This is a genomic window from Lacrimispora sp. 210928-DFI.3.58, from assembly GCF_020554865.1.
Classification (GTDB): Bacteria; Bacillota; Clostridia; order Lachnospirales; family Lachnospiraceae; genus Enterocloster.
Window position 1 is genome coordinate 173,014 of record NZ_JAJCIC010000002.1, and the last position, 87,270, is coordinate 260,283.

88 protein-coding genes (1 of these 88 only partly in view) are annotated in these 87,270 nt (G+C 50.5%); 14 read left to right on the forward strand and 74 right to left on the reverse strand.

Annotated features, from left to right (window positions below):
• The 21 genes from LIZ87_RS02060 to LIZ87_RS02160 form a co-directional block, all read right to left on the reverse strand.
• Positions 1-312: the 5' portion of a helix-turn-helix domain-containing protein gene (locus tag LIZ87_RS02060; RefSeq protein ID WP_178315995.1), read on the reverse strand. Its footprint begins 210 nt before the window's first position; only the first 312 of its 522 coding nucleotides appear in the window; its start codon is at positions 310-312; its stop codon lies off the left edge, out of view.
• A 165-nt stretch (positions 313-477) separates the two neighbouring features.
• Entirely contained in the window at positions 478-759 is a 282-nt protein-coding gene (locus LIZ87_RS02065) for a hypothetical protein (protein WP_227145073.1), read from the reverse strand.
• Positions 731-1,048, reverse strand: coding sequence for a hypothetical protein (locus tag LIZ87_RS02070; RefSeq protein ID WP_227145074.1), 318 nt, complete (start codon positions 1,046-1,048; stop codon positions 731-733). The genes LIZ87_RS02065 and LIZ87_RS02070 overlap by 29 nt, the downstream gene beginning before the upstream one ends.
• Before the next feature lie 34 nt (positions 1,049-1,082).
• Positions 1,083-1,952, reverse strand: coding sequence for a hypothetical protein (locus tag LIZ87_RS02075; RefSeq protein ID WP_178315992.1), 870 nt, complete (start codon positions 1,950-1,952; stop codon positions 1,083-1,085).
• Between the two features lie 142 nt (positions 1,953-2,094).
• Positions 2,095-3,153 (reverse strand): tyrosine-type recombinase/integrase, encoded by a 1,059-nt coding sequence (locus LIZ87_RS02080; RefSeq protein ID WP_227145076.1) that lies wholly within the window; start codon positions 3,151-3,153, stop codon positions 2,095-2,097.
• A 144-nt stretch (positions 3,154-3,297) separates the two neighbouring features.
• Positions 3,298-3,624 (reverse strand): hypothetical protein, encoded by a 327-nt coding sequence (locus LIZ87_RS02085; protein ID WP_227145078.1) that lies wholly within the window; start codon positions 3,622-3,624, stop codon positions 3,298-3,300.
• A 151-nt stretch (positions 3,625-3,775) separates the two neighbouring features.
• Positions 3,776-4,057, reverse strand: coding sequence for a crAss001_48 related protein (locus LIZ87_RS02090; protein WP_227145080.1), 282 nt, complete (start codon positions 4,055-4,057; stop codon positions 3,776-3,778).
• Between the two features lie 41 nt (positions 4,058-4,098).
• Complete coding sequence (locus tag LIZ87_RS02095) at positions 4,099-4,338, reverse strand: hypothetical protein (RefSeq protein ID WP_227145082.1); 240 nt, start codon at positions 4,336-4,338, stop codon at positions 4,099-4,101.
• Between the two features lie 19 nt (positions 4,339-4,357).
• Positions 4,358-5,278: a radical SAM protein gene (locus tag LIZ87_RS02100; protein WP_227145084.1), complete on the reverse strand. Its 921-nt coding sequence runs from the start codon at positions 5,276-5,278 to the stop codon at positions 4,358-4,360.
• Positions 5,279-5,322: 44 nt separating this feature from the next.
• On the reverse strand, positions 5,323-5,586 hold the full coding sequence (locus LIZ87_RS02105; protein ID WP_227145087.1) for a hypothetical protein: 264 nt from the start codon (positions 5,584-5,586) through the stop codon (positions 5,323-5,325).
• Positions 5,583-5,864: a DUF551 domain-containing protein gene (locus LIZ87_RS02110; protein ID WP_227145088.1), complete on the reverse strand. Its 282-nt coding sequence runs from the start codon at positions 5,862-5,864 to the stop codon at positions 5,583-5,585. Before LIZ87_RS02110 ends, LIZ87_RS02105 begins: the two co-directional genes overlap by 4 nt.
• A complete protein-coding gene (locus LIZ87_RS02115) occupies positions 5,861-6,079 on the reverse strand; it encodes a hypothetical protein (protein ID WP_227145090.1) in 219 nt (72 codons plus the stop codon). The genes LIZ87_RS02110 and LIZ87_RS02115 overlap by 4 nt, the downstream gene beginning before the upstream one ends.
• Positions 6,079-6,711 (reverse strand): hypothetical protein, encoded by a 633-nt coding sequence (locus LIZ87_RS02120; RefSeq protein ID WP_227145092.1) that lies wholly within the window; start codon positions 6,709-6,711, stop codon positions 6,079-6,081. Before LIZ87_RS02120 ends, LIZ87_RS02115 begins: the two co-directional genes overlap by 1 nt.
• Positions 6,701-7,327: a single-stranded DNA-binding protein gene (locus LIZ87_RS02125; protein WP_227145094.1), complete on the reverse strand. Its 627-nt coding sequence runs from the start codon at positions 7,325-7,327 to the stop codon at positions 6,701-6,703. The genes LIZ87_RS02120 and LIZ87_RS02125 overlap by 11 nt, the downstream gene beginning before the upstream one ends.
• Positions 7,324-7,527: a helix-turn-helix domain-containing protein gene (locus tag LIZ87_RS23050; RefSeq protein WP_442912179.1), complete on the reverse strand. Its 204-nt coding sequence runs from the start codon at positions 7,525-7,527 to the stop codon at positions 7,324-7,326. The genes LIZ87_RS02125 and LIZ87_RS23050 overlap by 4 nt, the downstream gene beginning before the upstream one ends.
• Positions 7,479-7,676, reverse strand: a complete 198-nt coding sequence (locus tag LIZ87_RS02135) for a hypothetical protein (protein ID WP_227145096.1) — start codon at positions 7,674-7,676, stop codon at positions 7,479-7,481. The genes LIZ87_RS23050 and LIZ87_RS02135 overlap by 49 nt, the downstream gene beginning before the upstream one ends.
• Positions 7,673-7,909, reverse strand: coding sequence for a hypothetical protein (locus LIZ87_RS02140; protein WP_227145098.1), 237 nt, complete (start codon positions 7,907-7,909; stop codon positions 7,673-7,675). Before LIZ87_RS02140 ends, LIZ87_RS02135 begins: the two co-directional genes overlap by 4 nt.
• Complete coding sequence (locus LIZ87_RS02145; protein ID WP_227145100.1) at positions 7,906-8,187, reverse strand: hypothetical protein; 282 nt, start codon at positions 8,185-8,187, stop codon at positions 7,906-7,908. Before LIZ87_RS02145 ends, LIZ87_RS02140 begins: the two co-directional genes overlap by 4 nt.
• Positions 8,188-8,433: 246 nt before the next feature.
• Positions 8,434-8,664: a hypothetical protein gene (locus LIZ87_RS02150; RefSeq protein WP_227145102.1), complete on the reverse strand. Its 231-nt coding sequence runs from the start codon at positions 8,662-8,664 to the stop codon at positions 8,434-8,436.
• A 39-nt stretch (positions 8,665-8,703) separates the two neighbouring features.
• Positions 8,704-8,889, reverse strand: a complete 186-nt coding sequence (locus LIZ87_RS02155; protein ID WP_227145105.1) for a hypothetical protein — start codon at positions 8,887-8,889, stop codon at positions 8,704-8,706.
• A gap of 62 nt (positions 8,890-8,951) precedes the next feature.
• On the reverse strand, positions 8,952-9,101 hold the full coding sequence (locus tag LIZ87_RS02160) for a hypothetical protein (protein WP_227145107.1): 150 nt from the start codon (positions 9,099-9,101) through the stop codon (positions 8,952-8,954).
• A gap of 129 nt (positions 9,102-9,230) precedes the next feature.
• Between LIZ87_RS02160 and LIZ87_RS02165 the strand changes: the two genes are divergently transcribed.
• The 4 genes from LIZ87_RS02165 (at position 9,231) to LIZ87_RS02180 (ending at position 12,453) form a co-directional block, all read left to right on the forward strand.
• Complete coding sequence (locus tag LIZ87_RS02165; protein ID WP_227145109.1) at positions 9,231-9,698, forward strand: helix-turn-helix domain-containing protein; 468 nt, start codon at positions 9,231-9,233, stop codon at positions 9,696-9,698.
• A gap of 41 nt (positions 9,699-9,739) precedes the next feature.
• The gene (locus LIZ87_RS02170; RefSeq protein ID WP_227145111.1) at positions 9,740-10,468 is read left to right on the forward strand and encodes a hypothetical protein; all 729 of its coding nucleotides are present in this window, start codon (positions 9,740-9,742) and stop codon (positions 10,466-10,468) included.
• A gap of 144 nt (positions 10,469-10,612) precedes the next feature.
• Positions 10,613-11,278 carry a hypothetical protein gene (locus LIZ87_RS02175; RefSeq protein WP_227145113.1) on the forward strand — a complete coding sequence of 222 codons (666 nt, stop codon included), beginning with the start codon at positions 10,613-10,615 and terminating at the stop codon, positions 11,276-11,278.
• Between the two features lie 2 nt (positions 11,279-11,280).
• On the forward strand, positions 11,281-12,453 hold the full coding sequence (locus tag LIZ87_RS02180) for a helix-turn-helix domain-containing protein (protein WP_178316657.1): 1,173 nt from the start codon (positions 11,281-11,283) through the stop codon (positions 12,451-12,453).
• A gap of 40 nt (positions 12,454-12,493) precedes the next feature.
• Here the strand turns inward: LIZ87_RS02180 and LIZ87_RS22335 are convergent, their stop codons facing one another.
• Positions 12,494-12,619 carry a hypothetical protein gene (locus tag LIZ87_RS22335; protein WP_264467854.1) on the reverse strand — a complete coding sequence of 42 codons (126 nt, stop codon included), beginning with the start codon at positions 12,617-12,619 and terminating at the stop codon, positions 12,494-12,496.
• A gap of 70 nt (positions 12,620-12,689) precedes the next feature.
• Here LIZ87_RS22335 and LIZ87_RS02185 point away from each other — a divergent pair, with 70 nt between their 5' ends.
• Complete coding sequence (locus LIZ87_RS02185) at positions 12,690-13,241, forward strand: Uma2 family endonuclease (RefSeq protein ID WP_178316656.1); 552 nt, start codon at positions 12,690-12,692, stop codon at positions 13,239-13,241.
• Positions 13,242-13,420: 179 nt separating this feature from the next.
• Positions 13,421-14,671 (forward strand): tyrosine-type recombinase/integrase, encoded by a 1,251-nt coding sequence (locus tag LIZ87_RS02190; protein WP_178316655.1) that lies wholly within the window; start codon positions 13,421-13,423, stop codon positions 14,669-14,671.
• 371 nt (positions 14,672-15,042) lie between these two features.
• Here the strand turns inward: LIZ87_RS02190 and LIZ87_RS02195 are convergent, their stop codons facing one another.
• Positions 15,043-16,461: an alanine/glycine:cation symporter family protein gene (locus tag LIZ87_RS02195; RefSeq protein WP_227145116.1), complete on the reverse strand. Its 1,419-nt coding sequence runs from the start codon at positions 16,459-16,461 to the stop codon at positions 15,043-15,045.
• A 187-nt stretch (positions 16,462-16,648) separates the two neighbouring features.
• Here LIZ87_RS02195 and LIZ87_RS02200 point away from each other — a divergent pair, with 187 nt between their 5' ends.
• A complete protein-coding gene (locus LIZ87_RS02200; RefSeq protein ID WP_227145118.1) occupies positions 16,649-17,632 on the forward strand; it encodes a zinc dependent phospholipase C family protein in 984 nt (327 codons plus the stop codon).
• Positions 17,633-17,636: 4 nt separating this feature from the next.
• Here the strand turns inward: LIZ87_RS02200 and LIZ87_RS02205 are convergent, their stop codons facing one another.
• The 3 genes from LIZ87_RS02205 to LIZ87_RS02215 all read right to left on the reverse strand — a co-directional run bounded on the left by LIZ87_RS02205 (position 17,637) and on the right by LIZ87_RS02215 (position 20,909).
• The gene (locus LIZ87_RS02205; protein ID WP_178314156.1) at positions 17,637-19,037 is read right to left on the reverse strand and encodes an MATE family efflux transporter; all 1,401 of its coding nucleotides are present in this window, start codon (positions 19,035-19,037) and stop codon (positions 17,637-17,639) included.
• An 81-nt stretch (positions 19,038-19,118) separates the two neighbouring features.
• Positions 19,119-20,327, reverse strand: a complete 1,209-nt coding sequence (locus LIZ87_RS02210; protein ID WP_227145120.1) for a ComEC/Rec2 family competence protein — start codon at positions 20,325-20,327, stop codon at positions 19,119-19,121.
• Positions 20,328-20,351: 24 nt separating this feature from the next.
• Positions 20,352-20,909, reverse strand: a complete 558-nt coding sequence (locus LIZ87_RS02215; protein WP_178313160.1) for a hypothetical protein — start codon at positions 20,907-20,909, stop codon at positions 20,352-20,354.
• Between the two features lie 187 nt (positions 20,910-21,096).
• On the opposite strand from LIZ87_RS02215, the gene LIZ87_RS02220 reads away from it, so the two are divergent.
• On the forward strand, positions 21,097-22,674 hold the full coding sequence (locus LIZ87_RS02220; RefSeq protein WP_178313161.1) for a BCCT family transporter: 1,578 nt from the start codon (positions 21,097-21,099) through the stop codon (positions 22,672-22,674).
• 190 nt (positions 22,675-22,864) lie between these two features.
• Here the strand turns inward: LIZ87_RS02220 and LIZ87_RS02225 are convergent, their stop codons facing one another.
• The 20 genes from LIZ87_RS02225 to LIZ87_RS02315 all read right to left on the reverse strand — a co-directional run bounded on the left by LIZ87_RS02225 (position 22,865) and on the right by LIZ87_RS02315 (position 43,487).
• A complete protein-coding gene (locus LIZ87_RS02225) occupies positions 22,865-23,119 on the reverse strand; it encodes an HPr family phosphocarrier protein (protein WP_178314014.1) in 255 nt (84 codons plus the stop codon).
• A gap of 273 nt (positions 23,120-23,392) precedes the next feature.
• The gene (locus tag LIZ87_RS02230) at positions 23,393-24,637 is read right to left on the reverse strand and encodes a TolC family protein (protein ID WP_178314012.1); all 1,245 of its coding nucleotides are present in this window, start codon (positions 24,635-24,637) and stop codon (positions 23,393-23,395) included.
• Positions 24,638-24,661: 24 nt separating this feature from the next.
• Positions 24,662-25,906, reverse strand: coding sequence for a TolC family protein (locus LIZ87_RS02235; RefSeq protein ID WP_178314010.1), 1,245 nt, complete (start codon positions 25,904-25,906; stop codon positions 24,662-24,664).
• Positions 25,907-25,982: 76 nt separating this feature from the next.
• Positions 25,983-26,624 carry a TetR/AcrR family transcriptional regulator gene (locus LIZ87_RS02240; protein WP_178314009.1) on the reverse strand — a complete coding sequence of 214 codons (642 nt, stop codon included), beginning with the start codon at positions 26,622-26,624 and terminating at the stop codon, positions 25,983-25,985.
• Between the two features lie 422 nt (positions 26,625-27,046).
• On the reverse strand, positions 27,047-28,249 hold the full coding sequence (locus tag LIZ87_RS02245) for a M20 metallopeptidase family protein (protein ID WP_227145122.1): 1,203 nt from the start codon (positions 28,247-28,249) through the stop codon (positions 27,047-27,049).
• Between the two features lie 24 nt (positions 28,250-28,273).
• Complete coding sequence (locus LIZ87_RS02250; protein WP_178316677.1) at positions 28,274-29,683, reverse strand: YfcC family protein; 1,410 nt, start codon at positions 29,681-29,683, stop codon at positions 28,274-28,276.
• Positions 29,684-29,885: 202 nt separating this feature from the next.
• A complete protein-coding gene (locus LIZ87_RS02255) occupies positions 29,886-30,560 on the reverse strand; it encodes an RraA family protein (protein WP_178316676.1) in 675 nt (224 codons plus the stop codon).
• A gap of 3 nt (positions 30,561-30,563) precedes the next feature.
• Positions 30,564-30,968, reverse strand: coding sequence for a PPC domain-containing DNA-binding protein (locus LIZ87_RS02260; protein WP_178316675.1), 405 nt, complete (start codon positions 30,966-30,968; stop codon positions 30,564-30,566).
• Between the two features lie 9 nt (positions 30,969-30,977).
• On the reverse strand, positions 30,978-31,697 hold the full coding sequence (locus LIZ87_RS02265) for a PIG-L deacetylase family protein (RefSeq protein ID WP_227145124.1): 720 nt from the start codon (positions 31,695-31,697) through the stop codon (positions 30,978-30,980).
• Between the two features lie 42 nt (positions 31,698-31,739).
• On the reverse strand, positions 31,740-32,150 hold the full coding sequence (locus tag LIZ87_RS02270) for a heme-binding protein (RefSeq protein WP_178317148.1): 411 nt from the start codon (positions 32,148-32,150) through the stop codon (positions 31,740-31,742).
• Positions 32,125-33,564 carry a TRAP transporter large permease subunit gene (locus LIZ87_RS02275; protein ID WP_178317149.1) on the reverse strand — a complete coding sequence of 480 codons (1,440 nt, stop codon included), beginning with the start codon at positions 33,562-33,564 and terminating at the stop codon, positions 32,125-32,127. The genes LIZ87_RS02270 and LIZ87_RS02275 overlap by 26 nt, the downstream gene beginning before the upstream one ends.
• A gap of 112 nt (positions 33,565-33,676) precedes the next feature.
• Positions 33,677-35,020, reverse strand: coding sequence for an MATE family efflux transporter (locus LIZ87_RS02280; RefSeq protein WP_227145126.1), 1,344 nt, complete (start codon positions 35,018-35,020; stop codon positions 33,677-33,679).
• Between the two features lie 29 nt (positions 35,021-35,049).
• Complete coding sequence (locus tag LIZ87_RS02285) at positions 35,050-36,021, reverse strand: ABC transporter ATP-binding protein (RefSeq protein ID WP_227145128.1); 972 nt, start codon at positions 36,019-36,021, stop codon at positions 35,050-35,052.
• On the reverse strand, positions 36,009-36,986 hold the full coding sequence (locus LIZ87_RS02290; RefSeq protein WP_227145130.1) for an ABC transporter ATP-binding protein: 978 nt from the start codon (positions 36,984-36,986) through the stop codon (positions 36,009-36,011). The genes LIZ87_RS02285 and LIZ87_RS02290 overlap by 13 nt, the downstream gene beginning before the upstream one ends.
• Before the next feature lie 12 nt (positions 36,987-36,998).
• Positions 36,999-37,856, reverse strand: coding sequence for an ABC transporter permease (locus LIZ87_RS02295; RefSeq protein WP_178317153.1), 858 nt, complete (start codon positions 37,854-37,856; stop codon positions 36,999-37,001).
• Entirely contained in the window at positions 37,853-38,473 is a 621-nt protein-coding gene (locus LIZ87_RS22535) for an ABC transporter permease (protein ID WP_319638566.1), read from the reverse strand. Before LIZ87_RS22535 ends, LIZ87_RS02295 begins: the two co-directional genes overlap by 4 nt.
• A complete protein-coding gene (locus LIZ87_RS22540; RefSeq protein ID WP_178317133.1) occupies positions 38,437-38,817 on the reverse strand; it encodes an ABC transporter permease in 381 nt (126 codons plus the stop codon). The genes LIZ87_RS22535 and LIZ87_RS22540 overlap by 37 nt, the downstream gene beginning before the upstream one ends.
• Positions 38,818-38,841: 24 nt before the next feature.
• The gene (locus LIZ87_RS02305) at positions 38,842-40,431 is read right to left on the reverse strand and encodes an ABC transporter substrate-binding protein (RefSeq protein ID WP_178317132.1); all 1,590 of its coding nucleotides are present in this window, start codon (positions 40,429-40,431) and stop codon (positions 38,842-38,844) included.
• 43 nt (positions 40,432-40,474) lie between these two features.
• Complete coding sequence (locus LIZ87_RS02310; protein ID WP_178317131.1) at positions 40,475-41,860, reverse strand: amidohydrolase; 1,386 nt, start codon at positions 41,858-41,860, stop codon at positions 40,475-40,477.
• A 46-nt stretch (positions 41,861-41,906) separates the two neighbouring features.
• Entirely contained in the window at positions 41,907-43,487 is a 1,581-nt protein-coding gene (locus LIZ87_RS02315; RefSeq protein ID WP_178317130.1) for an ABC transporter substrate-binding protein, read from the reverse strand.
• A gap of 183 nt (positions 43,488-43,670) precedes the next feature.
• On the opposite strand from LIZ87_RS02315, the gene LIZ87_RS02320 reads away from it, so the two are divergent.
• Positions 43,671-44,567: a LysR family transcriptional regulator gene (locus LIZ87_RS02320; RefSeq protein ID WP_178317129.1), complete on the forward strand. Its 897-nt coding sequence runs from the start codon at positions 43,671-43,673 to the stop codon at positions 44,565-44,567.
• Positions 44,568-44,681: 114 nt separating this feature from the next.
• On the opposite strand, the gene LIZ87_RS02325 is transcribed toward LIZ87_RS02320, so the two are convergent.
• The 16 genes from LIZ87_RS02325 to LIZ87_RS02400 all read right to left on the reverse strand — a co-directional run bounded on the left by LIZ87_RS02325 (position 44,682) and on the right by LIZ87_RS02400 (position 67,918).
• Positions 44,682-45,611 carry a glycosyltransferase family 2 protein gene (locus LIZ87_RS02325; protein WP_227145133.1) on the reverse strand — a complete coding sequence of 310 codons (930 nt, stop codon included), beginning with the start codon at positions 45,609-45,611 and terminating at the stop codon, positions 44,682-44,684.
• A 29-nt stretch (positions 45,612-45,640) separates the two neighbouring features.
• Positions 45,641-46,486 (reverse strand): LicD family protein, encoded by an 846-nt coding sequence (locus tag LIZ87_RS02330; protein ID WP_227145134.1) that lies wholly within the window; start codon positions 46,484-46,486, stop codon positions 45,641-45,643.
• An 83-nt stretch (positions 46,487-46,569) separates the two neighbouring features.
• Positions 46,570-47,925, reverse strand: coding sequence for a lipopolysaccharide biosynthesis protein RfbH (gene rfbH, locus LIZ87_RS02335; protein WP_227145136.1), 1,356 nt, complete (start codon positions 47,923-47,925; stop codon positions 46,570-46,572).
• A gap of 97 nt (positions 47,926-48,022) precedes the next feature.
• Positions 48,023-49,081, reverse strand: coding sequence for a CDP-glucose 4,6-dehydratase (rfbG, locus tag LIZ87_RS02340; protein WP_227145138.1), 1,059 nt, complete (start codon positions 49,079-49,081; stop codon positions 48,023-48,025).
• Positions 49,082-49,144: 63 nt separating this feature from the next.
• The gene (rfbF, locus tag LIZ87_RS02345) at positions 49,145-49,921 is read right to left on the reverse strand and encodes a glucose-1-phosphate cytidylyltransferase (RefSeq protein ID WP_178313765.1); all 777 of its coding nucleotides are present in this window, start codon (positions 49,919-49,921) and stop codon (positions 49,145-49,147) included.
• Positions 49,922-49,928: 7 nt separating this feature from the next.
• Positions 49,929-51,368 carry a hypothetical protein gene (locus tag LIZ87_RS02350; protein WP_178313767.1) on the reverse strand — a complete coding sequence of 480 codons (1,440 nt, stop codon included), beginning with the start codon at positions 51,366-51,368 and terminating at the stop codon, positions 49,929-49,931.
• Positions 51,369-51,493: 125 nt separating this feature from the next.
• Positions 51,494-53,356, reverse strand: coding sequence for a hypothetical protein (locus tag LIZ87_RS02355; protein ID WP_178313770.1), 1,863 nt, complete (start codon positions 53,354-53,356; stop codon positions 51,494-51,496).
• A 76-nt stretch (positions 53,357-53,432) separates the two neighbouring features.
• A complete protein-coding gene (locus LIZ87_RS02360; protein ID WP_227145140.1) occupies positions 53,433-54,218 on the reverse strand; it encodes a glycosyltransferase in 786 nt (261 codons plus the stop codon).
• Positions 54,215-58,120 (reverse strand): glycosyltransferase, encoded by a 3,906-nt coding sequence (locus tag LIZ87_RS02365; protein WP_227145142.1) that lies wholly within the window; start codon positions 58,118-58,120, stop codon positions 54,215-54,217. The genes LIZ87_RS02360 and LIZ87_RS02365 overlap by 4 nt, the downstream gene beginning before the upstream one ends.
• Positions 58,117-59,646, reverse strand: coding sequence for an ABC transporter ATP-binding protein (locus LIZ87_RS02370; RefSeq protein WP_178315958.1), 1,530 nt, complete (start codon positions 59,644-59,646; stop codon positions 58,117-58,119). The genes LIZ87_RS02365 and LIZ87_RS02370 overlap by 4 nt, the downstream gene beginning before the upstream one ends.
• A gap of 152 nt (positions 59,647-59,798) precedes the next feature.
• Positions 59,799-61,217 carry an ADP-ribosylglycohydrolase family protein gene (locus tag LIZ87_RS02375; protein WP_227145143.1) on the reverse strand — a complete coding sequence of 473 codons (1,419 nt, stop codon included), beginning with the start codon at positions 61,215-61,217 and terminating at the stop codon, positions 59,799-59,801.
• Positions 61,218-61,241: 24 nt separating this feature from the next.
• Positions 61,242-62,153 (reverse strand): ABC transporter permease, encoded by a 912-nt coding sequence (locus LIZ87_RS02380; protein WP_227145145.1) that lies wholly within the window; start codon positions 62,151-62,153, stop codon positions 61,242-61,244.
• Positions 62,154-62,156: 3 nt separating this feature from the next.
• A complete protein-coding gene (locus tag LIZ87_RS02385; protein ID WP_178315966.1) occupies positions 62,157-63,239 on the reverse strand; it encodes an ABC transporter permease in 1,083 nt (360 codons plus the stop codon).
• Positions 63,239-64,750 carry an ABC transporter ATP-binding protein gene (locus tag LIZ87_RS02390; protein ID WP_264467862.1) on the reverse strand — a complete coding sequence of 504 codons (1,512 nt, stop codon included), beginning with the start codon at positions 64,748-64,750 and terminating at the stop codon, positions 63,239-63,241. The genes LIZ87_RS02385 and LIZ87_RS02390 overlap by 1 nt, the downstream gene beginning before the upstream one ends.
• A gap of 231 nt (positions 64,751-64,981) precedes the next feature.
• Positions 64,982-66,136 carry a BMP family ABC transporter substrate-binding protein gene (locus LIZ87_RS02395; protein WP_178315968.1) on the reverse strand — a complete coding sequence of 385 codons (1,155 nt, stop codon included), beginning with the start codon at positions 66,134-66,136 and terminating at the stop codon, positions 64,982-64,984.
• 159 nt (positions 66,137-66,295) lie between these two features.
• Positions 66,296-67,918 carry a glycoside hydrolase family 13 protein gene (locus tag LIZ87_RS02400; RefSeq protein ID WP_227145147.1) on the reverse strand — a complete coding sequence of 541 codons (1,623 nt, stop codon included), beginning with the start codon at positions 67,916-67,918 and terminating at the stop codon, positions 66,296-66,298.
• 325 nt (positions 67,919-68,243) lie between these two features.
• Here LIZ87_RS02400 and trxA point away from each other — a divergent pair, with 325 nt between their 5' ends.
• The gene (trxA, locus tag LIZ87_RS02405) at positions 68,244-68,561 is read left to right on the forward strand and encodes a thioredoxin (protein ID WP_178315970.1); all 318 of its coding nucleotides are present in this window, start codon (positions 68,244-68,246) and stop codon (positions 68,559-68,561) included.
• Between the two features lie 239 nt (positions 68,562-68,800).
• Positions 68,801-70,123, forward strand: a complete 1,323-nt coding sequence (locus LIZ87_RS02410; protein WP_178315971.1) for a Na+/H+ antiporter NhaC family protein — start codon at positions 68,801-68,803, stop codon at positions 70,121-70,123.
• Positions 70,124-70,183: 60 nt separating this feature from the next.
• On the opposite strand, the gene LIZ87_RS02415 is transcribed toward LIZ87_RS02410, so the two are convergent.
• From LIZ87_RS02415 to LIZ87_RS02460, 10 genes are all read right to left on the reverse strand, one after another.
• Positions 70,184-70,783 (reverse strand): M48 family metallopeptidase, encoded by a 600-nt coding sequence (locus LIZ87_RS02415; RefSeq protein WP_227145149.1) that lies wholly within the window; start codon positions 70,781-70,783, stop codon positions 70,184-70,186.
• A gap of 261 nt (positions 70,784-71,044) precedes the next feature.
• Positions 71,045-71,860, reverse strand: a complete 816-nt coding sequence (locus LIZ87_RS02420) for an ABC transporter permease (RefSeq protein ID WP_178313418.1) — start codon at positions 71,858-71,860, stop codon at positions 71,045-71,047.
• Between the two features lie 9 nt (positions 71,861-71,869).
• Positions 71,870-72,424 (reverse strand): dTDP-4-dehydrorhamnose 3,5-epimerase, encoded by a 555-nt coding sequence (rfbC, locus tag LIZ87_RS02425; protein WP_178313416.1) that lies wholly within the window; start codon positions 72,422-72,424, stop codon positions 71,870-71,872.
• Between the two features lie 374 nt (positions 72,425-72,798).
• Positions 72,799-74,457, reverse strand: a complete 1,659-nt coding sequence (locus LIZ87_RS02430; protein ID WP_178315877.1) for a DUF2142 domain-containing protein — start codon at positions 74,455-74,457, stop codon at positions 72,799-72,801.
• 1 nt (position 74,458) lies between these two features.
• Positions 74,459-74,923 (reverse strand): DUF2304 domain-containing protein, encoded by a 465-nt coding sequence (locus tag LIZ87_RS02435; protein ID WP_178315878.1) that lies wholly within the window; start codon positions 74,921-74,923, stop codon positions 74,459-74,461.
• Between the two features lie 55 nt (positions 74,924-74,978).
• Complete coding sequence (locus tag LIZ87_RS02440) at positions 74,979-75,926, reverse strand: glycosyltransferase family 2 protein (RefSeq protein ID WP_178315879.1); 948 nt, start codon at positions 75,924-75,926, stop codon at positions 74,979-74,981.
• Positions 75,901-77,229, reverse strand: a complete 1,329-nt coding sequence (locus LIZ87_RS02445) for a lipopolysaccharide biosynthesis protein (RefSeq protein WP_227145151.1) — start codon at positions 77,227-77,229, stop codon at positions 75,901-75,903. The genes LIZ87_RS02440 and LIZ87_RS02445 overlap by 26 nt, the downstream gene beginning before the upstream one ends.
• A gap of 6 nt (positions 77,230-77,235) precedes the next feature.
• Positions 77,236-77,922, reverse strand: a complete 687-nt coding sequence (locus tag LIZ87_RS02450) for a glycosyltransferase family 2 protein (protein ID WP_227145154.1) — start codon at positions 77,920-77,922, stop codon at positions 77,236-77,238.
• Positions 77,915-78,826 carry a glycosyltransferase family 2 protein gene (locus tag LIZ87_RS02455; protein WP_227145156.1) on the reverse strand — a complete coding sequence of 304 codons (912 nt, stop codon included), beginning with the start codon at positions 78,824-78,826 and terminating at the stop codon, positions 77,915-77,917. Before LIZ87_RS02455 ends, LIZ87_RS02450 begins: the two co-directional genes overlap by 8 nt.
• Before the next feature lie 25 nt (positions 78,827-78,851).
• Positions 78,852-79,856, reverse strand: a complete 1,005-nt coding sequence (locus tag LIZ87_RS02460) for a glycosyltransferase family 8 protein (RefSeq protein ID WP_227145158.1) — start codon at positions 79,854-79,856, stop codon at positions 78,852-78,854.
• A 144-nt stretch (positions 79,857-80,000) separates the two neighbouring features.
• On the opposite strand from LIZ87_RS02460, the gene LIZ87_RS02465 reads away from it, so the two are divergent.
• Entirely contained in the window at positions 80,001-81,485 is a 1,485-nt protein-coding gene (locus LIZ87_RS02465; RefSeq protein ID WP_227145160.1) for a L,D-transpeptidase, read from the forward strand.
• 62 nt (positions 81,486-81,547) lie between these two features.
• On the opposite strand, the gene LIZ87_RS02470 is transcribed toward LIZ87_RS02465, so the two are convergent.
• Positions 81,548-82,426 carry a LicD family protein gene (locus tag LIZ87_RS02470; RefSeq protein ID WP_178316046.1) on the reverse strand — a complete coding sequence of 293 codons (879 nt, stop codon included), beginning with the start codon at positions 82,424-82,426 and terminating at the stop codon, positions 81,548-81,550.
• A 124-nt stretch (positions 82,427-82,550) separates the two neighbouring features.
• On the reverse strand, positions 82,551-84,002 hold the full coding sequence (locus tag LIZ87_RS02475) for an oligosaccharide flippase family protein (RefSeq protein WP_178316045.1): 1,452 nt from the start codon (positions 84,000-84,002) through the stop codon (positions 82,551-82,553).
• A 284-nt stretch (positions 84,003-84,286) separates the two neighbouring features.
• Here LIZ87_RS02475 and LIZ87_RS02480 point away from each other — a divergent pair, with 284 nt between their 5' ends.
• Positions 84,287-85,252, forward strand: a complete 966-nt coding sequence (locus tag LIZ87_RS02480; protein WP_178316044.1) for a glycosyltransferase — start codon at positions 84,287-84,289, stop codon at positions 85,250-85,252.
• A gap of 14 nt (positions 85,253-85,266) precedes the next feature.
• Positions 85,267-87,084 carry an aminotransferase class I/II-fold pyridoxal phosphate-dependent enzyme gene (locus tag LIZ87_RS02485; protein ID WP_227145163.1) on the forward strand — a complete coding sequence of 606 codons (1,818 nt, stop codon included), beginning with the start codon at positions 85,267-85,269 and terminating at the stop codon, positions 87,082-87,084.
• Positions 87,085-87,270 lie beyond the last annotated feature (186 nt).

Here is an 87,270-nt window from a genome sequence, read left to right on the forward strand (position 1 = left end):
ATCCTCCGCTGCCCTCCGGCCTTTTTCGTCAAACTCTACGCGTTTCAGCTTAATTGCCTTCCTCTTTTTCGCCTCATACCCCTGTGTCATTCTGAACAAGCTGTTTTCCACCAGACGGTCCGCATATTCCTTTCCCGTTGACAATGCCTGCCGGATATTATCATTCTTCTTTTTCCATTCTGAAAGCGTTGAACGGCTTATACCTATCTGCTTCGCAATCTCTGCATCCGTCAGCCCCGCCCTTGCCCATGCCGTTAATATGGCAAGGTTATCCTGATTCTGAGCCCATTCCTGCCATTTCTGCCTTGCCATCCATCTCCTCCCCTTCCACGACCATTAAGCCGATTCTATCAGATCGCAATATGAAAATCTCCCACCCCAGAGAAGACCGCTTTTGTCCGGTTTCAGGGCATTAAAAAAGCGCCTTACCTGGCGCCTTTCTACTATTCCCGCGCGCGCGTGTACGCATACGCGCATTTATTGGTGTCCCGTTTCCTCCTGTTCCCCTGGCAGTTCTTTCACCATCACCTCCGTACACATATCCATGGATCCGTCCTGGTTCCTTCTTGCCAGATATCTTATCTTCTTTGCTGCCTCAAATTCCTCTGCATCAATGTGCACCACATCACCCAGCCTGGCAGCCAGCACTGTGATCCACAGCTGTGAACCGTCTGCAATCGCATTCGCACGCCGCATCCTCTCATCCTTTTCAAGCAGGCGGCGCTTTGCGTCACGTTCCTTTCTTTCTGCCAGCTCCACCCTTTCCCGTAAGCTTATCCTCTTCTTTGCCATGTTTTCTTTTTTCTCCTTTCTGACTCTCATATCTGTATATCGCTTTATAGTATGGGCATGTATCGTACATATCCTCACAAAACAACTGGGCATAGTTTTCCTTTTCTGCATGGGCACGGAAAACAACCTGGTTCTTGACATCAAATCCCAGGTTATTTTCTATGTTCCTGCATGTAATCGTGGCACTCTTTTTATCCGCTGTGCTGCGCGTTACATAAAAAGGGCAGTCCACACGTCTTATGTTTGGCACGATCATTCCTCCTCTAACCGCATACCATATGGCAGCCCGGTCAAGGCCGCTTCATCAGCCTTGCATAAATGTAGAACAACGCAAGCTTGTCATTATACTTTACCTCTGCATCCAGGAACCGATAGCCCGGATACGCCTTTTCCATCTCTTCTCCCAAAACAGTATAATCCTTTACCATCCTTCCCACTTTTGTCCTGCTGAATTTTGAATAGCTCCGGGTAGGCGGCGCTGGTTTTGTCAGATTCTTTGACGCGCACCACCTTTTTGTCCCGCGCGGATTATTTGACACATATGTAGCCAGGCCGGACAGAAGGAAATTATCGTCTGGCTTGATCCTCCTCGTATTTGGGCGGTCACATTTTCCCCACAGCTCCTCCAGCTCATCCCGGTCTATCCCCTTGCCTGTCATTAAGATATGGACGTGTGGCCTTGTATGTCCGTCAAATGCGATTATGTAGATGTACTTTATGTTGGGCTTCCCCGCTTTCTTCTGCCTGTAATTAATGCGTGCAATGAAATTTTTAACATCTTTTCTGGCTGCCGTGATATCCCCTGGCATGCAGGAATCATTCCAGCCAAAAGTTGCCCATATATCTCCCTTCCCAAAATTGATATTGGCAAGGCGTATCATATACCTTCTGGAATTTTTATCATTCAGGTTTTTCTGGGAAGGTTTACTCTCCCTCCTCTTTTTTGTTCTGGGAACATCGCTCTTTTTCGCAAAGCTGGGATACACCTGTGACTCCAAAAGGACAGCGCCGCTCTCCAGGTTTGGAGACTTCGTTGTGGTAGTCCGATAGCAGCAGGCCTCCCCTTTTTCTGCTAAGCGCTCCAGTTCCCATTCCTCAAGCTTATCCGCCTGCTCCTGGATGGCCTCCTCATAATCATAGTCATCGTAATGCTTCGTCATCCCATCCTGCTCCTTCGTGTATCCTGAATATTTTTGTATATCCCCCATTTGTTAATACCCATTACAAGGACGGATAAGCGTTCCTTCCTATATATTTGTAACAGGGCCGCCGACAGTCACCCATCGGCGGCATGGCATCCCTTTACGCGGCCCGTTCCCGTATATAACGCAGGGTCTTCGGCGTAGATTGTGCATAATACTGGGCAGTAACCGCCGGACTGGCATGTCCCATAATTTCTTGTATGGTTCCTATATCAACACCCTTATTCTTCAGGTGCATTCCCAATGTCTTCCTCATTTTATGAGGATATATCCGGCATTTAACTCCAGATCTCTTTCCTATTGCCTGCAATGCACTTCGTATCCCGCCCGTTGTCATCTTTCCATATGGCTTACGTGACTGCGGAAACATGTATGGACTATCATCATCTCTGCTGGCAAGATATTTCATATAATAGTACCTTGCCTCATCATCCAGATATATCGGACGGTACTTGCTGCTCTTCTCTCCCAGGATCATAATATCCCCAGTGGTAAGATCAATCTGGTCTAAGGTAATGTCTGTCACCTCTCCCGCACGGGCCCCGGTGCTCCTCAATACCTCCACCAGGGCGCGTTCCCTGGGCGTCCGGCAGGCGTCTCTGAGCTTTGACATATCCTCTGGGCAAAAATAATCGATAGGCTTTTTTATTTCTTTTCGCGGCTCTACTGCTTCCACTGGATTACACCGTATCAGCTTCTCGCGCCGCATCCACGTGAAAAAGGCAGAAAGAAAACGCCTTTCATTGTTAATTGTAGTAGCCTGGTTTCTCTTCCCTCCAGCATGTTCATTTCTGTGCTCATACCAGTGAAGATAATACGCCACATCTGATTCATCCATATCACTTAATGGCTTATTAATAAGGATTATCAGACGCTTTACTGCATTCAGATACGATTCCTTTGTCTTCTCTTTCAGATGCTTCTTTATGAGAAACAGCTGTATAATATACTGGTTCCTTTGATCGGTTTCATTATGGTATGTAATCGGAAGAGTGGTGATCTCTTCCATTTTTACTTTCAATAACTCATCATTCAAAACCATTTCCAATATCTGTAAATTCTCCGAGGATATATAGACTGACATGACTACAAGCACGTTATTAATGATGCCCCTTTTTACAGTTGGTTTCCCTGCATTATCCATATTCATTTTTTCCATGTATTTTTGCCTCCTTTGGTTGCTTAAGGAGCCAGAATATGGTATACTGTCCTTAAGCAGAAGAGCGGTACATTATACTTTGGACGGTTGATGTACCGCTTGTTTCTTTGTGCTTTCTTACTTTTCCCTGCTGCCCCATTGGAATCACCTTCTTTCTGTCATTATGTAAATGTCAGCAGTATATATCTTTTCATTTGCCATGCGGCTTCCGTACTCACAATTAATTTTCAAGGCCTGTTCTTTTACAATAATCTCTGCTATCATCTGTGCCAGTTCCCCGATAATATATTCCATATGCTCCGGCGCTTCCTCGCGTCCGGCATCCCATCTTTTCGCTGCCCTAAAATGCTTCAATCCTTCCCTTAACTCTCTTAAGTCACATTGTGCTATCCATAATTGCCTGCTAAGACGGGTATTCTCGGCCTTCAATTCCCGTATTTTCCTGCGTCTGCTCCCTCTCTGTTTCTTCATTCATTCTCCTTCTATGCCAGTATGTCCGACATATCCAACTGGTATATTGTCTCATAGTTCATTCAGATCACCTCTGTACGGCGCTCTCCCATCTCATCTTGATGCTCTATTTCCTCTTTGAATCTTACTTCAGTTTCATTTCTCGGCGCTCTTAATTGTATTCACAAAGGGAAGCACTTGTATCCAAATCAATATCTTCCATCACAGCTCTTGCTTCCAGAACCGCCATGTAATCTGTCATAGCCTTAATCTGCATATCGTACGTGCTTCTAGGACAAGTTGGCACAAAACCAAGTTCTGCCCCGCTGTCCCACTTATTGAGCATATTCTTCAACCCCCTGTATCTGATAATTAACTGCTGGTACTCTGCAATAAATCTCTCTTTGTAATCTGCGCTGGTCATTCCATTTACTGTATCTGCCAATTTCATCATAACCCTGCTTTCTCCGACACTCGGCAGTCGGCAGCCAAATTTCAGTTTTCATAATTATCCTTAATATTCTGGTTCCTTACACAACAGCTGCATTTCTGATGTCTTTTTCCAAGCCACTTACACCCTTTGCAATTCATCATCCGGTAATCATTCAGAGCCGCCTCGCTCCACCAACCGCATCCAATACTGGAATCAAGAAAGTATGGTGCTCGTCTCGATTCATCTACGCTTTCAATTGTAGCTTTTGCAAGGAATGTATCTCCTGCTTTGTACTTCGCCATCCTGCTACCTCCTCAAATCTTAATTTTGAATAAGTCCTTTTCTTTCGCAATACTGCTGCCAGGTCTCCGATCGGTAGCATCCGCCATAAACATATCTTTGTTGGAATTCCAGTTGCAGCTCGTTTGGCAGAATTCCTAACCGTTCATTACGCTCTGCTTGTGCGTATAGATTGATTGCCTTATAGCCTTTCAATGCTTCCACCCTGTCAGCAGCATCCTCAAGATCCGCCGTTACCAGAAGATAAATGAATATCCTATAGGGTTTCACCCCATACTTGCCCAGTAGTTCTACAGTTTGCCTAATGGGCTTGATCTGTGATTTCTGATCACAGGAAAAACGGATAAATCTGATCCACTTTAGCCCTGAAAGAATATTCGCAATCCGATCATCCACCAGCCGCGCATCCATGCCCTGGTTGAGGTCGATGCGGTATCCGCTCCCGATCAGACCTTCCAATTGCTGTATGCCATATTCGCAAGCCAGGATGTTATTATCCATCAACACCAGCTTGTCCGTATCCTGCCTCACGATATCCTCCCATCGCCGGTATGGTCTTATCTGGCCCTCCTTCTTAGGAACCACACACCACCGGCAATGATTGGGGCATCCACGAGTCAGATAACCTATCGCATAGTCACATTCCGGATAGATGCCGTAATCCGGAAACATAGCATCAATCTCTGGCGGCAGCTCCTGGTTCATTGGCAGGTCACGATAGCCAGTCCCTCCCCGTATTGCATCCTCTGGGAGATAGGGATCTGTTGGCGTGAAATCAAATACCTTGCTGCTGTACACCCGGTCATACTGATATAGCGGATTCCACCATTCTACAATATCTCCCTGCGCTTTATGCCATGCAGATATTTTCATGATGGCATAATTCGGAAATGTTTTGTTTCGAAAATACTCCTTCTCTGCATCGTGAAGTCCGACTATCATCTCTGCCTCCTCAATCTTAATTTTACTCTTATCATTTCATCTGCTTAATGTTCTGTCCAATCATCAAATTCTGGTTCTCCATCAGCTTCTATAGATTCGTTAGATCCAGCAACACCAATCAATTTATTTAACCCACCATTTCCAGCATAAGCATGAACTCCTTTAAATTTCTTTGCTTCAATTTCAATCTCTTCTTCTCCGTTTTCAGCCTCTACAGTAATTGTAGCTACTACTGGCACCATTCCATGTACATCATATTTTTTCATAGTTTCCTTTTTCTCCTTAAATAAAATTCCGATTCTGCTCACACGTCCTCTGCCCGGTACGGCTCCGGCAGTGGCCTCCAGGCATTGACATATAAACCCTGGCTGGCACAGCTATCTTCATCATCGCCCACATAAAAGGCACCGCCCTCTGTGTCTTCTTCATAGCGCCCCACCAGCGGAATTGAAAAATTTTCAAATGATAGCAGGATATAATCCTTACCTTCCGGCAGCCGCTCCTCCACCGGGATCCAGCGGTACTTTGCCTTCAGTTCTGCGAGCTTCTTCTTCAGATCCTGGATCTGTAAATCCTTTTCTGTCATGCATCCTCCTCCAGCAGTTTCTCCAGTTCCGGGAGCTGGCATATACCTTCGCATCCAATGTCCTGCCCCCACCAGCTGCATGTTTCGCAGTCTTTTCCATCGCCACCGATTACCCCTGCTTTCGCTGCGCAGTCCCGGTAATCCTTTTCTATCTCTTCGGTCACGTGAACCAGCAGCTCTGCCTGGCTGGTGAGCGGTATTGTTATGTCTCTCATTACATTCCCTCCCTGATCGTCTCATATAAGCCCTTCTTCTCATTCCACTTCACAGCTACCGGCGCCCCGCAGTCAAGGCAATTGATATCAAATGCTGTATCGGTCATATTGGTCATATACCGGAATCCCTTCCCGCATTCGCACCGGACATATATGGGGACCAGAGGTGCAGCATCAAAAAAAGTGGTTTCTCCGCAGGTTTTGCAGAAGTACCGTTCCGATCCGGTTCTTGTGAAATATCCTCTTGCCTCCCCGCAGTTTGGACACTTGATATACATGAATCCCTTATAGAGCATTTTTGCAGGCTGTGGGGCCTCCGCCGGTTCCGGTTGCCCCGGTTCCTCCGCTGGAGGGATCAGGAGTTCTGCTTCCTCCTGAAGAGGAGCAAGCTCCGGACCATCAAGGACGGAATCCCCGGCAGCCGGATTCTCTGCCGGCGGTACCTCCATCTGTTTCCGTTCTTCGTGTCGGGTCTCCGGAATTCTCATATCTGGTTCTGCCGGATCTCCTGGCTGCTTTTTCCCTCCAGCCAGCCGTAGCAGCTCCGCCATCTTCCAGAACATCCGCCGCGCCTGTCCGTCCTCCAGCTCCATCACCATGTATGCTCCCTGCATTGATACCCTAATCTTCATCCACAACCTCCAATCTCGAAACAGACACCTCATAGGCCGTCCGTACTTCGCTCTCCGTCTCACTCAGCTTCTTTGTGTACTCCCTGCTCTGAATACGTCCCCAAATACGTATCCTGGTACCCACCTGAAATCCTGCCGCATAGCGGGCATTTCTGCCCCATGCAATACAGGGTATGTAATCCGATCTTCCGTAGCTGCGGTTTACCGCCAGCAGAAGGTCGGCGATTTCCCTGTTCAGCGGCGTTTTACGGTAGACCGGTTCCTTGCAAATATAACCTTCCAGGAAGATCTGGTTGCTCTGATCGCCGCCCACTGGCTCTGTATACCAGATCTCCTTCACGAACAAAAACAGGATCAGCCTTCTTTTTGCCTCTTCCTGGCGATTGTATGACTGGAACTTCCCAGTCACTTCCACAGTGCATCCCGAATAATCCTGCCGGACATCCATAAGCCGCTCTGACACCATCAGCGGGATGATATCTTCCGTTCCGCTGAGGCGGGGCGATGCCAGATCCACCGTGTAGAACTTCTCGCCAAAAACCTCATGACTGTAGGTAAATCCTGAGATGATTTTTCCTGTTACCTGTACCTTATTATTTTCTCTTAGTTCATTCATTCTGTTTTCTCCCTCTGCCCGTAGGCCTTTAACAGCCTCTGCACGGTTGTTTTTGATTTTCCCAGTTTCTGAGCGATCTCTCTAACGGAGAGACCTTTTTCCTGCAGCCTTGCCGCCCGCTCTTCGTCTGCTTCTTTTCTCCCCTGGCCTTTCAGGGTATTACTGATCGTACTTTCGCTGTATCCTGTTTCTTTCGTAATTTCCCTGTGACCTGCATCTTTGTAAGCACGGTCCTGGAACCGCTTCCGTCTCCATTGCTTACGGACTCCTTACAGGTAATGTAATCGCCTATATGGACAGAGCCCTTAAACACCTGCAGTTCCTGCTGTGTAATTCCTCCTGTGATCATCGTCTCCTCCTTGAGTAGTTCCTTAGTCTCCTTCCGAAAATATGCTCCTCCTCAGAGATCTCCTCCCTCCCGTTCCAAAATCTGGTCTCATACCAGTAATTGCCGGAAGCATCCCGGTAAAACACACATATCCTGTCCCCGCGCTGTGTTCTTCCGATAATGGCCGCCCTGGTATGTTCTTCCTTACTCTCTATGCTCCGGGCATTCTGCCAGGCTTTCTCCAGCTCTGTCATGGCGGACCTCCGGGGAGGTGTAAGATCTCTATGCGCCCTATTTCGTCCTCCCGGAAGCTGTGGCCGTTGACCGTATACAGGACATACGGTCCCAGGATCTCACATGCAACACTCCGCACCCGGAGCGTATAGCGTTTCTGAGGGCATTTTTCGGGATGGCCGATATTGGGACACATGGTTTCATCATCATCTATCCGGCTACATTCATGGCACGGGATCTTCCCGATATAGCTTATGGTCTTCCCTGGAAGGCCCCATATCTTTCTGGTATCACACATCTCCCAGGAAAATGAAGCCGTCCGCCGGTTCTGGTGCCGGTTCCTCCGCCTCCTCCATTTTTGATAGCTCTCCCGGTCACTGTCTTTCAGGGAAAGATTCCTCCTAACGAAACAGAAAAAATAAATTCACAAGGACAGAACAAATACATGCAAGCACCCATACCGTTTCCCTAAACTTCCGTATTTCGGCCTCATCCTTCGCTGCATAAAACAGCTTTCTCCAATATCTGCTCTCTTCGTCTCGACTCATCGTCTTGCTCCTCCCTCAATTTCTTCAACTGCCTGGTCTATCTCGCTTATGCTCCGACCCAAATACTGGGCCAATTTATTTACCCATATGATAGGGCTGGCTCTGTTGCCATTCTTTCTATATTCTCCGATATCCCACTCTCCCAGCCTCATTTTTTCTAACAGGTAGGTAGATGACACTCCCATAATCTTTGCCGCCGTGGCAGTCCGTATCCGATTCTTATGCATCTCTGACAGCCCCCTCTTGATATTGCTTTATGCCTCGGATCAATATTCTGCTTTTACAATCGAAATGGGGAAATTTTCATAATATGATTTTCCCTCAAGCTCTCTCTTCACCTGCTCTCTGTCAATAGAGATACCGTGGTATAATCCAACCATCCAAAGAGCGTTTAATGCATCCTCTTCATCTCTGAACAGAGAGGAGCCATAATTGCAATGCACTTCATACATAGTTTTATCCCCCAAATTTTAGATGTTTAAATATCATTAGGAATTTCTCCTCCTCTGCCCCGTCAGGCTGACTGCTTCTCTTCTGCTTCATCTTGTGTTTTTCCCTTCTGTACTCCTATCATGTAGCCGAGAACGAACATCTTATTGTCTGGTGACAAGTTTTTAAACTCTGATGCTGTTGATTCAATTAACTCTTTTTTACAATCATCCATGGCTATCCTCCTTTTTTGTTGATTCTGTTTACATTATAGTTACGTAAATAAACTTTGTCAATGATTTTCTGCAACTTTTTGTTGACTTACGTAACTTTTTATAGTATTGTTTTTACAGGAGGTATTACAATGAACACTCGTTTAAAAGAACTTCGCAAAACTTTAGATTTGAGTCAAGAATCCTTTGGCCGCCGATTAGGAGTAACAAAAGCCTCTATCAGCCGCTTAGAAAATGGGGCAAATAATTTCACTGAGCAAATGCTAAAATCTATCTGTCGTGAATTTAATGTGAGTTATTTATGGCTCACAGAAGGTTCTGGCCCCATGTTCTCTGAACCTGATATTGATTATGCTGCTCGCATTGATCGTATTATGTCTGGAGAAAATGAATTTGCGAAGAATATTTTCAAAATGTTTTCTCAATACGATGATAATGATTGGAAAGATCTGCAACGTTTGATAAAAAAGTTACACTTTGACGATGGTGATAGTCTCAAAATGCCATCAGATTTGACTGCAACCAATATCCACCCACAGACCGCCGAGGAGTTAGAGGAACAATTTCCGCCAGAAGATCACTTTCCTCATGCCGGATAAATGTGACAATATCTCTTACGTAATTAAGAAGAAGGGATTATATGCGATTTATAAAAAATACTAATTTGATAGGTTGTTTGATATCTTCTGTACTTTATATTGCTTTATTTCTGGTGGCATCTATACCCTTTGGCGTAGACAGGGGTATGATTCTGTCCGTAATTACATGGGGTATTCTTATATTGGTATGTCACGCTCTTATACGTATTTTTGTGGGTGAAAAAAGATATAAGACCGTTGTGAACGATATTTTAATCGAAAATTATATTGGCTACTTACCATTTGTAGCTTCATGGGATATAGCAAAAAAACTTATTAATCTTATAGATTATGATGGTGCGAATGAATTTTTGAAAAGAAATACCCTCATCTGCCTAAATGCACTTGATGGAATTTTTAAATTCTCAGAGAGACACGAAATATTGCAATATTTTCGGGATGGTGGCTGGGAAAATCACGATGAAACTCAAGACAGGTATCAACTATGGCAATATATTTTTTCACATAATTGCTTTTCTAATGATTATGATACGCCTCTTCGTATTGCTTATATTGTATCTGTTGATTATTTGTTATATTTATGTACCTACTCTTCAAATAGCTTATCGCAAGAACAAGTTGTTGCATTCAAATATTTCTGTGACAAATTATATTGTTCTAGCTTCGCAAATAATTTAGATGAATTATACCAGGCTGATTTTCGTGACAAAATTGAACATCGCTTATTACAAATTTGTAAAGACTGTAACGAGCTAAAGGCTAAAAGCTAATCATTATAAGGAGATAAAACGAGTAAGCTAATTTATACTCATGTTTATATTCCACTTGACTTTTTTCTCATTTTTATAAAATATACTTGAAGTTTTTTATTTTATTATATACAATACTTGTATAATTCATAAAGGAGTGTATATATGGCATTTGATGAGAAATTATTTCAAGACAATTTTTCTTTTGGGGTTAGGGCTTCTATTGCTAATACTATCCGAATAGCAACAGCCGCATTTACTTCTTTCTGGAAGGATAATGCTTCCTTCCTCAATGGTGCAGATGAACTATATGGACGAATTCTTGACTATGCTGTCAAACGGCAATTTCAAAATTCTGCCCCCTTGACATCTGCAAATTATTTTGCCTCCATTAAGGAAACAAATTTTTGTAAAGGATCTGCAGTCTTCTTAGATACCCATGACTATGTGATCAATGTATGTCGAACAGTAAAGCCTAACAGGCTTCCCTGTAAAGCTGCCTATAAATTACGACTTGCCCAAGGCAATCGGGAGGATGTAGCCCAAATGGAGCTGTTTCTCCCTGAAAATGATAACCAGTTAAGTACGCGGCCCCCTAAGCATTATGCCATTATCGGCTATCGTTATTTCAACCAGAAGCTTCAACACCTTAATATTCTGGTTCCTGATCCGGCATTTACAAGTATCCTGTATTCACTGGATTTACTTAAGCAGATAACGGAATACTATCACTATGTCCCTGAGAAATTGGTTGAAGAAAATGTTGCCACTTTAAAGAGTGAAATCCTTCAAGCAGCTCAAATCAAAAATTTAATTGTATCAGGTGAATAAAAATGATTACACAAAAGGAGATCATTCCTTATAGGATTTATCAGGCCCGAGTTTCCCGCGGCTTATCCATGCCAGAATTGGCGGAGCTGATCGAGGTTTCAAAGCAGGCTGTCTCACAATATGAAACAGGAAAAAGTAAGCCATCCGAAGGCACATTAAACCGAATTGCTGATGTATTACGATACTCGCCGGATTTCTTTCGGAAACCGCTTCTTGCCAATACCTCCGCATCCAGCGGTATATTTTTCAGAAGTAAAAAGACAGCCAAAGCCAAAGATTTGAAAGCAGCAGAGGTAAAGCTTGAGATATTACAGGAGATCAACAGCTACCTTTCACAGTATATTGATTTTCCTAAGGTCAAATTTCCTAAGGCAGATTATGATTATCACGAAATAATACCTATTGGAAATGATGAGATAGAAGCCTATGCTCAAACATTACGTAAATTTTGGAATCTTGGAAATGGCCCTATTGATAACCTTATTAATGTTGTCCAAAAAAATGGCATTGTGATTTCTTCTTCCCATTTTAATCTCGGTAAACTGGATGGCTTATCCGAATGGAGCAACAATACTCCCACTATCTTCATGAGCCGTGACAAAGATACAAACTGCCGTATACGTTTTGGAATCGCACATGAACTAGGCCACCTGCTTATGCACGCTGGTAACATTCCTCCGGAAGATATACTTAATAAAACTATCCACTCAAAACTAGAGGATGAAGCAAACCGATTTGCAGGCGCATTTTTACTTCCTGCGGAAAGCTTTGGGGGTGACGTTTTTAGCTCCTCTATTGATCATTTTATCCAGCTAAAAGCCAAATGGAAGGTATCTATTGCTGCCATGATTTATCGTTGCCAGTCTCTCAATATTTTAACGGTAAATCAAATTAAATACCTAAATGATCAATTAACCTATTTACACTACCGACAACACGAGCCTCTGGACTCCGAAATGCCTATTGAGCAGCCATTTGCCCATAAGCAGGCTGTCAATTTACTCTTGGAGTACAATATTATTCAGCCACTGGATTTTGTCAGAGCGATCGGCTGTACCGCCAGTGAATTAGAAGATTACTGTTGCCTGCCTAAAGGAACGTTATCGCAAACTAATTCAGACAATATCATTCAGTTGCGCTCTACTCCAAAAAAGACCATTCATACAGTAGGCTGAATGGTATTCTTCCATAATACACCCAATCCTGGGCCATTGGTTAGAATACTATGATATAGATCTGTGCCACACCCTCGAAGTCAAGATTATAGTATATGGTTTTTCTGTTCTTATAATACAGTGCGTATACTTTCTTGTCTTTATAACGTATGTATTTTCTTGTCATATATGTCATCCTTTCCTTATGATGGATTGGGTGCACAGACTATTATAAGTCCATGAGAGGAGGATTTTTCATGTTACAGCCGAAACAACGCTATTATACATCGGAGGATTACTGGAACCTGCCGGAGGGAGAACGGGCCGAGCTGATTGATGGAAGGCTTTATGCCATGGCCCCACCCAGCCGGATCCACCAAAAGCTTGTCATGGAACTGTCTGCTCTTTTCCACCAATATGTCAAATCCCAGGGCGGAGACTGCCAGGTTTACCCTGCCCCCTTCGCCGTCAACCTGGACGCGGATGACAAGAACTGGGTAGAGCCTGATATCTCTGTGATCTGCGACAAGAGCAAGCTTACAGACCGGGGCTGTAAGGGGGCACCAGACTTTATTGCAGAGATTGTTTCCCCCGGCAGCCGGAAGATTGATTACTCCACAAAGAACACGCTGTACTCTGACGCTGGCGTCAGGGAATACTGGATTGTGGATCCGGCAAAAGAGCGCACCACTGTATACCGCTATGAGGAGGACGCAGCTCCCACCATCTTCCCTTTTGCCAGCGATATCCAGGTAGGTATCTATCAGTCCCTGTCTATCAATATCGGTGATCTTCTCTCTGAAGAATGATCCGGCAGCATAATAAAAACCGCCCCTGCGCCAACAGGAACGGTCTTTACAGATACTATTGCAGGACACAATGCCAGAAATAATATCAGGTCTCCCAACCTGTGAATATTATACCATCTGGCATCCATTTCTGCAATGGGTGTTATTTTTATACTCAAACTTAGGAAGGATGTGTATATATGGCTCTTATTCTGTGTCCTGAATGTAATGGAAACGTAAGCGACAAAGCCGCTTCCTGCCCACACTGCGGATATCCCATCTGCTCCCCTCCGGCCCCCAGACGCGGACGGCCTCCAAAGACTACAACAACAGATATGGACTTCCGCCTTCCCAATGGTTACGGAACAATCAAGACCTTAAGCGGAAAACGGCGCAGGCCTTACGCCGCATACGTAAATCCCCGCCTGGTCTTAAATGAAGGAAAAGGCACTGCTTATTATGCATATGACTTCTTAGGCTCTTACTCTTCCAAAATAGATGCTTATGCGGCCATAACCCAATACAATCAGAATCCCACGGCGATCTATAAGGATATCACCGTTAAGGAACTGTTTGACAAATGGTGTCCTTCCTACATCAAAGAGAACAATTACGATGACATTATGCGGAAACGGTATGAGAATCAGTTTTCCTACTGCAGCCCCCTGTATAAGGTTAAGGTTCGTGACACCAGTCCGGCTCTGCTAAAGGAAACCATTGAGAATGCCTCCCATCTGGCAACCAGAGGGCCCAATCAGGGAAAGAGCGTTGAGGCTTCCCCCATAATTAAGGGGAATATAAAGTCCCTGCTCAATATGCTGTTTGACTATGCTGTTTTTCTCCGTATTGTCACTGAAAACTATGCCAGGACCTTCAATATCGGTGTAGAAGAAACGCAGAAACGGGAGGGATGCCCCTACAGTGCTGATGAACGTGAAATTTTATGGAAACATTCCGGTTCTCTTTTCATTGATGCTACCCTGGTGCAGTTTTATTCCGGCTGGAGGCCGGGCGAATTATTTAATATCGCCCTGGAGAACGTTGATTTTCAGAACCTGGTTTTTACAGGAGGAATCAAAACGCCGGCAGGTATTGACCGGGCAATTCCGATCCATACCAGGATCCTCCCTATTGTGGAGCATTATTATAAGCAGGCCCTGTCCATCGGCCGCCCTGTCCTTTTTGGACGTCCCGCCCCCTTTAAAGGCTCCTACCTTTACAATGACAACTCAATCCGTTATTCGCTGATTAAGGAGCTGAAGGCTCTGGGCATAACCGGCCATCTTCCGCATGACGGCCGCCATACCTTTTCAACTCTTGCCAAAAAGGCCGGCATGGATGATTATGCCCGTAAAAAGCTAATGGGCCACTCTATCAAAGATCTGACGGATAAGGTATACACCCACCTGGATATGGAATGGTTCCGGCAAGAGCTTGAAAAAATCAAATAAGCTGCCTAGTACGTATACTATTATGTAACTATCTAATTATTGTTTTAAAATTGTATGTGCCTTTTTGTGTTGCCATAGCAACATTTTCCCGTTATTCCCGTCATTTTTTCTGTCATATTTCCCCATGTTCAGAAGTTCATAATTCGTTCACAAAATTCAAAAAACCTTTACATAAACAACATGATTTCTTCATGTTTAACCGATATACTTTAACCATAGAAACAAACAAGAACATACATGTAACACCTAATACGCTTACAAGATTTTTTTCATAATACTCGAGCTGGTAAGCAATTATCAGCTCTCCTCCCTTTTAATAATACTTTTTCCGAAGGAACGTATCATCCGCCAGATGATGCGTTCTCTTTGTTTTATGTCCCATTCTCCTGTACAGGCAAAGTTACTTCTCCCGCAAGGAACAAAAGGGCTGTCAGATTGGGAAATGCCATAAGGCCGTTCCATATATCAGACAGCAGCCACACCACATCCAGCCGTCCCTCACTTCCAATGAAAACAGCTCCCAGAAATAGCACGGGATAAATGCGGTCACAAAATATGCCCTCCAGCAGGCGGTCCCCCGTAACCCCCTGCACCAGATAGGCACCGGCCTGTCTTCCAACGTAATACCAGGCCATGATGGTGGCAAAGGCAAAGACCACCATAGAACCGCTGACAAGATATTCTCCCGCCCTTCCCAGTCTGCTGCCAAAGCACCAGGCAGCCAGGGCTGCTCCCTCTCCGGGGAGCTCATCAGGGGAGATCCCTGCTGTGCACAGAATGACCAGCGCAGTCAGCGTGCATAATATGACCGTGTCAAAAAACACCTCAAACATGGCCCACATCCCCTGCTCGTGAGGCGTGGTGCACTCCGCAGGCCCGTGGAGGATGGCCAGGGTGCCCAGGCCGGCCTCATTGGAGAAGACTCCGCGGGAAATGCCATAGCGTATGCTTCTGCTCACCGCGTATCCTGCAGCCCCTCCTGCTGCGGACTCTGGCCGGAAGGCGGAAGAAAACATGGCTGCCAAGGCCGCCGGTATCCTGTCATAGCAGGAAAGAATGACAAGGAGGGAAAACATAATATAGATGCCTGAGGCTGCCGGCATCAGCCTCTCCGCCACACAGCCGATGCGCCGGATGCCGCCCCATATCACAAGGGCCAGAAGTCCTGTAAATACCAGCCCGCCTGTGAATGCAGGCACATTCCACGTATAGCTCATAGTTCCCACAGCGGAATTGGCCTGTACCATACTGCCCATTCCCAGGGAACACAGCAGGCAGAAAAAGCTGTATAAAACGGCCATTCCCTTGACCCCCAGCCCCCGCTCCATATACACAAAGGGGCCGCACAGATAGTGCCCGTCTGTTCCCTTATAGCGGTAACGGATCCCCAGCATGGTTTCCCCATAAGCTGTCATCATCCCGATCAGGGCGGAGACCCACATCCAGAACAGAGCTCCGGGACCTCCTGCTGCCAGGGCCGTAGCCACCCCTGCAATGTTCCCCGTTCCCACTGTGGCTGCCAGGGCTGTGCACACGGACTGAAACTGGCTGACGGTTCTCTTTCCACTGTTCCCCGTGCCTGCTCCCCCTTCCTCCTCTTCCTTTTCCTCTTCCTTCCGCTCCTGCGCAAGAAGTCTCCCTGCGGTCGCTCCCCACCAGACCCGAAAGCCTCTTATCTGGAAAAAACGGCATTTTACCGTATAAAATATCCCCACTCCCAAGAACAGGAGCAATGTCCATGGCCCCCAGACCATCCGATGTATCTGCTCCAGCCACCATAAACCTCTCATCACTCATACTCCCCAGCCTTGCGGTCTCTCACTATCTGTCTTATTCCACCGCTCCCTCCTCTATGACAAAAATGCACTCCCTCCCACCTCGCATTTTCATATGGAATATGTTATACTTTCGTTAAGAAACAACGTAACTGTGAGGGTACTGAACAGTTACGAAACAACAAAGAAAAGAGGACTGCCAATGCCAGGTTTTACCACCCACTATATCCTGGGCATGAAAGCCTATAATGATATGCCCACCAACAGTTTGAAATTCATCATTGCCAAATACCGCTGGCTCTACCAGTTGGGCCTTCAGGGGCCGGATATCTTTTTTTATAATCTCCCTATCCTGCGCCACAGAGACCACCGCAATGTAGGCTCCTACATGCATGATCACCATGTAAATGAATTTTTCCGCTGCTCCTTCTCCAGACTGGCACGCATTGAATCCAGGCAGCAGCGGGAACAGGGACTTGCCTTTTTATGCGGCTTTCTCTGCCACTATGTAGGCGATTCCATCTGCCACCCCTATGTATACGGCAGGATCAAGTACGATGTCCAGCATCCCGGTCCTTACTACCACGGCCTTCACGCCAAGCTGGAAAATGATATCGATGCCCTTCTATTAAAAAAGTACAAAAAAAAGAAGCCCTCCCAGTTCAACCAGGCGGCTACGATCTGTTTAAATGGCATGGAGACTCAGTTTATCTCCCGTTTTTTGGCCGACTGCATCAACGAGGCCTTCTATCCCTTGAGCTACAAGAACCGCTATCAGGTAACGGCCCGTATGATACACCGCTCCATATTGGCTATCCGCTTCGGCTGCCGGACACTCTCCGATCCAAACAGCCGCAAGAAGGACAAGATCGAGTTCTTTGAATCCCTGATCTTCAAGGCTCCCGTTGCATCCAGCAAGCTTGTGACAGATACCGTGGAGGATCCCGTGTGGAGCTTAAACCTCCGCCATGAGACCTGGTGCAATCCCTGGGACAAGCGCATTGCCTCCCAGGCCTCCTTCCCGGACCTGTTCCGCCAGTCACTGGCTAAGCTGGATACCCTGTACTACATCATCAACTCCATCATAGGCTCAGACCGCACCCTGTCTGTTCCTGCTTTGGAAAAGCTTCTCATGGAGCTGGGAGATTATTCCTACCACAGCGGCCTGCCCTGCGTGGATGACTGACGGATCAGCTCAAAGCCTCCCTGCGGATCCACCTTCCCCTCATCAGCCGCACAAAGAATACGCTGCCACGGAATACCAGCTCCGCTGTCATGGTAGCCCAAACGCCGACGATGCCATAGGCGCGGGTAAACAGGAGCACTGTCATGACACGTATCCCCCACATGCTGCACAGGTTGATGAGGAAGGGGCCCTTGCTGTCCCCTGCGCCGCGGAGCGCACCGATCACCACAATGCTGACAGCAAACAAAGGCTCTGAAAATGCCACAATGCGGAGCACGCGGGTGCTGAGGGCGATCACCTCTGCCTCCGGCGTTAAAAGACTTGTGAGCACAGGGGCTCCCGCAAACAGAAGGCCTCCGGTCAGTGTCACCAGGCCAAAGCCCAGAGCCGTGGTACCATAGGCAAAACGCTTTGCCATGTCAGAACAGCCTGCGCCAATGCTCTGTCCCACAAGGGCCGTTGCCGCCGCCGCCACTCCATAGGCAGGCAGGTAACAGATGCTCTCCGTCTGGACAGCTACATAATTGGCCGCCACCGCCACAGCTCCCATGCTGGTAACCACCGTTGTCATCACGATCTGGGCAAGGCACAGCGTCACGCGCTCTAAGGCAGTGGGAACTGCCAGATGGAGCGCATTTTTCATGCATGTTCTGGTAAAACGCCAGCTCTCATTTCCCCGCAGCTTCAAAGGCCCCTTGCGTCCCGTCACCAGCAGGAGAAGGGAAAGCCCGATACAGGCCTGGGCCAATCCGGTACCCATGGCAGCTCCCCTGACACCGAGGCCTGCTCCCCATACCGTGAAGCCTCCGATCTGCCTTGCAGGATGGATGAGAAAAAAGTTAAAGACCACATCCAGCAGGCACATTCCCACATTCATAAGGCTGGGGAGCACCACATTGCCGCTGCACCGGAAAATGCTGGAGTACATGACAGACGCCATGGAAAAGGGCAGAAATATGCCCACTGTGCAGATATACGCCCTGGCATAGGGCCGGATGGAGGCATCTGCTCCCAGCAGCCCCGGCAAAAACTGCCCCACTGATACGGCCGCAAAGGCCAGGCACAGTCCGAAAAGTACATTGAACATCACGGCCTGGCACAGCACATTCCGGCTGTCTGCCTCCCGGCCTGCCCCCAGATACTGGGCCACCTGGACCGAAAAGCCGACTGCAGCCGCATTGACAATTCCGTTTAAAAGCCAGATCGTGCTGGCTACCACACCGATGGCGGCTGTTGCCTCGTAGCCCAGGCTTCCCACCATGGCCGTATCGATATAGCTCATAAGGGTCATTACCAGCTGCTCCAGGATCGCAGGAATGGACAGGGCAACTACCAGCCTTATCTGATCCTTCCGTGATATCACCTGGCCCTTCCGCATGGCCTCGCTCATTTGGAGCATGTTCATATAGGGACATCCTTTCCGCGCCAAAGGGCAAGTGCCAACACTGGCACCTGCCCTGATCGTCAATCACAATATTTGTTCCGGTTACTCGATAACCTGGTCTCCGTCCTTTATGCAGTAATTTGTCTTCACACCCAGACGCACCATCCAGTTCCTGGTCTCCATGGTACGCCAGATACCGCTTCCGGCACCTCCGCCATTGTCATTGTCCCAGAGCCACTGCGGAGTAGGCCACAGGCATACGCTGGGCCTTAAGGCCTTGTATACCTCATAGTCAACACCGCTCTGTCCATGATGGGCCATCTGGACCATCGTACATTTTAAAGCTCCCAGGTCGCGATCCGCCATAAGCTGTGCGCCGCCGGCCCTTGCCAGGTCTCCCAGGAACACCACATTCGTCCCGTTCAGGGATACCATATAGGCCACACTGCTGTTATTCACAAAATCACTGGTGGTCTTGTAGGCCTGGTTCAGCACCTGGATCTTTGCCGGACCAGCGTCAATGACCTGGCCTGCCACAATATTTCCGTGGAGGCTCTCCTGAGGTACATTGGCAAAGGCTCCCTTTACATAGCCGACCATGCCCGCCACGCTGGAATCCTTCTCCCCATACCAGCTGTCCTCTAAGAAGGAGTAGTAGATGCCGTCAATGGTGATCTCACCGCTGTGCTTGTACAGGATATCAGCCAGGGCTCCCACATGGTCGGAATCCGGATGAGTGATAAGCCATGCCACAACATGGCCGCCCTTCTGCTTGATCTGGTTCAGCAGGAACTCTGCATTGTCCGTCCATCCGCCGTCCACTACGATCAGTCCCCCGGCTCCATTTTCAATGATAACTGACAGGTTCTGAGCTGCTGTCTCGTGGTTGGCATACATTGTCAGGCGGCCCGGTCCGAAATAGGAAGAGGAATCCACCACAGGTGTGGAAACGTCTCCAAAGGCTGCGATCTGCACATCCCCTGCAGGAACACTTGCAGAGGACGCACCTGCCTGGGAAGCGCTCTGGCTGCCGTCACTTGTGATCTGTACACCCTGGAGCACCGGCTGGGCTCCCTGGCCTATGGCCTGAATATTGGTCTCCGAAGCGTTCTGCGCCCCGTTTCCTGCCTGTCCGTCACTGATAATGATCTGGCCCGGCGAGGAAAGAACCTGCTCCCCGCTTTTTTGGAAGGGCTGGGTACCGGTCATGGCAAAGCTCTCAAGCTGCGTCCCATTCCCCCAGACCATCAGCATGGCAGCCGCCATAAGCCCTGCCGCTGCCCGTTTCCAGTATCTGTCAATTCTTGTCATAAACAGCTGTCTCCTTACTACACGTTAAGCCGCAGGGCGCAGCATCCTCTGCTCTCCTGCTTTCATGGTGTCATTTACAATGTAGGCGCTTTCATTTCCCTCTTCATCATAGTGGAAGGCCTGGACACGTACATCGTGTTCATCAAAAAAGCTGCCGTAATAGAGCTCTCCGTCCTCCTGCTCCTCCTCAGGCGCTTCATAATAGAAATTCTGCGTAGCCACAGAGGTCCCGATCACCTTCAGAACAGCTTCTCCATACACTGCGGCAATATCTCCTGTGGTCCTCTTTGTCACAGGAAGAAGAACAGTCAGCAGATTGCTGCCGGCATCATATCTCACATCCAGATCCATTACATAATCAGCAAACACGCCGTAGGGCTCCAGGAATTCATCGCGAAGATCCTCCCTGACCTCAGCCCAGTCAATGTCGATATCCTTGTCCACTTCCACATCCGGCTGTCCGTCTCCTTCAACCCAGCCATCTCCGGAAGCAGTGGGCGATACGATATTACTCTGGGTACATCCGCTCAGCACGGAAACAGAAACGGCTAATATCACTGTTAATTTCTTCCAGCTTAACATTCTAAAAATTCCTCCTTTTTTCAACGGTACTATTATAACGAAGAATCCCTTAATTTAACAGTCCTTTTTTCTTACAAAATTATTGTTATTTTGAAATACTACTTGATTTTTCCATAGACTGGTGATAGTATGTTCAATATAAAAAATATTTTTAAATTTTTGAACACAAGTCAAGGAGGCAACTCAATTGAAAACGGATCATAACACCCCACAGCAGTTTTCCCAACATTCATCCTTAAAGAAACAGTTGGACTGGATCACAACCCTGATCCCCTTTCTCTCCATCCTGGTCCTCTGCTTCCTTTTTATGGTGAATCCCGCAGGCTCCACCTCCATCCTGGGCTCCATCCGCTTTTTCCTGGGAGACCAGCTGGGAAGCTATTACCTGATCATAGGCCTTGGAGCTGTGATATGTTCCTTTTATATGGCGTTTTCCCGCTACGGGGCCATAAGGCTGGGAGATACCGAGAAGCCGGAGTTCTCCTCCTTTCAGTGGGGCTCCATGATGTTTACCGCCGGACTGGCAGCAGACATCCTGTTCTACTCCCTCTGTGAGTGGATGCTCTATGCGGGGGAGCCCCATATCACTGAGATGGGCACTATGCAGGACTGGGCCTCCACTTATCCCCTGTTCCACTGGGGTCCGATTCCATGGAGCTTCTACATCATCCTGGCTGTCTCCTTTGGCTTTATGATCCATGTGCGAAAGAGAAGCAAGCAGAAATATTCTGAGGCCTGCCGCGCCCTGCTGGGGAGCCGTGTGGACGGGCTCTGGGGAAAGCTCATTGACCTGATCGCTGTCTTCGCCCTTTTGGCAGGCACCGCCACCACCTTCTCCCTGGCGACTCCTCTTCTCTCCATGGCCTTAAGCCGGGTATTGGGGATCCGGGAGACGAACCTTCTCACTATCGCCATCCTTGTTGTGATCTGTGTGGTCTACACCATGGCAGTTTACTTTGGAATGCAAGGTGTGGCAAAACTGGCGGCCTCCTGTGTATACCTGTTCTTTGTCCTGTTAGCTTACTTTCTCTTCTGCGGCGGGGAGACGCGGTATATCATTGAGACAGGCCTGACCTCCATCGGAAATCTGGCACAGAATTTCATCGGCCTGTCCACCTGGACGGACGCCCTGCGCACCTCCAGCTTCCCACAGAACTGGACGATCTTCTACTGGGCTTATTGGATGGTGTGGTGCGTGGCAACGCCCTTCTTTATCGGCACCATCAGCAAAGGCCGCACCATACGCCAGACTGTTCTGGGAGGCTATTTCTTCGGGCTGGCAGGCACTTTTACCTCCTTTATCATTCTGGGCAACTATGGTCTGGGCCTTCAGATGCATGGAAGGCTGGATCTGATGGGTATTTACGGTGAGACCCAGGATCTCTACCAGGCCATCATCTCCATTTTTGAGACAATGCCTTTGGCCAAAGCCGGACTGATCCTGCTGGCAGTGACCATGATCGCCTTTTATGCCACCTCCTTTGATGCCCTTACCATGGTGGCAAGCTCCTACTCCTACAAATCCCTGGAGGCCGGGGAAGAGCCTGACAAGCGGGTAAAGCTGTTCTGGGCCGTGCTGCTCATGCTTCTTCCCATTGCCCTGATCTTCTCTGAAAATTCCATGGCCAACCTGCAGACGGTCTCCATCATTGCCGCCTTTCCCATTGGCTTTATCATCCTCCTGATCGTCTTGAGCTTCTTCCGGGATGCGGGACATTATCTGGATAAGGAAAACCCTGCGCGGGAGCCGAATACCCCGCAGTAAGCTACGGGGCATCAAATTTGCAGCGCAGCAGAGCGGCGGGATATCCGGCTATTGCGGCATTCGCCAAATATCCGTGCAAGCACGGCTACTTGGCTCATTGCTTCGCAGAAATAAACAGCGCATAAAGCGGCGGGAGCCCTCAACGGGCCCCCGCCATGTTATCCTTCTTCTATGTACCCTTTTTACCTGATCATCTCCTGCTATCCTGCCACAATATCCGGTGTATCCTGTCTTCTGCCTCATTCTCATCGCTTCCTTTAAAGTAAAAGGTAAGCAGGCCCAGGATATTGAGACTCTTCATCTCATCATAGCGCTTTACATTGGCCCTTCCTTTGTCGCTTTTTACGTAAATATCGCAAACAAACTGATTGGCGGTCTGTACCAAATATGAAATCGGTATGGGATTCAGAGCCTTCATACGGCTGTCCACCTGTCTGGTCAACATAGAATCACCTCAATTCAACACAACAGCTACTACATGCTACTCTCCTTTTGAATGTTATTATCCGCTTCCTTATGTAAACAGGATATCAGAATTTTCCCCAAAAATCAAGCTTTTTCCTTCTATTTTCTGTATATTTTTAACAATAAAGGTAACAGTTCAGGCGGCGGGGAAATCTATGAAAAAATGGCCGTCAAGCTTGTTTGTAAGGCCATTTTTTCATAGATTTCCCCGCCGCCTGAACTGTTACCAATAAAGAGCCGGGAGCCTTACTCATTATTCCGCAGTGATAGAAAGCCCCTTCACTGCCCAATGATAATTCTGCATTGCCTGCTGCAGCGCGAGATCTGCGCAGCGCAGCCCTGCCTGGGCCTGGAGGTAGGCGACCTCCTGCTGCATATACTGGATCTGGCTTAAGGAGCCATTCTGCCTCTGTATCTGGGCTGCATTCCAGGTAAGCTCCGCCGCCCTGTAGGAGGTGGCCGCGGAATCATAGGCAACCTTCTGCTCCAGTATGGTATCATACAAGGTCTGAAGGTTGGAGCGCACCTGATCCTCGCTGTAGGCCACATCCTCAAGCTTATTCCTGGTCTGAGTGGTGGACTTTGTCATAAGTTTCTCTATCTGATCCATATTCCCGCCCTTCCCGGATCTCAGGGAAATCAGATTATAGTTGTTGTTCACCGCCTTTTCCTTATCCGTCTCTATCTGGATAGAGGCAATAGCGGATATATCGGCAGACGGAACCGGCCCGATCTCAGGGCTGCTCTCCGGCCCCCATCCGGTGAACTGGCAAAGGGTCTTTTTCATCCTGGCGGCCATGGTGTCTATGGACTCCAGCTGAGAGCGGTTGGAGGCCAGGCTGGAGGCTGCACTTAAGATATCCGCATCCACTGCCAGTCCCTGGGCCATCATGGTCTGCTGAAGGCTCTTTGCCATCTCGGCCAGCTCCACTGCCTTTGCCAGCACCTGGCGGTTCGCCATCAGCTGCTCATAGCCGTTCATCACAAGCTGCATCTGGTATACTACCTGGTTGACCTGGCGCTGGATGGATTTTACGGTACTGCCGCTGTCCCTTAAGTTGATATCAATGGTGCGGTACATGGTGCTTGCACCTGAGCGGTAGGCCTTCGCCATATAACGGTTCGTTCCCACCTCTGTCATTGTATCGATAATGGAGCCCGGATCCACCTGACCGCTTTTTACCAGATCCTCCAGGTCATCCGCATCGTCATCCAGCTCCCTGGCTGCCTCATACATGAGAGAAGCCACATCTGCCATATCCGTATCATAGGTGCTGGTAGCTGCTGCAAAACCGGAACGGATGGGTTCATAATAATGTTTGATCAGATCCTCCAGTTCATCGTACTCCATATGGTTATCCTGAAGCCTGGCATAGGCCTCTTGAAATTCCTGGTCCGGTTCCTCTGTGGGCAGTGCATAGGCTGTGAACATCCCGGAGGAGGCCGCCATCATAGCGGCCATGGCAGCACACAGGATCTTTCTGCTGTTCTTCTTCATATTCTGTCACCTGCTTTCCCTTGATCAGGATTGGAAGGTCAGTCCCTTCTTGATCCAGTCATACTTTTCCATTGCCAGAAGGAGCGAAAGTTTGGAGGTCTCCACTGCATTCCGGGCAGTTGTGAAGGCTGTCTGCTGGCTGATCACCTCCAGCTGGCTGGCATTGCCTGTAGCTGCCTTTGCGTTCACCGTATTCATATTGACTGTTTCAAGCTGGAGCTTAATGTTGGCTGCCTCTAAGGCATCCCTTGCATCAAGGATCGCATTGTACTGGACCTTCAGGTTATTCTCCACCGTGTTCCTCGCATCATCGATGCTGGCCTGGGTAGCGGAGCGAAGCTCATTTGTGGATACATTTTCCAGCTTCTTCTGATAGTACTTGATATCGTAATTGTTGGCAAGGGCCTCTTCCTTATCTGCTGCCGGATCCAGGACTGCAATGCGGTCCAGATCTGCCTGGGGAACGGGACGGATATCCGGCTGGGCATCCGCACTCCAGCCCAGCATCAGGCAGAGATTCCTGTGCACATTGTCAATGGACTTTTGGGTAGAGAGAATGCTGGTGTCAATGTCCTGAACGCTCTTTTGAGCTGTCAGCACATTCACCTCTGTTGCCATGCCCACAGACTGCTGGGCCTGGACGGCCTCGTAGTTTGCCTGGGCCAGGCTTCTGTTTGCCTCCAGGTTCTTCATGGTGTAGCCGGACTGCTCATATGTCACCATGAGCTGCTGGGCCTGGAATACCAGATTGGCCTCCGTCTGGTCATACTGTATCTTGTACATTTCAGAGTCCATATAGTTGTTGTCAGCCAGCTTTGCCAGAGAGTTTCCTGAGAAATCCATTTGGGCGCTGGAAAGCCTTCCCATGTAGGTGTCCGTATCAAATTCCCCGGCAGCGTCCCAGGCATCCCTGGCATCATCCATCAATTCATCATAGACATCCGTCAGGTCCTGGTTCTTCTGGTCATTGTATGTATAGCGGTTGCTGCGGACCGTGGGATTGTACTCATGGATCAGGTCAGCCAGCTCTCCGTACTCCATCACATTGTCCTTTAGGGCAGCCCATTTGTCCTGGGTGTAGGCGAACTCCGGGCTGATATCCTTCTTATAATCAGGAGCAGGGGCCTCAGGAGGCTGATAGGACTGGTCATTGGGGCTGTTCTTTGCTGCTGCAAATGCAGTCATAGGTGAAGATACAGCCATAGCAGATGCCGTGAGCACAACTGCCAGGCGGCGTAATCCTTGAATATTGGCATTTTGTTTTTTCATAGTAATTCTCCTCTTCTCTGTTTGCACAATCTTTTGGTCTCCGGAGCCGGCGTGCCGGCATGTTCACCAGGCCCCTTCATACCTCTACAGGCTTAAATGAACTGCAGGCTCCCTTTTCAAGTATATGCATTTCATTGCCAGCCACGGTCAATATATCCTCCTTGCTGGCTGCTCTTTTGTAAAACAATGTGATGGCTTTGATCGACAGCATCATGCTCATCTCAACAACATAGGATAACGTTTCTTTTTCCATGGGAAAACGCGATTTGTCCAGGTTCAGATACACCTTGTCAATAAAATCCCGGAAGGTATCATCCCGAAACAAAAAGCCTCTGACTCCAAACAGCTGGTGCTGATTGACCAGGTTCAGATCAGAAAGCATATTCTGATACATTTTGTAGCCCAGCCCTTCCGTGTCCCTGTCCATAAGCTTTGAAAGGATCCTTATGGGCACAGCGAAGACATTGCCCTTTTCCTCCTCCATGATCCTGAATGCCCACTGCTGGCACCGGTCTCCGGCTCCCCGCAGCAGATATCTCATCAGATCGTCCTTATCCTCAAAGTAGGTATAAAAGCTCCCTCTTGAAATATCAGCCTCTTTAATGATCTGATTAATGGATGCCGAAGAATAAGGAACCCTGGAAAATTCATGGACAGCAGCCTCCAATATGACCTTCTTTTTCTCTTCCTTCAGATTCAAGAAACGTTGTGTTGGCATATATGCGCCTCCTAATCATTTGCAGAAATGACAAAATGTCACCATGACATCTTGTCACGGAACCAATTATAAACATCTGTGCCATAGATTGTCAATAAAAGAAGTCTTAAAATTTTGTGAAAGGCTATATGCATAGCAACAGTTCAGGCGGCCGCTGGGAGAGCGGCTGGAGCGACTTTGCAGGACATTAGAAGCACTTAGTCAGCTGGTTTTTCCGTTCAGAGCAGCATCAATGATTGTTTGAGCGCAGCGAGTTGCTTTGATGCTGCTCTGGCTCTTAGGAAAAATCAGGTGTCTTAGTGCTTCTTATGTCCGAAACTGAAGCGCCAGCCGCTCTCCCAGCAGCCGCCTGAACTGTTACTATGCATGGCAAAAGGCCCCTGCTCTTTCTTGAAAAGACGGGGCCTGCTGTTTTCATTTATTTACTTCATATTCGCTGCCAGGCCGCACAGGATCTGGATCCCGTTTGCCATGGCATCCTCGTCAAAGTCAAACTTTGGCTGGTGGGCCAGATGGGTAAAGCCCTTGTCCGGATTGCCGGAGCCGATCCACAAGAAGGAGGCCGGGACCGCCTCTGCAAAATAGGCAAAGTCCTCCGCACCCATCATGGGGGCTGACAGCATAAGGACATGCTCTTTCCCTGCCACCTGCTGCGCTACAGCCGCAGAATACTCCACCGCCTCCTTGTCATTTACCAGCACAGGAAGTCCGTGGAGAACATCGATCCTGCAGTCGGCGCCAAAGCCGCTGCAGATGCCATTTACGATCTGCTCCATGTTTTTCAGGATCTCCGCTCTGGTCTCCTCCCTCTGGCAGCGGATGGTTCCTGCGATCCTTGCAGTCTCTGCCACCACATTTTTGGCTGAGCCTGCCTGGAAGATGCCGACAGAGAAAATGGCCTGATCAAAGGGATCCATACGCCTGGACATGTAGCTTTCCATGGCAGTGATCACCTTTGCGCCGATAGAGAGCGCATCGATACACTTGTGGGGCTGTCCTGCGTGTCCGCCTCTTCCGATGACCGTAATGTCAAATTCATCGGTGGAGGACGCCATCGCTCCATATTTTGCACATATTGTTCCCAGAGGATAATCATTAAACAGGTGAAGGCCGAAGATCCTTACGATCTTCTCTGCCATTCCCTTTTCCTTCAGGTCTGCCAGCATGACTCTGGCGCCTCCCAGGTTCGGGCCCTCCTCTGCCGGCTGGAAGATAAGGAGCACATCCATGGGAAGCTCCTTCTCATGCGCCTTTAGGAGCCTTGCTGCTCCCAAAAGCATGGAGGTGTGGCCGTCGTGGCCGCAGGCATGCATTTTCCCGGGACACCTTGAGCGGTAGGGAACGTCATTTTCTTCCTCTATGGGAAGAGCGTCCATGTCTGCCCGCAGAGCAACCATGCGGCTGCTGTCCTGTCCGCGGATCACTCCCATTACTCCCATCTTTGCGGGCAGCAGCTCAATGCCCAGCAAGGTCAGGCGTTCCCGCACAAGACGCTCCGTATTCTGGGTATCAAAGCCCACCTCCGGGTTCATGTGGAGATAACGGCGGGTCTTTACGGCCTCCTCCATCACAGGAGGAAGCTCTGCTCTCACCTGGTCCAAAAAAACAGTATTGATCATTGTCATAGTGTTCTCCTCTTCCCGGGTATATCAGCAGTAGCCCATCGCAATGGCTCCGAATACAAACAGGCACTGGAAGATAAAGCAGATGCCCATAAAGGGAAGGAGCCACTTATAATATTTATTTAACGGGATCTTTGCCATAGCGCAGGCGACCACCATAAAGCTGGTGGGCCACAGCAGGTTGGAGAAGCCATCGCCAAACTGGAAGATCAGGACTGCGATCTGGCGGTTCATTCCGATCAGGTCAGCGATCGGCGTCATGATCGGCATGGATACGGTCGCCTGTCCGGAGCCGGATGGGATGAGCAGGTTCAGCAGTGTCTGGAACACCAGCATTCCCACGCCGCTGGCATAGAGGGAAAGGCCATTGATCAGGGAAACACAGCCGTGGATCAGGGTATCAATGATGTTTCCTGCTGTCATGATGGTCAGCACAGTTCTTGCCACGCCGACGATCACTGCGGAGAGCACGCCCTTGCTTAAGCCCTCTACCAGGGTACCCGCAATCTTGTTGGCGCTCCAGTGGTTGATGAGGCCGACCACAATGGCTAAGATCATAAAGATGGCTGCCACCTCATTGATATACCAGCCCTGGGTGATCAGCCCCCAGCCCATGATGATAACTGCAATAAGCAGGCATACCAGGCTCAGCTTTCTCTCTGTGGTCATGGCGGTATTCATCCTGGACTCATCCACTGCCAGGTCAGAGTAGTCGATGCCGTAGGTCAGGCTCTTTGTGGGATTCTTTTTGATCATGGTTGCATAGCGCATCACATAAACAATGGTGAGCAGAGTCATCACAGCCAGGATCAGGATCCTGTAGCCCAAGCCGGAAAACAGCGGAAGCTCTGCGATCGTCTGAGCCACGCCGATGGTAAAGGGGTTCACGGTAGCAGATGCAAAGCCTATGCCCACAGGAACCACAGAGATGGCTACACCGACCATAGCGTCATAGCCCAGCGCAATGCTGACAGCCACAAAAATGGGGATAAACGCTATGATCTCCTCATAGGACATGGTCCCGGTGGAGCCCCAGATGGACAGGGCGATCATGATAATGATGATAAAAATGTTGGCATATTCCGGATGATCCTTTGTCTTGCGGACGATCTGGGCAATAGCCGCGTCAATGGCTCCCGTTTTCTCCAACAGGTAAAGGCTGGAAAATGCACAGAAAATAAGGAAGGTAATATTGGCTGCTGAGATCAGGCCTTCCTCCAGGCATACGAACATCTTAAAGGGGCCTACCGGCGTCTTAGGCAGATACTGAAAGCTGGCCGGGTCAATGACCTGGCGTCCGCTGGCCTCATCAAGAACTCTGGTGTAAGAGCCTGCCGGAAAGATCCAGGTACAGATCGTAGCAAGCACGATCATCACCAGAAGGATCACGAGGATGTGGGGAATTTCCCGTTTCTTTTTGGAAGTGTCTGTTTTCATGGTATGTTCTCCTTTCAGCATCTGAAGCTGGTTTGAGGGGATGCCAGATGCCTTGTAATAGGAAAAGGGCCAATAGTGCGGTCACTACTGGCCCTTTTCAGTTAATAATTATACATAGTAGGAGAGATTTTTGTCAATATTTTTTTAAGTAAAGTGGAAAAATATGCATGAACTGTTTTTAAAGATTAATTTTTTAAGCCTGCTAACCCTCATATTCACAGTTAATCTCTGTCAGCTTATCATCCACCCAGGGTCTGTCATAAATGCATTCCCTGATAATCCGTTCAATCAGGCCGGCTTCCTTGGCGGATACTGCCCGTACCTCTTCTGCCAGCCTCCTTGCCTCCCAGGGATGGATCGCTACGATCCCGTCTTCATCGCCTACGATGATATCTCCCGGTTCGATGACGATCCCACCAAAGGTAATGGTCGTTCCAATCTCACCTGGGCCGTTTTTATAAGGTCCGTTGGGGGTCACGCCCCTGGCATAGATCGGAATGCCAATTTTGGTCAGAGCATTGTAGTCCCGGACAGCGCCATCCACAATAATTCCGCCGATCCCCCGCTTCATACAATAGGTCGCCATGATCTCACCAAAGATCGCATGGCCTGTACTCCCTTTTGCATCGATCACAATAATATCGCCGGGAGCGGCCAGATCCATGGCCTTGTGGAACATCAGATTATCTCCCTCCGGCACCTTGACTGTGAACGCAGGTCCTAACAGAGGGTGATGGCTCACTGGCCTGATATCCTGGTGCACTGCCGCCATACGGCTCATGCAATCTCCGATATTTGCCACGGGCAGATCTTCAAACAGGCGGATCAGCTTCGGATCCGGCCTTTTTATCTTACTATTAATCACACAACCGATCATGTCTTATTCCTCCAGTTCCAGCACGTAAATATTTAACGCCCTGTGTACGGTAGCCGCCCTTAAGCCTCCGCCGTTTACTACACCGCTTCCATGGGAAATGCTGGCATGAATATGGACAATGTAATTGCAGGGATCATCCTGCACGAAATGCGACAGGCTCTTTGGCGTATCGTCCTTTCTGATCAACTCCCCTGTAAAGCTCATGATCTCACAGGGAACATCTACCGTAATAGGAAGAAGTACAGACGGAGGCGTATCGGAAATGGGGTTAGACAGCGTAACTCCCCTGAGGGAACCGGCCGCCGTCACAATGACGGCGCCCTTCCAATCCTTATCCATCATATACTGCTTCAAGCCTTCCTTTACGTCCTGTCCCTTCTCCAGCTTTATCACATGTAATTTACTCATCGATCCACCTCACGCAAATTCTTTTCCAACCTGAGGCATGAATCTTACAAAGGCTTCTGCATATTTGATGCCCGGATCGCAGGCCAGGCGTCTTGCCAGATAGCTGCGGTATTCTGCGCGGTTTGTATAATTATTCAGAAGATGCTGCTGGGAGGCAACGACCTTCATGGCCTGGATCTTCCTGTCCATCACATCGGTAATATCAATGAACATATCTGCCTTAAAACCGCACATCTCCGGCTGATCCGGTTCAAACATATAGATATTGGTTGTTGTAACCACCTTCTTCTCCGGATATACACCGTATACTTGAGCAGAACGCAGAGCTGCCTGCACTGCATGGCTGGTATTTGTATGGTCAGGATTTAAAGGATCCTCTGTGTGGGTGAGTATAATGTCTGGATGGAAATCCTTGATAGCTCCGGCAAGCTTCATCACCTGATCGCGGTCAATGGTCAGAAGGTGATCCTCCCACTCATAGAACTCGATCTCTGCTCCCAGGATCGCAGCGGCCTCTGTTGCCTCCATACGGCGGCGGATACGCACCTCCGGTTCACTGATTGAGGGATTTTCACGCCATACCTGATCTGACTCTCCTCTTGATCCAAAAGTCAGGTCAATAATCTTCACTGTATGACCTGCCTTTGCATACTGAGCGATAGTTCCTCCACATCTCCAGATAAAATCCACTGCATGAGCACTGATTACAAGTAATCTCTTCTGTTCCATAATTATTCTCCTTTTCTCTTTCATTCATCTTTGTTATATACATCAGCAGATCTGGGCAGCTGCCTCATCTGCCAGCATCTGATCCTCTTCGCCTGTCCATCCGCTAATTCCCACAGCTCCGATTACGTCTCCCTCTTCGTTCTTAATGGGAGCACCGCCTTTTAATGGGGAAAGATTGGGATCACAGAAAGCGCTCATAGGAACCCCCTGCTTGTCCAGATGCTTCACCATCTCCCAGGTTGACTTCTGAAACTTTGCAGCAGTATATGCCTTGTGTGTTGCAAAGCCTCCTCCTCTGACTGCCATTCCCTCCATCAAGGTCAGGGATACCAGCACTCCGGCCCCGTCTGATATGGCAATTGCTAAGGGCTTTCCATTTGCCTTCTCTACGCGTTCCATTAAATAATGAATGATCTTCTCTTTGTCCTCAAATGATAATTTTGTTTTTGCCATTTTCATTTCCTCCTTGCTTTCTATATGTGCTGCAGTATAAATATCCTGCTATGCCAGGCTTGTAAATATGATAAACAGACCAGTTCCCGCCAGGAACAAGCTCATTGGGGAGGCATACAGCATGGTCTTTAAGGGATTGATCTCCTTTCCCAGAAGGCCGCTCAACAGCCCGCATACAATGAAGGTAGTCATATCCGCAGGCGGAAGTCCCTGTCCTCCTGTGGAGATACAGCTCTCCCGCTACTGCTGCTGCCGCTGGTGTCAGCCCCAGAGCAACCAGGGCCGGACCATAGAATGAGAAGATGGTACTGAGTGAAACAGAGTCTGCTCCTGTCAGCATGCCTGGGATCACAAGACAGACCGCGCCTCCCAGGATCAAGGTCGTGCTGTTTAGGCTCAGAGCAAAGGCCTCAATGGTCTCAATCTGATCTCCTGCATACATTGCTCCTAACAGACAGGCTGCACAGGCAAGCTTGATCATCTGGCCCTTTACATTTTTTACTCCCTTAAGGAAAATGTCTTTTGCATTCATGCGCACTCTCTTGTAGAAAAAGCTGACAGCAGCCGCTACAGCCAGGCTCATTACGATCACTCTTGCAAAGCCTTTTATAATCGGTATCTCAGACAGTACCGCCAAAACAGGGCCAAATACCATGGTGATCACATCTACACCAAACCCATTGTTGAGTATTACTAATGCCAGAAGTACACCTACCGGGATCAGTGAAGGCCAAACCTCACATATCACATCTCCCAGCCGTTCCCTCTTTATCAATTCCGCCGAGCTGTCTTTGTCCTTATGGCCAAAGGCCAGCACCGAATAAATCATAACAAACACCGCTGCCACAAAGGTGGCGATCCACCCCAGCTTCAGTGTCTCCGGTTCATTTGCGCCAATAATGCTTGCAGACTGCACAAAGGAGGAGGAGATCGGCGGCATAAGGGAGCCAAGGGAACCGGCCATGACGATGATAGCGGCAATCTTTTCCACCTCCATCCCATCCTCATCCAAGGCTCCTGCGACCAAAACTCCTACGATTGCTGTTGCCGCACTGGCTACTCCCAGCATGGAACCTGCAAATAGAAGCGAAATGACCGTGCAGGCGATCAGGCTGCGCCTTGACGTCCCTAACAGGCAGCGCAGGATCCTGACAATCCCATCCATTGCTCCTAAGCGAAGCTGTGTCTGCGCATAGATGCCGGCCACAGGCAGCAGGCAGAGTATCCATGCAAAACGGTTTAGACCGTCATAGACCGCATAAGCCCATGTAAGCGGGTTGTAGATGCCGCTGGTGAGCAAGAACAGGGCCGCTGCGGATAACAAAGCCACTTCGATGTTTCCACCAATCACCGGAAGCCTCTTGATCAATGCGATCGATAATAACACAGCTATCGGCAAAACAACAGTAATCATATCTCCCCCTCCTCTAACTATCATATTCTTTTGGATATCCTAATAAAATGCTATCATGCCTTTGGGGAAAAGTAAAACGGTGAATACCGTTCAAAAACAACGGTAAAACCGATCAAATCTGAAGCCTGATCCACCCGCCTTTCTTTACCCGGATACCGACACAGACCATCCGTGTAAACTGGTCTGTCAGGATCGCCAACCAGGCCCCTATCAACCCCAAGTCAAGTACATAACAGAGCAAATAGCTGAATATAGGCCGGATAACAGTTACGCTCACAAAGGACACAACTGCCACATAGCGGGCATCCCCGGCCGCCCTTAGGCATCCTGAGCTTATCACCTGCTGCGTCTGGATAAATACGATCACCGCTATAAAATACAGTACGATCACTCCAATATTTACAATCTCTTCCTCTCTCGAAAATGACAGATAAATCGGACGTCCCAAAAGAAGAAAGATCACGCTGAGAACCGCTGAGATGGCAAAAGCAAAGCCTCTTATAATCTTCAGATAGTGCAGCGCCCTGCCGCTGTCCTTTGCTCCCAAGCTCTGGCCGACCAATGCCACAGAGGCAGCTGAGAGCCCATCCCCAAAAGAAAAGCACAAAAACAGGATATTCATGCCAATCTGATGGGCAGCAAAGGCCTGAGTGCCCATATGAGCTACCACGGCTGTAAATAAGAAAATTCCAAAGCGCATGCACAACTGCTCGATCCAGGAGGAGGAAGCCAGCCGTCCCAGAGAGCACAGAGAAAGGATGTCCTTTGCTTTCCTTTCTTCTTTACAGCTCCAGCAAAGGAAGCCGTCCTTATGCAAAATAGTCGAAAGGCTGACAAGACAAGCGCAGACAGTCCCAAAAAGAGTGGCGATAGCCGCTCCTGTTACCCCCAGTGCCGGGAAACCAAATCTTCCCTGGATCAATAGATAATTCAATATCAGATTTACCAGATTAGAAATCAGACTGGTCCGCAGGGCGATCCCTGTATTCCCGGCCCCGCGCTGAGCCCCATTGATCACCATAGAAAGCCCCTGAAAAAGGATCCCCCCTCCTATGATGTAGAAATAATGGACTGCCAGTTCATGGGATTCAGGCTCCGCACCCATAAAAGTATAAATAGCATCTGCAAAGGCCACGCAGACAGCCCCCACGAAAAGCCCCAGGATCAGCGCAACTGCCACAGCCTGCCTCAGGATGCGGTTTGCACTTTCCCTGTCTTTCTCCCCCTTTCTTCTTGCAACCAGGGATGAAACTGCAATCTGCAGTGCCGTAAAAGGTGTCAGCGCCAGCATTTTAGGCTGGGAGGTCATTCCCACCGCCGCAATGGCCACACTCCCCAGAGCAGACACCATGATCGTATCTGCAATAGAAACACAGCCTACGCTCAGGCTCTCCAGGGCAGAAGGCCAGGCTGTCCTGAAGGTTTGAAGAAGAAGCTCTTTGTTCTCTTTTTCCATTGTTAATCCGTCCTTCTTGCACTCCTTCCCTACCTTGCTGTCAATTGATTGATCTCCTCCACGTAGTGACAGGCTACATAATGCTTTGGAAGGATCTCTCTGGCCTCCGGCGTCTCGCAGCGGCACCGCTCTGCCGCATAGGGACACCTGGGTGCAAACCGGCAGCCCGGCTTTGGATCAATGGGTGAGGTGATCTCTCCCTGAATCAGCTGCCGTTCCTGCTTCCGGTCAATATCTGTGGATGGTATAGCTGCCAGAAGGGCCTTTGTGTAGGGATGAAGCGTGTGGAGAAACAGCTCCTCAGACTCGCACATTTCGATCCGTTCCCCCAGGTACATGACCATGATGTTATCGGAAATATGCCTTACCACAGATAAATTATGTGTAATAAACAGATATGTCAGCCCTTTCTCCTCCTGCAGATCCTGCATAAGATTGAGTATCTGGGCCTGGATAGACACATCCAGAGCAGACACCGGCTCATCGCAAACAATAAACTTCGGATCCAAGGCAAGCGCCCTTGCGATCCCGATGCGCTGCCTTCTTCCTCCATCCAGTTCGTGAGGATAGGAATTCTCCAGCCGCTTTGCAAGACCTACGGTGTCCATCAGATCCCTGACACGGCTGGCCCTCTCCTCCCAGTTTTTGCATATTCCATGTACGATCAGTCCTTCCTCGATAGCCTCGCGCACTGTCATACGCGGATTTAAGGAGGAGAAGGGATCCTGAAAAATGATCTGCATATTCTGCCTGGACCTGATATAATCTTCCCCCTCCAGGTTTGTCACATTTTTTCCATCGAATATGACTTCCCCGCTGGTTGCCTTTAACAATCCCAGGATGGTCCTGCCAAGGGTGGATTTTCCGCAGCCCGACTCCCCTACCACTCCCAGTGTTTTACCCTTTTCAATATCCAGGCTCACATCGTCCACTGCGTGAAGGATCCCCTTTGGGGTCTTAAAATATTTTTTCAGATTCTTTACTTCCACTAATTTTTCCATAGACTGCTCTCCTCTGAAAATTTCAGGCACTTCACATAATGATCCTCTGACAGCTCTATCTGCTTTGGATCCTTCTTCCGGCAGGTCTCTGTGGCATAAGGGCACCGGGGACTGAAGCTGCAGCCCTCCGAGAGATTAGTGGGATCCGGCATCAGGCCTGGGATCGGTTTTAATCTCTTCACGCGTTTTTCCATGCTGGGAATGGATTCAAAAAGCCCGATGGTGTATGGATGCTTCGCGTTCTTATAAATCTCCCGAATGCTGCCGTACTCTACGATCTCACCTGCATACATAATGGCAACCTTATCACAGACTTCAGCGACCACTCCCAAATCATGGGTGATCATAATAAGAGAAGTATTGAGCTTTTTCTTGAGCTCTGACAGCAAAGAGAGCACCTGGGCCTGAATGGTCACATCCAGGGCAGAGGTAGGTTCATCTGCGATCAGGATCCCCGGATCACAGGCCAGAGCGATTGCTATGAGCACACGCTGTTTCATACCGCCTGAAAACTGATGGGGATATTCTGCGATGCGGTCAGAGGGGATGCCAACCAGCTCCAGCATCTGGGCCGCCTTCAGATACACGTCTGCCTTTGACATTTTGGGATAATGGAGTTTTATAATCTCTGATATCTGTTCTCCCACTGTCAGAACAGGATTAAGGCTGGTCATGGGATCCTGAAAGATCATTGCTATCTTCTCTCCCCTGATCTTCCGCATCTGCTTTTCACTAATGCGCAAGAGAGATTCCCCGTCCAGGATCACATCACCCTCTATGATTCTTCCAGGAGGGTTTGGCACCAGGCGCAGGATACCCAGGGCTGTGGTCGTCTTTCCTGCCCCTGTTTCTCCCACCAGTCCAATGGTCTCTCCGGTCTTCAGGGTAAATGTCACTCCATTTACAGCTTTTACAATTCCATGATCGGTCGAATAATGGACATGTAGATTTTTTACTTCCAGCATTTTCGCAGCCTCCTATCGTTTCAATCTCGGATCAAGGGCATCCCGCAAGCCGTCTCCCAGAAGATTTAAGGAGCAGATGGTCAGCATGATCGCAAGTCCTGGGAAGGTGACCATGTGCCAGTAATTCCTGATATACTCCCGTCCGGCCGACAGCATGCTTCCCCACTCCGGCGTAGGCGGCTGGACTCCCAGGCCTATAAAGCTCAGGCTCGCAGCTACCAGAATCGCTCCTGCCACACCCAGGGAAGCCTGTACAATAATCGGAGCCAGCGCATTAGGGATAATATGTTTTAAAATGATCCTCCTGTTTTTCACTCCCAGGGCATGGGCAGCCTCCACATATTCCTGTGTCTTTACGGTCATGACCGAGGCCCTGACCACACGGGCATAGGTTGGGATATTGCTGATGCCTACAGCCAGAATCGCATTAAAGAGTCCCGGCCCAAGACAGGCGGAGAGAGCAATTGCAAGCAGAAGGTTAGGCATTGCCAGCATCACGTCCATGATCCTCATGATGACTGTGTCCAGACGGCCTCCATAATAGGCTGCCATTGCTCCCAGGGTGCCTCCCACTCCACAGCCAATCGCAACAGAGATCAGTCCCACGATCAGGGAAATACGTCCTCCATAGAGAACACGGCTGAAAATGTCACGACCGAAATTATCTGTACCAAACAAATGGGCAGCACTCGGTCCTTTCAAAAGCTCGGAAAGGTTCTGCTCATCGTAGGGATAGGGTGCAATCACATTGGCAAAAATGGCAGAAACTGTCAGCATTACCAGGATGGCCAGCCCTATCATGGCGCTCTTGTTCTTTTTCAGACGCTTCCACACTTCTTTCGCCTGACTGTTCTTCTTTCCCTGGCTCATACCTTTTCCTCCTTTCCTGCTTTCTTCTTTTTATAAGTGTTGTACTGAGAACGGATCCTGGGATCCACATATGCATAGAGCATATCGACCAAAAGGTTGATCATACTGAAGGAAACGGCTATGAGCAGCACACCTCCCTGAACGACCGGATAGTCCCTCTGCTTGATCGCATCCACCATAAGCTTTCCCAAACCCGGCACCGAGAAAATGGACTCAATGACAACGGCTCCTCCCAGTCCCGCGCCAAAACGGAGTCCTACGATGGTAAGCACCGGGATCAGGGCATTTCTCAGAGCATGGATCCATATCACTCGTTTTTCGCTGGCTCCTTTTGCCCTGGCTGTCCTGATATAATCCTGCCGGATGGTCTCAAGCATACTGGAACGCGTAGTGCGCAAAATACTGCAAGAGGTATGGACGCCGATAGTAAATGCCGGCATGATCCAATAGGAGGGCCCATAGAAGCCGCTGGCAGGAAGGATTTTCAGGTTCACTGCAAATATGAGGATAAAGATCATAGCCTGCCAGAAATTCGGCATGGAAACACCCAGGAGCGATACCAGCCTGGCCAGCGTGTCTATCACGGTATCCTGATACACAGCTGATAAGATCCCCAAGGTATGGCAATGATCACTGCCACAGTGATGCTAAGAGCCGACAGCAGCATTGTGGTCGGGTAGCGTGAAAGCAGAGATTCTGTTACGGACTGACCAGTAATATAGGACTTTCCAAAATCCCCATGGAGGATTCCTCCCAGATAGTTCCCAAATTGGACAATATATGGATCATTAAGGCCCATCTCCTCTCTCTGGGCCTGATATTCTTCTTCTGTTGCCATCTCCCCCACGATCATGCGGGCGGGATCGCCCGGTGTCAGATATAGCATAGTAAAAATCAGCAGAGCGACACCGAACATCACCGGGATCATAAGCAGCAGCCTTTTTCGGAAATACCGAAGCATGTATTCACCTCCATTGCAGATCAGCTATTCTAATGTAATCTTTGTCAAATCAGGCAGGCCGGAGGGATCAAACCCAAAGCCCTTTACATTGTCTCTGCAGGCATAGGATATGTAGGCAAATACCAGAGGTACTGAATAATAGCTGTTCCAGCAGTACTGCTGAAGTTCCTCATAAATCGCCTTTCTCTTTTCTGCGTCATATTCCGCCCGCCCTGCATCCAGCAGCTCCTGGATATGCTGGTCATTACAGTTCAAAATGCCTGCATAGCCAATGGCCCATGTGGACATAGCATGGTCGGGATCGCCTGAGGAGGCATTAAAACGGCTGCGTCCAAACCTTGTAAGCTTCGCAGCGTTGCGCTCACGGATCGTTGCCTGGTCGTAAGTGGTGATCATCACATTGATTCCTGCCTCTTTCCACATAGCCTGTGCGATCTCAAGCATATTCTTTGTTTGCCTGTCCTCCGCCACTGTGATCTCGCAGTCAAAGCCATTGGGATAGCCTGCATCAATCACAAGCTGCTTCGCCCTCTCTATGTCACGCTTGATGGGGCCGATGGACTTGTGTCCAAAGATCTCAGAGCTCATGACTGAATCTGCAGCAACTCCCATATCTCCGTAAACAGCCTGCACAATGGCCGGAACATCCAGCGCAATGTTCATAGCCTCGCGGATGCGGATATCGGAAAATTCTTCTGCCTCCATGCTCATCTGCAGGATCTCGTGAGTATATCCGGGTCCGGAAAGTGCCACGATCTCAGGATTTTCATCCAGACGGTCATAATCCTCTGGACCTACGGTATAGATAATATCTACACCGCCAGACTCCAGCTCTATGGCACGGATACTGGAATCAGAGATAAAACGGTAGATCACGCTCTTTAAACTGGGCTTCTCTCCCCAGTAGTTCTCATTTCTTGTCACGGTAACGTGGTCGCCAGCCACCCATTCTGTAAAGATATATGGTCCTGTGCCAATGGGCGCCCTTCCATGTGCATCCTCGCCCATCTCCTCCATCGCCTTCTTGTTTAAGATCTGTCCTCTTCCAGTAGCCAGGTAATTCAGTACGGCTGAGGAAGGATTGTAAAGCTTCATCTCAACTGTCAGTTCATCAATGGCCTTTGTATTAGCCTCGTCAATATCAGAAAACTGTGTCTTGGTGGCAGAGCCTGTTTTTGAGCGGTTGATCGTGTATATGACATCCTCTGCGGTAAGCTTTTCCCCATTGTGAAAATACACATTATCCCGGAGGTGGAATACGATCGTGGTGTCATCCGGCATTTCCCAGGATTCGGCAAGCCCTGGTACATAATCGCCATTCTCCCCTTTCTTGATCAGTGTCTCCATTATCATCTGCTGGATATTGTGGGCCTGCGGAAGGTTCTGTGTATGCGGATCCAACTTGGCAGGCTCTGCATCCAGAGCAACGATTAGTGTATCTCTGCCTGACCCCTTTTCAGACTCCTTACCTACCTGTTCCTGGGCAGCGGTTTCCTTTCCGCTTACCTGGCTGTTATTTCCCTGGGCTGAAATGCCAGCCCTTTTTCCGCCTGTGCATGCAGAGAGAAGCATGACAGCGCTCAATATCAATACGGTCATTCTGCGTTTTTTCATTTTTCATCCGTTCCTTCCTTCATTTATCATTTTCTCAACAGTCTCAGTGACCGACAGGAGGACATATCCCCTCCGGCAGTGGCGAGCGGTATGGACGGTTCTTTGTTACCTCGGAAAACTCGGCCTTTGCACGCTCCAAAATAAGCGGATTCTCCAGCAGCCTCACTCCCCAAAGGGCCATGCTCCTGGCTGCAAACATCGCTCCCTTAAAGCCAATGCTGCTTCCTACACTGGCAGTCAGCTGCCAGCTGTGCCCTGGTGTGCCCAGAGGCATGCAGGCTGTCCAGAAGGTTGCTGTAGGTACGATCCAGCTCACATCGCCTGTATCAGAAGAGCCCATGCTTCCTTCTGTCAGTAACGGGAGTACCCCTCTGTGAAGCTGGTCATTCGGAGAGAGCTGATACTTTTCCACTGTTTTTTTGTAATAGCCCGGCACGGTGCGATTGATCTCCTCTGCAAATTTCAGCTCTTCCTTACTCCAGGGCTCTTGTATTGTGTCCTTCATGCATTCACAGATCAGTTCACATAAAACCTTATTATGCAGCTTGTTATAACAGCCTCCCAAAAAATCTGCCTTCAGCTCTGTCTCTGTCATGAGTGCAGCTCCTTGGGCAACCTTAAGCACCCTTCTGTAAACCTCGTCCACATTTTCTCTGGATGAAGCTCTTACAAAATACAGTCCGGCTGCATATTCCGGAACAATATTTGGTGCCTTTCCCCCATCGGTGATCGTGTAATGGATACGCACATCCGAAGGGACATGCTCTCTTAAATAATTAATTCCTACATTTGTGAGCTCAAGTGCATCTAACGCGCTTCTTCCATTTTGGGGATCAGCACTGGCATGAGCCGATTTTCCATAAAAGTGCAGGCGGAACTGATTCACGGCAAGACTGCTGCCAACGGTAACCCTGTTCACCGTCATGGGATGGAAGGAAATGGCACAGTCCAGTCCGTGAAAGACTCCTTCCCTTGCCAAAAAGAGCTTACCGCCCATAGATTCCTCTGCAGGACAGCCAAGGTAAACGATTGTTCCTTTCGTCCCCTTTTTTATCATCTCTGACCGCAGCCCCAGCACTGCTCCCAGGCAGGCAGTGCCCATCAGATTGTGGCCGCAGCCATGGCCATATTCCTTTCCGGCAGACTTCTTATACGGAACGCACTCCTGGCTTAAGCCCGGCAGGGAATCATACTCTGCAAGAAACCCGATTGCCGGCTTTCCATCCCCCCAGACAGCGCGGATGGCTGTGGAAATTCCCCCGATTCCTGTCTCCACCTCAAAGCCTTCCTTTTTGAGAATGCTGCAGATGCTTTCGCATGCAATCACCTCTCTGTACCCTGGTTCCGGATTCTCCCAAATTGTCCGGCAGAGCTTCTCCAGCTCTGCCTCATGTCCTTTGATTTCTCTTTCAATTGCTTCCACTGACATAACCATACCCTCTCTATCTGCTCTTTCCTGTCTTCCCGTTTACAGGCTACTCGACTGTAACCTTTGTCAGATCCGGAAGCCCGGAAGGTACAAATTCAAAGCCCTTTACGTAGTCACCATGAGCATAGGAAATGTAGGGGAAGGCCATGGGAACGCTGTAGTAGGTATTCCAGCAGTATTCCTGGAGTTCTCCGTAGATTTCCTTTCTCTTCTGGTTGTCATACTCTGCACGGCCTGCATCCAGAAGCTCCTGTATATAGGGATCATTGCAGTTTAGGCCGCCTGCATAGCCAATGGCCCAGATGGACATTGCGTGGTCCGGATCACCAGAGCCTGCGAAGAAACGGGTACGTCCAAATCTTGTAAGCTTTGCCACATTCCTCTCACGGATCGTCGCCAGATCATAGGTTGTAATGGTCACATTGATTCCTGCTTCCTTCCACATAGCCTGGGCAATTTCAAGCATATTGAGGGTCTGACGGTCATCCGGCACTGTGATCTCACAGTCAAAGCCGTTGGGATAGCCCGCTTCGATAACGAGCTGTTTTGCCCTCTCTATATCCTGCTTGATCGGGCCGACTGCTTTGTGGGCAAATACCTCGGAACTGATCACAGAATCTGCCGCCATCGCCAGATCCCCATACACCGCTTTCACAATGGCGGTGGTGTCCAGTGCAATGTTCATGGCTTCACGGATGCGGATATCGGAAAATTCCTCTGCCTCCATACTCATCTGAAGGATCTCATGGGTATAACCAGGCCCGGAAAGTGCCACGATATGGGGATTTTCATCCAATCTCGCATAATCCTCCGGTCCCACTGTATAGATAATATCCACACCTCCTGACTCCAGCTCAATGGAGCGCACGCTGGAATCTGAAATAAACCGATAGGTCACATTCTCCATGCCGGGATTCTCTCCCCAATAGGAGTCATTTTTTGTTACCTTGATGTGATCGCCTGACACCCATTCCGTAAACATGTATGGACCTGTTCCCACAGGAGCCCTTCCGTAGGCATCCTCTCCCATCTCCTCCATAGCCTTTTTATTCAATATGTAGCCCCGTCCCATAGAAAGGTAGTTGAGAACAGCTGATGACGGCTGATGCAGCTTCATTTCCACAGTAAGCTCATCAATTGCCTTTGTGTTTGCCTCGTCAATATCAGAAAATTGTGTCTTTGTGGCTGATCCCGTTTTCGCCCGGTTGATCGTGTATATGACATCCTCCGATGTGAATTTTTCACCATTGTGAAAATATACGTTGTCCCGGAGATGGAAAATGATCGTTGTGTCATCCGGCATTTCCCAGGACTCTGCCAGGCAGGGTTCGTATTCTCCATCCTTTCCTTTTTTAATCAAGGGCTCTTCCACCATTTGCATCACATTGTACGACTGTGGAAGGTTCTGTGTGTGGGGATCCAGCTTTTGAGGTTCAGCCTCCAGGGCCACGATCAGAGTATCTCTTCCCATTTTCTTTCCCACTTTTTCTCCAGGATCAGCTGCTGCTTCCTTTGCAGGCTCTGCTGCTCCTCCTTGAGCCGACGCATCTGCTGCCTTTTTCCCTGAACAGGCACTGAGAAGCAATGCTACGCACAAGCCCACTATGATCATTCCATTTCTTTTCATTGTTTTCCTCCTTTGCGTGATTGATTTGAGAAATGTACATACAATAAGATTAAACTGAATATAACATACAGAATTTTGAATGTAAAACGATGAATACCGTCGATAAACAACGGTAAAACCGAATTCCATTTAGAATTAAATCATGCTATAATGAAGAAAATATCACGCAAAGGAGAGGGGACAATGACTGCAACATTACGGCACTTGCAAATTTTTTCAGAAGTGGCACAATGCGGTAAAATGAGTCTGGCTGCAGAGCGTTTATTTCTGTCCCAGTCCACTGTAAGTCAGGCCATTTCTGAACTGGAGGGCTACTATAATGTGCTTTTATTTGAACGTCTCTCCAAACGCCTCCACCTCACTCCCAAAGGGGAAGAGCTTCTGATCTATGCCCGGAGAATCCTTACCTTGACGGAGGATATGGATTCCTACTTTAAGCATTCTGCCAAAAGGGCAGATCTGCGCATTGGCGCATCTGTGACCACCGGCACCTATATTATGTACACTCTGGCAAAACAATTCCGTAATATCATGCCGCAGATCGATATGAGGGTCTGCGTCTTCAGCTCTCCCCAGATCAAGGCAAAGGTTTTATCCAATGAACTGGACATCGCACTGACAGCAGGCTCTATCACCAACCCGGATCTGATCGTCCGCCCTGTGATCTCAGACGAGCTGGTATTCGTATGCGGCCGGGAGCATCCCTTTTTCGGACGTTCCCAAGTGACTCTGAGTGATCTCGCTGACCAGGAATACGTACTGCGTGAATCTACCAGCGCTACCCGCAAAATTTTTGACAGCTTTATAGAAAAACATAATATTCCTATACGTATCAGCTGGGTATGCAACAATACGGAAGCCGTCAAGCTGGCGGTAGAAGGCAACTGCGGTATTACGCTCATTTCCCGGTCCCTTATCAAAAAGGAATGTGCCGACCAGCGCCTGCACCCATTCTCTATAGAAGGACAGAGCTTTCAACGCCCCCTTTCCCTTATCTACCATAAGGACAAATATCTTGGGCCTGCTGCGGAGGAATTTATCAGACTGTGCTCCCAATTTAAAGAAATGGAAGATCTTTGAGCTATCCAATGTGCCTATAACGCCAGCAGGAGAAGTACCCTTTGGCACTTCCCCTGCTGGGTTTTTTCTATTCTATTTCTGCATTTGATTCAAAAGCTGTCCGGAAGCAGTATCCTATCTTTCTATATTCTCCGTCCTCTCCACAATATAGATCGGCCTGTCCTTCAGCTCCGTAAACAAAATGGCGATATACTCCCCGATGATCCCGATAACAATGAACATCATGGCAAACATAAAGCAGATCAGCACCACAATGGTAGCATAGCCGCTGGGAGCTCCCTGCCTGGTGAGCAGGGTGTATATCATCACAGCCACTCCCAGGAGAGCGGAAAAGATTCCGGCGAAGATCCCCAGCTTCAGAGGCATATTAGAAAAGCACAGGATGGTGTTGACGGAAAACACAAACAGCTTGCGGATGCTGTACTTGCTCTCTCCTGCCACCCGCTCCCTGGCCTCATACTCAATGGTTGTCTTCCGAAAGCCCACATTCTGGACATAGCCCCGCAGGAAGCGCACCCGCTCCCGATAGCTATCCTTTAACACCTGAGCCACATGACGGCTGATGGCAAAAAAATCAGAGGCATTTGGTTCAAAATGGACATCGGCAATATGGTTGATCAGCCAGTAAAAGCCCGCAGAGGTGACATTTTTCACAAGACCTGCGGTGCGGTTCTTTGTCCGCACCATGTTCACTACCTCATAGCCTGCCTCAAACCGCTCCAATATCTGTGGAATACATTCCGGAGGATGCTGGAGATCCGCATCCATACAGATGATCCCATCCCCCCTGCTGTAGTCCAGACCAGCGATCATAGCCGCCTCATGGCCGAAATTCCTGGAAAAGCTGATGACCTTCACCCTTTTATCTTCTTTGGAAAGCCTGGTCAGTATCTCCAAGCTCCTGTCAGCGCTCCCATCATTTACAAACACCAGCTCCCAGTCCCAGCTTATGCCCTTTAGTATCCTTACTGTTTCGCTGTAAAATTTTTCCAACGCCTTTTCCTCGTTGTAGACCGATACCACAACGGAAACCATCTTGTCCATCTGTACGAATCCGTTCCTTTCTTCCCCGACTATACGTCCCAGATCTCGATCTCCAGGCTGGAGTGGGCAGGAACCCGCTCCTCCTCAGGCGGAAGCTTCCTATAATCTCCATAAACCTCTGTCAATATCTGATGCCAGCCCTTTGGGATCATAAGCTTTGTATCCTCGAACTCCGCATCCTCCACCTCTTCGCACCATTCCTTATCCAATGTGACATAAAGGTAATCCGGCTGATAATTACTGTAATACCACTTCGTCCCCCTGCTGTGCCGGTCCTTCAAGGCCAAGGCCCTCTGCATGGCAAAAATAGCCTTCATGGGGATCAGCCGTCCAGCTCCCGCCAGACCGCCCACAAAGATCTTGTGAACCAAACTGTATTTCCCAAAATCCAGACAATCCCTATGTCCCATCGCAAGACCGTAGATCGCCTTGTGAAGGAACTTTGTGAACTCCGCGCTGCCCTTTCCCGCCGGAAGCTTATCCAGGATAAACAGATCCACCCACAGGTGGTTCAGCTTTCCCTCATAAAACTGCATGTGGGCATTGTCCTCGTGGCATTTGCTGTTCTTGTAAATGATCCTGGGGGTAAAGTCAAAGAAAGCCCTGCCCTTCCGGTAGCAGTCCGGCTCCAGAAACTCCATGGAATCCGGCAGCTCCCTCTTTGCCACCTTCTTAAACGCTTCATACTGCTTTCTTGTAAATACCACATCCGCGTCATCATCCCAGGGAATAAAGCCCTTATGGCGCACAGCTCCCAGCAGAGTGCCTGCATCCAATCCATACCGTATCTTATACTTGCGGCAAATGCGGTCAATTTCCTTTAAAATACTTAGGTTTGCCTGGTGAACCCTTGTCATGTCATACGATACTGCCATACGATCGCTCTCCTTTTTCACAGCCTGCCTGCCCAGGGGACAGAGCCAGCTGCACCTCCTATCCTTCCAGATTTCCCTGTCTGTCAGCACAATGCAATGGCCTCTTTGATGACCCTTGCCATATAATCGATCTTCTCATCCGTCATACCCGGATAGACTCCTACCCAGAAGGTGTCCTTCATGATCCTGTCTGTCTGCTCCAGACCTCCCACAACACGATACCCCTGACCCGAAGCCCTCATCTCGTCAAAGCAGGGATGCTTTGTCAGATTGCCCGCAAAGAGCATCCTGGTCTGAACGCCCTTCTTCTCAATATACTGCACCACCTGGTTGCGGTCCACTCCCTCCTTACAGGTGATAAGGAAGCCAAACCAGCTGGGCCTTGCATAGGGGCAGGCCTCCGGCAGAATGAGCTTATCCTCTGTTCCATGAAGCCCTGCCATTAAACGGTCAAAGTTATGGCGGCGGTGCTCCACAAAGGAGGGGAACTTGTCAAGCTGGGCACAGCCGATGGCTGCCTGCATGTCTGTTGCCTTCAGGTTGTATCCCAGATGGGAGTACACATACTTGTGGTCGTAGCCCACAGGAAGCTCCCCGTACTGCCTGTCAAAGCGGTGTCCGCAGAGATTGTCGTGGCCGGAGGGACATACGCAGTCACGGCCCCAGTCACGGAAAGAACGGACAATTTTATTGAGAAGGGGATCATCGGTATAGACAGCGCCTCCCTCTCCCATTGTCATGTGATGAGGCGGGTAAAAGCTGGAGGTGCCGATATCGCCGATGGTTCCGGTGAAGCGGGTCACTTCTTTCCCGTCCTCCTCCATGGTATACTGTGTTCCCAGGGCATCACAGTTATCCTCCACCAGCCACAGGCCATGGGCCTCACAGAAGCCCTTCACTGCCCTTAAATCAAACGGATTGCCTAAGGTGTGGGCGATCATCACGGCCTTTGTTTTTTCCGACAGAGCTGCCTCCAGCATCGTAATGTCAATGTTGTACTGGGGTATGGTGACGTCCACAAAAACAGGCACAGCGCCGTACTGGAGCATCGGGGCAACGGTAGTAGGGAAGCCGCAGGCCACGGTGATGACCTCGTCCCCTCTCTTCACACGGCGCTCTCCCAAAAGCGGTGAGGTCAAGGCCATAAATGCCAGCAGGTTAGCGGAGGAGCCGGAGTTCACAAGGGAGCAGAACCGGATCCCCAGATACTCTGCCAGCTTTTTCTCAAAGCGCTCCGTATATCTTCCCGACGTCAGCCAGAATTCCAGAGAGCTGTCCACCAGGTTCACCATCTCCTCGTGATCATAGACTCTGGAGGCGTAAGGTATCCTGTCTCCCTCGCAAAACTCCTTTTTCTGGTTGTGGTAGGTATCGCAGTATTCCGCCACCATGTCCAGGATCTGTTTTCTTGCTTCTGCTTCTGTCTTATGCTCAAACATGTTCTGTCTCCTTTAGATCTTTCATAAACAATATATTTTTATGTAACTGTTCAGAACGGGCGTCTGATTTCCCGCCGTTCTGAATAGTTACGTTTTTTTACAGAAAAAACTCCCTTATCTGCCTGTCCATGACCTCCAGCATATCCTGTCCCTCCAGATAGGCTCTGGACCACTCCACGGTCTTTGCAATGGCTTCCTCCACCCCATATCTGGGATGCCAGCCAAACACATGCTTAATCTTTGAGCAGTCAAGCTTTAAAAAGCTGGCCTCATGAGGGCCGCCGTCATAGCGGCAGGTCCAGGAAAGGCCTTCGCCCCAGGCCTTGCAGAACATATCCACAAGGGTCCCTGTGGTAACGCAGTCCTTGTCATCCGGTCCTACATTATAATATCCCTGATATTTCCTGTCCCCGAACTGTCTCATAGCAATGAGCAGATACACAGCCAGGGGCTCCAGCACCAGCTGGTAGGGTCTGGTGGAATGGGGATTTCTCACAAAAATATCCTTCCCGCCTGCGGCTGCTCTTACACAGTCCGGCACGATCCTGTCGTTGGCAAAATCTCCGCCGCCGATGACATTTCCCGCTCTGGAGGTGGAAACGGCGCAGGGACTGTCCTGGAAAAAGGATTTGATATAGCTGTGTGTCACAAGCTCAGAGCAGGACTTGCTGTTGGAGTAGGGATCATGGCCGTCTAAGGGATCGCATTCCCGATAGCCGTACTCCCACTCCCTGTTCTCATACACCTTATCTGTGGTGACATTGAGGACAGAGCGGACGCTGTCTGTCAGGCGCACACACTCCAGCAGGTGCACGGTTCCCATCACATTGGTCTCATAAGTATATACAGGATCCTTGTAGGAATCCCGCACAATGGGCTGGGCCGCCAGGTGGAACACGATCTCCGGCTTCACCCTGTCAAAGACCGCCTTTAAATGGGCAAGGTCCCGCACATCCCCGATCACGCTGTCCATCGTATCCTCCAGCCCCGCAATGGCAAAGAGGCTGGGATCTGTAGGCGGTATCAGAGAATAGCCTGTAACCTCTGCGCCCGCAAGAGTCAGGATGCGGCAGAGCCAGGAGCCCTTAAAGCCTGTATGGCCTGTCACCAGGACCCGTTTTCCTCTGTAAAATGCTGTCAATTCATCCATGTTCATTGGTTATGTCCTTCTTTCTCCAGATTTCTCTCCGGTTCCGGCATCCTCTGTCCGTTCTCTGCTTTAATCCTTCCAGATCTTCCACGGAGCCTTCCCGGACTGCCACAGCTCCTCTAACTTCTTCATCTCCCGCTGGGTATCCATGCACTGCCAGAAGCCGTCATGGTAGAAGGATTTTAACTGTCCCTCTGCTGCCAGCTGCTGCATGGGCTTCTGCTCAAAGACCGTGGTATCTCCCTCCAGATAATCAAAGATCCCCGGATTCATGATCATAAAGCCTCCGTTGATCAGGGCCTTATCGCTGTCGTCTTTTTCACGGAAGGAGAGCACGGTGTCATTTTCGTCAATGTCCAGCACTCCCTTTGTCTGGGCCAGGCTTACGGTGGTGATGGTAGCGATCCTTCCATGGGACTTGTGAAAGGCCAGAAGGGCATTCAGATCCACGGTGGACACGCCATCCCCATAGGTGAGCATAAAAGGCTCCTCCCCCACATAAGGGCGGATACGCCTTACCCTTCCTCCTGTCATGGTATTCAGTCCCGTATCCACCAGAGTCACCTTCCAGGGCTCGGAATAATTGTTGTGGACCTCCATCTTGTTGTTCGCCAGATCAAAGGTCACGTCTGAGGTGTGAAGGAAATAATCTGCAAAGAACTCCTTTACCACATACTGCTTATATCCCAGGCAGATGACGAAATCGTGGAAACCGAACTCCGAATAATATTTCATGATATGCCACAAAATGGGCTTTCCCCCGATCTCGATCATTGGCTTTGGCTTTAAATGGCTCTCCTCGCTGATCCTGGTGCCCAGGCCTCCTGCTAAAATGACTACCTTCATTTCAAATTTACCTCCGTTCCTCCCGGAATACATTCCAGTGGTTTTCTTCTATGGTGATAAATGCCTTCCTGAGCCGTTCTGTCCCATTCCAGTATTCATAATAATCCGCCAGTTCCTCCGCCTGGGCGGCAAATTCCTCATCATTCAGATAAGGGATCTCAAGGGCCCTCTCTGCCCGAAGCTCATAAAATTCCTTCCGGTAATGGGCCTTGTTGATCTCATGATACGTAGTATACCCATTTCCCCAGAGGATTGCAATACAAAACAAGGCCGTGAGGACCTGATATATCCTGGCCCTTACTCCACGCAGCTGCATCACCAGGGCACAGGTCAGGATGATACCGAAGATGCCCACCTGAAACTGCAGGGTGTACCGTGAAGAATTGAGTGCATAGGACTCCTTCTCAAAAATGTAGCGTGCCATGAACACCAGCAGATGGTTGAATCCGCCGCCCGCGATCAGCATCACCGGAAGGATGGTCTTCTCATAGAGGCCAAACCGGATGTTGACCCACAAGGCCAGAAGATAGCCTGCGATCACGAACATTCCCAGGAAATAGCAGCCCTTATTGCTGAGGCTCCCTGCCTCCATAAGTGTCTTTAATTCCTCCCCGCCGATGAAGATCCCTGCAAAGGACTTCAGCAGAAAGCGTATGGGAAATGTGGGATTGTCCAAAAGGATCGTAAGGAGCGGCCTTCCCGTATCCCCGGCATACTCTTCAACCACATAGGTGTTGCTGAGCATATAGAGAAGAAGGGGAACCAGGGTACAGGCAATGTAAATGATATAGGGCTGCCGCCTTCCATGGCCTGCCCTTTCCCGAAGCCTCCCGTCAAAGAACTCCCTCACCATACAATATCCGTAGGAAAGGATCAGCACCACTGCATAGCTGGCACAGTAGGGCCCCGCCGTGCCCAGGATGATGAGCCACGGAAGAAGCACCAGCCTGATCCTGTCATGTGCTTTCTCCCGGCCGCTCCATACCCGGTCAAGGACGATCTCGTGATAGTAAAAACCTGCAAAGGCCAGGAAATGACACCAGCCGCTTCCATTTACCAGCATCTCCCATTTGTTCAGGCTGAACATCATGAGCATAAGAACGGCAAACCAGAAGCAGTTTATGTCCCTGTCCCGGAAGTAGATGCCAAGCACCAGGCCCTCCAGCCCCAGAAATACCACTCCCAGCACCCGGTCAAAGGTGACGGAAAAGCCGAAAAGCTCCACATTGATGATACGCCCCAGATAATTGACCGGTATCCTGGTAAGCACATCGGGCACAAAGAATTTTTTGGGATTATAAATGTCCGGCAGATAGCTGTCCACCAGCCGGATATAGTCCGAATATATCACATCGCAGGTTGCCTGGCCCAAATACCAGAGGCCGAAGGCCACTCCTGCAATGGGCAGTATCCAGAGAAGGATGTTTCTGCAGGTTTCTCGATTCATGGACTGCCTTTCCTCCTACTATAAAAGTCCCGCCGCCGGCAGGCGGCATGTATTCAGGTATACCAAGTGCGCCCGCCAGACTTTCGCGGTGCGGCGGCGCGCTGGCCAGCCGGGCGCATGCAGGTTTACTCTACATTGATATGGACTAAGGTGGCCAGACGGTACTCGCTCCTCTGGTCATCTGTGCCCTGCATGTAGAAATTATAGTCAAATTTCAGATCCACCAGCTGCCAGGGCTCTGCCTGGATCTGGTGATGGACAACGCTGGCCTGGAGGGGGATCCTCTCAGGAGTCCCATCATCCTTTGTGATGGTGATGGTCTCCCCTCCCTCCAGGATTCCGGGGAACATAAACTCCAGGTCGATCATGCCCTTTTCCCCTGACATCACCGTGAGTTCTCCGTGCTCGTCCATCCAGGAGTCCTCATAATATCCGCTCTCCACATGGACCTTGATGCTCCTCACAGTCTCGGTGATATCCACATATTTATTGTACTTCGGCTCCTCCTTTAACACCAGGGTGTTATTGTCCACCAGCCCCATTTCCTGGATGCTGTCAATGAATTTCACCGTGGTGAGCTCCGCCATCCTGTCCTTCTGGAATACCTTAAAGAAGGTGCGGGCCGTGAAATCGCTTACCTTATAAGTATTTCCAATGATATAGACCGTCTTCCCGGCCATCTCATCCCCATACTTTTCATAGGTCTCCTCTGCCAGGGAATTGTACCTCGTCTGCTCCGGCCACAGATACAGAGATGGAAAGCAGCTTCTGTAGAACAGTTCTGCCGGGAACATGAAAAGCACATAGCAGACCACCACGATCCCCCAGGGCCACAGCCGTTTCAGATAAAACTCCGGGGCAACGCCTTCCGTCAGCTCCCCATACATGTAGGCCATGAACAGCAGGGCCGCTGTGTAGGTGGCGTAGATCCAGCGCATCTCCACACGGATGGTAACGCTGGAGGAGGCAATGCAGGCTCCGATAAAGCAGACGAAGAGTCCTCCGTTCTGCAGCATCTGCCATCTTCGTTCCTTCCGCTGTTCCCTTATGAGCTTCCACACAAAGCCTGCCGTCAGCACCAGGACAGCCATATCCGCCAGCGCCACAAGGACCTTCACATAAAAGGGCGTTACCCCCCAGGGACAGCCGTTTAAATGCTCCGGCCCCGCATTGATCCCAAACACGTAGCAGACCTGGTCCAGGGCATACCCCAGGGCCTCTGAAATATGAAAGGTCTCCGCCACCTTTGTCCTTCCTGTTCCCGCAGGAAGCACAGTTCCGATAGCAAAAAAGCGGATAAGCTGCATGAGCAGGAATGACACAGCGGCTGATCCCCATTCAAGCACATTCCTGCTCTTCTTTACCAGGAGGACAAGAAGCAGCAGCGGGAACAGCACCATATACCGCTCATGGACAAAGCAGACAATAAAGTACAGAAAGCTGCACAGATAAAAGCGCTTCTCCTTTCCCGCCTCATTTAAGTAAACATAAAGCTGCCACAGGATGCCGATAGACAGCCACAGAGCCATTGTCTCCATCAGCCCCAGCACCTGTCCGATCTGGTAATAGGCCATCCTGGTGGACAGGTACATGGTCCCGCAAAGGAAACCCACTGCCTTTGAGCGTGACAGCCTTCTTCCCATGAGATAAACGGACCAGGCCACTGCCGTGTTAAACAGAATGTTAAAGGGCACAAACCAGTTCACATGGCGGCCTATAACCGCCATCTCCAGCCAGGCAGCCAGATAATAAATGAAGCGGAACCTGGTGCTGCCCACAGGAAACACATATTCAAAGAATCCCTGTTCCCCATAGCAGGACCACAGATACAGGTCGTCCATGTAAAGTCCCTTGATCTCCACATTTCTGTTTACCCACACCGCAAGGCCCAGCAGGATACCCATGAAGATCACATGGTCCTTCCACTCATATTTCTTTTCCATTCTTGAAAAACCGATCACGTTTCTTGCTTTCTGCATTGCTTCCACTGAAAACGCCGCCTCCTTTTGTAGTGTTTCCCCCCTGTACCAACCAGAAAACCCGTCACTGGCGGCTTTTCTCTGCCTACTGGTACTCATCATAGGCTGACTGATATCCCTTCATCAAAAGCCGTACCACCGGCTCTGGCCAGAACCGGGAGAACATCTCCCTCTCCTCCCTGGCACGGCTGTTGTCCTCCATACACGCCTTTGTGGCAGCTCCATCGTGGACGCGGTAGTACAAAAGAGGGCGTTCACAGCAGATGAATCTTCCCTCCTCGCGGGCCAGACGCACCATATTGTCCCAGTCCAGCGCAAAGCGGTAGGGAGAATCCACCAACGGCGCTCCCAAAAGCGCCTTATTATACGTGGTCGCAGGGCAGCAGATAGGATTGCCCAGGATGAGGGGCGCCATTTTCACCCATGTCCTGTCACAAAGTCCGGGAAAACGCAGCGGCAGGCGCAGAAGCCTCTTTACCCACAGCATCTTGTCCCCTGTGATGAGCTTCTCTCCCTTTACGATCACATAATCTGTGGTAAATACCGTCATGTCCCGGTATCGTTTCCCGGCCTTTAATAGGTTTAAGACATAGTCCTTGTGGTATATGTCATCCTGATGGGCGATGGTCACAAACCGCCCGTCCGCCTTGGAATAGGCAAAATTCCAGTCCTCCCTGATGCTGCTCTCCCCCTCACGCACATGATAGGGGAGCCCGTACTTCTTTGCCATATCCTCTAAAAAGGGGCTGGGTGTGGAGGTACATAGAATGATGTGGGTGGGCACAGACTGGGCCTTTAGGGAGCGGATGCACCGCTCCAGGTAGGGCGAGTCCTTGTAGGCCGGTATTGCAAAAACATGTTCGTATGTCATGTGAAATCCTCTTCTATGATCTTCCATGCGCCGTCTAAGCTGAAATGCCGCCGGATATATTCCTGAGTCTTGCGGGACAGCTGCTTACAGCGCTCATTGTCACCATAGAGGCCGATCACCTTCTCTGCAAAGCCCTCCGGGTCGTCTGAAATCTCCAGGGCATTTCCCACAAAGGGGATGCCCTCTGCGCCTATGGTGGTGGTTACAAGGGGGATGCCATTGTAAAGAGCCTCCAGCACTTTCCCCTTGACGCCTGCACCGTAGCGCAGGGGAACGACAGCCACCTTGCATTCGGCGTACATCTTAGCCAGCTCCTCGTCGCTGACAAAGCCCTTGATGACGATGCCGCTCTCCGGCTGTGCCAGGGCTTTGATCTCATCTGTCATCTTAGAGCCTGCAATATAAAACAGCACCTGCGGGAAACGCTCCCTGATCTTCGGGAAGACCTCCCTTGCAAACCACAGTACGCCGTCTGCATTCGGCGGATGGGCAAAGCCGCCCACAAACATGATATTTTCCCTCTTTGCAAAGTCCTCCTGGATACTGCTCAAGAAGGTATCGTATACATAGAGGGAGATGGCCTTTGCCCGGATGCTGGCGTCGATGGAATGGATGACATCAATCTCCACATAGGATGGGAAATAAGAGATGTCTGCCTTGTACATCATGGTCAGCTCCATAGACTTCCAGTAGTCCGCTTCCCTCTTGATCTCAATATCGCCGGAAAGCTCGTACTCGCGGCTTAAGCGCAGGAAATGGAGGTCATGGCCGAAATAGATGACCTTTATCTTCGTATAATCTTTGATAAAGTCCACATATTTTGTCGCAATATGAGGGCGGTTTAAGTAGGCGAAGGAGATCTCATCGCCGTTTTTCTTAAGCCAGTCCCATATTCCTGTGGCGTAGGCATCGCCGTAGAGCACCTCGATGCCCAGCTGCTGCAGGGTGGAGGTGTAGGGCTCCTCGTGCTGGAAGTTGTCTCCCAGGAATTTTACCACATAGCCCTTTTTCAGGAACATTTTCAAGTACAGGAAGGTGGCTTTGGAGCCCGCGTCCTTGTCAAAAGTAGGAACATAGTGATCCACCACCAAAATGATCTTCTTGCCCCGGCTGCGCTCCCTTGCCCTGAAGGGGTTGGGGTTGCCGTCATTGACATACTGGTTCTTAAATTCCTCTGCCCATTTTTCCTTCAGCTTCTTAAAATTCTCCACCTGGTAGCGCTTGAGCCCCGTGCCGCCCACGTCTGTGCCGTTGGACACTCCCTCGAAATGGATGACCTTTGAGCGGGGCTGGTAAACTACCCGGTAGCCTGCCTTTCTCACCTCAAAGGCCAGATCTGCGTCCTCACAGTAGGCAGGGGCATAGCGCTTGTCAAAGCCGCCGATCTGCTTCCACAGGGCAGCGGAGAGCATGATGGATGCCCCCGATATATAGTCCACATCCTTTACATAGTTGTACTCTGACTTGTCCGGGTCATCCATACGGCCATAGTTCCAGCCGGAGCCATCGCTCCAGATAATACCTCCTGCCTCCTGAAGACGCCCGTCAGGATAAACCAGCTTTGAACCCACCATACCGATGGTCGGGTCTGATTCGATCAGCTCCACCAGGGAGGAGAGCCAGCCTTTTGTCACCTTGGTGTCATTGTTGAGGAACAGGATATATTTTCCCCTGGCTGCCTCTGCCGCCTGATTGCAGTTTAAAAGGAAGCCCTGGTTCGTCTTGTTGCGGCGGATCACAAGGCCCTCGGTGTATTTGTCAAGCTCTGCCGTTGCATCGGTGGATACGTCATCTGCTATGATGACCTCATAGGTCACGTCCGTGGTAAATTCCAGAATGGACTGGAGGCAGGCATAGGTATAGCCGATCTGGTTATAGCAGGGAATAACGATGGAGACCATGGGCTTTGCTGCCTTCGGAAATACCAGCTTCCCATATTTTAAGTAGTCCTCGCCGATCTGAAAATCTCCCTGGATCTTGTTGCGTCCCTCCTCTGTGGCGTACAGCTTTCCGTAGGTGATGGGATGCTTTATGGTGTTGATGCCGTAGTTTAACATCTTGCGCTTTCTGGTGCCCTTGGGGAATACCTTGTTCGCCTGCACTCCCAGCTTGCGGCGTGCCTTAAATACAAGGGCCTCGTGACCGTTTAAGTAGGTTGCCAGCTTGCCCAGCTCATCGATCTCATGGCGCAGGTCCTTGATCATGACCTCCAGGTTCGCCACATGGTTGTTGGTCAGGCGCTGGACCTCCTGCTCTTTCCGTATCTGGAGATTCTTTTCCTCCACCTCGGCCTGGAGCTGGATGATCCTGTCTTTTGCGCGGGCAAGCTCCTCATCACGGCCCTTTAACTCTTCTAACGTGGTGGTCTTCTGGACATAGTTGGCCAGATAGCCCTGGCTGTCATCCCCGTGTACCCAGGACTGGAAAGAGCTCTCCATGCTCTTGTAGACTGCCGCCAGTTCCCGGTGAATGCCAAATTCCTGTAAAAATTCCTCCTCAGAAGGATAGTCCAGGCGCTCCCTGTTCTTATAGTAGAAATATGCCAGACTGCGGTACTTCACAAAACCGCAGGGCACAGGGAAGTCAAATACCCACTCATAATCCAGGCAGTACAGGCCGTCCTCCGTCTCCATCATGTTCTCGAACAGGCTGTCAATGTTGCTGACTCTATAGGAGTCATCTGTGATGGAAGGGATCTCCCCAAAGACTTCGGTAAACTCCGGTGTTGCCTGAAAGGCCTCCTCCATTTTTTCCATGTTGTCAAATATCCGGCCTAAGGCAGAACGGACAGCAGCCGCAAAAGAAGCCTTGTCTGTCCTGTCACCCAAAGCCTGGCCCAGCTTTTCTGCCAGGGTAATGCCTTTTACAAAGGGGAAATATACCTTTGTCTTATCCCGGGAAACGGCAGGCTCCAGCATATGGATGTCAGGGCTTATGGATCTTAGCAGGCTGTATTTTGGTCCAAAGGAGGCAATGTGGGCTTTGGCTGCCTCTGTCAGGGCTGCCTTTTCCACCTGTTTTTTTCCATTTTCTTCCAGAATGGCAGTGCGTATCCGGAACTGCTCTTTTCTGGTCTTATTGTATTTCACAAATACGGTCCTCTGGGCTATGGCCTTCTTTGATGCCAGCACCAGAAAGCCCCCTGCAAAGCGGCCAAAATCTCCTTCCTCCACAAGGCTGTCGTAGACCTCCTCCTCCTTCATGCAGGAGTACCGGGGAGCACTGTAGGCAGCAAAAGCCGACAAGTCGCCCTTGCCGGGAAGATAGCGGTCAGAGTACAGGGAGGACGGCAGCTTGTAGTCCGGCATGGCATAGTAGAACCGGAAGCTTTCCAGGCCTGCCTGGCGCAAGGCCCCTTCGATCCGGCCCTTTGTAACGCTCTCCTCCTCCCTGTCGTGCTCTGCTCCGGAAAGGAAGGTAAGCCCCAGACGGTTCTCGCATGCAGCTATCAGCATTCCCTCCTCTGTGAGGCGGTCAGCAGCCATTTGAGCGAACTTCTCCAGAGAAATGCCCTTTCGGGGACCGCAGATGACGATCAGATCATATAAAGCTGCGGCTTCCTCCGGAAAACCATTTTCATCCACATGATTTACATAATACACATTATCTTTATCCTGAAGGCGCGCCTTCACCACAGCCAGATCCTCATCACGGCTGTCTGCTGCCCAGATCTTCCCGCAGTGCTCTGCAAAGAAGCCCGTAAGGGCCCCATAGTCCGCGCCGATGATGAGCACGTTCTCCCCGCCGGAGAGCTCCAGCCAGTCCACCAGATTCTCACGTGACTCTGAAAGGGCATAGAGGACTTCCGGCCTGTTGTCATTTTCCAGGATCGTCCTGATGGCTTCCTTTGAGCTTCCATGAGCCTTGAATAAATCTAATATCTCATAGCTTATATCCTTCATTCTGCCTTCCTCTTTTCCGCCTTTACCTGCGATTCCATATCGTATACGCCTACTGTGTTTTTATTGGAGATCACAGTAATGCTGGTAACATCATATAAACGGTGGTACACCACATGCTCCCCCATCTCAAAACCGGTACAGCTCATACTCAAAAGGTATTCGCCGCCCTGGAGGTTCATCTTCTGGGTGAACTCCACCACATATTCATCTCCCTTTTTCACCGGACGGATGTCAGCGCCTTCGTAGAGCGTATTGGTTCCTGTAAGCTCTGTGCCCTTTTTGTCCTTGATGGTATAGGTGAAAATGGGGGCCTGGATATCTGCATGGAAGCGGATGCATTCCTTTATGGTAAACAGCTCTCCCTTTAACAGGAGATTGGTGACATTGCCCCGCGCATCCAACAGCCCCAGATCATAGATTTCCGCCCGGCCATCGCCGTATTCCGTGCGGTCAGGGTTGATCGTCATGTTGGACTTCATAAGAGAGCTGCCTGAGTCCTTGCCCGAAGCGCCCTCCAGATCCATCCCGCCGGAAAAATCCGACATTTCCACAGCAGTATTCCCTTCCTGTACTGCGGTTTCGGAGCTTCCGGCCTGTCCGTCCCTGCATGCGCTGCCTATCGCCCTATTTACACTGCTGTCAGCCTGATCTGCGCCGCCGCCCCATGCTCTGTTCCCACTTCCGGCTCTATTCCCGTCTTTGGCCTCTCCATCAAGGGCAGCGTTCTTCTTCCGTCTCCGTTCTGCCTCCAGTTCCTTCATCAAAGCGTCCAGCTTCCCGGCCAGGATCTTCTTATACATATCCACCACCCGTCCAGGAGCCCCCTCAGCGATGAATTCCCCTTTGTTCAGCAGAACTACACGGTCACAATATTTGATGATGCTTCCCATATCGTGAGTCACCATCAGGATCGTGGTCCCGCTCTTTCGTATCTCCTCCATCCTGCGGTAGCATTTGGACTGGAAAAATACATCCCCTACCGAAAGAGCCTCGTCCACAATGAGGATCTCCGGGTCCACATTGATCGCCAGGGCAAAGGCCAGGCGCACGAACATACCGCTGGAATAGGTCTTTACCGGCTGGTACACAAAATCTCCGATCTCCGCAAAATCCAGGATGTCCTGCAGCTTTGCGTCCATCTCCTTTTTCGTGTAGCCCATCATGGTTCCGTTCATATAGATATTTTCAATGCCCGTGTAATCCATGTTGAAGCCGGCCCCCAGCTCCAGAAGCGCCGATATCTTGCCGTTCACCTCTACGTTTCCCGATGTAGGAGTCAGCACTCCCGTTATGATCTTGAGGATGGTGGACTTGCCGGAGCCGTTTGTTCCGATGATGCCCACGGTCTCACCCTTTTTCACAGAAAAAGAAAGCCCGTTCAGTGCATAAAAATCCCTGTGGTAATTCTTATGGGAAATGCTCACCGATTCCTTCAAACGGTCAATGGGCTTTTCATATAATCGATAGACCTTTGTCACATCCTGTACGGATATGGCGTACCCGGTCCCTGTTTCCTTTACTGACATGATCTTCTCCATCTTTGTGCATACTTTTCCACTTTACGCATAAGTATAGCATATAATGTCAAATTTTTATACCTCAATCAGAATTTTTCCAGTCAGCGGGCCTAAAAAGCCTGCGGCAGCGCCGCAGGCTTTGATCTTTCCTTCCTTTCTCTCTAAAATTCCTCTTTTTCCACTGCCCTGCGCACCGCCTTACAGGTGCGGCTGCACAGCTCCTTGATCGTTACCTTCTGCATCTTGCGCATCATTGTATAGATGGTATCCCCAATGGGAGTGATCCATCTGGCATCAATGGCATCCAGCCCGATCATGATCGCCAATGCGTTTAAAATGGGAGCTGCCGTGCAGTCCACATCCTGTCCTTCCATTGCGATGATGTGGCAGGTCTCTTCAAAATCCATGTTGCCGTACCACAGCGCGATCACCTCTGCCGCCGCATTTGGGTAAGCGTGGATCCAGTTATATTCCTGATACTGCCTCTCACAGAGGCTCCATGCCTCCTCCCAGGTATCAAACCTTCTGCAGGCATCCAGTGCAAAGCTTACTACCGTATAATACTCGCTGTCATGAGGGATCATCCGGACAGCCTTTTCCACCACCCTTCGGATATCGTTCTCCGTAAAGCTTAAGGAGGTGAGAAGGGCATTGAAGATCCCTCCCAGCATTCCATTGTTGGAATGAGATACCACGCTGTCATCTGCTGCCAGGCGCGCGGCCAGCTCCGGGTTTCCGGGCGCCAGCATCCCGTGGATGGGCGTGCGCATCTGGGCTCCGATCCAGTCAGAGAAATAATTGTGCTGCTGCCCGCTCTCCGGGGGCATGATACCATGCCTCAGATTCTCAAGGGCGATCTTCTCCGCCGAGTAACCGTCAGAGATCATATCCAGCCACTGCATTGCCACATCCTGGGAGGTGATATCATATCCCTTTTCCTCAAAGCCCACCAGATAGGCCAGTTCATAGGTGATATCGTCATTGTAGGTCTCCGGCCTTCTTAAATAATCCCTGACCTCTCCGAACCGCCTGCGGATATTGTCTGTGGTATACCCCTCGATCTGAGTACCCAGGCAGCCGCCGATCAGCTGCCCCATCCATCCTGCAAGGATCTTTTTTTCGAAATCCTCTGACATCACGTCATAAGGGGCCGGTACGCCAAAATCGGTCCTGGCCTTCACATCTGCAAAGGTGCGGTATATCGGATACTTCCAGTAAGCCGCCTCCTCTGCCTTCGGAGCCTGGTTCAAACAGCTGTAGATCCTGGCCGTTACCCGCTGGATCCTTCCTCCATCCCTGTCTGCCAGGGCTGAAAGCCCTTCTTCAATATATTTCTCAGCTTCCGATACCTCGTATCCCTTATTGTACATGCTCTGGATAGCCGCCACCACCAGATGGCAGGGAGCTTTAGAGCCCGGAACCTCGCTGTACCAGTCAGTAAACAGCTGCTCATCCGACCGGTTTCCGTTCTTTGCATAGGTCATCCAGTCTTCCTCATTATCGTCCGATACTTCCGGAGGCACCGCTCCCGTGATCCATGCATGGTCGTACTCCCATGCTTTTTTCTTATTTTCCGTCATACGGCTGTTCTCCTTTCCTGCACTCTATTTCCGCTTTACCTGCATATTGTGTCTGGAGTAAATGGCGATCGCTACGATCGTCACCACATATGGGATCGTCTGGATCAGCTGGGACGGCAGATTCAGCATCTGAAGACGGATCGCCAGGGAATCCGCCAGGCCGAACAGGAACACCGACAGCACGATCCCCCAGGGCGTTCCGTGACCCATGGACTCTGCCGCCATTCCGATCCATCCTCTTCCCGCTATCATGTCCCTGGAGAAGAAGGATACATAGCTCATGGACATATAGGCCCCGCCGATCCCGGCCAGACAGCCGGCAAGCACCAGAGCAATATATTTATACTTCATCACCTTTAAGCCTACGGAGCCGGCAGCCTTCTCATTTTCACCCACTGCGCGTATCCGAAGGCCCATGGCCGTTTTCCAGAAAAAGATCCCTAGCAGCACGGTCACTGCCAGCCCCACATAGGTCAGGACGCTGTGTCCCGACAGAATGTCTCCTGCTACCGGAATGTCCTTCAGCAGCGGGATATCCACATCCGGGACCACCGGATTGTTCAGGCTCTGGGTAGAGCCCTTATTTCCCGTCAGGTAATAGGTGATAAAGATCGTAAGTCCTCCGGACAATGTATTGAGAGCGATTCCTGCCAGCACCGGGTTGGTGTTCAGCACCAGGGTAAAATAGCCGAAAAGGCAGGACAGGATCACGCCCACTGCCATGGCCAACAGGATCCCTCCCCAGACACTGCCTGTCAGATACCCGCCCACCGGCCCGGCCAGGGCACAGCTTAACATGATCCCCTCCGTTCCAATGGCGTCAATTCCCCCTTTGGTGAAGACCATACAGGCCAGAGCCGCAAACAGGATCGGCGTCATCACGCGGATGGACGTAAACAGAAAATCAGGTGACAAAATAACACTCCACACGCTCATAGCTTATCCCTCCTGTATCCTTTGCTGCTCCAGTTCCTGCGCCTCTTTGATGATCAGCCGTTTCTTTAAGCCGCTTAGGATCGCGGTCGCGGAGATCAGAAGCACCATTACTGCCTGGATAATATTGACGATCTCAAAAGGAATATCCGAATTGCGCGACATGATATCTGCCCCGATGCGCAGATATGCCAGGAAGAAAGCCGCAAAAGGAACGTATTTCACCTTTCTTCTGGCCACAATGGCGATCAGCACTCCGTCCCAGCCATAGCCGGGAAGCGCGGAATACTGGAATCTCTGGTACATGCCGAACAGCTCCACAGAGCCGCCCAGGCCAGCCAGCATGCCTCCGATCAGCTGGGCCATCAGGATTACCCTGCCGGAATGGATGCCGGAATAATCCGCCATGTTCTTGTTCTCTCCCACCAGGTTTGCCTTAAAGCCAAAGGAGGTCTTGTTCATCAGGACCCAGATGACCGCCACTGTGGCAATGGCCACAATGGTTCCCCAGTTAATGCGGGTCCCGCCGATGATCCTGGGAAGTCCTGTGAGCTCCGGGAACTTGTAGGAATAGTTGGAATTCTGGGTGGGATCATAGAAAAAGGTCGTAATGATCCACAGTCCAAAATACAGGCAGATGTAATTCAGCATCAGCGAGGTTACCAGTTCATTGGCATTGCACTTCACCTTCAGAACGCCGGGGATAAAACACACTGCCCCTCCTGCAAGCGCTGCAAATGCCATGGCTGCCGCCAGATTGAGGCGCCCGGGAAGCCCAAAGGAAAGCGCCCCGGCACAGGCTGCCACTGCTCCTATGAAGAAGGCTCCTTCCATGGCCAGATTAAACAGCCCAGGCTTAAACAGGATGATCACCGCCAGCCCGGTGAACATCAGAGGCGTCATCCCCTCTATCACGTTGCCAAAACGGCGGACCGAGGTCAGAGGGCCGAACACGAAATCTCCCAGTGCGGCTAAGGGCTGCTCACTGATGAGCAGAATGATGGCAAATACGATCAGCAGAGAGCAGAAAATAGCAGCCATGGTGCGCAGCATCTCCACGTAGGATGATAAGGTTTTCTTATTTTTCATCACGCCTCTGCCTCCTGTCTCTTGAGCCCCAGCATATATTTGCCCAGCTCATATTCGTCCACCTGGCTGCTGTCCTCAAAGTAGGCAGCCACATGTCCCTCGCACATTACCAGAATACTATCGGACAATTCCATCACCTCATTCAGATCAGCGGAGATCAGGATGATTCCCTTTCCGGCATCTCTCTGCTCCACGATCTTTTTCCAAATAAACTCATTGGCCCCCACATCGATGCCGCGGGTGGGCTGATTGGCGATCAGAAGCTGGGGATCCGAGGAAAACTCCCTGGCAATGACCACCTTCTGCATATTTCCGCCGGAGAGCATCCCTGCCAGATGCCCGTCGTCCTTACAGAGAATGGCAAAATCCCTGATGAGTGTTTCCGTCATGCGGTGGATCTTTTTATAGTCCAAAAAACGCCGGGTGCGCAGCCGTCCATCGTCAATGATATCGGATACCAGATTGCCCCAGATCGGCACATTTTCTGCCACACCAGTCTTGATCCGGTCCTCCGGCACATAGGAAATACCGAGATCACGTATCTCCCGAATGCTCTTTCCCAGAATATTTTCTCCCTTGTAAATGACAGCTCCCGATGCATTTTTATAGAATCCAAAAATGGCCTCCGCCAGCTCGTTCTGGCCGTTGCCCTCCACTCCGGCCACACCCAGGATCTGCCCCTTTCTCAGGCGGAAGGATACATGGTCAAGCGCTTTTCTGCCCTCCCTTGTCGTATAATTCAGATCCTTCACCTCCAGGAGAAGCTCACCAAAGGACGGTTTTTCCTTCTGCACCTTCAGGATCACGTCCCGGCCCACCATGAATTTGGAGATCTCCTCCTCGGTGGCGTTCTTCACCGGCATGGTACCAACGGTGCGTCCTCCGCGCAGAACCGTGATATTATCGCAGATCTGCATGACCTCCCGGATCTTGTGGGAGATGAAAATGATGGTGTGGCCGCTTTCCTTTAAAAGCAGCAGCTGCTCAAACAACTCCTGTGTCTCCTGGGGCGTGAGTACCGCTGTGGGCTCGTCCAATATCAGCAGCTTTGCTCCCCTGAGTAGGACCTTTAAGATCTCCACCTTCTGCTTCAGCCCTACGGAAATATCTCCCACCACAGCCATGGGATCCACATTCAGGTTGTATTTCTTCGCAGTCTCCCGCACCAGCTCAATGGCCTTCTCCCTGTCGATCAGGGCACCCTTCTTCGGCTCCATGCCCAGGATCACATTTTCATATACCCGCAGGGAATTTACCAGCATAAAATGCTGGTGGACCATGCCGATGCCCAGCCGGATCGCGTCCGCGGAGCCAGCGGCCTTAAGCTCCTTTCCCTGGTAGTAGATGGTCCCCTCTGTCTTTTCTTCATCACCGAACAGGATTTTCATCAGAGTGCTCTTTCCGGCACCATTTTCCCCCATGAGGGCGTGGATCTCTCCCTCCTTCACGGTCAGGTTCACATCCTTGTTGGCGATCACGCCGTTAGGATATATTTTGGTGATATGTTCCATTTTCAGCAATTCCCTATCCACACTTGCCTCCTTCTGCTTTTATCCAAACCTTCCTGCGCCCGGCAGCGGACTTTTCTCATGATCAGTTCTTATCTCACTTTTTAGAGCACATTTTCCTTCGCGTGGCGTGTGCATCTTGCCGACCGGGCTTTTTGTGTCACAGGAAGCTCCAGAAGCGTTTCCTATGATACAAGAATGGGGCTGTATGCACAGCCCCCAACCGGTCTTTTCTTACGGTGCAACGGAATCGATCAGAGCCTGCACCTCATTCTGGTCTGCGTCTCCCAGAGCTGTCGGTATCTCGACCTTTCCGTCCAATACTTCCTGTTTCTTCTCATCGATGACGGCACGGATGTCTTCCGGGACATTTTTCTCATAGTATTCGTTGACAGCAAGACCGGCTCCGCCTTCCTTTAAGCCCAACTCCTCATAGCGGCCATAGGGCACCGTGCCCTCCATCTCCATGTTTGCCATACGTACCAGGGAATTGCCTACCTCCTTCAGTACAGAGGTCAGGATCACATTGGCCTTTGCCTCGTCTGTGCCGGAAAACAGCATAGCCTGGTCGGAATCCACGCCGATGATGTACTTATTCATCTCAGCGGCAGCCTCCACACAGCCCAGTCCGGCCTGCTCTGCTGCCGGGAAGATGATGTCAACTCCCTGGTTGTACTGGGCAATGGCGGTCTCCTTGCCCTTAGCCGTGTCATCCCAGGAACCAATGTAGGATACATATACCTTGATATCCTCATCCACGGATTTTGCGCCTGCAATATAGCCTACCAGGAAATCAGTGATGATCGGGTGCTCGGAGCCTCCCACAAAGCCGATCTTCTTGTCTGCATTGGCGTATTCCATGTCAGATTCTGTCACCAGCGCTGCCAGGACTCCGGCCAGATAGGAGCCTTCGTTCTGCTTGTAGCTGATGGCGTAGAGGTTAGGATACTTGTCCTCCTCCATGGTCGCATCAAACATGACGAATTTCTGATCCGGGAATTCCTCTGCCACCTGCTCGATCACCTCAGCTGAGGAGGAACCATTGGAGATGATGACGTCATATTTTCCCTCTTCTGCCAGATCCTGGAAGGTCGGCTCCCATTTTGTCTGGTCGCGGCCGATCTCAATGACCTTTGTCTCACAGCCCAGGCTGTCTGCGATCTCCATGATGCCGTTGTAAGCGGAATCATTAAAGGACTTATCACCCAGCTGGCCGGTGCAGACAAATACAAATGAGGGCTTGCTTCCCTCTGCCTTCTGTTCCTCTCCTGACTGAGCCTGGTTTTCTCCTGCGCCCTTCGTATCTGCCTTTTCCGCGGAACTTGCGCAGGCAGTCAGCATTGCTGCTGCCAGAAGCAATGCCGCTGCTTTCATACCACTTTTTTTCATAAATACATCCTCCTTACAAAACTGGAACCTTTTTGTTGATATCAGGATACCACCCGTTGAACAAAATGTCCAGCAACCGCCTTTGTTCGTTATTTTTTTAACTATTGTTGGTCAAAATATCCAGCGTCAGCTGCCTGTATGTGAAATTCCAGACATCCTCTAGCGGTGCAGATACATCCTCGCCTCATAGGGCCGCAGCATGGTTCCAGGCCCCGCCTCATCATAGTTATGGATCAAAAGCTCCTTTGCCTTCCACTCCTTTAACAGGGGACAGTCCACACTGCGGCCAAAGAAATTGCAGACCACCAGAAGACGGCTCTCCCCATTCTCCCTGACATAGGCGAAGATATCTCCGTCTTCCCTCATAAGCAGCTGGAAACATCCGTCTGCAAACACCGGATACTCCTTCCTCAGCCGGATGAGTGCCCTGTAATACTCAAAGACCGAACCCGGCACATCCACCTGGCTGGCCGCGTTGATCACACTATAATTCGGGTTCACCTTGATCCAGGGCGTTCCCTCTGTAAAGCCGGCATTGGGGCTGTCATCCCACTGCATGGGTGTGCGGGCATTGTCCCGTCCCTTGGCATGGATGGATTCCATAATATCCTTTTTCGAATAACCCATGCTTATCCGTTCCCGGTACATATTCAATGTCTCGATATCTCTGTAATCCCCGATGTCATACCGGGCATTGGTCATACCCAGTTCTTCTCCCTGATAGATGTATGGTGTTCCCTGGAGACCATGGAGAAGTGTTGCAAGCATCTTCGCTGATTCTGCTCTGTAGGTCCCGTCGTTTCCCCAGCGGGATACGATCCTGGGCAGATCGTGGTTGTCCCAGAACAGGCTGTTCCAGCCGCAGCCGTAAAGCCCCCTCTGCCACCGGTCAATGACCTCCTTCAGTTTAAGGAAAGGCAGGGGCGCCAGATCCCATTTTTCCTTTCCCTCCTGCTGGTCCAAACCAATATGCTCGAACTGGAAAACCATGGAAAACTCACTTCCGTCCGGATTGCTGTAGAGCTTTGAACGCTCCACATCGGCTCCCCAGGCCTCTCCTACCGTGATAAGGTCTCCCTTCTGAAATGTCTCCCGGCTGAGCTCCCTGATAAATTCATGGAGCTTCGGCCCATTGCCCGTAATGCCCTGATCCGGCTCCTTGGCAATCTGATCGATCACATCCAGGCGGAAGCCCCCTACGCCCTTGTCCATCCACCAGAGGATCATATCATAGATAGCACGGCGGACCTTGGGATTTTCCCAGTTTAAGTCCGGCTGCTTCACGGAGAACTGATGGAAATAATACTGTCCCAGCTCAGGAACCCACTCCCAGGCAGGACCGCCGAAGCCGGAGCGGAGTCCGTTAGGAAGTTCCCCTTCTTCTCCGTCTCTCCACACATAGTAGTCATGGAAAGGGTTATCCTTTCCCTTCCTTGCCTCCTGAAACCAGGGATGCTCATCCGAAGTATGGTTGAGCACCAGATCCATGACGATCCGTATATGGTGCTCTCCGGCCTTTCTGATAAGCTTCTCCATATCCTCCAGGTTTCCAAACATGGGATCAATATCCTGATAATCAGAAATATCATAGCCATTGTCATCCTGGGGCGACCGGTATACCGGAGAAAGCCATATCGCATCAATACCCAGCTTTTCCAGGTAATCCAGCCTGTTTATGATTCCCCTTATATCTCCGATCCCGTCTCCGTTGCTGTCCTGGAAGCTGCGGGGATAGATCTGGTAAACCACCGCATTTTTCCACCATTTTCCGGGCTGTTTCATCCTTTATATCCTCCTTGGATCATCTTATCTCTTATAGTCCTATTTTAAGAAAAATGCCCGGCAATGTACAGGATAATATCTAACGATTTCTTTTCGATTTTCATGATTCTATATGTCCTGTAAAAACGGACTGTGCTTTGCCGGATGATCTGCTTTGATCCGCCCCTTTATCGCCGATATATTAGTTTTTCTTATCTGTTTTACTATATTAAAAATAATTTTTAATTAATGATCAGTGACTTTTATCACATATGTTTCCTAAAAAGTGTGGTATCCTATACTCAAGAATTGATATGATATGGAAAATATACAGGAGGAACGAATTATGGCACTTACACATTTAACAAAAAATGATTTTGACCAGGCAGTGAATGCTGGTGATGATCTGGTTGTAGTTGATTTCTTTGCAACTTGGTGCGGCCCCTGCAAGATGCTTTCCCCTATCGTGGAGCGCGCGGCCGAGCAGCATCCGGAGGTACATTTCTATAAGGTGGATATTGATGACGAGATCGACCTGGCTTCCCGTTTCCAGGTGATGAGCGTTCCCACTCTGCTCTACATGAAGCGCGGCGCTGTCGTATCAAAGACCATCGGCCTGATCTCCCCGGCCGAGCTGGAAGCCCAGATCAAAAATGCAAAATAGGAGGCTTTAAAGCCTATCACAGGAGTCCGGTTCCAGCCGTACTCCTTTCTTTTTGTTACTATGAAAGTCCCGCCGCCAGGCGGCATGTATTCAGGTATGCCAAATGCGCCTGCCAGACTTTTATGGTGCGGTGGCGCGCTGCCAGCCGGGCGCATGCAGGTTTACTTGAGTTTCCTCTGTTGACTTTCCTTTCCATGTACTTTACAATCAAATCATTCATAGCGCGGAGGTTTTTACATATGACAGCGGAGACCATCACCCTGGGACTCTTTTTAATCGGCTTAGGCCTGTGTATCATAAGCGGCACAGAGGTTTTATACGCCCTGATCTTTGGCATGGCCTGTTTTTTCTTCTACAGCCTGAAAAAGGGCTTTACCGTAAGGGCCACCTGTTCCATGTTTTTAGAGGGTATGTCCAGGGTGACGAACATCCTCATTATCTTTGTATTTATCGGCAGCCTCACTGCCGTCTGGCGCATCTGCGGTACCATTCCCTTTATCCTGTACCATGCCATGGGACTGATTGAACCCAGGTATTTTGTGCTGTGCACCTTTCTGCTCTGCTCCATGATGTCCTTTCTCACAGGGACCTCCTTTGGCACAGTCAGCACCATGGGCGTGATCTGTATGCTGATCTCCAACACCGCAGGCTTAAATCCGCTGCTCACAGGAGGGGCTGTGCTGTCCGGCATCTTTTTCGGTGACCGCTGCTCCCCCATGTCCTCCAGTGCCCAGCTGGTCTGCTCCCTGACAGGGACGGACATTTATACGAACATCAAAAATATGATGCGCTCCGGACTGATCCCTTTTCTCCTGTGTGTCGTCCTCTACATCGTTTTGGCAGGCGGGGCCGGGGCTGATCCTGATCTCTCCATGGTTTCCCTGTTTGAGGAGAACTTTTCCCTTCACTGGGCTGCTGCCATTCCGGCGCTCCTGATCCTGGTGCTTGCCCTGTTTCGCGTTGATGTGAAATACGCGATGGCGGCCAGCATCCTGTCAGCCTCTGTCATTGCCTTTGCTCTCCAGGGCACCACTCCTCCTGTGCTTCTTGTGACCCTTTTAAGAGGCTACCGGGCAGAGACGGGAACAGAGCTTGCAAGACTTTTAAACGGCGGAGGTATCACCTCTATGGTATCAGCAGGCTTCCTTGTACTGATTTCCTCCTCCTACTCCGGCGTATTCTCCCGCACCCCTATCCTCTCCGGTATTAAGGGGGCTCTGGGCAGGGTCTCCGGCCTTCTGACTCCCTTTGGCACCGTGACAGCAGCTTCCATCCTCTCCTGCGCTGTAAGCTGCAACCAGACACTTGGAACCATTCTCACCTTTCAGATCTGTGAGGATCTGTATGAGAAAAAGGAGGAGCTTGCCCTGGCGCTGGAGGACACTGCCATTCTCCTGGCTGCCCTTGTGCCCTGGGGGATCGCAGGGGCTGTTCCTGTGGCAGCCATCGGCGCTCCCTTAAGCTGCCTGTTCTATGCTTTCTATCTTTATCTGATCACCGTATGGAACCTTTTAGCGGCTGTCTGGAAAGCACGGCGGCACCGTAGGACAGAGCGCGTTTGAAAGAATGCGGCTTCAATGCCCGTATTCGTAACTATCCAGCCATGCCATCTTCCTGTTCTCTCACACCCTGCCTCCATTCTCCTTCAGCCACCTTCTTCTCTCCCTGTAATCCGGCAGGATCCTCTCAACCTCTGCCCAGAACCGGGGAGAGTGGTTCATCTCTTTTCTGTGGGCCAGCTCATGGACCACCACGTAATCCAGCACCTCAGGAGGCATGAGGATCAGCTTCCAGTGGAAATTTAAATTTCCCTTGGTGCTGCAGCTTCCCCATCTGGTCTTTGCCGCCTTTATAGCGATCCTGTTATAGTCCACTCCCATTTTTCCGGCAAAATAATCTGCCCGCTCCTTAAGCCTTTCCCTGGCCTCTTTCCGATAGGCTGCCTCCAGCTCAGGATGCTTTGCATAATCTGGCTCCGGCTGCTCTTTTGCTTTCCTTTGACGCTCCCTCATGAGAAACCATTTTTCCACGATCCAAGCCTGCCGCTCCTTGATAAATGCCACCACGGCCTGATTGGAGGCCCTGACAGGCACGCGTGCCCGCACAGTCCCATCCTCCTTTATCTCCAGTCCCAGGGTGCGGCGTTTGGAATATACCACCTCTACGGGTATGCTCCCTTCCTCTTCCCCCTGTCTCCATCCGATTTCCACTTGATGAATCATTGCATCTCCTTACAATAGAAGTCCGCTTGCGGACTTCTCCGCCTGCGGCGGGTCGCATTAGCGACACAATTCCAATCCGCCGCAGGCATTGGCTCACTTAGCGAGTGTAACGAGCTTAGTGAACAAGCCCCCTTTAGGGTTGCGATCCTGCCGGTCGGGCTTTTTGTATCATAGGAGGCTCCGGAGGAGTTTCCTATGATATGAAAAGCCAGGCCCGCTCCCTTGTTGAGCCACAGGCCTGACTCTGTCTTTCCAATATTCCTACAGCACATCTGAAAAATGAGGCCGCAGCCGTTTAAACATCTTAAGTCCCGCCAGCAGCACGATCCCTGTCACCACCCAATAGTAAACGGTAAGGGTAGGTCTTTCCCAGAACCAATTCCCGGTCAGCATACTGTCCCTGTAGCCTGCTGTCACATAGTAAAACGGATTCAGCTTGAACAGGAGCTCCACCCATTTTCCCTTCGAGGTAAACATGGATTCATGGTACATGATCGGCGTCATCCAGATACCGAACTGGAGGCAGATGGCCACGATCTGGGCCATGTCCTTAAAGAATACGTTCACCGCACAGGTAAAAAAGCCGATCCCCAGGGCCAGCATGGAAGCCGCAAAGGTATAATACAGGATCTGTATCCATGTCACCATAGGCATCCTGCCGCTCACAAGATAAAGCCCCAGCATGATCACCACAAAAAAACCGTGGACCATCAGGCAGGAGATCAGCTTGATCATGGGCAGGATCTCCACCTGGAAGACCACCTTTTTCACCAGATAGCTGTACTCCTGGAGACAGTTCGTGATGCTGTTCAAGGCCTCGCTGTAAAAGAACCAGGGCACAATGCCAGGCACCAGCCACACCACATAGGTGGCCCCAGGCACAGGCGGCGGCGACTTAAACCCGGCTTCACCGAATACAAAGGCATAGATCGCCACTGTGACAATGGGCTGGATAAACATCCAGATAATGCCGAAATAGGAGCCCACAAAGCGCTTCTTAAAATCCGCCTTGCCCAGGTCCCATATTAATTTCCGTTTTTTAACGATCTCTTTCCCAAGAGCCAGCACATAACCCATAATCCTCTCCTAGAACTTAAAGGTATCCTTTAACCCGCTCCACTTCTTATCCTTCTCCGAAATGATCAGCTCCATGCCCTCTTCCATGGGCCAGTCAATGCCGATCTCCGGGTCACTCCACAGAAGGCCGCCCTCATCTCCCGGATGATAGAAGTCTGTACATTTGTACGCAAACTCCGCCTCATCGGACAGCACCAGAAAGCCGTGTGCAAAGCCCTCAGGAATATAGAACTGCTTCTTGTTCTCCGCAGAGAGCACCACGCCGAACCATTTTCCGTAGGTCTCAGAATCGGACCGCAGGTCCACTGCCACATCAAATACCGTGCCGCGGATGGCGCGCACCAGCTTTCCCTGAGGATACTGCTTCTGGAAATGAAGCCCTCTCAGCACGCCCTTTACAGACATGGATTGGTTGTCCTGGACAAATACCATGTCAAGGCCTGCCTCCTTAAAATCATTCTGGTTATAGGTTTCTACAAAATATCCCCTCTCATCCTTAAATACGGTGGGCTCAATCACATAAAGGCCCTTGATATCGCAGGGAGTAACTTTAATCTTTCCCATTTTCTACACTCCTTTTTCTATTCTTTCAAAGCCTCTGCCTCCCGGCAGCACAGCTTTTCCACATCCATTTGGAAATTCTACCACGTTATCCACAAACTCGCAATAGTTTATCCCCGGAGTTTCCGCATTTTGCACGGCGGCTGCCGGGAGAATGTCTGGCGCTCCGGTTTCGGACATAAGAAGCACTAAGGCACCTGATTTTTCCTAAAAGCCAGAGAGGCATCAACGCAACTCGCTGCGCTCAAACAATCATTGATGCCTCTCTGAACGGAAAAAACAGCTGTCTAAGTGCTTCTAATGTCCTGCAAAGTCGCTCCAGCCGTTCTCCCGGCAGCCGCCGTGCAAAATGCGGAAACTCCAGTTTATCCCACTCCTCACGAAACTCTAAGGCAAACCACGGCAAATATGCGCAGGATCACATACACGTCCAGCGCCGTCATCACATAGAGCAGATAACCGTCATTCCATCCCGTCCGCACCACACGGTCATTCTTCACAGTCAGAAGGATCATGGGCAGAAGAGGCAGAAGGTATCTTCCCTGAACACCTTGAATCATGCTTGCAGTAACAGGAGTCCAGGCGAGAAGCATGGAAAACATCAGGGCACTCAGGCATGTAAGGGATAAAAACCAGATCCAGGCCCTGCTTAGCGCCCCCATCCATACATTCTCTCCCGGCTTTTTAAGTGCCAGGACTGCCAGTATGGCCGTGAGGGCCAGGACCACCACGTAAGGCGTATTGAGCACCGGATCCATGTTGCCCAGGGCTGAACCGATCATGCCGGAGTAGAGCTGTTCTCCCTGCCACATCAAGGTGTTGTAGCACATTTTTATCACCAAAAGCGGGCTGTGGATCAGCTGGGAAAATGTATACCCGGTCTCCTGCGCCCAAGCCACATAGCTTTCCGAAGCCTCTGCATACATCGCCACGGTGTTTCTGTTCACTGCGATCATTGCGCCGCAGAAGGCCCCCAGCACCAGGACAGCCGATATCACCCAATTCCGGATGCCGCCAAACTTCTTTATAGGGATCAGCAGGCAATAGCCTGTGATCACGCCGTAGACCATCTTGCAGGGGCCCATCACGCCCATGAGAAGGGCCAATAGCAGTACATCCGCCGCCCTGACCCGCTCTGCCCTGTAAGCCAGATCCAGGCAGATGGCAGCAAAATATCCGCTGCACGCAAGTATCATCACATCATAGGAAAAGGAGGATGCCAGATGAAGTGTCATGGGAAGCATATACACGCCGAAAAGGATCTCTTTGCCAAAGGGCATCCGCCTGATCGCCAGATAGCCCATAGCCGTGAAAAAGAACAGGTTCATGAGTCTTCCGAAAAACAAAAGCCCCACAGGCCCCAGCCCCAGCAGCCGGGAAATGGTGATCCCCACAGCCTGCGGCACGTAAGCCATAGGAGTGGTGCGCACCGTAGGCTGGTAAGAAAGGCATTGCTCCGCCTGAAGGGCGGCTGCTCCCTCCTCCGTCTGCCAGGTGTTCTCTCTGTCCTCCTCCAGCCTTTCCCTGTAGATCCAGCGGTACGTCTCCTCCGTCAGCTCCTGCCCCAGAATGACCGTCCCCTCGTCCCCTCGTCCTTCCCTGTATCCGCTGCCGTCATCCTTCAGGATATCCGTCATGTCCTCGATCAGGCAGTCCTGGGGACGGATATAGACCTGACTGTCCTCGGTGCACGCTTCACGCCCCAGAAGCCTGTTTGACAGCTGGTAAGCGCTGATATAATGGCTTGCCTCATCCGGAGCTGACAAGGGCGGAAGCACAATGCAGAACATGATCCCCAGCCCCAGCGCTGCCCAGACAAAGAACCTCTCCAGGCTCCACTGCCTCCCGGCACACATCTGGTATCCGCTCATCGCCAGAAAGACCATTCCGAACAAAAGAAGCCAGATGTAATATCCATAAAGCCACCGGTCGCCTGAAGCCACTACCCCGGCTCTCACATCCGTCAAATGCCAGAGGCCCAAAAGCAGTACCAGCCCGGCAGCCAGCACGATTCCTGTCACCTGTCCACGCCTCATATCAGTCCCGGCCTCCTGCCATTGCTTCCGCCTCCGCCCTGTTTTCTTTTCCCCGGATACCCTGCACAGCCTCCGGGCCGGCCTTCTCCTTCTTCTCCTCTGCTGCCTCCAGGAGCCTCTTTAACAGTTCCTCCTGTTCCTTCTTCTCCAGAGCCATCTTCTGGACCAGCTCCTTCTGCTTGCTCTCCAGCTGGGATACCTGCAATGTCATGGTAAATACCTTCACCAGCAGCAGAAAGATCATGGAGAGGAACAGAAAGTTGGGCGTAGAGTAGATGCCCAGCAGCCTGGCGCAGAGATCCGCAGCAGAGGGGAACAGGGAAAATACCACCAGGATAAGAGCCATCACCACCCAGAACATGGCTGCCTCTATCTGAACCTTTGCCTGCCTTATTTTTCTCATCATAAAGGCCATTGTCATAAAGGAGACGATCACCAGTATGACCCTGAACACGGTTGTCATCATTTTCCATCCCTGCTTTCTTTTGTTTGGCGCTCCCAGCCAGTCTTCAGGCAGAAGCCTATTTCCAATAGCTTTGATTCATGGTGCATTTCATGATCAGGCTCTTTGGAAGGAGCCTGTAGCACTTTCCCATGCGATAGCCCATATATTTGAATCCGCTCTTTGCCACCAGCCCTGGTATAAGCCATGGCCGGTGCTGATCCACAAGATACCTGGCCGTCTGCTTCACCAGACGGATGCCCTCGCTCTCTGACCGAATGCCGCCAAACACCTCCGGGTGGTCTGCCTGGGACACTGCCAGATCAAAGTTTCGCTTAAACTGTGCAATGCAGCCGTAATTGTGGGAATGCACCACCTTTGCCTCTGCTGCATAGGCAATGGCATAATCATCCTGCAGTACCGCCCTTCCGGCAAATATCATGTCCTCATTAAATATGGTCCGATTAATGAAGCCTCCCTGGAACCAGAATTTCTCCCTGTTGTAGGCGCAGCACACATTCGATGCAAAAAAGGTCTTGATGCCCAAACGGTTTATATCCGCCTTCGTCTTTACGCAGCTCTCCTCCGGGTAATTAAAGGCCCTGGTATACCGCTCTGCCATGGCGCAGTCCTTATCCGGCAGCTGACGTGCGTAAGCCATGATCACAGACTGACCCTCCGGTCCCTTTTTTGAAAATGCCTCCACCAGATGTTCGATCAGCCTCTCGTCCGCCGGAACCGCATCGTCCGTCATAAACACCATGATGTCCGCCCGGCTGAAACGCGCTCCCCTGTTCCTGGTTCCGCCGTGGTCGAACTCTTCCTTTGTCAGATGATGGACTTCCAGCCCCTTTATCCCCTCAAAGCCGCTGTCATTCCAGTAGGCCTTCTCTGTATTCATAACAATGATCTTCCCAATGGGATATGTCTGTACCTCCAGCATTTTCAAAAGCCTGGAAAATTTCTTTCCCGGCCTGTATGTGGGGATGATCACATCCACCTTAAGCTGCCCCTTCGGTGCTTCCATTTTTATTCACTCCCTCCTTTCCCTGCTTATAAGCCCTGACCGTCCACAGGCCAAAGCCCAACACAAGCCCGGTCATCAAAAGCAGATAGCACACTGCCGCTCCATCCATTCCAAAGCTGCGTACCAGCCTTCCGGATATCATCCAGGCAATCACTGCCGCTGCTGCGTATATTCCAAAGATCGCCTTCTGGCGGCGCTGTATCACCAGGGCATAGTACATCAGATTCGCCAGGGCATAAAGTCCTCCCCCCAGCACAATAATGGAAAAAGCCAGATGGCAGGACACAAGCTTTCCGCCGTAACCTGCCCCTAACAGGCACTCCATCACGGAGAGCACCCATTTTCCCAATACCGCTGTGGCCAGCACCGCCAGGCCCGTAAGCCCCAGGACCATAGCTCCCAGCTTCAGAAGCTCTCTGCGAAAGCCCTCCAGCTTCCTGCCATCCCACAGGGACGTAAGTCTTGTAAGGTAAGGACGGATAATAAAATTCGCTACCATATAAATAACAGAGGTAGGCATAAAAATCAAGTTAAAGTATCCCGAAGCGGCATTATCCATGTTTGCGTCAATGGCATATTTCGCTGAAGAGAAAATATAAAAATCCAGGAACACGGACACGAACAAAAAGGCCGTACTTCCGGTGATCCCCCTAAGCCCGCCTGCCCTTTTCTCCCAGTCCACCTGCGGAAGGACCCGGATCACATCCAGGTTAAAGAGGAATACCCCCGCCGCCTGGGCCCCCACCGCTGCCAGACATGAAAAAAACAGGCTTCCTGAGACTCCCAGCACAGCGAAAAACACTGCCACTGACAGCACTGTCCTGAAAAAGTTGGACTTTCCCGTCAGATACAGGCTTCCCCGGCGCTGAAATTCAGACTCATATACATCAGCATACCCATCAATCACCTTATATATGACCAGAAGAAACAGGATCATGGACTTATGGGTATTGTATCTTCCCAAAGCCCGCATAAAGGCCAGAAATGCTGCCCCTGCCCCCAGGGCCAGACCGCAGGTCCTCATGCGGTGCCCCAGATAATCCCCAAAGGAATACTCTCCCTTTCCGTCTGTGATCTGGAAGGGCCTGATCCCAAAATAGGCCACAATAAACATCTGCTGTCCCAGGGTGGAAAACCCAAAGGAGAATATCCCGCCCTCGTCCTCCCCTGCGATCCGCATAACCAGAAAAGACAGAACCATGCTGGCAAATGCATAGCAAAAGCTCCCTGCAATGTTCCAGACCATGTTCTGCCGTTCTATATGATTCCCTTTATATAATAAATAGTTGGTCAGGCTCCTCATGGCTTTCTACCTCTTCCTAAAATTCTGGATGAACAGGATGGACAGCAGCATCCTCGCCATATAATAAACAGCCGTTAAGGGCTTTAGGTAGCTCTCTCCCTCCGTGCGCTCATCGATCTTTACCTGTACCTCAGAGATCTTTGCCCCCTGCTTCAGCAGGAAGGACACCGTATCCGGCTCCGGCCCGTAATTTAAGTTTAAAGCAAACTCTTTGATCATTTTCCTGGAAAACAGCCGCATCCCGGAGGTGGGATCCGTCAGCCTCGTCCCTGTTGTCACAAAAATGGCAGCGCCGATAAGCCTGCTCCCGATCATCCGTATGGACCAGCCCTTCTTCTCCTCCACGAACCGGGAGCCGATGACAATATCATATCCTTCATCCATCCGCTCCTTCATAGCGGCAATATACTCCGGCCTGTGCTGCCCGTCCCCGTCAAACTGGATGGCATAGCTGTAGCCCTTTTCGTAGGCATACCTCATCCCGGCCTGAAAACAGCCCGCCAGCCCCAGATTCACCGGAAGGTCCAAAAGATGGTAGCCTTTTTCCCTGCAGATGGCAGCCGTCCTGTCCCTGGATCCGTCATTTACCACAATATAATCCAGCTCCTGAAACTCTGACTGCAGGCGGTCAACCACCTTCTCGATATTCTTTTCTTCATTATAAGCAGGTATCACCAGCAGTACCTTATCCATGACGTTTCCTCTTCCATCCTCCAGTGAGAAGCCATACCTCCCATAAAACCAGCCGGAGGTACACCCTTGCAAGGAACATTCCCCAAGGGCCTGTTCCCAGATAATTCTCATAATAGTAAAGCTTACTCTCATGGAGCAGCCTCTGCTTGCCCGCCATGGCGGATACACTCTTGTCAATGCTCACTGAGTGGGCATGGACATAGGAGGCATCCGTCACCAGCACCTCTGTAAGCCCTCTTGATGCCAGCTTCTGCCCCAGCACCTTTTCCTCATAATAGAGAAAAATACCCTCGTCAAACAGCTCTCCTGCCTCCTGAGGAGTAAATGAGCCCATCTTCAGCATAAAAAAAGAACCTGGAAGAGCTCCCACCAGACGGCTGTGCCTGTCCGTGCCCTTGGGAAGACGTCCGGGCGGCGTGATCAGCCAGGGCCGGAATATCCGCCTTGCCACAGGCTCCGTATCCAGAAGATCCTTCCACAACGGCAGCAGATCCCAATGGGAAAACAGCCGCTTTCCCTCAGGGCTGACCACCAGGGCTGACGCCGCCCCGCCGTTCTCCTGGAGGGACAGTGCCTGCTTTACCCTGAGAATACAGCGGTCCGTCACATGGATATCCGGATTTGCTATCACAATGTAATCCGGATTTGTATACTCTATGGCATAGTTGATGCCGGCCTGATTTCCCATACCATAGCCGCCGTTTCTCTCTGTGCGCAGCACGTGGATATGCGGCATGGAAAGCCTGTCCTCCAGCTCCTTTAAGCGGTCCCAGGAACCATCTGTGGAACAGTTGTCCACCACAATGATATCCTGAAGGGCCCGGCTTTCCTTCAGCTCCGCCACAAGGCCCTCCGTGGTGGCAGCATCATTATAATTTAAAATAATACAGCTTATATGATCCATTCTCTTTTATCTTCTCTGCTGTCCCCTATTTCTTTGTTTTCCTCCGGCTGTCGATGACCTTCATCCCCAGCCGCCTGCTTATAGCAAGCCGCAGAGCCGGACACACTCTTGTCATCTGATTAAAGCCCCACCACACCTGCATATACAGAAATCTTCCCTTCTGGGGCTTTGTCCCCTTCCAGGGAGTGTGGGACAGATACCACCAATACAGCTTCCTGTAATGATTGTGGTTTCCTGCGATCCACGGCCGTTCATCCCCCAGATAATGGAGGATCACCGGTGAGGCCTTTGCTTCCCGGAAAGCATTCCTTCCCACCTCTCCGTAGGCTTTGCAGAGCTTCCTTAAGGTGGGATACCGGAAATACCTGTAATTTGTAAAGAAATTGTACTTTGGGGGAAGGGAACGGATGCGGCCTCTCAGCGTCCCGTTTATGGTATCCTGGTCACAGGCAAATAACCGCCCGTCATGGCTCTGGTAAAAATCCAGAAGCTTCCCCAAGACCTTTTCCCTGCGCCAGCCCTCCAGATCCATAAGGATGACCCCGGAATTAAAATAGGCCTCATCCCTGCAAAAGCCAATAGCCTCCTTCATCTCCTGATAGACCGTGGGCTCCATCACCATGCCTGCCAGATCCCTTCCCAGTTCATACTCCCAAAGGCCTGCAATGCTCCCGCATACAATGGTATCGCAGTCCAGATACAGGGCCCGCTTCACTGTCTTTGGCAGCACGTCCGGGGAAAAAAGCCGGCCCATGGCACTGATGTCAAAGCCCCTGGTATCCACCTCATAGGGGAAACGCTGAAACAGGTCTCCCAGCTCCACTACGTAAAGAGGACGGCCAAAGCCCTCTGCGATTGCTTTTAAGCGCCCCTGATACTCCCTGCACATCCCTACAGAGAGAATGTAAATGTCCATCTGAGGCAGCTGGCGGTTGTGATCTAAGAGCGAATAGAGGGATGCCCCCAAATGGCCTGCATAACCGTCATTGGACGCATATATAATATTTACAGGATTTCTCTCCCTATCCATTATATTCCTCATTTCTTACAGCCTCTGGTCATTTTATTTACGATTTTACAATAAGACCGAAAAAAAGTAAATCATATATGGTATTTTTCCCATAAATATGCTAAATTAGGAATTGCATTGATTTTAGTTCTAGGAGGTTTTACCATGCGTAAATCATTTCAGCATACAGCAATTGCTGCCCTCGCTGCTATTCTTGTTGCTGGACAGGCCATGACGGCATTTGCCGCCCAGGATGATTCCAACTACGGACCTGCTTTTGCAAACAAAACACCCACTGTAGAGCAGGAAGGACCTGGCGGACCTGGAGCAGCCGCAGAAGCTCTTCAGCCGGCAGATACCTCTGTCGGTAATGTCCAGGTATCCGGTGAAGGAACAGCAGACGGCGGAACGGCTCAGACGGCCGAGGGCGTTGATGTCCTGCAGGAGATCGTTGATAACGGAGGCCAGGCAGAAGGTACCCAGGTTCCTGCCAATCTCGCCTATCTCCAGTTCCAGCTCCTGCGTCCGGATCTGACCTGGACGGACCCCATTGTGGATGACACCACTGTTTATCCCGGTGAAGGCGGCTTCCTGTCCATGTCCATTTATGCCAACAACCTGCCCGGCGATGTGCTTTACCGCACCTATGCCAGCTCCCGCGGATGGAGCAACTGGGCCATGAACGGAGGACACACAGAGTGGCTGATCGATGCCCCTGTAGAAGCAGTCCAGATCCGTTTAAACGGCGTGTTCGGCAACCAGTTCGATATCTACTATACAACGACACTTTCCGACGGAACACAGCTTAGCTGGTCCAGAAATGGCGGCACCAACGGAACCATGGCGACTGGCAAGATCGTCACCGGCCTCCGTCTTTCCATGTGGGGCAAGAATGTTGCCGGAGCTTCCTATGATCTAAGCCGTCCGGTGGATGCGGCTGCTCCTGACGGCATCCAGTTCGTAAACGGAGTTCCCGTGTACAGCAACGGAACAGGGGAAGGCTTTACCGGCTGGGCCTGGAATGACAGGGACCGCTACTACTTTATCAACAATGCAGCGGCTGTTGGCTGGCACTACATAGATGGCTACAAATATTTCTTTGAGGCAGACGGAAGACTGGTAACAGACTTAGAGCCTTACCTTGCTTCCCCTGGTCCCTTCCTGATCAAGATCAATAAGCAGATGAACTGCACTACGGTCTATATCCAGGACGGAGAGAACGGCTTCATCGTTCCTTATAAGACCTTCCTGTGCTCTACGGGAGACGATACGCCTCTCGGCAACCACAAGACACCTGAGAAGTACCGCTGGAGGCTGATGGTAACAGATGAGTATTGCCAGTACCTGACACGTCTGGGCGCTGGGCTTCCTATCCTTCTGCACTCCGTTATCTACGAGCGCCAGGATCCATACACCCTGTTCCCTCATACCTACAACTATCTGGGAGCCAACAAGTCCCACGGCTGCATCCGTTACACCACAGCGGACGCCAAATGGATCTACGACAACTGCGCTCTGGGCACCACCGTCAATGTGTACGAGTCACCGATCCCCGGACCATTTGACCGTCCGGCGCTCCAGGTTATGATCCCTGATACCCAGAACTGGGATCCTACGGATCCGAATCTTCCGGAAAATCAGCCGCAGTAGCATGAAACTCTGCAGGCTTCAAGGCCCAGGCTTCCTTTAACGGGATTGCCTGGGCCTTGCTGTCAAAAACTCAGATAATCTTTATATGCCACATCCGGCTCCAATACCAAACTGCCGTGGAGAGTCGGGGCCTTTGCCGGCTTCATGTAGTCGCCGTACTCCGCTTTCAGCCTTCCGTCATACCCCACCGGCACAGGTATCATTCTGTTCTCAAAGGGCATGTAGACTGTCCCGGAAAACCATTCCCGTTTCCATGTATTCTTTTCCAGATGGCGGATGAACACCGTATCGCATACATAGGTAGTCTTCCTGCCCAGATACAGGGTACACAGACCCTCGTATACGGAATAGGCCTTTTTCATAGGAATGTGCAGAAGCCTTCCCAAACCGTTCAGCGCTTTCCCCGCCGCGGTGGCATTTTCATAGTAATCAAATCTGTACCAGATATAAAGGAGCATCCAGAGCATCTTTACAAAGAAAGCCCACAGCCTGGCAGAACGCCTCCCCTCCGGCATCCCATCCAATGGGAAGATGTCAATAAAGATACCGCAGTTATATCCTGCCTTTCTATCCTCCTCATTGCAGCCCGTTGTCCGGCTGTTGCGCAGCTGGGCATGGCCCCTCAGATAGTTTTCCTCAGTGTATGCCGTTTGGAGCACCAGGGGACTTTGAAGCTCCTTCCCAGCTACCTGCACAAAGACCTCATAGTCCTCCCTGAGCATCGCCAGGTCAATATCATCATCCCAGGGAATGTACCCTTTATGGCGCACTGCACCGATCAGTGTCCCGCTGTCTGCAAAATACTTCAGGCCATATTTCCTGCAGATGCGCTCCACCTCATCCAGCATCTCCAGCTGAACTGCCCATACCTGTTTCATTTTCCGCGTTACCTTGTAGCCGCAGCGGATCTCTTCTTCATAAAACTGTTCTTCTTCCATCATCTGTTTTCCTGTCTATCCTCCGGATCCTGCCCTTATTTGTTTTCCAGTATAGTTCCCCAAAAAACCTTCTACATTCTGTTTTCTATGCTGTTTCTTCTGCTTCTGTCTCTAAAGAGCGGCCTCCCTACTGCTTCCAGAACCGCCCAAGCACCTGCCTCCCCTGGCCCAGCAAAAATTCATCCCTGAACGCACAGAGCAGTACAAAATAGCAGGCAGCTCCCGCTCCTATCTGGAAAAATGTCACAGCCGGGCCGATCCACAATGCCCTGCCTAAGGCCGCCACCACTGCCAGCATCACGCCTGCTGCCAGAAGCCGCTTCCAGCCCATTTTCAAAAACATGGAAGGCTTTATAAAGTCCCGGCACAGCCACAGGTACATGCCGGTGATGAATAGCTCCGCCGCCACGGAGGCCCCGGCTGCTCCCGCCGCCCCAAAATGAGGTATCAGGGCCAAATTCAGCACAAAATTCACACAGGCACCGGCCACGATCACCTTGCCGCTTTTTGCCCTCTGACCGCTGGGCGTCAGTATGAGACTTCCCATGCAGTCACTTAAGCCCACGATCAGCACCAGAGGGCAGCATACATACATAAGTCCAGCTACAGGCTCATAGCCCTCACCCAAAAACCAGGGCACAAACCCGGCTGCGATCCCTGCCAGGCCAGCCATAATGGGAATCCCCAAAAGCAGCACAAAATCCAGGGACTCCTCCACCTTTCTGTGGATCTCCTCCCTTCGCTCCTCACCGAACAGATAGGACATTCTGGCGGACATGACCGCATTAAAGGACATGATCAGTATCTTTGCCATATTGACAAAGCCTGTGGCATACTCATAATATCCGTTTTCTGACTTATCACTGCCCGTAAACCAGCCCAGCATTGTCTTATCCAGGATCGTGTACACGGATGTGGCGATCGTCGGGATAAAGTACACGATGGTCTCTTTCAGATGGCGTCTGACACATAAGCCTTTCCAATCCACCTTTACGAGAAAATATTTTAAATATCCCCACATGGACAGATTGCCAAACAGCCCTGTCGCTGCTATGAGGGCCACATAGAGCAGCAGGTCATCCCTGGTTTTTATAAAAACAAACAGCATGACAATTCCTGCCAGCTTAATGAGTATATTGCGCACAACGATCAGGCTGTAACGTTCCAGCCCTCCGAAAAACCAGGAGATATCAAAGGCCACAGCCAACAGGGTCATTGTCAGCACTCCGTAAAAAGGAGTATATACCCTTGAAAAACCGATCACAAACATCCACACCATCAGGCAGAGCGCCGTAGTGGAGGCGCATAAAAGCTCGATCTCCCAGAAGATCCGGCTCCGCTCCTCCTTGTTATCCCTGTGCCGGGCGATCTCCCTCTGTCCATAGGAGGCTGTCCCCAGCGCCGCCAGGATGGCAAAATACTGCACCACTGAGTTCGTATAGCTCTGTACTCCCGTGCCGTCCGGCCCCAGAACTCTCGATATATAGGGCGTGGTAATAAAGGGTGTCAGCAGCGTCATCACCTGATAGATCAGATTATAGGTGTAATTTTTCCGGATACTGGGTGGCTCCAGCTCCATTTCTCCCTGTTTCCTCCTAAAGAACATGCTTTACAGACCGTCCAATCATCATTTTAATACTGCCAATTCTAACACATCCGCCAATCCTTCGCAATCTTGAGTTTGTAAGTTTATGCCTTGCATTCCTCTGCTGTGTATGCTAACATGTAAAATCCCAATTAAAAAGCAGGGAGATCGCATCATTGCTGCAAGAAAGCAAAAACCTATTGCTTTCATCCCATTTAACGATTATAATTTTTCTTATCCTAATCATCCGAAGGAAGAATACGGAGGGAGGCAACCATTTGAAATTCGGCGTCATTATCGTAACCTACAACCGCAGAGAGCTGCTCAGAGAATGCCTGGAATGCGTCCTGTCCCAGACTCTTCCCTTTGAGGAGATCTATGTGGTGGACAACCACAGCACGGACGGCACAGCGGAATACCTGGATGGACTGGAAGAGCGTTTAAAGGGCAGTGAGCCTCCCCTTTTACACATATTCCATCTGGATGAAAACATCGGCGGGGCCGGAGGCTTTTCCTATGGTATGGAAAGGCTTTCCAGGGGCAGCTGTGACTGGGTCCTCATCATTGACGATGATGCCATGATCTCCAAAACTTATATGGAAGAGCTGGCACGGGCAATCCGGGAGACTGACTATCTCGCCTACTCCGGCACGGTCGTCACCGAAGGAGCCATAGACATCAGCCACAGACGCAGGATCAAGAATCCCTGCCTTATGACATATGCCCCGGTGGAGGCCTCTGCCTACAGCGCAGGCTCCTTTGAATACGATATCAGCACCTTCTGCGGACTGCTCCTGCGCACCTCCCTGATACGCGATATCGGCCTTCCCAAAACAGAATATTTCATCTGGTTTGACGATACGGAATACTGCCTGCGCTTCCGCAAACAGTCGAGAATCTTAAATGTGAACCGGGCAGTGCTGAACCACAAGACAGCCGCCCCTGGGACAGGACCTGTCATCAGCTGGAAGCATTTTTATGGCTTCCGCAATTCCATTGACATCGGAAAGGCCTACTCTTCCTGCCCGCCTCTTTATATGGCCTATATACTGGCAAACCACAGTGCCCACATCCTCATTGACTCCCTGCTCCTCCTGTCAGGCAGACGGAAAAAGGACTCCGGCCCATCAAACGCAGATCGGCGCTACCGTATACGTATCTACTGTGATGTACTGAAGGACATGGGCAAAAGGCCCTCCGGCCGGGACAGCCGCTATCTTCCCGGCAGCGGACCAAACAAATAAAAAAGGAGACTATGATGCAAGCAATCATCTTAGCAGCCGGTATGGGAAAACGGCTGAAGCAGCTGACACAGAATAACACCAAATGCATGGTAAAGGTAAACGGCATTCCCTTGATCAACCGCACCTTGAGCCAGCTGGAGCAGCACAGCCTGTCCAGGATCATTATTGTGGTGGGCTATGAGGGGCAAAAGCTGATGGACCATATCGGCACCCTTTCTGTCAGGACACCTATCGTATATATAGAAAATCCTGTTTATGACAAGACAAACAATATCTACTCCCTGTTCTTAGCAAGGGATTACCTGTTGAAGGAGGACACCCTGCTCCTGGAGTCCGATATCATCTTTGAGGATTCCGTGCTGCGCTGTCTGGCGGAGGATCCCAGAGACAGCCTGGCCCTGGTGGCAAAGTATGAATCCTGGATGGACGGCACCTGTGTGCGCCTGTCCGACCAGGACGAGATCGAGGCTATGATCCCCGGAAGCAAATTCCGCTTTGCAGATGCGGATCAATACTACAAGACCGTCAACCTCTATAAATTCAGCCGCGAGTTCTCCCGCACCCACTACGTTCCCTTCCTGGAGGCCTACACAAAGGCATTGGGGAACAACGAATATTACGAACAGGTATTGAAGGTGCTGGTCTCCTTAGACAATCCCGGCATCCGGGCCAAACGGCTGGACCCGGACCAGCGCTGGTATGAGATCGATGATATCCAGGATCTTGACATCGCGGAATCCATGTTTGCATCAGATAACGAAAAGGTAGGACTGATCCAGAGACGCTACGGCGGCTACTGGCGCTATCCAAAGATGGTGGATTTCTGCTATCTCATCAACTGCTACTACCCGCCAAAGAAAATGTTGGAGGAGATGAAGGCAAACTTCGATGCTCTTGTCTGCCAGTATCCTTCAGGCATGTACGTCAATTCCCTGCTGGCTGCCAGGAATTTCTCCCTGCGCCAGGAGCAGATCGTGGTCGGAAACGGCGCTGCGGAGCTGATCAAGGCTCTGACGGAGCATATGACGGGAAAGCTGGGTGTTATCCGGCCCACCTTTGAGGAATATCCCAACCGTTACCGGGCGGAAGAGCTCGTAGTATATACCCCCTCCAACGAGGATTTTTCCTACTGTGCTTCCGACATCACGGCATACTTTGCAGACAAGGATATCCGCCGGCTGCTCCTTGTTAATCCGGATAATCCTTCCGGAAACTATATTCCAAAGGCAGGTATGATGGAGCTGATCCAGTGGACAAAGATGAGAGGCATCACATTTATCGCAGATGAATCCTTTATCGATTTCTCCTGCGAACCTGATCCCACCCTTCTGCTGGAAGGCCTGCTGGATGAGAATCCCCACCTGATCGTGGTCAAGAGCATTTCCAAATCCTACGGTATCCCCGGCCTGCGCTTAGGGATCGCGGCCACGGGAAACAGGGAGCTCATCGCCGCCTTGAAGAAGGATGTCGCCATCTGGAATATCAATTCTCTTGGTGAATTCTATATGCAGATTGAGGAAAAGTACAAAAGGGATTATGCCTCCTCCCTGGAAAAGGTGCGCCGGGAGAGGGAGCGCTTTACAAAAGCCCTTCGGGCCATCCCCTCTGTCCGCGTCCTTCCCTCCCAGGCAAACTATCTCATGATAGAGATCCTGAATGGCCCCTCTGCCTCCGGTCTTACGGAGGTGCTCTTAAACCGCTACGGCCTGTTTGTCAAGGATCTGTCCTCAAAGGTGGTACGTGACGGACGCCAGTTCCTGCGCATTGCCGTCCGCACAGAGGCGGAGGATGATCTGCTGGTTCGGGCCCTGACAGATATTCTGAGTGCTTAGATCCGACAAAACGCGTCTTTGGTGCGTTTTTGCCGGATATTCCACAAAGCAACAGCCCCGCGTCCTTGTATCCGGCCGCGGGGCTGTTGTTTTCTCTGCTTCGTTAACCTGCTTTTTACTATAAAAGTCCTGCCGCCGGACAGGCGGCATGCATTCAGGTATGCCAAATGCGTCCACCAGACTTTC

Coding starts and splice junctions, on each gene's coding strand:
- LIZ87_RS02070 (WP_227145074.1), bottom strand. CDS start 1,048: ATGATCGTGCCAAACATAAGACGTGTGGACTGCCCTTTTTATGTAACG.
- LIZ87_RS02075 (WP_178315992.1), bottom strand. CDS start 1,952: ATGACGAAGCATTACGATGACTATGATTATGAGGAGGCCATCCAGGAG.
- LIZ87_RS02080 (WP_227145076.1), bottom strand. CDS start 3,153: ATGGAAAAAATGAATATGGATAATGCAGGGAAACCAACTGTAAAAAGG.
- LIZ87_RS02085 (WP_227145078.1), bottom strand. CDS start 3,624: ATGAAGAAACAGAGAGGGAGCAGACGCAGGAAAATACGGGAATTGAAG.
- LIZ87_RS02090 (WP_227145080.1), bottom strand. CDS start 4,057: ATGATGAAATTGGCAGATACAGTAAATGGAATGACCAGCGCAGATTAC.
- LIZ87_RS02095 (WP_227145082.1), bottom strand. CDS start 4,338: ATGGCGAAGTACAAAGCAGGAGATACATTCCTTGCAAAAGCTACAATT.
- LIZ87_RS02100 (WP_227145084.1), bottom strand. CDS start 5,278: ATGATAGTCGGACTTCACGATGCAGAGAAGGAGTATTTTCGAAACAAA.
- LIZ87_RS02110 (WP_227145088.1), bottom strand. CDS start 5,864: ATGACAGAAAAGGATTTACAGATCCAGGATCTGAAGAAGAAGCTCGCA.
- LIZ87_RS02115 (WP_227145090.1), bottom strand. CDS start 6,079: ATGAGAGACATAACAATACCGCTCACCAGCCAGGCAGAGCTGCTGGTT.
- LIZ87_RS02120 (WP_227145092.1), bottom strand. CDS start 6,711: ATGAAGATTAGGGTATCAATGCAGGGAGCATACATGGTGATGGAGCTG.
- LIZ87_RS02125 (WP_227145094.1), bottom strand. CDS start 7,327: ATGAATGAACTAAGAGAAAATAATAAGGTACAGGTAACAGGAAAAATC.
- LIZ87_RS02135 (WP_227145096.1), bottom strand. CDS start 7,676: ATGATCACAGGAGGAATTACACAGCAGGAACTGCAGGTGTTTAAGGGC.
- LIZ87_RS02140 (WP_227145098.1), bottom strand. CDS start 7,909: ATGACAGAGCTGGAGAAAGCCTGGCAGAATGCCCGGAGCATAGAGAGT.
- LIZ87_RS02145 (WP_227145100.1), bottom strand. CDS start 8,187: ATGTGTGATACCAGAAAGATATGGGGCCTTCCAGGGAAGACCATAAGC.
- LIZ87_RS02150 (WP_227145102.1), bottom strand. CDS start 8,664: ATGCATAAGAATCGGATACGGACTGCCACGGCGGCAAAGATTATGGGA.
- LIZ87_RS02155 (WP_227145105.1), bottom strand. CDS start 8,889: ATGTATGAAGTGCATTGCAATTATGGCTCCTCTCTGTTCAGAGATGAA.
- LIZ87_RS02160 (WP_227145107.1), bottom strand. CDS start 9,101: ATGGATGATTGTAAAAAAGAGTTAATTGAATCAACAGCATCAGAGTTT.
- LIZ87_RS02165 (WP_227145109.1), top strand. CDS start 9,231: ATGAACACTCGTTTAAAAGAACTTCGCAAAACTTTAGATTTGAGTCAA.
- LIZ87_RS02170 (WP_227145111.1), top strand. CDS start 9,740: ATGCGATTTATAAAAAATACTAATTTGATAGGTTGTTTGATATCTTCT.
- LIZ87_RS02175 (WP_227145113.1), top strand. CDS start 10,613: ATGGCATTTGATGAGAAATTATTTCAAGACAATTTTTCTTTTGGGGTT.
- LIZ87_RS02180 (WP_178316657.1), top strand. CDS start 11,281: ATGATTACACAAAAGGAGATCATTCCTTATAGGATTTATCAGGCCCGA.
- LIZ87_RS22335 (WP_264467854.1), bottom strand. CDS start 12,619: ATGACAAGAAAATACATACGTTATAAAGACAAGAAAGTATACGCACTG.
- LIZ87_RS02185 (WP_178316656.1), top strand. CDS start 12,690: ATGTTACAGCCGAAACAACGCTATTATACATCGGAGGATTACTGGAAC.
- LIZ87_RS02190 (WP_178316655.1), top strand. CDS start 13,421: ATGGCTCTTATTCTGTGTCCTGAATGTAATGGAAACGTAAGCGACAAA.
- LIZ87_RS02195 (WP_227145116.1), bottom strand. CDS start 16,461: ATGAGAGGTTTATGGTGGCTGGAGCAGATACATCGGATGGTCTGGGGG.
- LIZ87_RS02200 (WP_227145118.1), top strand. CDS start 16,649: ATGCCAGGTTTTACCACCCACTATATCCTGGGCATGAAAGCCTATAAT.
- LIZ87_RS02205 (WP_178314156.1), bottom strand. CDS start 19,037: ATGAACATGCTCCAAATGAGCGAGGCCATGCGGAAGGGCCAGGTGATA.
- LIZ87_RS02210 (WP_227145120.1), bottom strand. CDS start 20,327: ATGACAAGAATTGACAGATACTGGAAACGGGCAGCGGCAGGGCTTATG.
- LIZ87_RS02215 (WP_178313160.1), bottom strand. CDS start 20,909: ATGTTAAGCTGGAAGAAATTAACAGTGATATTAGCCGTTTCTGTTTCC.
- LIZ87_RS02225 (WP_178314014.1), bottom strand. CDS start 23,119: ATGTTGACCAGACAGGTGGACAGCCGTATGAAGGCTCTGAATCCCATA.
- LIZ87_RS02230 (WP_178314012.1), bottom strand. CDS start 24,637: ATGAAGAAGAACAGCAGAAAGATCCTGTGTGCTGCCATGGCCGCTATG.
- LIZ87_RS02235 (WP_178314010.1), bottom strand. CDS start 25,906: ATGAAAAAACAAAATGCCAATATTCAAGGATTACGCCGCCTGGCAGTT.
- LIZ87_RS02240 (WP_178314009.1), bottom strand. CDS start 26,624: ATGCCAACACAACGTTTCTTGAATCTGAAGGAAGAGAAAAAGAAGGTC.
- LIZ87_RS02245 (WP_227145122.1), bottom strand. CDS start 28,249: ATGACAATGATCAATACTGTTTTTTTGGACCAGGTGAGAGCAGAGCTT.
- LIZ87_RS02250 (WP_178316677.1), bottom strand. CDS start 29,683: ATGAAAACAGACACTTCCAAAAAGAAACGGGAAATTCCCCACATCCTC.
- LIZ87_RS02255 (WP_178316676.1), bottom strand. CDS start 30,560: ATGATCGGTTGTGTGATTAATAGTAAGATAAAAAGGCCGGATCCGAAG.
- LIZ87_RS02260 (WP_178316675.1), bottom strand. CDS start 30,968: ATGAGTAAATTACATGTGATAAAGCTGGAGAAGGGACAGGACGTAAAG.
- LIZ87_RS02265 (WP_227145124.1), bottom strand. CDS start 31,697: ATGGAACAGAAGAGATTACTTGTAATCAGTGCTCATGCAGTGGATTTT.
- LIZ87_RS02270 (WP_178317148.1), bottom strand. CDS start 32,150: ATGGCAAAAACAAAATTATCATTTGAGGACAAAGAGAAGATCATTCAT.
- LIZ87_RS02275 (WP_178317149.1), bottom strand. CDS start 33,564: ATGATTACTGTTGTTTTGCCGATAGCTGTGTTATTATCGATCGCATTG.
- LIZ87_RS02280 (WP_227145126.1), bottom strand. CDS start 35,020: ATGGAAAAAGAGAACAAAGAGCTTCTTCTTCAAACCTTCAGGACAGCC.
- LIZ87_RS02285 (WP_227145128.1), bottom strand. CDS start 36,021: ATGGAAAAATTAGTGGAAGTAAAGAATCTGAAAAAATATTTTAAGACC.
- LIZ87_RS02290 (WP_227145130.1), bottom strand. CDS start 36,986: ATGCTGGAAGTAAAAAATCTACATGTCCATTATTCGACCGATCATGGA.
- LIZ87_RS02295 (WP_178317153.1), bottom strand. CDS start 37,856: ATGAGCCAGGGAAAGAAGAACAGTCAGGCGAAAGAAGTGTGGAAGCGT.
- LIZ87_RS22540 (WP_178317133.1), bottom strand. CDS start 38,817: ATGCTTCGGTATTTCCGAAAAAGGCTGCTGCTTATGATCCCGGTGATG.
- LIZ87_RS02305 (WP_178317132.1), bottom strand. CDS start 40,431: ATGAAAAAACGCAGAATGACCGTATTGATATTGAGCGCTGTCATGCTT.
- LIZ87_RS02310 (WP_178317131.1), bottom strand. CDS start 41,860: ATGTCAGTGGAAGCAATTGAAAGAGAAATCAAAGGACATGAGGCAGAG.
- LIZ87_RS02315 (WP_178317130.1), bottom strand. CDS start 43,487: ATGAAAAGAAATGGAATGATCATAGTGGGCTTGTGCGTAGCATTGCTT.
- LIZ87_RS02320 (WP_178317129.1), top strand. CDS start 43,671: ATGACTGCAACATTACGGCACTTGCAAATTTTTTCAGAAGTGGCACAA.
- LIZ87_RS02325 (WP_227145133.1), bottom strand. CDS start 45,611: ATGGACAAGATGGTTTCCGTTGTGGTATCGGTCTACAACGAGGAAAAG.
- LIZ87_RS02330 (WP_227145134.1), bottom strand. CDS start 46,486: ATGGCAGTATCGTATGACATGACAAGGGTTCACCAGGCAAACCTAAGT.
- rfbH (WP_227145136.1), bottom strand. CDS start 47,925: ATGTTTGAGCATAAGACAGAAGCAGAAGCAAGAAAACAGATCCTGGAC.
- rfbG (WP_227145138.1), bottom strand. CDS start 49,081: ATGAACATGGATGAATTGACAGCATTTTACAGAGGAAAACGGGTCCTG.
- rfbF (WP_178313765.1), bottom strand. CDS start 49,921: ATGAAGGTAGTCATTTTAGCAGGAGGCCTGGGCACCAGGATCAGCGAG.
- LIZ87_RS02350 (WP_178313767.1), bottom strand. CDS start 51,368: ATGAATCGAGAAACCTGCAGAAACATCCTTCTCTGGATACTGCCCATT.
- LIZ87_RS02360 (WP_227145140.1), bottom strand. CDS start 54,218: ATGACATACGAACATGTTTTTGCAATACCGGCCTACAAGGACTCGCCC.
- LIZ87_RS02365 (WP_227145142.1), bottom strand. CDS start 58,120: ATGAAGGATATAAGCTATGAGATATTAGATTTATTCAAGGCTCATGGA.
- LIZ87_RS02370 (WP_178315958.1), bottom strand. CDS start 59,646: ATGTCAGTAAAGGAAACAGGGACCGGGTACGCCATATCCGTACAGGAT.
- LIZ87_RS02375 (WP_227145143.1), bottom strand. CDS start 61,217: ATGACGGAAAATAAGAAAAAAGCATGGGAGTACGACCATGCATGGATC.
- LIZ87_RS02380 (WP_227145145.1), bottom strand. CDS start 62,153: ATGAGCGTGTGGAGTGTTATTTTGTCACCTGATTTTCTGTTTACGTCC.
- LIZ87_RS02385 (WP_178315966.1), bottom strand. CDS start 63,239: ATGAAAAATAAGAAAACCTTATCATCCTACGTGGAGATGCTGCGCACC.
- LIZ87_RS02390 (WP_264467862.1), bottom strand. CDS start 64,750: ATGGAACATATCACCAAAATATATCCTAACGGCGTGATCGCCAACAAG.
- LIZ87_RS02395 (WP_178315968.1), bottom strand. CDS start 66,136: ATGAAAAAAAGTGGTATGAAAGCAGCGGCATTGCTTCTGGCAGCAGCA.
- LIZ87_RS02400 (WP_227145147.1), bottom strand. CDS start 67,918: ATGAAACAGCCCGGAAAATGGTGGAAAAATGCGGTGGTTTACCAGATC.
- trxA (WP_178315970.1), top strand. CDS start 68,244: ATGGCACTTACACATTTAACAAAAAATGATTTTGACCAGGCAGTGAAT.
- LIZ87_RS02410 (WP_178315971.1), top strand. CDS start 68,801: ATGACAGCGGAGACCATCACCCTGGGACTCTTTTTAATCGGCTTAGGC.
- LIZ87_RS02415 (WP_227145149.1), bottom strand. CDS start 70,783: ATGATTCATCAAGTGGAAATCGGATGGAGACAGGGGGAAGAGGAAGGG.
- LIZ87_RS02420 (WP_178313418.1), bottom strand. CDS start 71,860: ATGGGTTATGTGCTGGCTCTTGGGAAAGAGATCGTTAAAAAACGGAAA.
- rfbC (WP_178313416.1), bottom strand. CDS start 72,424: ATGGGAAAGATTAAAGTTACTCCCTGCGATATCAAGGGCCTTTATGTG.
- LIZ87_RS02430 (WP_178315877.1), bottom strand. CDS start 74,457: ATGAGGCGTGGACAGGTGACAGGAATCGTGCTGGCTGCCGGGCTGGTA.
- LIZ87_RS02435 (WP_178315878.1), bottom strand. CDS start 74,923: ATGATGACAACCGTGTTCAGGGTCATACTGGTGATCGTCTCCTTTATG.
- LIZ87_RS02440 (WP_178315879.1), bottom strand. CDS start 75,926: ATGGAAGCACCGAAGGGGCAGCTTAAGGTGGATGTGATCATCCCCACA.
- LIZ87_RS02445 (WP_227145151.1), bottom strand. CDS start 77,229: ATGAGGAGCCTGACCAACTATTTATTATATAAAGGGAATCATATAGAA.
- LIZ87_RS02450 (WP_227145154.1), bottom strand. CDS start 77,922: ATGGATAAGGTACTGCTGGTGATACCTGCTTATAATGAAGAAAAGAAT.
- LIZ87_RS02455 (WP_227145156.1), bottom strand. CDS start 78,826: ATGGATCATATAAGCTGTATTATTTTAAATTATAATGATGCTGCCACC.
- LIZ87_RS02460 (WP_227145158.1), bottom strand. CDS start 79,856: ATGGATAGGGAGAGAAATCCTGTAAATATTATATATGCGTCCAATGAC.
- LIZ87_RS02465 (WP_227145160.1), top strand. CDS start 80,001: ATGCGTAAATCATTTCAGCATACAGCAATTGCTGCCCTCGCTGCTATT.
- LIZ87_RS02470 (WP_178316046.1), bottom strand. CDS start 82,426: ATGATGGAAGAAGAACAGTTTTATGAAGAAGAGATCCGCTGCGGCTAC.
- LIZ87_RS02475 (WP_178316045.1), bottom strand. CDS start 84,002: ATGGAGCTGGAGCCACCCAGTATCCGGAAAAATTACACCTATAATCTG.
- LIZ87_RS02485 (WP_227145163.1), top strand. CDS start 85,267: ATGCAAGCAATCATCTTAGCAGCCGGTATGGGAAAACGGCTGAAGCAG.